At 43.9% G+C, this 109,266-nt stretch carries 72 protein-coding genes and 1 CRISPR repeat array; of the genes, 40 read left to right on the top strand and 32 right to left on the bottom strand.

Annotated features, from left to right (window positions below; genetic code table 11):
• A partial coding sequence (locus tag AAA943_RS19005; RefSeq protein ID WP_338225905.1) for an OmpA family protein occupies positions 1-705 on the top strand: 705 nt, incomplete at its 5' end.
• Positions 706-793: 88 nt separating this feature from the next.
• On the opposite strand, the gene rluF is transcribed toward AAA943_RS19005, so the two are convergent.
• Together rluF and AAA943_RS18995 are read right to left on the bottom strand one after the other, a co-directional pair.
• The gene (gene rluF / locus AAA943_RS19000; protein ID WP_338225904.1) at positions 794-1,519 is read right to left on the bottom strand and encodes a 23S rRNA pseudouridine(2604) synthase RluF; all 726 of its coding nucleotides are present in this window, start codon (positions 1,517-1,519) and stop codon (positions 794-796) included.
• 53 nt (positions 1,520-1,572) lie between these two features.
• Positions 1,573-2,853 (bottom strand): peptidoglycan DD-metalloendopeptidase family protein, encoded by a 1,281-nt coding sequence (locus AAA943_RS18995; RefSeq protein WP_338225902.1) that lies wholly within the window; start codon positions 2,851-2,853, stop codon positions 1,573-1,575.
• A gap of 280 nt (positions 2,854-3,133) precedes the next feature.
• Here AAA943_RS18995 and aspS point away from each other — a divergent pair, with 280 nt between their 5' ends.
• A complete protein-coding gene (aspS, locus tag AAA943_RS18990; protein WP_338225900.1) occupies positions 3,134-4,888 on the top strand; it encodes an aspartate--tRNA ligase in 1,755 nt (584 codons plus the stop codon).
• Positions 4,889-4,920: 32 nt separating this feature from the next.
• On the opposite strand, the gene AAA943_RS18985 is transcribed toward aspS, so the two are convergent.
• On the bottom strand, positions 4,921-5,610 hold the full coding sequence (locus AAA943_RS18985; RefSeq protein ID WP_338225899.1) for a lysoplasmalogenase: 690 nt from the start codon (positions 5,608-5,610) through the stop codon (positions 4,921-4,923).
• A 333-nt stretch (positions 5,611-5,943) separates the two neighbouring features.
• On the opposite strand from AAA943_RS18985, the gene AAA943_RS18980 reads away from it, so the two are divergent.
• From AAA943_RS18980 to AAA943_RS18950, 7 genes are all read left to right on the top strand, one after another.
• Positions 5,944-9,192 (top strand): TonB-dependent receptor, encoded by a 3,249-nt coding sequence (locus AAA943_RS18980; protein ID WP_338225897.1) that lies wholly within the window; start codon positions 5,944-5,946, stop codon positions 9,190-9,192.
• Positions 9,193-9,281: 89 nt separating this feature from the next.
• Positions 9,282-10,355, top strand: a complete 1,074-nt coding sequence (locus AAA943_RS18975) for a DUF481 domain-containing protein (protein WP_338225896.1) — start codon at positions 9,282-9,284, stop codon at positions 10,353-10,355.
• 171 nt (positions 10,356-10,526) lie between these two features.
• On the top strand, positions 10,527-11,330 hold the full coding sequence (locus AAA943_RS18970) for an alpha/beta fold hydrolase (protein WP_338225894.1): 804 nt from the start codon (positions 10,527-10,529) through the stop codon (positions 11,328-11,330).
• Entirely contained in the window at positions 11,327-12,403 is a 1,077-nt protein-coding gene (locus AAA943_RS18965; RefSeq protein ID WP_338225892.1) for an efflux RND transporter periplasmic adaptor subunit, read from the top strand. The genes AAA943_RS18970 and AAA943_RS18965 overlap by 4 nt, the downstream gene beginning before the upstream one ends.
• 3 nt (positions 12,404-12,406) lie before the next feature.
• Entirely contained in the window at positions 12,407-15,469 is a 3,063-nt protein-coding gene (locus AAA943_RS18960) for an efflux RND transporter permease subunit (protein ID WP_338225890.1), read from the top strand.
• The gene (locus AAA943_RS18955) at positions 15,469-16,815 is read left to right on the top strand and encodes a TolC family protein (RefSeq protein WP_338225888.1); all 1,347 of its coding nucleotides are present in this window, start codon (positions 15,469-15,471) and stop codon (positions 16,813-16,815) included. The genes AAA943_RS18960 and AAA943_RS18955 overlap by 1 nt, the downstream gene beginning before the upstream one ends.
• 133 nt (positions 16,816-16,948) lie before the next feature.
• A complete protein-coding gene (locus AAA943_RS18950; protein WP_338225887.1) occupies positions 16,949-18,340 on the top strand; it encodes an MltF family protein in 1,392 nt (463 codons plus the stop codon).
• Here the strand turns inward: AAA943_RS18950 and AAA943_RS18945 are convergent.
• The 3 genes from AAA943_RS18945 to AAA943_RS18935 all read right to left on the bottom strand — a co-directional run bounded on the left by AAA943_RS18945 (position 18,337) and on the right by AAA943_RS18935 (position 22,575).
• Positions 18,337-18,801, bottom strand: a complete 465-nt coding sequence (locus tag AAA943_RS18945) for a RidA family protein (protein ID WP_338225884.1) — start codon at positions 18,799-18,801, stop codon at positions 18,337-18,339. The genes AAA943_RS18950 and AAA943_RS18945 overlap by 4 nt on opposite strands.
• A 19-nt stretch (positions 18,802-18,820) precedes the next feature.
• Positions 18,821-20,134: a gluconate:H+ symporter gene (locus AAA943_RS18940; RefSeq protein ID WP_338225883.1), complete on the bottom strand. Its 1,314-nt coding sequence runs from the start codon at positions 20,132-20,134 to the stop codon at positions 18,821-18,823.
• Between the two features lie 137 nt (positions 20,135-20,271).
• Positions 20,272-22,575, bottom strand: a complete 2,304-nt coding sequence (locus tag AAA943_RS18935) for a T9SS type A sorting domain-containing protein (RefSeq protein ID WP_338225882.1) — start codon at positions 22,573-22,575, stop codon at positions 20,272-20,274.
• Positions 22,576-22,610: 35 nt separating this feature from the next.
• Here AAA943_RS18935 and AAA943_RS18930 point away from each other — a divergent pair, with 35 nt between their 5' ends.
• From AAA943_RS18930 to AAA943_RS18920, 3 genes are read left to right on the top strand one after another with little or no spacing between them, the layout of a single operon-like run.
• Entirely contained in the window at positions 22,611-23,810 is a 1,200-nt protein-coding gene (locus AAA943_RS18930; RefSeq protein WP_338225880.1) for a lipoprotein N-acyltransferase Lnb domain-containing protein, read from the top strand.
• A gap of 44 nt (positions 23,811-23,854) precedes the next feature.
• Positions 23,855-25,897 carry an excinuclease ABC subunit UvrB gene (uvrB, locus tag AAA943_RS18925; RefSeq protein ID WP_338225878.1) on the top strand — a complete coding sequence of 681 codons (2,043 nt, stop codon included), beginning with the start codon at positions 23,855-23,857 and terminating at the stop codon, positions 25,895-25,897.
• A gap of 20 nt (positions 25,898-25,917) precedes the next feature.
• On the top strand, positions 25,918-26,553 hold the full coding sequence (locus AAA943_RS18920; RefSeq protein WP_338225876.1) for an AlbA family DNA-binding domain-containing protein: 636 nt from the start codon (positions 25,918-25,920) through the stop codon (positions 26,551-26,553).
• Here AAA943_RS18920 and AAA943_RS18915 read toward each other — a convergent pair.
• Positions 26,532-27,473, bottom strand: a complete 942-nt coding sequence (locus AAA943_RS18915) for a 1-aminocyclopropane-1-carboxylate deaminase/D-cysteine desulfhydrase (protein WP_338225874.1) — start codon at positions 27,471-27,473, stop codon at positions 26,532-26,534. The two genes, AAA943_RS18920 and AAA943_RS18915, sit on opposite strands and share 22 nt — an antisense overlap.
• A 33-nt stretch (positions 27,474-27,506) precedes the next feature.
• Here AAA943_RS18915 and AAA943_RS18910 point away from each other — a divergent pair, with 33 nt between their 5' ends.
• Both AAA943_RS18910 and AAA943_RS18905 read left to right on the top strand, forming a co-directional pair.
• A complete protein-coding gene (locus tag AAA943_RS18910) occupies positions 27,507-28,538 on the top strand; it encodes an RluA family pseudouridine synthase (protein ID WP_338225873.1) in 1,032 nt (343 codons plus the stop codon).
• Between the two features lie 1,170 nt (positions 28,539-29,708).
• On the top strand, positions 29,709-34,046 hold the full coding sequence (locus tag AAA943_RS18905) for a hypothetical protein (protein WP_338225872.1): 4,338 nt from the start codon (positions 29,709-29,711) through the stop codon (positions 34,044-34,046).
• Positions 34,047-34,243: 197 nt separating this feature from the next.
• Here AAA943_RS18905 and AAA943_RS18900 read toward each other — a convergent pair whose 3' ends face one another.
• Both AAA943_RS18900 and AAA943_RS18895 read right to left on the bottom strand, forming a co-directional pair.
• Positions 34,244-36,769, bottom strand: a complete 2,526-nt coding sequence (locus AAA943_RS18900) for a glycine-rich domain-containing protein (RefSeq protein WP_338225870.1) — start codon at positions 36,767-36,769, stop codon at positions 34,244-34,246.
• Positions 36,770-37,395: 626 nt separating this feature from the next.
• Entirely contained in the window at positions 37,396-51,030 is a 13,635-nt protein-coding gene (locus tag AAA943_RS18895) for a beta strand repeat-containing protein (protein WP_338225869.1), read from the bottom strand.
• A gap of 1,220 nt (positions 51,031-52,250) precedes the next feature.
• Here AAA943_RS18895 and tnpA (AAA943_RS18890) point away from each other — a divergent pair.
• Positions 52,251-52,700 (top strand): IS200/IS605 family transposase, encoded by a 450-nt coding sequence (gene tnpA / locus AAA943_RS18890; protein WP_338225867.1) that lies wholly within the window; start codon positions 52,251-52,253, stop codon positions 52,698-52,700.
• Positions 52,701-53,985: 1,285 nt separating this feature from the next.
• On the opposite strand, the gene rho is transcribed toward tnpA (AAA943_RS18890), so the two are convergent.
• The 4 genes from rho to AAA943_RS18870 all read right to left on the bottom strand — a co-directional run bounded on the left by rho (position 53,986) and on the right by AAA943_RS18870 (position 57,602).
• Positions 53,986-55,791: a transcription termination factor Rho gene (gene rho, locus AAA943_RS18885; RefSeq protein WP_338225864.1), complete on the bottom strand. Its 1,806-nt coding sequence runs from the start codon at positions 55,789-55,791 to the stop codon at positions 53,986-53,988.
• Between the two features lie 200 nt (positions 55,792-55,991).
• The gene (recO, locus tag AAA943_RS18880; RefSeq protein WP_338225863.1) at positions 55,992-56,681 is read right to left on the bottom strand and encodes a DNA repair protein RecO; all 690 of its coding nucleotides are present in this window, start codon (positions 56,679-56,681) and stop codon (positions 55,992-55,994) included.
• Positions 56,682-56,687: 6 nt separating this feature from the next.
• The gene (locus tag AAA943_RS18875) at positions 56,688-57,272 is read right to left on the bottom strand and encodes a thymidine kinase (protein WP_338225862.1); all 585 of its coding nucleotides are present in this window, start codon (positions 57,270-57,272) and stop codon (positions 56,688-56,690) included.
• Between the two features lie 3 nt (positions 57,273-57,275).
• Entirely contained in the window at positions 57,276-57,602 is a 327-nt protein-coding gene (locus AAA943_RS18870; RefSeq protein WP_338225860.1) for a 2Fe-2S iron-sulfur cluster-binding protein, read from the bottom strand.
• A gap of 33 nt (positions 57,603-57,635) precedes the next feature.
• On the opposite strand from AAA943_RS18870, the gene AAA943_RS18865 reads away from it, so the two are divergent.
• Complete coding sequence (locus AAA943_RS18865; RefSeq protein ID WP_338225858.1) at positions 57,636-58,733, top strand: hypothetical protein; 1,098 nt, start codon at positions 57,636-57,638, stop codon at positions 58,731-58,733.
• A gap of 80 nt (positions 58,734-58,813) precedes the next feature.
• Here AAA943_RS18865 and rodA read toward each other — a convergent pair whose 3' ends face one another.
• Genes rodA through AAA943_RS18840 form a run of 5 tightly spaced genes read right to left on the bottom strand, consistent with a single transcriptional unit; the run spans position 58,814 to position 64,277 of the window.
• Positions 58,814-60,088, bottom strand: coding sequence for a rod shape-determining protein RodA (rodA, locus tag AAA943_RS18860; protein WP_338225856.1), 1,275 nt, complete (start codon positions 60,086-60,088; stop codon positions 58,814-58,816).
• On the bottom strand, positions 60,089-61,891 hold the full coding sequence (mrdA, locus tag AAA943_RS18855) for a penicillin-binding protein 2 (protein WP_338225855.1): 1,803 nt from the start codon (positions 61,889-61,891) through the stop codon (positions 60,089-60,091).
• Positions 61,891-62,412, bottom strand: a complete 522-nt coding sequence (locus AAA943_RS18850; protein WP_338225853.1) for a rod shape-determining protein MreD — start codon at positions 62,410-62,412, stop codon at positions 61,891-61,893. The genes mrdA and AAA943_RS18850 overlap by 1 nt, the downstream gene beginning before the upstream one ends.
• A complete protein-coding gene (gene mreC, locus AAA943_RS18845) occupies positions 62,402-63,241 on the bottom strand; it encodes a rod shape-determining protein MreC (RefSeq protein ID WP_338225851.1) in 840 nt (279 codons plus the stop codon). The genes AAA943_RS18850 and mreC overlap by 11 nt, the downstream gene beginning before the upstream one ends.
• 7 nt (positions 63,242-63,248) lie before the next feature.
• Complete coding sequence (locus tag AAA943_RS18840; RefSeq protein ID WP_067542855.1) at positions 63,249-64,277, bottom strand: rod shape-determining protein; 1,029 nt, start codon at positions 64,275-64,277, stop codon at positions 63,249-63,251.
• Between the two features lie 317 nt (positions 64,278-64,594).
• On the opposite strand from AAA943_RS18840, the gene AAA943_RS18835 reads away from it, so the two are divergent.
• The 6 genes from AAA943_RS18835 (at position 64,595) to AAA943_RS18810 (ending at position 72,679) form a co-directional block, all read left to right on the top strand.
• The gene (locus AAA943_RS18835) at positions 64,595-65,068 is read left to right on the top strand and encodes a ribosome maturation factor RimP (protein ID WP_338225850.1); all 474 of its coding nucleotides are present in this window, start codon (positions 64,595-64,597) and stop codon (positions 65,066-65,068) included.
• 5 nt (positions 65,069-65,073) lie between these two features.
• On the top strand, positions 65,074-66,318 hold the full coding sequence (gene nusA, locus AAA943_RS18830; RefSeq protein ID WP_338225849.1) for a transcription termination factor NusA: 1,245 nt from the start codon (positions 65,074-65,076) through the stop codon (positions 66,316-66,318).
• Between the two features lie 63 nt (positions 66,319-66,381).
• Positions 66,382-69,129, top strand: a complete 2,748-nt coding sequence (gene infB / locus AAA943_RS18825; protein ID WP_338225848.1) for a translation initiation factor IF-2 — start codon at positions 66,382-66,384, stop codon at positions 69,127-69,129.
• A 379-nt stretch (positions 69,130-69,508) separates the two neighbouring features.
• The gene (locus tag AAA943_RS18820; RefSeq protein WP_338225847.1) at positions 69,509-70,054 is read left to right on the top strand and encodes a hypothetical protein; all 546 of its coding nucleotides are present in this window, start codon (positions 69,509-69,511) and stop codon (positions 70,052-70,054) included.
• Between the two features lie 42 nt (positions 70,055-70,096).
• Positions 70,097-71,128 carry a transporter gene (locus tag AAA943_RS18815; RefSeq protein ID WP_338225846.1) on the top strand — a complete coding sequence of 344 codons (1,032 nt, stop codon included), beginning with the start codon at positions 70,097-70,099 and terminating at the stop codon, positions 71,126-71,128.
• 12 nt (positions 71,129-71,140) lie between these two features.
• Positions 71,141-72,679 carry a vanadium-dependent haloperoxidase gene (locus AAA943_RS18810; protein WP_338225845.1) on the top strand — a complete coding sequence of 513 codons (1,539 nt, stop codon included), beginning with the start codon at positions 71,141-71,143 and terminating at the stop codon, positions 72,677-72,679.
• A 12-nt stretch (positions 72,680-72,691) separates the two neighbouring features.
• On the opposite strand, the gene AAA943_RS18805 is transcribed toward AAA943_RS18810, so the two are convergent.
• Positions 72,692-74,326, bottom strand: a complete 1,635-nt coding sequence (locus AAA943_RS18805; protein ID WP_338225844.1) for a carbon starvation CstA family protein — start codon at positions 74,324-74,326, stop codon at positions 72,692-72,694.
• 211 nt (positions 74,327-74,537) lie between these two features.
• On the opposite strand from AAA943_RS18805, the gene accD reads away from it, so the two are divergent.
• The 7 genes from accD (at position 74,538) to AAA943_RS18770 (ending at position 81,382) form a co-directional block, all read left to right on the top strand.
• Positions 74,538-75,380, top strand: a complete 843-nt coding sequence (gene accD / locus AAA943_RS18800; protein ID WP_338225843.1) for an acetyl-CoA carboxylase, carboxyltransferase subunit beta — start codon at positions 74,538-74,540, stop codon at positions 75,378-75,380.
• Between the two features lie 135 nt (positions 75,381-75,515).
• Entirely contained in the window at positions 75,516-76,817 is a 1,302-nt protein-coding gene (nqrF, locus tag AAA943_RS18795; RefSeq protein ID WP_338225842.1) for an NADH:ubiquinone reductase (Na(+)-transporting) subunit F, read from the top strand.
• Positions 76,818-76,897: 80 nt separating this feature from the next.
• Positions 76,898-78,049: a formimidoylglutamase gene (locus AAA943_RS18790; RefSeq protein ID WP_338225841.1), complete on the top strand. Its 1,152-nt coding sequence runs from the start codon at positions 76,898-76,900 to the stop codon at positions 78,047-78,049.
• On the top strand, positions 78,049-78,276 hold the full coding sequence (locus AAA943_RS18785) for a cytochrome b5 domain-containing protein (protein WP_338225840.1): 228 nt from the start codon (positions 78,049-78,051) through the stop codon (positions 78,274-78,276). Before AAA943_RS18790 ends, AAA943_RS18785 begins: the two co-directional genes overlap by 1 nt.
• The gene (locus tag AAA943_RS18780) at positions 78,273-79,115 is read left to right on the top strand and encodes an N-acetylglucosamine kinase (RefSeq protein WP_338225839.1); all 843 of its coding nucleotides are present in this window, start codon (positions 78,273-78,275) and stop codon (positions 79,113-79,115) included. The genes AAA943_RS18785 and AAA943_RS18780 overlap by 4 nt, the downstream gene beginning before the upstream one ends.
• Complete coding sequence (gene murQ, locus AAA943_RS18775) at positions 79,112-79,927, top strand: N-acetylmuramic acid 6-phosphate etherase (RefSeq protein ID WP_338225838.1); 816 nt, start codon at positions 79,112-79,114, stop codon at positions 79,925-79,927. The genes AAA943_RS18780 and murQ overlap by 4 nt, the downstream gene beginning before the upstream one ends.
• Before the next feature lie 120 nt (positions 79,928-80,047).
• The gene (locus AAA943_RS18770; RefSeq protein WP_338225837.1) at positions 80,048-81,382 is read left to right on the top strand and encodes a pseudouridine synthase; all 1,335 of its coding nucleotides are present in this window, start codon (positions 80,048-80,050) and stop codon (positions 81,380-81,382) included.
• A gap of 305 nt (positions 81,383-81,687) precedes the next feature.
• A CRISPR array of direct repeats spans positions 81,688-85,142; the repeat unit is 30 nt; unit sequence ATTTCAATTCCAGTATGGTGCGATTGAAGG.
• Between the two features lie 214 nt (positions 85,143-85,356).
• On the opposite strand, the gene cas2 is transcribed toward AAA943_RS18770, so the two are convergent.
• Genes cas2 through cas6 form a run of 9 tightly spaced genes read right to left on the bottom strand, consistent with a single transcriptional unit; the run spans position 85,357 to position 94,651 of the window.
• Positions 85,357-85,620, bottom strand: a complete 264-nt coding sequence (gene cas2, locus AAA943_RS18760) for a CRISPR-associated endonuclease Cas2 (RefSeq protein WP_338225836.1) — start codon at positions 85,618-85,620, stop codon at positions 85,357-85,359.
• A 1-nt stretch (position 85,621) separates the two neighbouring features.
• Complete coding sequence (gene cas1b / locus AAA943_RS18755; protein ID WP_338225835.1) at positions 85,622-86,626, bottom strand: type I-B CRISPR-associated endonuclease Cas1b; 1,005 nt, start codon at positions 86,624-86,626, stop codon at positions 85,622-85,624.
• A gap of 32 nt (positions 86,627-86,658) precedes the next feature.
• Positions 86,659-87,024, bottom strand: a complete 366-nt coding sequence (locus tag AAA943_RS18750) for a four helix bundle protein (RefSeq protein ID WP_338225834.1) — start codon at positions 87,022-87,024, stop codon at positions 86,659-86,661.
• 58 nt (positions 87,025-87,082) lie between these two features.
• Entirely contained in the window at positions 87,083-87,598 is a 516-nt protein-coding gene (gene cas4 / locus AAA943_RS18745) for a CRISPR-associated protein Cas4 (RefSeq protein WP_338225833.1), read from the bottom strand.
• A 1-nt stretch (position 87,599) separates the two neighbouring features.
• Positions 87,600-90,284 carry a CRISPR-associated helicase Cas3' gene (cas3, locus tag AAA943_RS18740; protein ID WP_338225832.1) on the bottom strand — a complete coding sequence of 895 codons (2,685 nt, stop codon included), beginning with the start codon at positions 90,282-90,284 and terminating at the stop codon, positions 87,600-87,602.
• A 2-nt stretch (positions 90,285-90,286) separates the two neighbouring features.
• Complete coding sequence (locus AAA943_RS18735; RefSeq protein WP_338225831.1) at positions 90,287-91,069, bottom strand: Cas5 family CRISPR-associated protein; 783 nt, start codon at positions 91,067-91,069, stop codon at positions 90,287-90,289.
• Between the two features lie 2 nt (positions 91,070-91,071).
• Entirely contained in the window at positions 91,072-92,013 is a 942-nt protein-coding gene (locus AAA943_RS18730) for a type I CRISPR-associated protein Cas7 (protein ID WP_338225830.1), read from the bottom strand.
• An 11-nt stretch (positions 92,014-92,024) separates the two neighbouring features.
• Positions 92,025-93,857, bottom strand: a complete 1,833-nt coding sequence (locus AAA943_RS18725) for a hypothetical protein (protein WP_338225829.1) — start codon at positions 93,855-93,857, stop codon at positions 92,025-92,027.
• 2 nt (positions 93,858-93,859) lie between these two features.
• Positions 93,860-94,651 (bottom strand): CRISPR-associated endoribonuclease Cas6, encoded by a 792-nt coding sequence (gene cas6, locus AAA943_RS18720; protein ID WP_338225828.1) that lies wholly within the window; start codon positions 94,649-94,651, stop codon positions 93,860-93,862.
• 364 nt (positions 94,652-95,015) lie between these two features.
• Here cas6 and AAA943_RS18715 point away from each other — a divergent pair, with 364 nt between their 5' ends.
• The 5 genes from AAA943_RS18715 (at position 95,016) to AAA943_RS18695 (ending at position 98,687) form a co-directional block, all read left to right on the top strand.
• A complete protein-coding gene (locus AAA943_RS18715) occupies positions 95,016-95,948 on the top strand; it encodes a zeta toxin family protein (protein ID WP_338225827.1) in 933 nt (310 codons plus the stop codon).
• The gene (locus AAA943_RS18710) at positions 95,945-96,163 is read left to right on the top strand and encodes a hypothetical protein (protein WP_338225826.1); all 219 of its coding nucleotides are present in this window, start codon (positions 95,945-95,947) and stop codon (positions 96,161-96,163) included. The genes AAA943_RS18715 and AAA943_RS18710 overlap by 4 nt, the downstream gene beginning before the upstream one ends.
• 725 nt (positions 96,164-96,888) lie before the next feature.
• The gene (locus AAA943_RS18705) at positions 96,889-98,010 is read left to right on the top strand and encodes a hypothetical protein (protein ID WP_338225825.1); all 1,122 of its coding nucleotides are present in this window, start codon (positions 96,889-96,891) and stop codon (positions 98,008-98,010) included.
• A gap of 6 nt (positions 98,011-98,016) precedes the next feature.
• On the top strand, positions 98,017-98,229 hold the full coding sequence (locus AAA943_RS18700) for a hypothetical protein (protein WP_338225824.1): 213 nt from the start codon (positions 98,017-98,019) through the stop codon (positions 98,227-98,229).
• Positions 98,230-98,456: 227 nt separating this feature from the next.
• The gene (locus AAA943_RS18695; RefSeq protein ID WP_338225823.1) at positions 98,457-98,687 is read left to right on the top strand and encodes a DUF2188 domain-containing protein; all 231 of its coding nucleotides are present in this window, start codon (positions 98,457-98,459) and stop codon (positions 98,685-98,687) included.
• 991 nt (positions 98,688-99,678) lie between these two features.
• Here AAA943_RS18695 and AAA943_RS18690 read toward each other — a convergent pair.
• On the bottom strand, positions 99,679-100,113 hold the full coding sequence (locus AAA943_RS18690; RefSeq protein ID WP_338225822.1) for a hypothetical protein: 435 nt from the start codon (positions 100,111-100,113) through the stop codon (positions 99,679-99,681).
• Between the two features lie 716 nt (positions 100,114-100,829).
• Between AAA943_RS18690 and AAA943_RS18685 the strand changes: the two genes are divergently transcribed.
• The gene (locus tag AAA943_RS18685) at positions 100,830-101,546 is read left to right on the top strand and encodes an AbiU2 domain-containing protein (RefSeq protein ID WP_338225821.1); all 717 of its coding nucleotides are present in this window, start codon (positions 100,830-100,832) and stop codon (positions 101,544-101,546) included.
• Positions 101,547-101,825: 279 nt separating this feature from the next.
• Here AAA943_RS18685 and AAA943_RS18680 read toward each other — a convergent pair whose 3' ends face one another.
• Genes AAA943_RS18680 through AAA943_RS18670 form a run of 3 tightly spaced genes read right to left on the bottom strand, consistent with a single transcriptional unit; the run spans position 101,826 to position 103,919 of the window.
• Positions 101,826-103,142: a Fic family protein gene (locus AAA943_RS18680; RefSeq protein WP_338225820.1), complete on the bottom strand. Its 1,317-nt coding sequence runs from the start codon at positions 103,140-103,142 to the stop codon at positions 101,826-101,828.
• A 1-nt stretch (position 103,143) separates the two neighbouring features.
• A complete protein-coding gene (locus tag AAA943_RS18675; protein WP_338225819.1) occupies positions 103,144-103,542 on the bottom strand; it encodes a helix-turn-helix domain-containing protein in 399 nt (132 codons plus the stop codon).
• Between the two features lie 2 nt (positions 103,543-103,544).
• Positions 103,545-103,919: a helix-turn-helix domain-containing protein gene (locus tag AAA943_RS18670; protein ID WP_338225818.1), complete on the bottom strand. Its 375-nt coding sequence runs from the start codon at positions 103,917-103,919 to the stop codon at positions 103,545-103,547.
• 303 nt (positions 103,920-104,222) lie between these two features.
• Here AAA943_RS18670 and tnpA (AAA943_RS18665) point away from each other — a divergent pair, with 303 nt between their 5' ends.
• From tnpA (AAA943_RS18665) to AAA943_RS18645, 5 genes are all read left to right on the top strand, one after another.
• Complete coding sequence (gene tnpA / locus AAA943_RS18665; protein WP_338225593.1) at positions 104,223-104,600, top strand: IS66 family insertion sequence element accessory protein TnpA; 378 nt, start codon at positions 104,223-104,225, stop codon at positions 104,598-104,600.
• Positions 104,601-104,602: 2 nt separating this feature from the next.
• The gene (locus AAA943_RS18660) at positions 104,603-104,803 is read left to right on the top strand and encodes a hypothetical protein (RefSeq protein WP_338225817.1); all 201 of its coding nucleotides are present in this window, start codon (positions 104,603-104,605) and stop codon (positions 104,801-104,803) included.
• A gap of 27 nt (positions 104,804-104,830) precedes the next feature.
• Positions 104,831-105,418: a DDE-type integrase/transposase/recombinase gene (locus tag AAA943_RS18655; protein WP_338225816.1), complete on the top strand. Its 588-nt coding sequence runs from the start codon at positions 104,831-104,833 to the stop codon at positions 105,416-105,418.
• Positions 105,419-105,430: 12 nt separating this feature from the next.
• Complete coding sequence (locus AAA943_RS18650; RefSeq protein WP_338225815.1) at positions 105,431-108,871, top strand: hypothetical protein; 3,441 nt, start codon at positions 105,431-105,433, stop codon at positions 108,869-108,871.
• A gap of 4 nt (positions 108,872-108,875) precedes the next feature.
• Positions 108,876-109,266 (top strand): DUF6443 domain-containing protein (locus tag AAA943_RS18645; protein WP_338225813.1); only part of this gene is annotated, 391 nt, incomplete at its 3' end.

Below are 109,266 nucleotides of genomic sequence, written 5' to 3'. Positions count from 1 at the left end.
ACCGACTCCAGGGCGAGTGACGAGTACAACATCCGTCTGTCCAATAACCGGGCGAAGGCGGTGACCGAGTATCTGGGGGCGAAGGGCATCAACAGTGACCGTATCCGTCTGGAGTGGTTCGGGGAGAGCCAGCTGGTCAACGACTGCGGGAACGGCAAGCCGTGCTCGGAAGACAGCCATCAGCTGAACAGGAGATCGGAGCTGGTGTTGGAGGCGTTTCCGGATCCGACCAAGAGCTACGACATTCCCCAGGAGCTGAAGGACATGGACTTCTGCCAGCCGGAGGATCTGTTTGAGAAGATCCAGGAGGAGATAGCGGAGATCCCGACGATCTACTTTGACTTTGACAAGTCGATGCTCAGATCGGTGTCGAAGCAGGAGCTGGAGCAGGTGGGAGCGATGCTGAGGAGACTGCCGAACCTGATGCTGTACATCGAGGGGCATACCGACCAGCGGGGCAGTGACGAGTACAACCAGAAGCTGTCCGAGCGCAGAGCGGATGTGGTGCGTGAGTACCTGATCAACCGGGGGATCGAGGAGAACAGGCTGGAGTACCAGTGGTTTGGAGAGACAAGACCGATCCACGACTGCAACACTGTGACCTGTACGCCTGCGATGCACCAGCTGAATAGAAGGACCGAGTTGAGAGTGGGTAAGAGCAGCTTCGGCTACACCGGAAGACAGAAAAAAGTGGATACGATGTAAGCATCGGATCATCCAAAGATATAAAAACCGAAAAGGCCTCAAGAGTGATCTTGAGGCCTTTTTTGATGTTTTGTCTATACTTTAATCATTAAATGGTTTTGGAGCTATCTACCAAAAGTGAATTCAACTCTTCCAACTCTTTTTCACTCAAGTCCCTCCATTTTCCCACCGGAATATCCAGATGGATGTTCATAATCCGTATTCTTTTCAATTGCTTCACGGAATATCCTAAATACTGGCACATCCTTCTGATCTGCCGATTCAGCCCTTGAGTGAGTGTGATTCTGAATTTGAATCTGCTGATTTGCTCTACTTTGCAGGGATCCGTGACCGTATCCAAAATCGGAATACCTGAGGACATCTTTTTAATGAAATTTTTATCTATTGGCCGATCCACGGTTACGATGTATTCCTTTTCGTGATTGTTTTTTGCCCGCAGAATCTTATTGACAATATCACCTTCACTGGTCAACAAGATCAAACCTTCGCTGTCTTTGTCCAGCCTTCCTATTGGGAAAATTCGCTCCTTGTGGCCAATAAAGTCAATGATATTGTCTTTTTCGCCTTTTGTATCTGTAGTGGAAACTATTCCTACCGGCTTGTTGAAAGCAATGTAGACATGATTGGTTTTGGGTTTTCCTACCACTTTACCATCTACTCGGACAATGTCCTGAGGGAAAACTTTTGTGCCTAGGTCGGGAATTTTCCCATTGATGGTGATTCTCCCTTCTTCAAGCAATTGGTCAGCAGCTCTTCTTGAGCAAAATCCTACTTCACTCAGGTATTTGTTTATTCTGATGGAGTTTTGGTCCATAAAAATGGAATGAAGCCGTGTGAAAACTTGCTGGAAGTGAGTAGATTATCTGATTATTCAGATTTAGTAGGAGCTGAAATCGAATTTTTCACAGCCAGGTTTTCACTGTCTGAGATCTTGATTGCCGCTAGCAAGCTCAAGGATTCCATCTTTTTGGATTCAAAAGCCATTCGATTGGCTTCGGAAATAGGCTCCGATGGTGGTATTTCTTCCTTCAGCCAATCTTCTTGCTTTCCGTTTTTCCAAAATCTAAAACAAAGATGAGGACCGGTAGCAAGTCCCGTGCTACCTACATACCCAATTACCTGACCTTGCTGTACTCTGACTCCGGGTTTGATTCCTTTGCCGATCTTGGACATATGAAGGTATTGAGTGGTGTAAGTACCGTTATGTTTGATTTTTACATAATTCCCGTTAGCAGAAGTATATCTGGCTTCCACTACGGTCCCATCACCCACAGTTCGGATTTCTGTCCCAGTTCTGGCTGCATAATCTGTCCCCAAGTGAGGCTTGTATCGCTTCTGTACGGGGTGGAAACGTTTCAGATTGTATCTGGAACTAATTCGGGTGTATTCTAAAGGATCTCTCAAAAAGGCTTTTTTCAAAGAGTTTCCATCCTGATCAAAAAAATTCAATTCTCCGTTTTGCTCAAATGGGATGGCATGGTAGGGTTTTCTTTTGTGCTCAAAATAAGCTAACTGAATACCCGAAACGCCAACTACCTGCCCATCTACTACTTTTTCCTGATATACCACTTTATAAACATCTCCCTTTTGCAGGGCCTGAAAATCAACCGACCATCCAAATAGATCTGCGAATTTGTTGATAATCTGGATCGAAACGTCTTTTTCGTCCATGTCTACATAAAGGGAGCGATCTATAATTCCTCCGATTTCTTTGGTTCTGAATTCGGCTGGCTTTTCAGCTTTGTAAATTTCCAAAGAATCCAAATTGAAGACCACGTATTCGGCCGGATTGGGCTCGTATATAAAAAATTGCGCTTGGGCAGAATCGGCAGGTGTAAGGATGGTAAATTTCTTATTGGCTGCAATCCACCTCACATCAAAGACCTCTCTGGACTTTTTGGCGATTTCGTCTATGATCTGATAGGGAACATTAAAGGGCGAAAGAATAGATGCTAACGTCTGATTTTTATTCACTGTACCCTCCACAATGTTCAAACCCGTGACATTAATTCCATACAAATAGGTTTGGGGGTCAGCTTCCAAGGCTAGCGAATCGAGGGGCTGATCTTCAATTGAATCCGTATCGGCTACTTCTGAGGATAAAATTTGGAAAGTTGCGATGGCTACAGCAAATAAAATTAGAGCCATTAAACCTATCCGTTTGCTTTTCATTGATTTGGAATACTGTTGAGGTGATAAGATTTTATCCAAAGAAGGAAAAAAAGGTCTTTTTTCCAAAGAATATTGGTTGAACGGCATTGCACAACAATTGTACCGCAGCTATTCAAAAAGGAAAACTTTTTCCCTATTTCTGAAATTTTCCAAAACCTTTGATAATTCCCCTCCTTTCTATGGAATCTTTCTGGTAAGTAAGGATATCTCATGGTCAAATATTTATCTTTGACCTCCCAAAATTTAGGATACAAAAATGCTGAGAACACATACATGCGGCGAACTTCGCCTAGACCATGTCAATCAAAAAGTAACCCTTGCCGGTTGGGTGCAGCGGGTAAGAAATAAAGGGGGATTGATTTGGGTTGACCTGAGAGATCGCTACGGTGTCACCCAATTGATTTTTGAAGAAGGGTCTACTGAGAAGGAATTGTTGGAGAAAGCAGCCCAACTGGGAAGAGAGTTTGTGGTCCAAGCTTCCGGTCAGGTCATCGAGCGGACTTCCAAAAACGATAAAATTCCCACCGGCTCCATTGAAATCAAAGCAGAAGAACTCACCGTTCTGAATCCTGCAAAAGTTCCTCCGTTCATTATTGAAGATGAAACAGACGGAGGGGACGACCTGAGGATGAAATACCGCTACTTGGATTTGAGAAGAGGGGTCGTTAGGGAAAAGCTACAGTTAAGGCATCGTATGATGCAGGAAACTAGAAAATACATGGACGGTCAAGGCTTCATCGAGGTGGAAACTCCAGTTTTGATCAAATCTACTCCCGAAGGTGCGAGGGATTTTGTAGTCCCAAGCCGGGTTAATCCGGGCGAGTTTTATGCTTTGCCCCAATCCCCTCAGACCTTCAAGCAGTTGCTGATGGTCAGTGGTTTTGATCGTTATTTCCAGATCGTGAAATGTTTTCGGGATGAAGACTTGAGAGCAGACCGTCAGCCGGAATTTACCCAAATCGACTGCGAAATGTCTTTTGTCAATCAGGAAGATATACTTCAGACTTTTGAAGGTCTGGTGAAAAGTCTTTTTCGGGAGGTAAAAGGAATCGAGCTCGGCGAAGTGGATCGAATGACTTTCGAAGATGCCATGAAAGGCTATGGCAATGATAAGCCTGATCTAAGGTTTGGGATGAAATTTGTCGAATTGGACCACCTGGCCAAAGGCAAGGGATTTTCGATTTTTGATCAGGCAGAATTGGTCGTAGGTATCTGTGCTCAGGGAGCGGCAGGATATACCCGCAAGCAATTGGACGAATTGACGGATTGGGTCAAAAGGCCTCAGATCGGTGCTAAGGGCTTGGTTTATGTCCGATTCAATGAGGACGGAACACTCAAATCCAGTGTAGATAAGTTTTATTCTCAGGAGGATCTGTCGGCATGGGCTGAAGCTTTCGGAGCAAAACCGGGTGACTTGATGCTGGTGCTTAGTGGAGAGGCAAAGACCACCCGAAAGCAGCTATCTGAGCTTAGACTGAAGATGGGTGAGGACCTGGGCTTACGGGATAGAAATGTATTCAAGCCGCTTTGGGTCATTGACTTTCCACTCTTGGAGTGGGATGAGGAGACCAAGCGCTATCATGCCATGCACCATCCCTTTACCTCACCCAAACGTGAGGATATTCCACTTTTGGAGACAGACCCTGGAGCTGTGCGAGCCAACGCCTACGACTTGGTTATCAACGGAGTCGAAATCGGTGGTGGATCCATCAGGATTCATGATCGGGCTACCCAACAATTGATGTTCAGCCATTTAGGATTTACTCCTGAGGAGGCACAGAAACAGTTTGGATTCCTGATGGAGGCCTTCGAATATGGGGCACCCCCACATGGAGGAATTGCTTTTGGCTTTGATCGTCTTTGTGCCATTTTTGGGGGTTCTGACTCGATAAGGGATTATATCGCTTTTCCGAAGAACAACTCAGGCAGAGATGTGATGATCGATACACCAAGCACGATTTCGGAAGATCAGCTTCAGGAATTGTCGATAAAGGTGGCCTTGAAAAAATAAGTCAAAGGATGGTCTCTAGAGGCCATCCTTTTTTATTTCTCCCCGATCAGATAAGAGCGAATACCCATTACTATCAAGAGTTGCGCAGTAGCGTATGTCCCCATGATCAGAATTCCCGCTTCTGGAAAAGACAGATAAAATTTGTCCACAGCCAATATCCCATCGGAAATCAAGAACAGGATGGAACCCACAAACACCTGCCAAAAGCTCGCTGGGATGCATTTTTTATATCGGTCTCTTGCCGTGGCTACCATGGATACGATGACCAGAATGTATCCGATCACGGGGATTTTGAGAATTCCCAGATTGGGATTGATGAGGTAAAAAATAAATGCTGCTGCCAAATAGACCGGGAGATTGAAGAAAAAACTACGGACAAAGTTGACCTGATCTATACGGGTAGCCTGTTTTTGTGCCAACTTAAATCCAATGATATAGCAAACATGCGCAAGGAAAAATGATCCAAGCCCATAGACAAACAGGTTTGGCCACAATAAAAGGACATCTCCAATCCAAGAAAAAATCAAAGCGCCGAGAACGGACTTAGTTAAAAGTGTGCTCGCTATAGGTCGGGTAATGAAAAAAAAGTATCCTATCAACCCCAAGAGAATGAGAGGCTTGGAGAAAAATCTGGAGGCCTGATTTCCCTCGATCAAAAAGGTAAGGTCGACTAGGGTGGCACCCAAAAACAAATAGAGCCAGATGATGTTTTTATCTCTCAAAGCAATAATATTTTGAAATTTAATATAAATCTAAAAGAATATGTGGGTTATGTGTTTTTTTATACATCAATCACTAGATGATTCAAGGTGTAACCTCCATAAGATATAAGCCAAAAAATCCAAATTGGATTACTTTTGGCGAAAATTGGGTTAAAATTTCAAGACTTTTTTCCGAGAAATTCAAAAATGTTTGGAATGGAGGGTTAAGCTTATGTTAAAAAGTGTGAAATTTGCAGGGCAAAATTTAACGTTAACTACCCTTTGAATCAGGAAGTCAACCTTACCTTTGCGACGATTTTAAATCAAAACCAACTCTTACCAAAACAAAAAATTATGAGGCAAAATTTACTGAAGAACTTGCTGGCGATGGTCATGCTGGTGCTGAGCACCGGATATGCCTTGTCTCAGGGTGTGACCACTTCGGGTATTTCCGGTGTGGTGACTGAAGCAAACGGCGAACCTCTACCCGGAGCTAACGTGGTAGCAACTCACCTTCCATCCGGTACCCGTTATGGGGCTGTTTCCAACATTGAAGGGAAATATTCTATTCCAGGTATGCGTGTAGGTGGTCCATACAGAGTTTCTGTTTCTTTCATTGGATATTCCACACAAGAGGTAGAAAATATTGTATTGTCCCTTGGTACATTTTCTAACGTAAATGTGATTCTTGCTGAAGAGGGAACTGAATTGACAGAGGTGGTTGTGACTGCAGAAGGTAGTGTGTTCTCTTCCGAGAGGACGGGAGCTTCAACTTCCATCAACAACAATACAATTTCTAAGCTTCCTACCATTTCCAGAAATATCAATGATTTTACCCGTTTGACTCCTCAGTCCAATGGGCAGTCATTTGCTGGTCAGGACTCTCGATTGAATAACATTACGGTTGATGGTTCTTACTTCAACAACTCATTTGGTCTAGGAAGTGGAAGTAACCCGGGAGGCAGAACAGGTGTTTCTCCTATTTCTTTGGATGCGATTGACCAAATCTCTGTGAATGTTGCTCCTTATGATGTTCGTCAGGGTAACTTTACCGGTGCTGGGATTAACACGGTAACTCGTTCAGGTACCAATGAATTTGAAGGATCCGCATACTATTTCTGGAGAAATAACAACAATGTAGGTACTCAAGCCAAGGAGAATACATTTGATCCGGGAGAATTCAAGTACAGACAAGTAGGTTTCCGTGTTGGTGGCCCAATTATCAAAGACAAATTATTCTTCTTTGCTTCTTTTGAAGATGAAAAAACAACAGAACCTGGAACTACTTTCAGAGCCAACAACGGTGGTGAAGCAATTGGTGGAAACGTAACCCGAGTTCTTGCTTCTGATTTGAACCAGTTAAGTAACTTCTTGAGAGACAATTTCGGTTATGTGACTGGACCTTATCAGGGATATGATCACTCTACAGAAGCAACCAAATTCTTGGTGAAATTTGATTATAACATCAATGACAGAAACAAGCTGAGCGTACGATACAATCACTTGGATTCTTCCACAGATGTATTGCTTTCCAACTCTTCTTCCTTGGGTTTTGGTTCAAGAAGATCGAACCTGAATGGTCTGAATTTCCAAAATTCCAACTATATCATTTTTGAAAATATCAGATCAATCATTGGTGAATTGAATACCCGGATCGGGAATAATATGACCAACAATCTGATTGTAGGCTATACCTATCAAGATGAAAGCCGTGGTTCAAGAGGTCAATTCTTCCCATTGGTTGATATCTTGGAAGACGGAGCTACCTATACCACTTTTGGATTTGAGCCTTTTACTCCAAACAATGAGTTGAGATATAAGACGTTCCAAATTCAGAACAACCTCCAGTATTTCTATGGAAAGCATACTTTCACCGGAGGTTTCAGCTTTGAAAACTATCAGTCTGAAAATGTTTTCTTCCCTGGTGCTCAGTCAGCCTATGTATTCAACTCATTGGACGACTTCTATTCCAGTGCTGATGCATTCTTGACTGGAAGACAGGATACCATCAACGTTAGAAGATTCCAAGTTCGATATTCGAACGTTCCGGGTCAGGTGAAGCCTATCCAGCCTTTGAAAGTAAATTATGCAGGTATCTATATACAAGATGAATATCAAGTGAATTCCAAATTCAATTTGACCGGTGGTTTGAGAATTGATATTCCGTTCTTTGGAGAGACTGCTTTGAGAAATCCGGAAGTAGAAACCTTCAACTTTAGAAATCCAGCTGGGGAGACTGTAAGATTCAGAACAGATCAACTTCCGGGTGCCAATATCCTTTGGTCTCCTAGAGTTGGATTTAACTGGGATGCCTCTGGAAACAAGACGCTACAAGTAAGAGGAGGAACAGGAATCTTCACCGGCAGACCTGCTTACGTGTGGATTTCTAACCAAGTAGGTAACAATGGTATCCTTACCGGTTTCGAAAGACAGGATAATACTGATTCCCGTCCGTTCAATCCAGATCCAGATGCTTACAAGCCAGGTAGTGTAAGTGGTGCTCCGGCAGACAATTATGAATTGGCTCTGACTGAAGAAAACTTCAAGTTCCCACAGGTTTGGAGAACAAACATCGCTGTGGATAAGCAAGTAAAAGGTTTTGTATTCACCGGTGAATTCATCTACAACCAGGACGTCAATGGAGTAGCTTATTACAACGCTAACCTTGCTCCAGCCAACGGAGCCTTTACAGGCCCCCATGAAAGACCTAGATGGGTAGGTGGGAACTCTGCCACGCGAATCAATGGAAAGATTGACAATGCTGTCACTCTTTCCAATCAGGCAGTTGGTAACTCATGGGTAGCTTCCTTCTCTGTGGATTTCCCAACCGTTGCTGGTTTCTCCGGTAAGGCTGCTTATTCCTATGGAGAGTCTAAAAATACAGTAGATCCTGGTTCTATTGCTTTCGGTTCTTGGAACAACAACCCACACAACGGTGATCCAAATAATCCTACTCTCGGATTCTCTTCCAACTTTGCAGGTCACAGAGTATTTACTGCTCTAAGCTACGAAGCGGATCTATTGACCATCGGAAAGACCAATGTGTCTCTCTTCTGGGAGGGCCGAACTCTCGGTAACGGATCTTATGTATATGGTGGGGACTTCAACGGTGACGGTGGATTCAGCAATGACTTGATCTACATCCATAGAAATACAGGTGAAATGAACTTCGAGCAGTTCTCTTCTTCAGGAGTTACTTTCACTCCTCAGCAGCAAGCTGCCGCTTGGGAAGCATTTATTCAACAGGACAAATACCTCAGCGCAAACAGAGGAAGTATAGCTGAAAGAGGTGCGGTGATCATGCCAATGGTATTCCGAGCTGACTTCAGTGCTTCTCAGCAGTTGATCACCAAGAAAGAAGGTCAGTTCCTTGAGTTCCGTGTAGATATCCTCAACGTAGGAAACCTTCTTAATTCTGATTGGGGTGTGGGTCAGACATTTACGTCTACCTCTCCACTGGTACCCAGAGGAGTTGATGCGAGTGGTGCACCTGTATTTAGACTTAGAAATTTCGGACCTCAGTTGATTGACTCCTCTTTCCAAAATACAGTGAGCCCAGCTGACGTATGGAGATTGCAGTTTGGATTGAGATACACATTCTAATCTATAGAAAATCAAAATTTTTAAAGCGCCTCTGAATTCAGAGGCGTTTTTTGTATTTTTTGAAATCCTTACTATTTAATTTTTATCTGATGAAGTTAAAAGCACTATTCTTACTGATTTTACTTTCTTCGGTTACCTTAAGCATCCTGCACGCTCAGACCGATACCTTAATTTTGACCAACAAGGACAAGATCATCGGCGAGATCAAGTCCATGGACAAAGGCGTGATGGTTTTCGAAACGGATTACTCCAATTCTGATTTTAAAATTGACTGGAAAAAGGTCAATCAGGTCTTTTCCCAAACCAAGTTTCTGATTACCCTCTCTGATGGGACCAGGTATAATGGAATGGTAAATAGTCTCAATGACAGCCTGGTCAGAATAATCCCATCCATTCCAGAGAAAATTCTGGACCTAAAAAAGAAAAAACACAAGCAGGACTCCATTCCTCTTGATCCGGTACCGGTGCCAATCAATACCATCGTTTACCTCAATGCCTTGGATGAAGGCTTTTGGAGTAGGCTATCGCTGTACTTTGATGTCGGGACCACCTTGACCAAAGCCAACGACCTGAGGCAATTTACTTTCAATTTGGGTACAGGATATCTGGCTGACCGTTGGAAGGTCAATTTAACCTTGAATAACCTCAGGTCCACCCAAACCGGAACTGAACCTATTGTCCGGAATGAACTGACTTTAGCCTACAACTATTTTCTCCAAAAAGATTGGTACTTGCTTTATAACCTCAACATCCTATCCAATACCGAGCAGCTGTTGGATTTCCGAAACTCCAACATGGTGGGTCTGGGTAAGTACCTAGTGCACACCAATAAAGTGTACTTGGGTTTTCAGGGGGGGATCAACTTGAACAGTGAGAAATTCGCCAATCAGGAAAATTCCGGACGAACTGCAGAAGGATTTTTCGGAGTCGGTTATAATATTTATGATATCGGAGATTTGGACTTGCTGACCTCTGTGATGCTATACCCAAGTTTAAGTACCAAGGATAGAATTCGAAGTGATTTGAAGTTTGATATCCGATACGAATTTAAGTTCGATTTGTATTTTAAAGTTGGAACAACACTCAACTATGACAATCAACCAGTAGAGGGAGCTTCGGACTTGGATTATATCTTTCAGACCACCATCGGATGGAAACTGTAAAGTAATATCTTCCCTCTTCCCCTCTATTGCATCATTTTGAGACATTAGTATCCCCATTATTTTCCTTTGGTGGCATACATTTACCTTCAGTAAGTTTTCCCCTGATGGAAGTGTAAAGGCATGTATTTTTGTGTTGCTCAACTTTTCTTCCCCGGATTGGGTTGTCACTGCATGTTATACCACAAACAGTTTTTACATCCTAGTAGCAGCGAATGGATTGTATTTATTCATGGCGCAGGGGGAAGCAGTGCCGTATGGCATAAGCAGTTGCGGGATTTTCAAAAGGAATTCAATCTTCTGCTCATTGATTTGAGAGGGCATGGCAAGTCGATTGATCTCCCTCAGGCTATTTGGAAGGAAGAATACACCTTTGAGGCGGTCACTCGGGATATCATCGAGGTTTTGGATTATCTTCAATTGCCTCCTGCTCATTTTATGGGGGTTTCATTGGGGACAATTTTAGCCCGGCAATTGGCTGAGATGGAACCTCACCGGGTCAAATCCTTGGTCATGGCCGGGGCGGTCACCCGATTGACAACCCAATCTCGGGTATTGGTTTTCTTAGGAAATACCTTTAAGAAAATCATTCCCTACATGTGGTTGTATCGGCTTTTTGCTTTCATCATCATGCCGAGAAAACAACATGCGGAGTCCCGAAATCTGTTTATCCGAGAGGCTCAAAAGTTGTGTCAGAAGGAATTTATACGCTGGTTCAAATTGACCAAAGATATCAATCCTCTCCTAAGGTATTTTAAGGAAAAAGACATCAATATTCCCACCCTCTACGTGATGGGAGACCAGGATGTGATGTTTTTGGAGCCGGTAAAAAACATCGTCAATCATCATAAAAACTCATTTCTGAAAATACTTGACCGCTGTGGTCATGTCGTCAATGTAGAGCAACCCGAACAATTTAATCTACTATCCATCGCCTTTATCAAAAACCAACCACTCTCACCTGCTTTTTCTCAATGAAACCACAAACCAAAACTATCCTGATTATCGGAATTCTGCTGATTATTGCTGCTGCTTTCCTTTATCCAAGGCTAAGCAATCAAAGAAGTCAGCCCGAATCTTCCGGTCCGGTAGGGGGTGGTGGCCAGCAGGCCTTGCCGGTAAGTGTAATTAGATTGAAAAACGATACGTTGAGGAACCAGCTTCAGGTAACAGGAACCATACTCCCCAATGAAACGGTCAACCTTCGCTCTGAAATTTCCGGCTTGGTTACTCAAATCAACTTCAAAGAAGGACAATATGTATCGAAAGGAACTCCTTTAGTTTACCTCAATGATGACGAACTTCAGGCACAGTATCAGCGTCTCCAATATACACAGCGACTCTTTGAAACGCAGGAAAACAGACAAAAGCAGCTATTGGCCAGAGAAGCGATCAGTCAGGAGGAATACGATATCGTGCTCAACCAGTTCAATACGGCCTTATCCGACATTAAGCTCGTGGAAGCCCAGCTGTCCAAGACCGTCATCAGGGCCCCCTTCAACGGGATTCTTGGGCTGAGACAGATTTCCGAAGGTTCGGTGATTGGTACCAGTGATGTGATTGTGAACATTGTAAATATCGATCCCATAAAGATCGAGTTTTCAATCCCTGAGCGATATGCCAATCAAGTCAAGGTAGGTTCACCGGTTTTCTTTTCCAACGAAAGCTCTCCTGTGGAAGTAAGAGGAGAAGTTTATGCTTTCGAGCCTCAGGTGGATTTAGCAACCCGAACGCTCAAACTCAGGGCACAAAGCCCCAATAGAGACCGGAGATTCCTTCCGGGAATGTTTGTCAAAATCAGATTTGTTCTGGAAATAGTAGAAAATGCCTTGCTTGTGCCCGCTGAGTCAGTTATTCCTGAGCTCGATGGATACAAGGTATTTGTAGCTACTTCCGAAGGCAAAGTGGAAGAAAGAAAAATAGAAATCGGAACCAGAACCGATACTCAAGTCCAGGTTTTGTCTGGACTGAAGGAAGGCGAGCTGGTACTCACTACGGGTGTGATGCAAGCAAGGCAGGGAATGCCTATCGAACCTACCATTATCAATTAATTTATGGCCAGTCTTTCTAATGTAAGTATCAACAGGCCGGTATTGGCCATAGTGATGTCCTTAGTGATTCTCCTGTTTGGAGGAATCGGGATATCCCTACTTGGTATCCGGGAGTTTCCCAGTGTGGATCCTCCGGTGATCAATGTCAGTACCAACTATGTCGGAGCAAATGCCGATGTCATCGAAGCACAGATCACCGAGCCGCTTGAAGAGCAAATCAACGGGATTCAGGGGATCAAATCTCTGACCTCTATCAGTGCCGATGGGAGAAGTAACATCACGGTGGAATTTGATGTAGGGGCTGATTTGGAAGCCGCAGCCAATGATGTACGGGACAAGGTAGCTGGTGCTCAGCGGAACCTTCCGCCTGATGCAGAGCCTCCGGTCGTATCCAAAGCAGATGCAGACTCCCAGCCTATTGTTGCAGTCAATGTCAAGTCCAACAACAGAAGTTTGCTGGAGCTTTCCGATATTGCCGATAAAGTATTCAAAGAAAGGTTGCAGACGATTCCCGGAGTCAGCCGGGTTCAGATTTGGGGAGAAAAGGAATATGCAATCCGACTGAGGATGGACCCTTTGAAGATGGCTTCTTATGGCATCACCCCACTCGATGTGTTGCAAAAGGTACAAAGTGAAAACCTGGAATTGCCTTCCGGACGAATCGAAGGAGCCAACATTGAGCTCTCTGTTCGAACCAAAAGCCGACTCAGTTCCCCTCAGGAATTCAATGACCTGATCATCAAAGAGGATCAAAATAACATTGTCAGGTTTCAGGATATAGGTAAGGCTGAACTCTCAGCACTCAATGAGCGGACTGTCCTTAAGAGAGATGGAGTACCCATGGTAGCTGTCGTCCTGGTACCACTTCCCGGCTCAAACAATATTGAGATCGTTGATGAGTTCTACAGAAGACTGGGCCAAATTGAAAAGGATTTGCCTGAAGATGTGGGTGTTGAAATTGGCTTTGACTCTACGGAATACATCAGAAAGTCCATTGCTGAAGTTCAGGAAACCATCATTACTGCTTTCGTCCTAGTGGTGGCGATTATCTTCCTGTTTTTAAGAGACTGGAGAACTACCTTTATTCCTGTTTTGACCATTCCTATCTCTCTGGTTGGGGTGTTTTTCATCATGTACCTGCTGGACTTTTCCATCAATGTGCTGACCCTTTTGGGAATAGTGTTGTCCATCGGCTTGGTGGTAGATGATGCCATTGTAGTGTTAGAAAATATCTATGCACGAATAGAAAAGGGAGAAAAACCTCTGGACGCCGCCATCAAAGGATCTGAGGAGATTTTCTTTGCGGTAATTGCTACCACCGTTGCCCTTGCTGCGGTATTTCTTCCGGTGATTTTCCTCACAGGCACTACCGGAAGGCTGTTTCGGGAGTTTGGCATCGTGGTAGCCGGGGCTGTAATTATTTCCTCCTTCGTTGCCCTCACCATGACTCCGATGCTGAGTTCCAAATTACTGAAGCGCAGGGAAAAGCAAACCGCCTTTTACAACCTGACCGAACCCTTTTATGTATGGTTAAATGACCTCTATGAGAAGGCTTTGGCTGCATTCATGAAAGTGAGAGGACTGGCTTTCGTCCTGGTTTTGGCCTTCGCCGGAGGTATTTATGTGTTGTTTGATAACCTGCAGACAGAATTGGTTCCAAATGAAGACCGGGCAGAATTAAGGATCAATATGTCCGGGCCGGAAGGGGCGACCTTTACCTACATGGATCGAGTCATCGATGACTTGGTGCAGGATTTTCAGAAGGAATTGCCCGAGGAGGAGCGGGTCACCGTAATCTCAGTGACCTCACCGGGTTTTGGTACGGCCAATACCAATTCAGGGTTTATCCGTCTTTTCCTCACCGATGCTGAAAAACGTCAGCGGTCGCAACAGGAAATTTTCAATCAAGTCAATGGCAAACTCAGGAATGTGACCTCAGTTCGGGCTTTTGCACAGCAGCCGGTTTCGATAGGAAATCGCCGTGGCGGGCTTCCGGTACAATATGTTATTCAGGCACCCACGATCGAAAAGTTGAAGGAGGCCATTCCTCCCTTTATGGATGAAGTGGGAAAAAGTCCTGCCTTTATCTTTTCCGATATCAACCTCAAGTTTACCAAGCCCGAATTGGAGATCGAAATCGACCGGGAGAGAGCCCGAAACCTTGGTGTTTCTGTACAGGAAATTGCAAGAACCTTACAGCTTTCCTACTCGGGACAGCGTTTTGCCTATTTCATTATGAACGGCAAACAGTATCAGGTCGTGGGTGAAATGCAGCTGCAAGACCGAAACGAGCCGATTAATCTCCGCATGCTCTACGTCCGTGGAGACAATGGCCAACTCGTGCAATTGGATAACCTGGTGAAGGTCAGAGAAAACAGTACACCTCCTCAGCTCTACCGATTCAACCGATTTGTAAGTGCGACTGTTTCCGCAAACTTAGCCGAAGGGTACACGATCGGGGATGGCTTGGATGAAATGGATCGAATCGCCTCCGAAGTATTGGATGAAACGTATTCCACTGACGTTTCCGGACCTTCCAAAGAATTCCGGGAGAGTTCCAACAGCTTGATCTTTGCATTTATCTTTGCCTTGGTCTTGATTTATCTGGTTCTTTCTGCACAATTTGAAAGCTTCATGGATCCCTTGACGATCATGTTTACCGTTCCGCTAGCCTTATTTGGTGCCTTATTGACCTTGTGGTTTTTCGATTTCACACTGAACATTTTCAGTCAGATCGGGATCATCATGTTGATCGGTTTGGTGACCAAAAACGGGATTTTGATTGTAGAATTCGCCAATCAAAGAAAAGCTCAGGGGATGCCAATCGAAGAAGCCATTTTCGGTGCTGCAGTGGCTCGGTTCCGTCCGATTTTGATGACCAGTTTATCCACAATCTTAGGGATTCTCCCCATTGCATTGGCCTTAGGAGCCGGTGCGGAAAGTAGGGTGCCTATGGGTGCGGCAGTCATTGGAGGACTTACCTTCGCTACCGTACTTACCCTTTTTATTATCCCGGCCATTTATACCTATCTCACTTCCAAGCAAGGAAGATTAGCCAGAATTTGATGAAAAAGCTTTCATTCGCACTCGTGTTGAGTGTATTGTGTGTTCATTTTCATGCCTTTTCCCAGGAGCCTCTGGATTTAGAAAAAGCTGTCCAAATGGGTTTGGAAAACAACTTGCAAATCAAGATTGGACTAGAAACCATCAATATCAGGGAGCTGGACAGGAGAATCGGGGTTGGAAGTTTCTTTATGCCGGTCATTGATGCTACGCACCTACGCACTTTTGGTACCGAAGATGTTACCCAGACTTTTGTCAACGATCCCGAAAATCCCAGAGAAATAGATGGAGCCAAATCAAGAAATAAATCTTACAGCCTGGTGGGGGTGTATGGATTCAGACCTGAGACCGTCGTTTCCATGAAGCGGTTGGGGGTACTGACTGAAATCTCCGAATTGGACTCCAAAGTCATTGTAGAAAATACCGTAGCCAGCATATCCACCGCATATTATCGGTTGATTCTGGAGCTTCAGCGTTACAATGTCCTCAAAGAAACCCTCCGGCTAAGTAAGGCGCGGTTGGACATAGCTCAGGCTCAATATGAATTGGGTGGAGCTGGAAAGCGGGACTATCTTACCGCTCAGGTGGATTACAATTCCGATTCGAGTTTGCTGATTACCCAAGAGCAGATTATTCAAAATTCCAGAGTCAACCTAAATGAACTTCTTGCCATAGCGCCTGGGACCCTCTTTATGATTCAGGATTCGACTATCCAAATCGGGGATCGTCTTTCATTGGAGAGCTTGGTGGAAAATGCCTTCGTACAAAATAAGCTTTTGCTCGTCAACCAAAGGCTCAATAATGACGCCTATCTTCAAATCAAAGAGTTGCAGGCTTCCCGACTTCCAGCGATTAACCTTAACTCCAGCTTTACAAATACGGTATTTAACTCCGATGCGGGATTCCTTCTTCAGAACGAACGGCAAGGGATCAATTATGGAGGAAACATTACCCTGAACCTGTTCAGTGGCCTTACGCTCAACAGAAGAATCCAAAGTGCGAAAGTGAATAAAAGAATCCAGGATTTTTCCTTGGAGCAGTATGAAATTCAACTGAGATCAGATATCGAAAGGGCTTACAATATTTATACAAAAAATCTTCAGTTATTGAAAATTGAAGAAGTGAACTATGAAGTAGCCAAAGAGAACTCTGAAATCGCCTTGGAACGATTCAGGCTCGGGATTTCTTCCTATTTGGAGTTTAGGGATGCTCAGGTAAACCTTCTGACCGCCGAAAACAGGCTGATCACTGCTATTTTTTCTATCAAAGAGCAGGAAATCGAACTAATGAGGCTCAGTGGCAAAATATTCTTCGAAAACAGATATGAGGAATTTTCTGTAAATCCTTGATCTTCAATTCTTCCCTAAACGGAGCCCAAAACAGGCTCCGTTTTTTATTTGCTTTTTTTAAGAATCGCTTCTTTTTTGTTTTGGCATAGCCTTTGCCAATGGCCCCTTGAACCATCGGGGTTTTCCCTTTAGCATGAAGCAATTTATTTCTGCGACCTTTTCTGTTCTCATCCTCTTACTCTCGGGTGTGCAGTGTACTTTTTTTGAAAAAAGGCTGAATCGAGATGATAATTCCATCTATCAGCTGGATTTGGTAGGTATTCAGAAAAGAGGAAGCATCCGGGCTGCAGTAGATAACAACTCCACCTCCTATTATATCTATCGGGGACGCAGGATGGGTTATGAATTTGAGCTATTGAGGGACCTAGGCAAAAATCTTGGCGTGCAGGTAGAGTTTGTCATTGTATCAGATATTCAGGATGCTTTTGGAAAACTGGATGAAGGAAAGGTAGATGTCATTGCGATGAATCTTGAGCCGAGTGTAGACAGGTCAAGAAAGGCAGAATTCACTCATTACTTGGGGACCATGAGTACGCTGGTAATTGGCAAAAAACCTGTAGAAAAACCAGTTACTTGGGAGGAGCTGGGTCAGGACACCATTCACGTCCGAAAGGGTACAGTCTACGACAAGCAGCTCAATGATATCAGAGATTCTCTGGGCCTGAAATTTACTGTAATGGTTTCGGATGTTCATGAGGAAATGCTCATCGATCAAGTAGCCGAAGGGGAGATCAAATGGACTGTGGCAGACAGAAACATAGCCAAGTCCAATCAAACCTATTATCCGGACTTGGATGCGACCCTCAAAGTGTCCGAGGATGGTACCGTGCATTGGGCAGTGAGAAAAAATTCCCCCCAACTTCTGAATGCAATAAATACTTGGCTTCTTGAAAAAAAGAAGCGCTTTATTCCGGAGGTATACGCCAAATATTTCTTGAGCTCCCGAAATAACTATTATCGGGTCAATAGTCCTTTTTCCTCCTTGGGAGGAAATCGCATTTCAGTATTTGATGAATTGATTCAGAAAAATGCCCAAGAGCTGGGCTGGGATTGGCGGCTTTTGGCGGCTTTGGTTTACAAGGAGTCTGGTTTCGATACTTCGGCAGTATCTTATGCAGGAGCGGAGGGATTACTTCAATTGATGCCAGTGACGCTGGAGCGGTTTGGGGTAACCGACCCCAATGACCCGGGTGAATCACTTCAAGGTGGGGTTAGGTACCTTCAGTATTTGGATAAATTTTGGATGGAGCGCGTACCGGAGACCGCCGAGCGCGTGAAATTTATTCTCGCTTCTTACAATGTGGGGCAAGGCCATGTGGAGGACGCCTGGAGATTGGCCATGAAGTATGGGAAAAACACCCAAAGCTGGAAAGAGGTCTCTTTCTTTTTGAATTTAAAAAGCGACCCGGACTATTACCGTGACCCGATTGTAAAGAGTGGCTATGCAAAAGGCCATATTGCGGTAAATTATGTCCGGGATATTCTTGCTTTATATGATTCCTATCGGAGTTTGATTTCTCCTTAGTGCAGTTCAAACAGCGCCTCGATTTCCACAGGAATATTGTCAGGTAGGGATCCCATGCCCACTGCGGAGCGGACTCCTATGCCGTCTTCATCACCCCACACAGCAGCAAACAGCTCACTGCACCCATTGATGACATAGGGATGGCGCTCAAAGGAGGGAACGCAATTGACCATACCCAACACTTTGATGACCCGCTTGACTTTATCCAAGCTGCCCAGATTGGATTTGATGGTGGCCAACATGGCTAGGCCTACCTGTCTTGCAGCAATTTTCCCTTGGTCTATATCCAAGTCCAGACCAATTCTTCCAATGATCAATGTCCCATCAGGCTTCACCGTCCCATGGCCGGAAAGATAAAGGTGTTTTCCGTCTATCAAGCAGGGTTTGTAGACGCCCAAGGGCTTAGGTGCAGAGGGAAGCTCTAATCCCAGACTTGCAAAATTCTGTTCAGGGGTATTCATAGTTTAATTTTTTCGGAATTTAGACAAATAGATCCAAAATCAGAACCCCAATCAGGCCAACTACAGCCACAAGGGTCTCCATCAAGGACCAGGATTTGAGGGTGTCCTTGATACTTACATTGAAAAACTCCTTGTACATCCAAAACCCTCCATCGTTGAAATGGGAAAACATCAAGCTCCCTGCACCGATAGATAGCACCAAAAGGTTGGGATTGACGTCCATGGTGCCGACTATGGGAGCAATTATCCCGGCAGTAGTCAAGCCTGCCACGGTAGCAGAACCTACGCAAACCCGAATGACAGCGGTAATCAACCAAGCTAAAATCAAGGGGTGCATCTCCCAGGTCTGAAGATTTTCAGCAATAATTTGACTCACCCCTGTATCGGTAAAGACCTGTTTCAATGCTCCTGCGCCTGCTACAATCAGAAGTATCATGGCGATGTCCTTTGTAGCTACCGTATAGGTTTCCATTAGCTGGGACATCCTCATTTTCCTTCGGATTCCCAAAGAAAAAGTCGCATACAGCAAGGAAATAAGCATAACCACCCCAGGATCGGCAAAAAAGAAAATCCAGGCTGCCGCTGGGCTTTCTTTGGGAAGGTCCAAAGTCAAAGCCGTGGTACCTACCAATAGAAGTACAGGAAGCAAAGCGGTAAAAATACTGTTACCGATACTTGGAAGTTCATGTTCGGGCTTCGGTTCGGCCTGAAAAGTCTGAAGTGGAGCGGCTTTGATTTTTTTCAAGAAAGGAGCAAAGATTGGCCCTGCAATGATGATGGTAGGAATGGCAATCAAGAAGCCATAGAATAATGTCAGCCCCATATTGGCGTCGAATTGGGCTACCAAAGCTGCCGGCGAGGGATGGGGAGGTAGAAAGCCATGGGTCACGGAAAGAGCGGCCAAAAGCGGCATGCCTACATACACTGCCGGCAGTCTAAACTGGTAGGAAACGGTAAAGGCCAAAGGGACCAAAAGCACAAAGCCCACGTTGTAAAATAGGGGTATACCAACAATCAAACCGGTAAAGGCCATTGCCCAAGTGATGTATTTTTCACCGAAAAACCGCATCAGAAATCCTGCTATCCGCTGCGCAGCCCCACTTTCTGCCACGAGCTTGCCCAGCATCGCTCCCGTGACAATCACTATCACCAGGTCACCCAAAAGTGCCCCCATTCCCTTTTGGACAGACCTTGCCACCTGGTCTGCAGGCAAGCCTAGCATCAGGCCGGCTGCGATGGAGGCGATCAGGAAGGAGAGAAACGGATTGAGCTTGGCCCATACAATCAGCAGAACCAAAATTGCGATGGAGAGCAAAACCAAAAGAAAGGTCATAGTGGGGCTAGGGTTAAGCTAGAAATATAAGGAAATCTCATGGCAAAGAATCCTCTTGCTGATGCATTTCCAGCTTCTGATCCAGGAATTCTGAGAAATAGGGATAAGAAAAGTTGAGGGAGAATATCTAAGGCAGCTTACTTTTTTATCCAGCGTTTTTGAATGAAGCGATCTTCCGATTCCAGTCCAAACAGATAGAGACCGGATGGAAGATTTTCGCAGAACTGGGAGAAAAGGGATTCATCCCAAACTCCCTCCAGCAATAGCTGCCCACTTGCATTTTGAAGGACTATTTTGGAATTCCTGTCCCATTTTTTTGGGAAAATCAGACCTATTTTACCTCCGGAATAGGGATTGGGATAAAGGATAATCTCCTCGGAATTGGCAAAGGAAGGGGCTTCCATCCGGATCAAATCACTCCAAGTTGACTCACCGTACTGATTGATTTTTAGGATACGGTAGCCATAAGTGAGATAACTTTTCGCTGTTTGGTCGACAAATTCAAAGATTTCTTGATTGTTCCCCTCAGGACTTACTATTCCTACTTTTTCCCAAGCTTTGGACGAAAGGTCAATTCTGTGTATTTCGAATAACAAAATAGCCTTGTCGCTTCGGACGGACCATTCAATTCGATTACCCAACGGTGTTGATTTTCCCTGAATTTTCAACCAAGTAAGCGGAAGAATACTTGTGGTACGGAAGCTTCCAACCGTGAAATTAACCCCCGCAAACGCTGAAAAAGTCAGTTCTCTCCTCGCCCAAAGTAGGGTAGGATCCTGACCGACTAGATGGGTTCCCGGGGCTGAATACCCGGTACCGACAATTCTGAGGTCTGTCACATCACCCACGATCAGCTGATCTGCGGAAATCCTCAATTCAATCGGTGCGCTTCCCGGCGAGAATTCAGAAAATTCGAAATAGCTGAATTTTCGATACAGGATTGGAGTACCATCTGAATCGCTAAATCCCGGATTGAAATCGGCACCCTTGTATTCTGTAAACCTGATGGAAAGATTTCCTCCCGGAGAGGTACCCAAAAGTTGTACTTTCCGGAGACCTCCGTTTTGGGTGTCTTCAAAAGGGAACGTGGCATTGCTGGGATTCAGAGTTGCTGGAAGTCCGAAGTAGGTCATTTTGCCAACATTTCTCCATCTGCCTCCTGAATGTGAAAGGCTTCCGGCAAGTCCTGTATTGATCAGGAGATTATTTCCGCCTAAATCCATGACTCCCTGAGTAAGAGTGAAGTTCCTGCTGATTTCCAGATTACTGTTGGGGCGAAACACCCCTCCTGATTTATTGAGGGTGAGATCCCTGACGATAAGTGAAAAACCCAAAATGTCCTGATCGGATGCGCCTAATATGGTAAGATGAGTAGAGGAGGTGATGAAGTTTCCAGACCCTGATTTTTCCAGGTTCCCGAAAAGAGAAAGGTTGAGAGGAAGGGTTAAATTTTGACTGCCTTGAAGCTCTACATCCCTAACCGCAGCGGGAGTGGCGGCATCGGAATAGGAACTGGAGAGAAATGCCTTGGGTAAACTGCCTCCCCGATGGATAATTTCCCCATTCAACTGAAAATTGGCAGCTTCAATGTGGGGATTGCTTCCTTCCAAAATCAGAGTGCCTCCATTTTGTAAATCAAAGTTGAGTGCGCTAGTTGAGCTGCTGGTAGACCTGTTGAGGATATTTCCATTGCACTCAGAAATAAAGGTGGCCCCTGATTCAATTACCAGTTCCCCAAAAGGTCCAGTCCCAAATACTGTAGTTTCGGTGTTGAAGGATAGGGTAAAGCACACATTAGGGATCACGGAGGTGTCAATTTTTTGCAAAACGCTACCTGACCTCACTGTGAATGAAAGTGCTTTGAATGGACTTTCGATAACCAATTGTTCGCCTGGATCGGCTTCAAAAATCACTGAATACCGACTTTGGGTAGTTTGTGCACTCCAGCTGTTTTTCTCAACGACAGTTCGGCTGCTTCCTTTGAAGGTAAGGGTACTTCCTACAGAGTTTCCAATCCAGTTTTGGCTATTCCATGCATTACCTGCAAAACCAGGGGCAGGACCGGAAAAGGCTCGAAGACTTCCATATACATCCAGATTAAACCCATTGAGGATAAGTTTTTGTCCTGCACCTGTCTCAGCATTGATGAAAACGTTCTTCGCTTCTTCATTTCCTGTCAGGGTCAAGGTGTGGGTTTGGTCGATGTAGATGTCTGTGGATCCGTTGGGTTTGGATGTGGCTGCTGTCCATCCAGTACCGTTCCACACGGCCCAAATGGCCGTATTCTGGAAGGTTCCACTTGCAATAGTTTTGTAAGCTCCGATTTCTTGAGAATATCCCACTTGAGCCAGGCACAGGATTCCTCCAACTGCCAGGATAATCCTGTATATTCGGCAGTAAAAATGAGGAATACAGCAAACTAAACAGTTCAATGCTCTCATAAAAATGGGATTTAAAAAGTAGTTCAATTTAAAAAATGAGGAGAAATAATAAAATCGTTTCCATCTTTTTTTTCCTGATTTTCATGGCTTTAGGTCACACCCAAGCCCAGATGTTTGAAGTCAGTCTACTGACTTGCGGACCGGGAGAGGAGTTGTATTCCAGCTTTGGACACAGTGCGATTAGAATCAGGCAGACCGGATCTCAGGGGAAGGACCTGGTTTTCAATTTTGGGACCTTTGATTTTAACACTCCCAACTTCTACGGGAAGTTTGCCACAGGAAAGCTGAATTACATGCTCAGTGTGTCGACCTACGATCAGTTTGTGGTGGAGTACTACCAAGACCAAAGAGAGATTCGCGAACAGGTTTTGGATTTGAGCGCAGAGCAAAAGGATTTCCTGCTCCAGCATTTGGAGGCCCAATACGATCCGGCCAGGAGATATTATAAATACGACTTCTTTTTTAACAACTGCGCAACAAAAATCCGGGACGCCTTCGAAATCGCCATAGGCAAGCAGCTAATCTGGAATGATCCGGTAAATCCCGAAGAAAAGACCTTCCGAAACCTAATCGATGAATATGTATATCCACTCCCCTGGGCAGATTTGGGAATTGACTTGGCCTTGGGTGCCGTAATTGATCGGGATGCCACCGAGAGGGAGGAGCAGTATTTGCCCGATTACATGGAGCAGGCTTTTGCAAGAGCTACGATAGAAGGGGATGGACCTACTCGACCCTTGGTAAAGGAGTCCAGAATCGTACTTGAATTTCCCGAAAAGCCTTCAGCACCCTTAAATCTGATTAATCCGTATTTGATTTTTTGGCTCGTCGCGGTGATTTACGGAGTAGTTACTTTTCTAGATAAAAGAAAAGGAAAAATCACCTCGGGGCTGGACGTGATTTTCTTTGGAATCCTTGGACTTTTGGGTTTTCTGATCGTTTTCCTCTGGTTTTTTACCGATCACTCTGCCACCAAGTGGAACTGGAACCTGCTCTGGGCATTCCCGGGGCATCTGATTTTAGCTATAGGTCTATTGCGGAAAAATAAGGCTGCATGGATCGGAAAGTACCTTTTAGCCACCCTGATTCTGGCTGTTCTGGCTCTTCTGATTTGGATTTTGGGTTTTCAGGCCTTTCATCCCAGCCTGGTGCCTTTGTTTTTGGTATTGATTCTGCGGGCCAATTTCTTGTATTATAATTTGGAACAAGGGAAAAGGACTGAGTTGGCAAACTGAAAAAATCAAACCTTTTCCCCCGTTTCTTGTGTTGAACCCTTGCTATGGAATTCAAACTCACCTCAGACTACCAGCCTACCGGCGATCAGCCCAAGGCCATTGAAAAACTGGCCCAAGGGGTAAATGCAGGAGAACCTGCACAGGTTTTGCTTGGGGTGACTGGCTCCGGAAAGACCTTTACCGTGGCCAATTTGATTCAGGCGACCCAAAGGCCCACCCTGGTATTGAGTCATAACAAGACCCTTGCTGCCCAGCTTTATGGAGAGTTCAAGCAGTTTTTTCCTGAAAACGCGGTAGAGTATTTTATTTCCTATTACGATTATTACCAGCCTGAGGCATTTATTCCAAGTTCGGGTACCTATATAGAAAAAGACCTCAGCATCAATCAGGAGATCGAAAAACTTAGATTGAGTGCCACCTCGGCCTTGCTTACCGGAAGGAGAGATGTAATCGTGGTTGCTTCGGTTTCTTGTATTTATGGAATTGGGAATCCGGAAGAATTCGGGAAAAATGTGATCCGTCTTCAGGAAGGGGATCGAATCCCGAGGAATCAATTGCTCTTTAAGCTAGTGGATATTCTCTACTCCCGGACACAGAATGAACTGACTCACGGCACCTTTCGAGTCAAGGGGGATACAGTGGATATTTTTGTGGCCTATGCGGATTGGGGATACCGGATTTTCTTTTGGGGAGACGAAATTGAGGCTATTCAGCGAATAGATCCGGGTACCGGTAAAAAGCTGAATGATGAAAAGATCATTTCTATTTTCCCCGCCAATCTCTTTGTGACCGGAAGAGACACCATCAATCAGGCCATCAAAGAAATTCAGGATGATATGGTCGCTCAGGTGAATTTCTTTGAAAAAGAAGGCAAATTCATTGAGGCAAAAAGGCTTCAAGAAAGGACGGAATTTGATCTTGAAATGATTCGGGAACTGGGCTATTGCTCTGGCGTGGAGAACTATTCCCGGTATTTTGACCGGAGGCAGCCGGGGATGAGACCCTTCTGCCTTTTGGATTATTTTCCGGAAGACTTTCTGATGGTGATCGATGAGAGCCATGTGACAGTACCCCAAATCAGGGCGATGTGGGGTGGAGACCGATCAAGAAAAGTTAATTTGGTCGATTTTGGTTTCCGTTTGCCTTCCGCCTTGGACAATCGTCCTTTGAAATTTGACGAATTTGAACAGCTGACCCGGCAAGTGATTTATGTGTCGGCAACTCCAGCGGACTATGAATTGGCCTTGACCGAAGGAGTAGTGGTCGAACAGATTATCCGTCCCACCGGTCTTTTGGATCCTACAATTGAGGTGCGACCCAGCCAAAATCAGATTGACGATCTGCTGGAGGAAATTGATCAGACGATAAAAACTGAGGCGAGGGTCTTAGTCACCACGCTTACCAAACGGATGGCGGAGGAGCTGCAGAAGTTTTTGGAAAGGGCGGGAGTGAAGTCCCGATACATTCACTCTGAGGTCAAAACCCTAGATCGGGTAGAAATTCTCAGAGAACTTCGTCTGGGCGTATTTGACGTATTGGTAGGTGTCAATCTCCTTCGGGAAGGGTTGGACTTACCCGAGGTGTCACTGGTGGCTATTTTGGATGCGGACAAGGAAGGTTTCCTAAGAAATGAGCGATCGCTTGTACAGACTATTGGTCGAGCTGCCCGAAACTCCGAGGGTAGGGTCATCATGTATGCGGATCAAATCACTGAATCCATGCGGATGGCCATCGATGAGACCAAGCGGAGAAGGGCTTTGCAAATGGAGTATAACGAGGAGCATGGGATAGTCCCTACCACTGTGATCAAATCCCGGGATAAAATCATGGGACAGACCAAAGTGGCTGATTCCAAGAAAAATGCGAAAGTCTACGCAGAACCTATGCCGGGAGAAGCCCCAATCGCTGCGGACCCGGTGGTACAATATCTCAGCAAAGACAAACTCCAAAAACTCATCGAGCAGACCCAAAAGCAAATGGAAAAAGCTGCCAAGGAGCTGAATTTCATGGAAGCTGCGCGTCTGAGAGACGAATGGATGGCTCAGAAAAAACGACTCGAAGAGCTTTCCCGTACACTCGGTTCCTAATCATAATCCAAAAGAAGACCATGACCCTTCAGGAGGTGAGGGCTCTTGCCGCAAAAGGGGAAGGGCTGAAAATTGAGTTCAAGAAAAAAGCAGCCTTCCCGGAAAAGATTGTCAGGGAAGTGATTGCCTTGGCCAATACGGCAGGAGGTGACTTGCTCATCGGGGTAGACGATGATGGGACGGTCAGCGGACAGCGGTTTATCGAGGAGGAGGTTTTTGTAATGAACAAAGCGATTGACACGCTGATATTTCCCAAGCTTGAAGTGGAGTGTACGATCATAAAACTTACCGAAAAGAAGGGGGTGGCAGTTTTTCAGATTCCTTTGAGCCCGGATCGCCCTCATTTTTTGAAAGAAAAGGAAAAAAAGCAGGCCTATGTGCGGGTTGCGGACCGTAGTATTCAGGCGAGTCGGGAAGTTTGGGAGATCTTGAAAAAAGGACGGGTGCCGAAGGATACGGTTTTTACGTACGGCAGAAAAGAGGAACTCTTGATGAAAGCTTTGGGAGAAAATGGAAAAATTACGCTTAGAGAGTATTCCCGCATGGCAAGAATTCCCATCTTTTTGGCTTCCAAAACCTTGGTTCGCCTCGTGACTGCCAATGTTTTGCAAATTCATCCTCAGGAATCGGAGGATTATTTTACTTTGAAGGAATAGGGGAGTTCAATCCCAGTGCGATGGGTAAACCCCTGACTTCCCTGTAGGCCACCGGTGTGGATGATAAGGATTTTGGAATGGGAAGGAAAGTGGTCGTTTTTTATTTTTTCCCAGAGAGCATAACCCATTTTTCCTGTATAAATCGGATCCAAAGGAATTTGGAATTTTTGCCAAAACCATTGGATGAATTCAATCAATTCCGGTTTCCATTTGGCGTAGCCTCCAAAATGAAATTGGGTTTCGATTTGGAGTTGTCCCTGGGGCCGAATTTCTTGCTGTTCCATAAGCTCTTCCAGCTCTTTTCTGATAAACTCCCCTTTCAGCACAGAAATCCCAACCAAAGTCTGAGATGGTAACAAGGACTCGGCTAATCCTGCAAATGTCCCTCCAGTACCTATCGGAGTAAGCACATGCGTGAATGAGGAAGTTTTTTCACCCAAAATCTCACTGGTTCCCCTGATAGCAAGCCCGTTGGTACCTCCTTCAGGAATCAGGTAAAAGTCTCCGAATTTTTGCTTTAAGTCCTCAATAACAGAGTAGGTGTTCTTTTCTCGGTAGGTTTTCCTGTCTACAAAGTGAAGCTCCATTCCCTTTTCCCGGGCATAGGCCAAGGTAGGATTCTTTGAGTCTGTGCCTTCGCCTCGAATGACCCCAATGGATTTGAATCCTTCTATTTGTGAAACGGCTGCAGTGGCATGAATATGGTTTGAAAACGCTCCTCCAAAAGTCAGAATCATGGATTTTCCTTCTTTTTTGGCTTGTTGCAGATTGTATTTTAGTTTGAAAAACTTATTTCCCGAAACCAAAGGATGTACTTCATCGAGCCTTAGGATAGCGAGTTCAAGCTTCTTTTCTGCAAGAAGGTCATGAAAGAGGGGCTGAATTCTGGGCTCGTGAAGGTAATCCATTGGAGTTTTCATCAAAGTTAAGCGCTATCCTCCTATTTTTACGGGATGATGCAGCCGGAAGAAGACTTCGAAGAAGAAGAGTTAGAACTTTATGAACACCATCGAATAGTGGTGGACAAGGGTCAGTCTCCGGTGAGGATCGATAAATTCCTTACGGAAAAAATAGCCTACGCTACCCGAAATCGGGTTCAAAGAGCGATAGATGCAGGGACTATTTTAGTCAATGGGCTGCCTTCTAAGTCCAATTACAAAATCAAGCCGGCTGATGAAATCCGGGTTTTGCTGGAGAAACCACCCCGGGACACAGAAGTCATTCCTGAAAATATTCCTTTGGATATCGTATTTGAGGATGGGCATCTTTTGATTGTGAATAAACCTGCAGGAATGGTGGTGCATCCTGCACATGGAAATTGGACGGGTACACTGGTCAATGGCTTGGTTTACCATTTTCAGCATTTGCCTGAGATGAAAGGCAATGTGGGTCGTCCCGGGTTGGTTCACCGTATCGATAAAGATACCTCAGGACTCTTGGTCATAGCCAAAACCGAGGAGACCATGGCCCCTTTGGCGGCTCAATTTTTTCACCATACCATCGAGAGAACCTACTTAGCCTTGGTGTGGGGAGAACCTGAGGAAGATTCAGGCACTGTCATTGGGCATGTGGGGCGGAGTGCCAAAGACCGAAAAGTGATGGATGTCTTTCCGGATGGCAGTCAGGGAAAGCATGCCGTCACCCATTGGAAAGTTCTCAGGCGATTGCGATATGTGAGCTTGATTCAGTGCAATCTGGAAACAGGCCGAACCCATCAAATTCGTGCCCATATGCGCTATCTGGGGCATCCTCTGTTTAATGATGCCATGTATGGGGGAGATAAAATCCGAAAAGGCACCCAGTTTGCTAAGTACAAGTCCTTTGTTCAAAACTGTTTTGACCTGATGCCTCGACAGGCATTGCATGCGATGAGTTTGGGTTTTATTCACCCTGTGACTTTGGAGAAGCTTTATTTTGAAGCTCCCTTGCCACCTGATTTTTCTGGAGTCCTCGAGAAATGGGAAAACTACGTTCAATTTGAATAGCCGGATCTAGGCTGCAAAAAAAGAAAGTAGGGTCATTTTCCGTTCAAACTCCATAGTGGATAGGGTCATGAGTTTTGCTTTTTTACGGACAATCATTTACATATTTTTAAAAATAGGCTAGTTTGGATTGATTTTTATCAATTATTCTCACTTTTTCTGAAAAGAAGGCAGAAAAACCCTGATTATTTCATTACAAAATTTCTAAAATAAATCAGAAAAACAGCTTTAAAATTAATAAATGATCATAAATCAATCGATTTCATTAAATAAAGTGTAAAAATTTAATCATTTTCTTAGAAAGTTTGCAAAATAGAGTTTTCACCCCCTATATTTGAATCAAGCAAACGGCTAAAAGTTTACTTCATACTGTAGGATGTTGAAATTGGCAGACAAGCCCTCCTGTCTCGGGGGTGGGGTCCCGATAGCTATCGGGAGGGATAAAGCAATTAGCGAGCTCGTAATTTGCCTAACTACCCCGTGGAGGTTCGAATCCTTCTCCTACAGCAGGTTATTTTGGGTTTATTGTTAATTGACTAAAACCATGGAATTTTATTTCATGGTTTTTTTATTGTCCATACTTGAATAGATCCATCCTGATTCTCAGCTTTTTGATTCTTTTTCAATTTTCTAATTCAAAGGCAAAAAAAATCTTTTCAATTATTGATTATGTATTAAAAATTGGATTTGAATAAATAAAATGAAAAAAAATAAAATAAAACTTGCAAAAATTTTAATAAACCGATCTGATTTCTAATTTTGAGACGTCAAACAGTTCTATTTACTCAATCGATTACGGAGAGAAGTACGGAGGTTTTTGATTTTCAGTAAGTTATGGAATAGTGGCTTTTAGAGCCTCAGCTTACCAAATTGAGCAATACTGTAGGATGTTGAAATTGGCAGACAAGCCCTCCTGTCTCGGGGGTGGGGAGCCCAGCACAAAGCGAGCGTCGACCGGACTTTAGCCTAACTGCCCCGTGGAGGTTCGAATCCTTCTCCTACAGCGCGAAAGAGCAACAGTGATGTTGCTTTTTTTTTGCATTTGATCTTTTGAATAGGTGGAGATGGCTAAAGGAATGGTTTTTTAACCTGATTTTTGGAGGTATATCCGGGCGAATTGCAAATACTCGTGATTTGTGACTATCTTTTCCTTTGAATTCATTGCACTTCGGCATGTCCCGGGAATCCAGCAAAAAGCACATCAGGCATCCCTTACGTAAAAGAATCTTAGCTTTTTTCCTGAAGGCGCTCTTGGTTCTCTTGCTGTTGGAGTTCCTTTTTTATTTTGGTTCCAATCTATTTCTTTCCAGATATGCTCAGAGGAAAATCAATGAAGCTACTCATGACGTCTATGTCGTGGACTTCAATCGGTTTAATTTTTCCCTGCTTAGACGGGGGTTTTTTCTGGATGGACTCGTACTGCAGCCTGTAAATTCCGATTTGCGGAATGAAGATCAAGTGCTTTTTGACATTAAGTTGGACCAGGTGGGTTTTTCCCGCTTGTGGTATGACTTTTTTGAAAGAGAGTTTACCATAGGTAAGATCTATCTGGATAACCCAAATATTCAGATGAGTTTAGGCTCAGATTCGGCTGCTGATATCACCAAGTCCACCAAGAATAAGGATGTATCCCAGGTCAAACTGCTGGAGCAGGAGATCCGAAAGAGTATTCAGCAAATGAATTTGGGGGCATTTCGAATCGGAGAGATTGAAATCAAACACGCCAACGTCCTTTTCTTTAATTTTCTTAGTAAGAGTAACCTTAATGCTGAAAAGACATCACTTTTAGTCAAAAACATCGATTTGACCACAAAGGGAGAATGGACAACTCCGTTCAATGCGGAAGGCTTTGAGTTTGAACTGGAGGGGGTGGATTTTGCCCTTCCCGATGAAGTGCATACCCTTCAAGCCAAAAAGGTTTTTATCTCCTCTTTGGACAATCTGATCAATATTTCTGCTTTTTCTATTCGTCCCGACCTCACTAAGTCCGGTAAATCCTATTACACGGTGGATTTGGAAAAGCTGCTTTTAGGAAATGTTGATCTCAATAAGGCATTTATGACTTCGGAATTGGAGGTAGACGAGCTCATCCTCAATGAGCCATTTTTCAAAGTGGCCAACAATCCTGATTCCCAATCGGACAGCTTGGCAACCGGTAACCTGAATGAGTTCATTCAGGGTATTCTCAAGTCGGTGGACATCAAAGAACTGTCCATCAATGAAGGCAAATTTGTCAAATCCCAGATTGGCGATACCTTAAAAAATAGAATTGAATTGGATCGTTTCAATTTCAAAATGATCAAGTTCTATTTGGGAGAAGATTCCCTAAGACAGGAAAACCAGTTTTTTTATGGGGAGGATGCCTCCATGGATATCGAAGGAGGGAGTCTATATTTAGGGGATGAAATTCACTTGATCAAAGGGGAGAAAATTTTTGTATCCTCATTCAAAGACGAGCTCACCATCCGAAACCTGTCTGTTTTTCCCAGAGAGGAAGCCATAAAGTCAAAGTCTCCGGAAAACCTGATCCGAATCAGTCTGCCTGAATTTTCATTGGAGGACATTGACCTGAAAAAGCTGTACAATGAAGGGGTATTTAATGTTTCAAATCTTCTGATTGACCGACCCAATGTGGAGATTGTGGATTTGGAATATTCTGAAAAGAAATCAGAGGAGGTGTCCACCAATGAGCTTATTTCAGGGTTTTTGAGCCAGGCTACCATCCGATCCTTGGAGGTAAGAGAAGGGACGGTTCAATTTACTGATGCGAGAGGAAACCGAAGCAATGATGTGGGATTTGATCGTTTCAGCTTTTTTCTGGATGATCTGACTATACAAGCTGACCCGTCATTGCCGATTCAGGACCAATTCTATGCTGAAGAAATAGCTTTGGAACTGTATAATTACCGGCTCAAAATTAAGGACAATCTTCATGTGATTAGAGCAGACAAGCTGATGGTGGATTCCCGGAGAAGTCTGTTGGAAGTTCAAAACCTGAGTATTAAGCCGGAATCCAAGGAGCAGATCCAAACGTTGCTGGATACCTACGGAAAGACTTCGGCCGTGGATTTTACGGTTCCCCTGTTTCGGGCGCAGGGATTGGACGTCAAAGCAGCTTTGACAGAACAAAAATTAAAGGTATCCCTCATTGATATGCCCAACCCGGAGTTTTTGATCGATACCTATAAATCAAAGGTCAAGGATAAAAATGAGGAGTCGCTTCAGTCTACTGCTGATGTGAAAAGTCTCCTATTGGACTATTTCACCTCCATATCCATAGATTCTCTCGATTTGAGAGAAGCGAAAATCAAGTACCAAAGTCTGGTAGAAAACAAGAGAAGCAAGTTTGAGGAAAATAATTTTTCGCTCAAACTCAAAAACTTCTTTTTGAATCCTACAGACAGTAGTTTTTCCGGTCAGACTCTTTTTTCGGAAGAAATCGACCTGACGTTCAATAATTATTCTTTTAGCATTGCGGGAGGCAAGTACCTAGCTGAAACGGATCTATTGAACTATAACTCTAAGGAAAAAATCATTCGGCTTGGGGGGCTCATTCTCCAACCGGGCGAGGAGACGGACAGTCGATTGAATTTGGGGCTTAATTTCCCTCAGGTAATTCTGAAAGGGGTCGATATCGAGGAGTTTATTTTTGACAATGTACTTGATCTCCAAATGCTGGAGATTGACAGGGGATTAGTAGAGATTGGAATTGATCAGAAAGTCAGTTTGGGACCAAATTCAGGCAGACAACGAAATGTCCAAAATGCACTTCAGCTACTGAAGATTGATTCGATTCAGGCCAAAAACTCCGAGCTTCAGGTAAGTTATTTGGGAGAAAATGACTCCAGGCAATCCATTAAGACCGGCTTTGATTTCTTGATCAAAGACTTTTTTATGGATACGCTCTTGGTGGACCGTTCCGATTTGAGCTCCTTGTTTTCCACACTCAATTTGGATCTGAAGGACTTTGTTTTTGCACTCCCTGACAGTGTGCACACTATTAGCTTTTCCAATGTAGGTCTCGGAGACCAAAGGGAAGAGGTCCTCTTTTCCAATCTGAGAATAACGCCAAAGGACCATTTTGGAAAGAGTGGAAGTCCGGTGATCGATGCCAAAATCGATCAGCTTTCCATCAGGAACAACGGCCTGACCGATATTTTAGACTCGAAGGTGGTTGATCTGAGTGCCATTACCCTGATCAATCCCCAGGTCGATTTATACCTTGATACCCAAAAATCCGCGGGACCTGGGAAAGAAAAAACCATCGCTGAGAGCAAAATGGTCGAATCCATCTTGTTGGGAGATTTACGCCTGAAAAACGGACGAGTTCAAGTCCATCGCAAGGGTCTTGGGCCAGATCCAAGGTTAAATTTTCCCGAATTTAATTTCTTGGTGGAAGATTTGGGCATTGACCTGATGAATCAGGAGCAAAAACTGGATCTCAAGGAGTTGGTCACCAAAAATATATCCTTTGAAATCAAGGGCTATCAAGTGGATACTCCTGATAGCAACTATCGCGTGAGTTTTGAATCTATTGGCTATACCGATGGGGATCTGGAACTGCAAGGCATTTATTTTCGGCCTATTTTGGGAAACTATGCGCTGCTTCGAAGCCTGTCCTATCAGACCGATGCGGTGACCGCCAAGGTCAATTCTATCCGGCTGGAAGACTTGGATCCAGCAGAATACATGCAAAACCAAAAGCTGAAAGCAAACAATCTGATTGTCTCAGGGGCTGACCTGGACTTGTTTAGGGATAAAAGAATACCCGGAGACATCAACTTGTATAAGCCTATGCCCCAATATCTGATGAGCCATGCGCGGGTTTCAGCCGATATTTTTTCGGTGAGAGTGAGAGATAGCCGAGTGAGGTATTATGAATTTGCACCCAAGGGGAATATGCCCGGAATGGTTAGTTTTGACAGGGTTCAAATGGATTTGGCTCCTTTTTACTTAAGGAAGGAAGGGGAAGTGTATCCTCTCGATAAAGCAAGAATTGGGATTCAAGCCCATATTATGGATCAGTCAGAGGTTGATCTCAGTGCTGAATTGTATTTCGGGGAGGATTACCCCATGGAGGTAAAAGTAAAAATGAATGACTTCTCGTTTTCAGAAGCTGATGATTTTCTTTCCAAGACACTTTTTGTAAAAGCCATTGACGGAACTGTGACGGATGGAGAATGGAATTTTCGCCTGAATGATGATTTTGCCAAGGGACGGATGAATTTTGGCTACACCAGTCTCAAGATCCAGTTCTTGGACAGCTTGACACTCGAGCGGGGATTGGGCAAATTGAAAATTTATACATTTGGCGCAAATCTGCTCGCCAAAAACAACAACCCCAGAGGAGGGAAGGGAAAAATAGTCAGTAGGCGCATCTTTCTGGAGCGGGACAAAAGCAAATTTGTTTTCAGTGCTTGGTGGAAAGCTACATTTAGTGGACTCCGCGGAACATTTGGCTTGGGAAGGGCAAAAATCCCTAAAGACCTGAGAAAAGAAGAGGAGGAGTAACACCTACTGCAAAAATGAAAGCTACATTTCAAGTAGAACTTTTCAGAATAGGGTAAAAAAGGTTTTTTTGAGACTTAAAGACATAGGGAAGCAACCGAGTGAGAAGAGGATTAAATCCTTTGGTTGGATTTGGAGAAAAGAGGTAAAAACGAAACCCAACCAATTTTTTTAGGCTCCTTGATTTCCTCGGGATAAATTTACCTCTTCAGGATGAGCTTATGGTATTCTCTGTGGGTTCCCCATGCGACTTCCAGGGTGTAAACTCCCGAAGGCTTGGATTGGAGTATATCTTTCAGCCGAAGGCTCAAGTCCTGGGGTCTTTCCTCCAGAATAAGGTCATCCTGTCCAGTGGAAGAAATCACCCGGACTTGGATTTGTTCATCTTGATAATTGCCGAAATCCCGAAGTTCCAAATGGATTGAATTTCCGGTGCTAGGATTGGGATAAACTTTCCATTGGGTGGTTCCTGAAAGGGGTTCGACTACAATAGCTCGGGTATCGCTGTAGGTGAATTCGGTGTTCAGATCAATTTGCTTGAGGCGATAAAAGACATTCCCGCCCGAGGCTGGCAGCCTAATATCTTCAAAAGAATAGGAAACGGGGGAATCTGAATATCCCTGTCCTTTCACTTCCCCTATTTTTTCCCAGTTTCGAACGTTATTTATCGCGCGTTCGATTTCAAATCTGTCATTTTCCCACTCTTTGGCGGTTGACCAAGCTAGGATTGCAGATCGGGAAGACGGCTCATAAGTGACTGCAAAAGAAAGGAATTCTACCGGAAGGATGCGGAGTAATTCATATCTGATAATAACAACGCCCGAACCTCCATTTCCACCTTTTCGGCTGGTTGAGCCTGAACCGCCGGCTCCACCGCCACCCGCTCCAGTATTTGGTAAGCCATTCCCGGCTCTGGTGGTTCCGTTGCCTCCTGTTCCTCCGCCACCGACTCCGGGAATTCCGATGCTATTGGTTGCACCGGCACCACCACCACCACCGCCTCCATAGGTTGCTGTAAACCCTATAGTAACTGAAACTCCAGCGCCCCCGTCACCTCCTCGTCCATTTGAACTTCCATTATTTCCGTTGGCGCCTCCCGAGGCTCCACCACCACCACCACCATATTGGTTAGCAGAATTTCCATTTGAGAGGCCATCTCCTCCTGTGGTTCGTCCATTACCTCCTGTTCCAGAATTTCCATTTGATTGGGCTCCAGCACCTCCTCCCCCTGATCCGGAAAGTCCTGTAGTGCCATTCTGTCCATTTTGTCCATTGGAGCGACCTCCAGCGCCACCTCCATTTGCAGTTAGGGTAGTGGAGCCATTGGAAAACCTTGAAAGTGACCCATTCCTTTGGGATGCATTTGTCCCATTGCTATTCCCTCCTGCACCAACCACAACATTATAGGTCTGTCCTGAAGGAAGACCAGCCCCGGGTATGGTAAAGGTTTGGGCAATTACAGCACCGGCTCCACCGCCTCCACCTGCTTTATTTTCATTATTTGTGGAGGTATTCCCTCCAGAGCCACCACCACCTACGACCAGTACCTCATACTGTGTCAATCCTTCTGGGGGGGACCAAGTGTATGTTCCAGGGCAATTGTACACTAAGATTACCTCAAATCCGGACGTGAATACTGGTTTGGGGCTACATGTACATTGCCCAACCGAAGCATTGGAAGAAAGATTGTTACCAGTATCTGGGACTCTGTTTACATTAATTGGAGATCCACCACTTCCGATAGAACCCCAATTGGTTAAGTTGGGACCTTCCACTATCAATCCATTACACTGTGATGCCGAACCACCCCTAATTATCCCTCCCCCATTGTTGGTGAGGTTTCCTCTTATTGCTAGCTGTCCGTTAAGATTTATTTGGCCATTGTTTGTCGTGTTCCCATCTACGGTCGTGTTTCCACTGTTTAATGTACCTCCTCCGTTGACAGTTAAGTTACCCCCGATGGATACCGTTCCGGACGAAGAGTTGATAGTTGTATTCACATTGAAGTCTCCAACCACACCCAATATTCCCGAATTGGTAATGGTGGAGCCGCCGTTTCCATTGAAATTGCCAGAAACAGAAAGAATTCCTGAATTATTTAAGGTCCCGTTAACAGCGAAGTTTCCTGAAACACTTAAACTTCCCGAGTTAATTAAGGTACCACCACTATTTAAGGCAACCGAGCTTAAAACTAATTTTCCGTCATTAGTCACTGTGCCCGCATTTATGGTCAAGGCACCTGTTTGAGTTCCAGAATTGACAAAACTTGGATTTCCGCCGCTATTTAAAGTAACGTTTCCTGTGATAGAACCCCTGTTGGTTAAATTGGCTCCGTTATTTGAGGTGAAATTTCCAAAATAGATACCCTCATTTAAAAAGAGTCCACTAGCTCCTCCAATCGTTAGATTTCTTGGTGTTCCGCTTGTTCCAAATTGTCCAAAATTCCTGATTATAGTGTTGGCCTGAATATTTTGAAAATTTCCACTAAAAACCACTCCCTCAGCTATACAAACCTGAACTCCACTTGCAGATTGTAGGTTGACATTATTTGTCCGATTTCCTGCGATACAAACAACATCGTTGTTCTGCACATTTCTATTTGGGATAGGATTGCCGTCTCCTGAAAAAATTATGGTGCAACTGCCGCATTGCCCCCACGCTTTACCCTCGTCCAGAAATTGGGTACTAAAAAAAATCAGAAATAAGAGAATAAGTACTCTACTCATGCTAATACCAACACCCCAATATGGTTTTTCCCAAACTGCATTAACTAAACTACAATGCTTGCAGAATGTTTTGGCTACAAATATACGTGCTTTAAATACGAAAAAATAGACGTAAAAGGATTAATCAAATTCTTTTTTATTCCTAAGCCATTGAAAAGCAGGGAAATAATAGGGTTTTTTTTCGGATTTAACAGATAAATGGATACCTGGACGAAAAAAATGACTGGATTCAATACTTAATTCATTTTAATGGAAATCCCCAAGGATACGAGGTAGATCAAAGTGTCCTCAGCACTTCCATGTATTCAAAGACCAAATTAGGCCTCCTATTTAGGGCAGGTGGAGGGAAAGGAATGCTGACCAAAGTCGATGGTACTTTAGTAAAAGTACCCTACTATTGAGAAATCGTAGACACATTTATCATCCTCTCAGAATTCAACCGAATTAATCAACAGCCTCCACTCGGAATCCATAAATCAAAAGTAGTTCTATTTTTAAGAATTGGACTTTATTGAACCAGGATAGATCAGGGGAATGGCCCATACCCTTAAAAAGGAGTGGCGATTTTTAATCGAATATTTTTTTAAAAGGTATATCTTAAGCCAGGACCTAAATTAAGCAAAACTCTACCTTCTCAAAATCACCTTGTGGTATTCCCTGTTGGCTCCCCAGCTGATTTCCAAAGTGTAAACTCCTGCAGCTTTTAACTGGAGGATATCAGCAAGACGAAGACTTAGTTCCCTAGGACTTTCCCCTTTCAGAATATCAAATTGGCCGGTTGCAGAGATCAGACGGACTGTGATTTCCTCATCATTGTAAGCCCCGTTGTCCAGCATTTCCAAGTTGATCGGATCTCCCGTGGTTGGGTTAGGATATACCTTCCATCGGGTCAATCCAGGCAGGGATTCTACCTGAATGGCCTTGATATCGCTGTATGTGAAATCCCCGTCAAAGTCAAATTGCTTCAATCGATAGAATATGTTGCCACCTGCCAATGGGAGTTTGAAGTCTTGATAGGAATAATCAGTCGGAGAATCCGAGTAACCCGCTCCATTAACCTGACTGATGGTTTCCCAGGATTTTACATCATTGACTGATCGCTCGATTTCGAATCTGTCGTTTTCCCATTCGTTGGCGGTAGCCCAGGTCAGGTCCCCAGAGCGCATAGATGAATTGTATTCCGCATTAAAATAGAGGTATTCCAAAGGTAAAATTCGGAAGTTGGGGTAGCGGATGTAAACGACGCCTTGGAAGCCGTTGCTTCCACCCGTTCTTCCAGCTCCTCCACCAGAGCCATAGGTGGTTGCTGGCAGGCCTATTCCTGTATTGTTTCCTCTTCCTCCGGCATAGAAAGTCGTGCCGCCTGAATTGGTATAAGGGCTTCCTCCCATTCCCGGTTCGTTTACTGTAGCTCCGTAAGAAGTTCCTCCACCTCCAGCTCCATAATAAATGTTTTCACCTGAAATGCTTTGCATCACCCCATTTCCGCCGGAACCTGCACTCATCAAGGATGCATTTCCAGATCCGTTGTTACCTCCCAAAGCAGCTCCTCCTCCTCCGGCGCCGGATCCACCGTAACTTTGGCCCATCGCAACACCCCCATTGTTTCCGTTGCTGGCCACCCCTCCTGAGGATGCGTTGGTTCCAAAAGCCGCTCCTCCGCCTCCTGAAGCTCCATCAGAGCCGACTCGATCTACAGAATTAGCGCTGGAAGATCCTCCACCACCACCTCCTGCGGCAGCTAAATCATTGAAGCTATTTCCACCGGCATAGGCAAAAACCGGACCGGTGAAAGTTGACCCTGTTCCATCACCCCCTTGCTGATTGGCACTGGTAGCACCAAACCCTTGTCCGCCCGGAAGTACCTGGAATACGGCTCCTTGAAGGCCTGGGGCACCATTCATGGTGATGCCTGTGAAATGCTGATAAATCACGGCTCCACCGCCGCCGCCGCCGGCAGCATCACCAAAACCACCGCCTCCGCCGCCACCGACTACCAACACCTCAAATTCATCCAAGCCATCCGGTGCATTCCAAGTCCATGAAGAACAATCCCCCGTCACACGGATGACAGTATAGCCCTCAGAATCAGTGTATTGATATACATCACCAGTGCCTGAGCAAGGTGATGGATCTGGACAATCGTAAGTAAATACCAACCTTCCATTTGGACCGGTGGTACTTACTATAGCCTGGGCTAGGCGATCAGCAAGTGGTTCGGTATCAGGGACCTGTGTAGCAAAAACGTCTGTGCCGTTAAACACCACAAAGATAAGCTCACCAGGAATGACGGAAACGCTTTGAGTAGCTGTATTTCCACCTGTGCCATCTCCAAAAGCCTGAATGGTAACCTGGCTCACACCGGCAGCAACTGAATAGGTGGCGTTTCCATCTCCAGCCAAATACTCCGTGCTACAATTGATACCGTAAGGTACGGTATTGTTGTTTGGTGGACTGTAGGGGCAAAGGGCCGATATCTCCCGGATGGAATTGATGGTCAAAAGGGTTGTTCCTTCATTCGAATAGGGTAGGGACTGGAAGGTGAATTGACCGGTGGTAGTGACGGTCACCAAAATAGTCTGGTTTGGCGCGGCATTGGCTCCGCTTAAGCTATAGTTGATCTCATAGTTGCCGGGAGTCAATTCATTACTGTAAACGGTGAAAGTAGAAGTATAAGGAGGAGTAGACCCCGATGCGGGATTAACCACATCAATACTAATGATCGGGTAGGTCGGATTGTCAACGGTGATGGTTCCTGTTGCATTTATGGTACCGCAGACCCCTGTCACAGGAATACTGTAATTGAAAGATCCCACTTCCGTTGGAGTGCCTGATATAGTGATTTCTCCAGTTGAGGAATTGAAGGCAGCACTTACACCCAAAGGCAAGCCGTTGGCTCCTGCTATTCCTGCATTGGCTATACCATTGGCTCCGGTAGAAGAATGGATAATTGTAACTGGTTGGGGTACATCCAAGCACAAGGGGGGATCCGGGTTGACAGGAGCCACGTTAATATTCGGCAGGATGGTTACCTCAACTGGACTGGTTGGAACTGATTCACAAACTACTCCATTGAATGTGGAAACTGTTCTTCTTCTGAATCTGGTAGTGACAAATAGGGGAGGCGCGTCATAGGTTGCCAAATTTGCTCCGCTTATCTCTGTCCAGGTAGTAAATGGACTCACTGAAGATTCCCAAACATAGAATAGGGAACCTGAACCGGTGCCATTATCCGGGCTTGTGAATGCGGTGGGGTCTTCTCCCTCGCAAATTGCCTGATTAGATGCAATACTTCCAGGTGTCGGAACGGTGCTTACCGTTACTTCCACAGGGGCAGTTGGGACAGACTCGCAGGCAACACCGTTTAGGGTTGAAATAGCAATTCTTCTAAATCGAGTGGTTGCCGTCAAACCAGAAGGGGCATCGTAAGTGGCCAAACTGGCACCACTAACTGGAGTCCAAGAAGCGAATGGACTTACTGAACTTTCCCAACGGTAAGTAATTGTTCCACTTCCAGAACCTGCAACAGTACTGGTAAAGGCCAAGGGATCTCCCCCATTACAAATGGTTTGATTGGTGGCAATTGAACCTGCCGTAGGTATCGTCTGAACCGTAATGGTAACTGGAGGGGTGGGTGGTGACTCACAGGTAAGTCCGCCCAATGTAGCCAAGGTTGTTCTTCTATATTGGGTGGTTGTAGGCAAAACAGGGGGATCGTAGGTAGCCCCTGTTTGTCCTGGGACAACTGTCCAGTTAGGAGTGGTCAGATTAGTATTGGACTCCCATCGGTAGGATATTGTCGCCCCGGATTCTCCGGTGCCATTGGTAACACTACTTAAGATCATCGGGTCTTGCCCGGAACATACGGTTTGATTGGCTGCAATCGCACCTGTTGTAGGCGTGGCGCGTACAGTAATTGTACCGGTTGCTGTGGTGGGTACACAAGTACCTACAGTTGTAATGGTGTAATTGAAAACACCTGATTCAGTAGGTGAGCCGATGAATTGAAGGTCAATACCATTCCAGATGGCCGTAATTCCATTGGGCAGTCCTGTGACTTCAGGTCCAAAAATACCACTACCTGCGTTATAGGATAATGGGCCTAGAGGACTGTTTTGACAAATTGTTTGGTTGTCCGACCCAGCGCCAGAGGTGAGAACAATAAATGGTTTTAGTGTTCCGAAGGATATATCATCCAGACCAAAGTCGTTTCCTCCTGCTACAGTATTCAAGTTTCTGATTCTAATTACCGCTGTTGTCGCAGTCCCGGAATTCCAAGTGGGATCACTATAAAATCTGACCCAGTTGTTAAGATTTACTTGAGCATCAGAAGTCGGTTTAGGGGCAGTGTTCAAATCAGCAATTGTACCAACTAAAACGCCATTCACTTCAAATTGTAGTCTTGCTGGGTTTGATGGGTTCAAATTCATTGCCCACGCCGAAAAATAGTAATCGGTATTAGGTTCAACGGTTACGGTTTGCTGCCAGATGATTCTTTGTCTTGGTGGAGTTCCTATGGTAGTGGTTGCTCCATTTACCATTAAGAAATTTCTGGGTCCGGTGGCATTGTTGGTCCGGTCTCTGCCATGGAAATTCGGGTGATAACCTACGCCGTTAGTGGGGCTGTGAGCACTTGTATTTACTGCATATCTAGTCTCCGGCCATAAACCTGAAGTGTTAACCCCTGTGTAAAAGGCTTGATTCTGGGTATATTCAGTGAAGAAGCTAGGGCTCGCAGGGTTGAAATTTGTAAATGAGCCATCCGTTACCAACTCTTGAGCAACACCAATAGATTCTGTGGTTGAGCATCCATTTGGAGCTGTTACAGTTACAAAGTATTGACCGGAGAGATCGACCAGAATATTGGAGGTGGTCTGACCGGTATTCCACAGGAAGGTGCTGCCTGGTACGTTTGAATTGGCTATCAATTGAACTCTTCCCCCGACCACGCAATAATCAGGTGCCACAGTAACTTTAGGACTGGGATTTACTGTAATTGTAAAAGTCTGAGAAGGACCATCGCAACCATTGGCTCTTGGAGTTACGGTAATTGTTGCCAGAGCCGGGGCGACGCCATTATTGATTGTGGTAAAGGAAGGAATATTCCCAGTTCCCGAAGCAGCCAAGCCGATGGATGGATTAGAATTGGTCCAATTGTATTCAGTGGTGGTTGGATTTCCATTGGGAAGAAGAACTGGGCTCCCGGTAAAGTTAAATGGACCGACGGCTGTACCATTACATACTGCTGCTGGAGAGCTTACCGGAGATACATTTGGTTCTGGTTGGACCCGTACTCGAATAGTAAATGGGGCTCCTGTACATCCATTGTAGATAGGGGTTACAACATAATCTACATTTCTCCTTCTTATGTCACTGTTGAAAATAGTACCTGAAATAGTTGTACCGGATCCATTACTGGATCCCGATAGATTACCATTTTCATTCGTGAATACCCAGGTGTAGGTGGTACCAGCTGGAATTAAGCCATCGACACCATCTTGGGGGGTAAAGGAGAAAGACTGTCCGCTACAAATGTCATATCGAATATCAAAGGGGTTACCAGGAAATTGATTTGTTATTGATGGGACAGGATCAATTCTTACCGTAACATTTGCAGTAGTAGAACAGCCATTTGCTGAGGTTGTCAAGCTGTAAACGACGTTTACGGGACTTGATGTAGTGTTTATCAGTGTCTCATTGATATTTCCTGTTCCACTTCCTGCAGTATTGCTTATCCCTGTCACAGCTGCTCTCGTCCAAGAGAAACTTGCTCCAGGAGTAGTACTTGTAGGAGTGTAGGTAAAGGCAGCATTGCTGCAAACCGCCGCTGGAGTCAGACTACTGCTCAAGGTCGGGCTGGGATTTACCCTTACCGTTACATCTTGGGTGTTACTGCACCCATTTGAAGAAAGAGTAAATCGATAGACTACGTTTTGTGGGATTGTAGTGGTATTAATAAGAATCTCATTGGGATTCGCGTTTTGAGGTGTAGTAATTGCCGGATTGCTGATTCCAGCTACAGCGGCTCTTGTCCAAGTGATGGAGGTGCCCGCCGTGGCACTTGTTGCCGTATAGGTGAATGGACTACCCGTACAAATTTCAGCAGGAGCTAGTGTACTGCTTAATTGAGGAGTTGGATTCACCGTCACTCGTACATTTTGAGTATGGGTACACCCATTTTCATTGATGGTGTACACATACGTCACCTCGATGGGATTTGGGGTGGTGTTGTTTAATACTTCGTTGGGGTTGGAAGCCTGAGGAGTCGTTACCGCAGAATTACTGATGCCAGGCACAGCAGCTCTGGTCCAGGTGAAAGTAGCAGTTCCACCTGCGCTGCTTGGGATGTAGGTAAAGCTAGACCCACTGCAAATGGCACTAGGAGTTAAGCTGCTGCTTAATGTGGGCCTTGGATCCACCCGAACAGTAACGTTTTGTGTGTTTGTACAGCCATTTGCTGTTAGGGTAAAGGCATAAATTACATTGATCGGACTGGAAGTTGTGTTGATCAAGGTTTCATTTGGATTCGAGCTTTGAGGAGTGGTTACAGCCGGATTGCTGATTCCTGCCACTGCTGCTCGAGTCCAGGTAAATGTGGTTCCCAACACTGTGCTAGTAGGGGTGTAGCTAAAGGTCAAATTTCCGCAGATAGCCGTAGGGTTAATTGGGCTGCTTAAGGTGGGAGTTGGCTTAACTCGTACCGTGACCTGCTGGGAATTGCTACATCCATTTGCTGTGATACTGTAGGTGTAGACTACATCAATAGGATTTGATGTGGTATTTATCAAGACCTCATTCGGATTGGCGGTTTGGGGATTTGAAATCGCTGGATTACTGATTCCTGCCACAGCTGCTCGGGTCCAAGAGAAAGTGGCTCCAGAAATGGTACTTGTAGGGGTATAAGTGAAAGCAGAATTACTGCAAATATCCGGAGGGCTTAATGTACTGCTCAGTGTTGGGTTGGGATTGACCGTGATGGTCACCGTAAATGGATTGCCGGCACAGGACCCTGTTGCTCCGGATTGAGGGGTCACGGTATAGACTACGTTCTGAGGAGTGGTGCTCGTATTGGTTAAGGTTTGGGAAATGTTCGTCTGAGCAGTAGTCTGGGTGGTTTCTCCACTGACATTGGGATTATCTACTACCGTCCATGTGTAAACCGTCCCAGAAGGAACCACATTGCCCCCTCCATTGGTCGGAGATATAGTGAAGGCATTACCACTGCAAATGGTCTGTGCCTGGGCAAGAATTTGTGGACTTGGATTGACCGTGACAGTCACGGTAAATGGATTACCCAGACAGTTTCCTGCTGCTCCGGATCTTGGAGTCACCGTGTAAATGACCGGCTGAGGAATCTGGGTGAGGTTGATTAGTGTTTGAGAAATGGTGGGCTGCCCGGTGGATTGATTGGTTTCTCCTGTGACATTTGGATTATCTGCCACAGTCCAAGTGTAGGAGGTTCCGGCCGGCACCACTGTTGTACCTCCATTTGTAGGAGATACAGTAAATGCTGATCCACTGCAAACTGCAGTAGTTTGGTTTGGAATTTCAGGGTTTGGATTGACTGTCACTGTGACAGTAAACGGATTCCCTACACAAGTTCCTGAAGTAGGAGTAACTGTGTAGACCACATTTTGAGGGAGGTTACTGGAATTGCTTAGTGCTTGAGAAATAGTTGGCTGAGCTGTAGTTTGATTTGACTCTCCGTTGACATTGGGATTGTCCACAACGGTCCAAGTATAGGTGGTTCCTATAGGTACTCGGGTAGCTCCTCCATGGACGGGAGAGACGGTAAATGTTTCTCCATCACAGATTGTGGCAGTTTGTGCAGGGATAGAAGCACTTGGATTGACCGTAATGGTAATTGTAAATGGATTGCCCAAGCAAGAGCCTGAAGTGGGAGTTACGGTATAAGTCGCTGTTCGAGGAGTATTCGTGGAATTTACTAAGGAGCCGGTTATGCTGCTTCCACTTCCGGCAACTCCTCCCGTAAGTCCTGCAGATAGGGTAGGGGCTGTCCAAGTGTAGGTAGTTCCAGAAGGAATTGTCCCATCGATACCTTGTGCTGGAGTGACAGAGAATGTTCCACCAGTACAAATAGTCTGGTTCAAATTGTTGATTTGAGCTTTAGGATTCACCGTTATTGTTCCGGTAGCCACCTCTGATCCACAAGCTCCAATTAATGGAATAGAATAGGTATAAGGACTGCCTGCAGAGGAAGTCGGCGTTCCTGAAATAGTGATTATACCTGAACTCCATGTTGCACTCACTCCAGGAGGAAGACCATTTGCTCCGGCCACTCCATGGTTTGCGATTCCGGTCGTGCCGGTGGTAGTGTGGGTAATTACCGGATTTAATGGGGTATCCACGCAAAGGGTTTGGTTTGCTGCCGTAGAGCTTGAGCCTGTAATTGCAAAGGCACCAGAAACGGAAGAGGTCACCGTACCGCAATCGCTTGTAGCCAAAGCATAGTAATAAACGGGACCAAAATCTGAGGTTGGAGGAGTAAAGGAAGAGCTGATTTCTCCTGTGATCAAGGTTCCTCCCGATGTTGAAGCGGAGGAATTACGGTACCACTGATAGGATAGATTAGCACCAGAAGCCTGAAAGGTCAAAGCTGAGAAGCTGTCTCCCGGGCAAATAGTCTGAGGGGAGGTATCCAAGTCTGAGACTATTGCTGTGACAGGTGGAGAGACAAAATATCTTCCTGAAACATCGGAAGTGACTGTTGTACATGGGCCGGTAACTACCACATAATAGTAAAATTCTCCTTGAGTTGAAGAAGGAGGGGTGAAGCTGGCCGAAGTTGCACCGGGAACTGCAGTGCCACCTACCGAACTGGCAGTACTGTTGCTAAACCACTGATAGGTCAAACCGCTTGCTCCACTTGCGACCACCGAAATGGGAGAAAAAGTATCTCCGAAGCAAACTTCAAATGGATCTACACTGGGTTGTGTATCAATTTGGGTGTCACCATTGATCGTGACAGTAAGAGTAAATGGATCTCCCACGCAGCCTCCTGATATCGGGGTCACAGTATACACCACATTCTGAGGACTGCTGCCAGTATTTGTCAGAGTTTGGGAAATAGTGGCTTGAGGTGTTCCTTCGTTGGATTCTCCTGTCACATTCGGATTATTAGCTACAGTCCAAGTGTAAGTAGTTCCCGTGGGAACTATTCCATCCACTCCTTGCACCGGACTGACTGTGAATGTACCTCCAGAACAAACCTCTTCAGAAAGTGTAGAAATATCCGGTGTTGGATTTACCGTCACCATGACTTCCTGAATATGGGTACAACTGTTGGCTGTGATAGAATACTGGTAGATTACATTAATTGGATCTGGAGTGGTATTGACCAAAACCTCATTAGGATTGGTTGATTGAGGTGTCGTGATCGCAGGATTACTTATTCCAGGGACTGCCGCTCTAGTCCAAGTGAATACTGCCCCACTGGTTAAGCTGCTTGGAGAATAAGTGAACGTTTCATTTCCGCAGATAGCCGGCGAAGTCAAAGGGCTGCTTAGGGTGGGGGTTGGATTTACGGTGACGGTTAGACTTTGTGTGTTGCTGCATCCATCTACCGATAAGGTAAATTCATAGATTACATCTATTGGGGAAGCAGTTGTATTGACCAGGGTTTCGGTGATAGAGGCGGTGCTTCCGGTGCCAGCCGGGTTACTGATTCCCGAGACCAGGGCCCTTGTCCAAAGAAATGAAACCCCTGGGGTGTCACTTGTCGCAGTGTAAGTGAATTCCCCACCGTCACAAACCTGAATGCTTGTGGCACTGCTCAGTGTAGGAGATGGTTTGACGGTTACTGTGACATTTTGAGTGGTAATACATCCATTTGCACCTAAGGTAAAGACATAGACAACATCGATCGGATTAGCTGTCGTATTGATCAATGTTTCATTGACTGTATCCCCTGTACCACTGGAAGCAGCATTGCTAATTCCGGAGACAAGGGCTCTGGTCCAGGAGAAAACTGTGCCTGATGTTGCGCTCGTCGCTGTGTAAATAAGATTATCATTTGAGCAAATTTCCAAGCTGGTAGTGCTACTCAATACCGGACTTGGATTTACCCTTACTGTGACACTTTGGGTGTTGTTGCATCCATTTGCTGTCAGCGTAAAGTTGTAGACCACATCAATTGGACTGGCCGTGGTATTGATCAAGGTTTCATTTGGACTGGAAGGCTGAGGAGTAGTGACGGCTGGGTTACTTATTCCTGATATAGCTGCCCGGGTCCAAGTGATATTCGTACCCGCAGTAGTACTTGCAGGTGTATATGAAAACACAGAATTGCTGCAAATAGCAGGAGGACTCAAGGAAGTGCTTAAGGTTGGAGTTGGATTTACCCTAACGGTTACATTCTGTGTGTTGGAACACCCGTTTGCAGTAACGGTATAGGCATACACCACATCGATCGGATTAGCCGTGGTATTGATGAGCGTCTCGTTGGGGTTGGAAGCTTGTGGAACTGTTACGGCTGCATTGCTGATTCCGGTCACAGCGGCTCTTGTCCAAGTAAAAGTAGCCCCGCTCACCGAGCTGCTCGGATTGTATGTAAAGAGGGCGTTGCTACAAATAGCCGTGGGTGATAGTGGACTACTTAAAGTTGGGGTTGGATTGACTCTAACTGTTACATTTTGAGTATTGGTGCACCCATTGGCAGTGACGGAATAAGCATAGATGACATCCACAGGACTTGTGGTTGTATTGATCAACACTTCATTTGGATTAGAGGCCTGAGGGGTAGTCACCGCAGGATTGCTGATTCCGCTTACCGCTGCCCTTGTCCAGGTGAAAGTTGCTCCCGGAGTCAAGCTTGTAGGGGTATAGGTAAAGGCTGAATTACTGCAAATCGCATTTGGACTCAAAGTACTGCTCAATGCTGGAGTCGGATTGACTCTTACCGTTACATTTTGGGTATTGCTGCATCCATTGGCCGAGATGGTAAAGGCGTAGACCACATCAATTGGATTTGCAGTAGTGTTAACCAAAACCTCATTGGGATTATTGGTTTGTGGAGTAGTGATTGCCGGATTGCTGATTCCGGCTACTGCAGACCTAGTCCAGGTAAAGCTGGCACCACTTGTGGAGCTGGTTGGAGAATAGGAGAATAAGCCATTGCTGCAGATAGCTGCCGGGGTTAAAGAACTGCTTAGGACTGGTGTTGGGCTAACAGTTACTGTAACATTTTGTGTATTGGTACAACCATTGGCAGTCAAAGTGTAGACATATACTACATCTATCGCATTGGGTGTGGTATTGACCAAGGTTTCTGTAGAGGTGGCCCCACTTCCACTGGCTGCCGGATTACTTATTCCTGCTACAGCTGCTCTTGTCCAGGAGAAAGATGTGCCCGGAGTAGCACTGCTGGCTATGTAGCTGGAGGATACATTACTGCATCGGGTTTGGTTAAGTGGACTGCTGAGGGTAGGCCTTGGGTTGACAGTAACGGTAACAGTGAATGGGTTTCCCACACAACTTCCTGCTGTTCCTGATCTGGGCGTGACTGTGTAAGTAACAGTCTGAGTTACGGTTGAGGTATTCGTGAGCGTTTGGGAAATTGTCGATTGGGCTGTGGCTTGTGCCGACTCTCCTGTGACATTGGGATTGTCTACCACCGTCCAAGTGTAGGTAGTATTGGCGGGAACGATAGTGGCTCCACCGTTGGTAGGGCTCACTGTAAAGGCCTCCCCACTACAAATGGTGGGTGTTTGGGTTGGAATGACCGGGCTCGGATTGACTGTAACCGTCAAGGTAAACGTATTTCCAGTGCAGGCACCGGCAGTGGGAGTCACCGTGTAAGTTGCGTTCAAAGGCGCATTGGTAGAATTTATCAGCGTACCCGTAATGCTGGATCCACTTCCAGCCGAGCCACCGCTCAGTCCAGCGGGAAGGGAAGGACTGGTCCAAGCATAGGTAGTGCCCGCAGGAACAATGCCGTTGGTGCCATTGACCGGTAAGGCAGAGAAGGGCTGATTGCTACAAGAAGTTTCACTCATAGCAGTGATTGCAGGTCTTGGATTGACGGTTATCACCACATTGAATGGAGCTCCAACGCAGCTTCCCGTAACTGGGGTTACAGTATAGGTTGCTGTTTGAGGGAGGTTGGTTGGGTTAGTCAATGTACCAGAAATCGTATTCCCCCCTCCTGGAATACCACCGGTTATCCCTCCGGTTACCGTTGGGGCGTTCCAGGTGTAGGTGGTCCCGGCAGGCACTACGCCATTTGTACCATTCGTTGGGGTCACAGCGAAGGAGCTCTCACTGCAAACTTGCTGATTGATCGTAGTAATTGAAGCACTGGGATTTAGCAAAATGTTCAGCTGGAATGGACTTCCTGCGCAACCATTCGTGATAGGGGTTACCGTGTAAACAACCGGCTGGGCCACGTTTGTAGGGTTAACCAGGGTTCCTGTGATAGAAGACCCTGAACCAGAAGCACCTCCCGTGACTCCTCCAGAAACCGAAGGTGCGGTCCAGGTGTAAGTTGTTCCTGTAGGAATTCTACCATTTACCACATTTAGAGGCGTGATGGTGAATGGAACCCCGCTACAGAGAAAATCACTAAAGTTATTGACTTCAGCTACCTGAGAGATCGTGATATTGACGTTTCTTGTAATGTTTCCGCAGGAGTTGGAGGCAGTTACCGTGTAGTTGGCAGCAGCAAGACCAGTTAATGTGGTTGGAGTCCCGGTGATTTGTCCTGTAGTAGTATTCAAGGATAGACCGGCCGGTAAAGCTGGAGAAACAGAGAATGTCGTAGCAGGACCGCCTCCGCCAAAGGAAGGATTGTTGGGTGTGATCGGAGAACCCGCACAATAAGTCACAGTATTGTTGGTATAGTTGAGTCCCGTAGGAGCAGCAGGAGTAATCGTGATATTCAATACTCTTGCTACGCTGCCGCAGGAATTAGTAGCCGTCACGGTGTAAGCGGCTGTGGGGACTCCTGCTACAGTTGTGGGTGTTCCGGTAATTTGGCCAGTAGATGGATTAAGGGATAAACCAGCAGGTAAAGCAGGGGATACTGTAAAGCTGGTAGCCGATCCACCGGTTACTGTAGCATTATTGGCTGTAATGGCTTGGTTGGCGCAGTAGGTGGGATTATTATTGGTATAGCTTAGGGTGGAAGGGGCTTGGCTTATGGTAATGTTTGGAGTAATGTATTCTGCATTTCCTGGCCTGTTCCTAAACCAAAAATTAGCCTCATTAACTACGTCAAATCTGAGGTTATTCACTCCAGCTGCCAGAGGAGTAGTATATCCGCCTCCTGCATTATTGGAAGCTCTTAAGGTGAAATTATACGTTCTTGTGTCTCCGGGTGCAAGGTTATTAGCATCTGTTCTTACGTGGAAATCATTCCAGTTGACACCATTTGGGTTCCATCTTACTCCAATATTAATATCCGGTGATGCATTTGTCCAAGGCGCTGTTCCTCCATTTCTAATTGTTACCGAAATGTTTCGATCTTCTCCGGGACACCAAGTTGAAGAGCCATAATCCACGGAAACAAATTCGGCACAAAACTCATAAGTGTATGTGATTCTGATTTGGCCATCGCCTCCATTACCTCCGTTTCTGTCCGTTCCAGAATTTGCTCTACCTCCTGAACCTCCACTACCTGGATCATTTCCAGCAGTTCCAATTACATTATTCGTATTTCTACCATTTGCACCTGCGGTGCTTCCGTTGGAAGATGTTCCACCATTAATTCCTGACCCAGAGTTTCCATTTCCTGAAGTGCCAGCACTAGCCCCACCCCCACCACTTTCAGAATTTGATGCATTTCCTCCAGCTCCACCATAATGAGAGGCTAAGGTTCCTCCAATGTTTCCAGTTGTTATAGCTGCTGCCCCAGATCCCCAAGTGTTATTTGTGTTAATTGTTCCTGCCCCATTTCCCCCAACAGCAAGAAGGGTCGTATTATTTTGGAACCAACTGCTTTGTCCATTGCCGCCTGAACCGCCATTGCCACCTTGGCCAATAAAGAAATTAATACTCCCAGAAAGTCCAGTAAATGTACGCCGAACATAGCCTCCTCCAGATCCCCCTCCTCCCGCAGATGGATTACCATTAGCTCTTCCTCCAGCTCCTCCAGCGCCCCAAACTTCCACAGTTATGGAAGTAACATTGGCAGGGACTACCCATGTTCCTGCACCAGTACTCGTCAACGTAACCGTTTCGGTACACTGCCCCCTCACTTCTCCGACTCCTAGGCATCCCATAAACAGGATAAATAATGAAGTCAAGATCCAAAATCTTCTCCTGAGCCCCGGCCCTTGATTTGGGAGCGTAGGCCTAGAATTTCGACTTGGGAAAAAGTCCTTCATTTGTGTGCTGATAAACCTAACAAACATACAAAAAAACGAATTTCAAATGCATTTTTTTGCTTGAAAATCTTCTCCTTAGCTCTTGCACTATAGCTTGAAAAAGCTGAGGAAAATTGGCAAAAAATCCTAGGTTTGTCACTGTTTTGAAAGTCAATGACCCTTTGGGAAATCCTTGTGAAAATGAATCCAAGCAGAAGAGGATTATCCCGGAATGAAAAAATCCCAAAGCACACCACCTTTCATTCCTTCCAAATAAGGCAAGTTGGCACCTGTTGCCTGTTTTCCGGCTGCCTCCGAACTCCCAGCTTAGGACATCTGGCAGAGCAAATAATATCCCTGGAAAAAAGGATTTGGTACAAAATAAACTGTAACTGTTCTCCATAGGCAATACCCCTCAGTCCTCAGAAATATCTTTTTCATTTTTATCAAAAGGAAACAATCTTAAGAAGTAAAAACCAATTATACAAAATATTATTTTAGTGTCGGATTTTAGTTTTGGAAATACAAAAATCTGTCCTTCAAGTTGATTTCAGGAAATGAAAGAAAAGTGTAAAGATTCGAAAACGGGCCTGAAGCGTACTGCTTAGACCTCCTGAAGGCGAAAAACCCTGCTTGGCAAGTCAACCTTTGCAATTAGAATAACTAGCTCTTATGAGCATCTGACAAATAAAGAAGATGATCTTAACCTTTAACCTGAATAATGAACTGGAATCAATTTTGTGCCTGGCATATTCGCCTCTTCCGTTTTGGGATATTTGTAATCTGGATAAAGTCTTACCAAGGTTGGTACTTTACTCATGCGATCTGGCACATATAATCGGATTAAATCGGCCCTTCAGGCCTAACGAGAACTGATAGGGCCACGAAATCCCAGCCCTGAGGACTGGGTTAGTATAAGTCGGCTCGTTGGGCCTAAATTTCACTTATTTGCGCATTGCAAAGAAGGCCAATGGCCTGACTTATAATAGCTCAGGGTGTAAGCCCTGAGAAACCGAGAATGATGAATGAACAATTCAAAGGAGGTCTGAAGGACCGTGTTTTCCGAGAATTAAATTCCCTGATAATACGATTGTGATTAATTCATTATTAGTTAAATTAGAATTGATATCCTATTGGTTTTCAACCTAATCTAAAGAGTCATGTCGCAATCTTTGGCAAAAGTTTACCTACACATCATTTTTTCTACAAAAGGAAGAAAGCCACTTGTGAAAAAGGAATTAAAGGCTGGGATGGAATCCTATTTGGTAAAAGTTGGTAGTGATTTGGGATCCTTCACAGAGGCAATTTACCTCAATCCAGATCACTTGCACTGGCTATGTACCTTGCCAAGGACTATCACAATTGCTGATTTTTTAAACAAAATAAAATCTAATTCATCAAGAATTGGAAAAATTGAGGTAGATGAAAACTTCAGCTGGCAAAATGGTTATGGAGTTTTCTCAGTAAGTCAATCCAAGTTGGAAGTGGTCAAGAAATACATTGAGAATCAGGAAGCGCATCATCAAAAAATCTCATTTCAGGATGAGTATCGGGAGTTTCTTGAAGAATATAAGGTGGAATATGATGAAAAATATGTGTGGGATGAATAAAAAAATTCGGCCCTTCAGGCCTGGGTGGAAATCTCGCTATTCTAAAATCCCAGCCCTGCGGGACTGGGTTAATATAAGTCGGCCCCTTGGGCCTAGTCCCGGGATCACTTCTAAGTAGCCTCAACAAAGAAGGCTGGAAGCCTTCCTCAAACCAGCTCAGGGTGTCGGCCCTGAGATTATGGTGTTGTAGTGGGTATATCGTGAAGGTCTGAAGGACCGTGATGTATTTCCATTAATTTAGTCGGCCTTTCAGGCCTAATCCTGACCAACTGTGTATCTCTTTCCCCAGCCCTGCGGGACTGGGTTAATATAAGTCGGCCCCTTGGGCCTTTTCTCCTAAAGAATCACCTATCTCAATGGATCAATCAAAAGGCTGAAGGCCTGACTTGTTGCAGCTCAGGGTGTCGGCCCTGAGATTATGGTGTTGTAGTGGGTATATCGTGAAGGTCTGAAGGACCGTGATGTATTTCCATTAATTTAGTCGGCCTTTCAGGCCTAATCCTGACCAACTGTGTATCTCTTTCCCCAGCCCTGCGGGATTGGGTTAATATAAGTCGGCCCCTTGGGCCTTTTCTCCTAAAGAATCACCTATCTCAATGGATCAATCAAAAGGCTGAAAGCCTTCCTCATACCAGCTCAGGGTGTCGGCCCTGAGATTATGGTGTTGTAGTGGGTATATCGTGAAGGTCTGAAGGACCGTGATGTATTTCCATTAATATAGTCGGCCTTTCAGGCCTAATCCTGACCAACTATGTATCTCTTTCCCCAGCCCTGCGGGATTGGGTTAATATAAGTCGGCCCCTTGGGCCTTTTCTCCTAAAGAATCACCTATCTCAATGGATCAATCAAAAGGCTGAAAGCCTTCCTCATACCAGCTCAGGGTGTCGGCCCTGAGATTATGGTGTTGTAGTGGGTATATCGTGAAGGTCTGAAGGACCGTGATGTATTTCCATTAATTTAGTCGGCCTTTCAGGCCTAATCCTGACCAACTGTGTATCTCTTTCCCCAGTCCTACGGGACTGGGTTAATATAAGTCGGCCCCTTGGGCCTAGTCCCCGGATCACTTCTAAGTAGCCTCAACAAAGAAGGCTGAAAGCCTGACTCATACCAGCCCAGAGAATATGGAATTACCCCATGATTTTGGGAGGTCTGAAGGACCGGATTTTCCCGAATAATTTTTACAAAAAAAACCGACCCTCCCGAGCCGGTTTCATTTTTTTTATATGGGCACCTGTGCTGAGCGAAGTCAAAGCATCGGTCACCAGACATCCACCATCGGACCTCTTTACCCATTCATACTGATCAAAAACTCAGCATTGTCCCGGGTTCCTTTCATACGGTTAAGTAAGAATTCCATAGACTCCTGAGAGTTCATATCGCTCATGAGCTTGCGGAGAATCCATACGCGCTGCATCTCTTCCTTGTCCATCAACAAGTCCTCACGACGGGTACCTGATCCCAATACATCAATAGCAGGGTAGATTCGACGGTTGGCCAACTTTCTGTCGAGGGCCAGTTCCATGTTGCCGGTTCCTTTAAATTCTTCAAAGATCACCTCATCCATTTTGGATCCTGTCTCCACCAAGGCTGTAGCGATAATGGTCAAGGAACCTCCGTTCTCTACATTTCTTGCCGCGCCAAAGAATCGCTTGGGTTTGTGCAATGCATTCGCATCCACACCCCCGGAGAGGATCTTTCCTGAGCTAGGTACCACCGTATTGTGTGCACGCGCAAGTCGGGTGATGGAATCCAGAAGGATTACCACGTCGTGCCCTACTTCGACCATTCGCTTGGCTTTTTCCAAAACGATGTTGGCTACCTTCACATGGCGGTCGGCCTGCTCGTCAAAGGTGGAGGAGATGACTTCTGCCCGAACAGAGCGGGCCATATCCGTCACTTCCTCCGGACGCTCATCGATCAGCAGGATCATCAGATGGACTTCCGGATGGTTTTTAGTGATCGCATTGGCGATTTGTTGAAGGAGGACAGTCTTACCAGTCTTCGGCTGGGCTACGATCATTCCTCGCTGTCCTTTCCCGATAGGGGCAAATAGATCCAGGATTCGTGTGGAGTATCCATCCGGCTTGGTGGACAGGTTTAGTCTTTCTTCAGGGAAAAGAGGGGTCAGGTATTCGAAAGGTACCCTGTCTCTGATTTCGTCTGTAGTTTTTCCGTTTACTGTGCCCAATTTGAGCAGGGCAAAGTATTTCTCGCCTTCTTTGGGAGGACGAATGGAGCCTTTGATGTGGTCTCCGGTCTTCAGTCCAAAAAGTTTGATTTGGCTGGGCGATACATAAATATCGTCCGGAGAAGCCAAGTAGTTGTAATCCAAGGAGCGAAGAAATCCATAGCCTTCCGGCATAATTTCCAAAACCCCTTCATTTTCGATCACCCCGTCAAATTCCCTTGGGCTGACAAAAGGTTTTTTTCGGTTGGAGTTCTGAACCGTCTCAGCAGCCGGCATCATCACTTCGTCGTGAGATTTGAAGTTTTTTCTCTTAGGAAGTTCGATTTCAGATTCCTGTTTGCCTCCTTTGCTCTCCTCGTCGGAAGAAGTATTGGGCGGTGTTTCTTCAGAAACATTGGCATGGACATCAACTTCCTCAAAGACCTTTCTTCTCGGTCTGAATGTCTTGGGTTCTTCTGCGTTTCCAGGATCTCGTTGGGGTTTTTCCGCTTTTGGAGTCTCCTTTTTTTCGGGTTTGGGTGCAGGTTCTCGCTTGGGCTTGGATTCTGAGACGGGTTTTTCTTCCTTGGGAGCCTCAGGTTTTTCGGGGGCCGCTGGAGCCGCAGGGGCTTCAGTCACGTTTTGTCTTTTGAATTTCGGTTTGAAATCAGCTGCATCAGCGGGGGGGGTGGTAGGAGCAACTGTAGCGGATTCGGTTTTCTTTTGGTCATCTTCCGCTTGTGATTCGACGACGGAGGGCTTTTTCTTGGGGAGTGCCTGCTCTGGGGTGATGGCTTGCTGGTCGAGGATGGCGTAGACTAGGTCGTCTTTTTTGAGGTTTTTGTAATTTTTGACCCCAAGTTCCTCAGCAATCTCCTTCAATTCAGATAAAAGCCTGATTCGGAGTTCTTCTATGTTGTACATAAAGAGGGAATGAAATAAATAAAATCTTGTATGATGTGGTAATTGGAATCGTGGATGATTTTCTGAGCAAAAAAGGTCTGCAGGAAAAGCTCAAGTCAAAGTGGGCTGACTTGCTCATACACGGTGATAGCGCAATAATAAGTCCAAGCTTTGGATTTAACAAATTTTTTGAAACAGGATTCCTTTTTTTCCTAAAAGAATCAGGATAAGACCTGTCGAAGCACGGCCAGGGATTTGAAGGGGCTGGGATTGTCCAGATGCTCACTGTAGTATCCCAGCAAGAAATCCAGCAGTTTTCTCCTGAGGTCGGCATTGATTTTTTTGGGACAGGTGTAGCCCCCGTCCAGGAGCTCATTGATAAAATGGTAAGCCTCTTTTTGCTCGGTATGGGTGAAAGGCTGTTGTCTGGACTCTTCAAAGTACAGGGAGGCTTCTTCGGGGCCAAAACCCAGGTATTTGGCTTTTTCCAGTAAAAAGACGAGAGGAAAATGGGCCAAAAACGTATCTTTTTGATCCAAAATCTGAATACTTTCTTTCAGGAAATCAAAAAGAGACTCATTCTGATAGTTCTCATAAATACTTCTGCTGATCACTTCGGTCATAAACAAAGCGATACCGGTCCGCTGAAAATCGAAAGGGATCATCTGAAGGGGGAATTGAATTTTTGCCTCCGATACTCTTTGCAATCCTGCATTTTCCTTGTCATAGACCACTAAGTCCAACAGGGTTAGGGGTTGATAGAGTGCCATCTTGCTGCTTTTTCCCTGAGATCTGACCCCATTGATCAGGTAGGCCTTCAGCCCGAGCTCACGGGTAAAGATTTTCACAATGATGCTGGTCTCCTTGTAGCGGATATAGCTTAAGGCAATGCCCGAGGTCTTTTTGATCATGGGGATTTACTTTTTATCCTCCAGAAAGCATTTTCTGCACCGGGCTTCATAGCTTTCCTTTTCTCCCAACACGACCTTATCCTTGCTGGCAGAGAGCCTGAGCGAAAAGGCAGCCAAATCCCCGCATTTCATGCAAATCGCATGGACCTTGGTCACGTATTCCGCTATGGCCATCAATTGCGGCATGGGTTCAAAGGGTTTTCCTTCGAAATCCATATCCAATCCTGCCAGGATGACCCGCTTGCCCTGATTGGCCAAAAGCTGCACCACCCGGAGGAGTTCGAAATCAAAAAACTGGGCCTCATCAATGCCTACCACCTCACAGTTTCCAGCCAAGAGCAAAATATCCCCTGCAAATTGGACCGGGGTGGAGCGGATGCTGTTTTCGTTGTGGGAGACTACATCGGATTCATGGTAGCGCTTGTCAATGGAGGGCTTGAAGATTTCCACCTTGAGTTTGGCGATTCTGGCCCGGTGGAGTCTTCGGATAAGCTCTTCCGTTTTTCCTGAAAACATAGATCCACAGATCACTTCGATCTGTCCTTTTCGTTCGGCAGGTCGTCGAGTATTGGGTGATGGCTCGATAAACATGAACTATTCGGTATAGGTAAGGTGAGGAAACTTATTGATTTCGGCGACCCGTATGAGGATCTCTCCTTCTAAGATACGGGTTTGACAGGTCAGGCGCTCGGAAGATTTTAGGCGGTTTTGTTTTCTGTAGAACAGCTCCCTTTCTGTGGGCTCACTGAGCTTTCCTTCATTTTTTATCAAAATCATTTTGCAGCTCGTACATCTTCCTTTTTTCCCGCAGGCATGCATCCAATCAATTCCATTTTCATGAATTAATTCGATAACTTTACGATCTCCGTGCACCGATTCAATGACAAAATTTCCAAGGTTTTGAATGATAATTCGGGGCATTTTTACGTTTGATTTTGAAAACCGGACCCATTCATGACAATTCAAATTAACAGCAATTATTTAGAAAATTATTCTAAAGAATACGCCCAAATCGTCTGCGACCGCTTTTTTTCTGACCGAAAGTTCATTTCCGGTCAGGAAATCATTCAGTTGACGAACAGCGTTCAGGTCAATTTTTTTATCATCAAGCGGCTTTTTGAACTTTGGCAGGAGGAATTGGGAAAGCTAAAATCCAACCCGTTTTTTGATTACAGAGATATTTCTGTCCATGAAGCTTTGACCCAGTTTATGAATGTGCTTTCACGAAGAATCAAAGTGGAACGAACCCACTTTGAACCCCTGGTCAAGGATGCGGTCAGCCAATCGATTCATTTGGCCTGTTTTCCTGTGGATTTTTACCAGACTGAGATTCAAAAGGCTCCTTCAGGCAAAATCAACGAGTACCTAAGGGAAAACCGAAAGTATTACAAATGGCACGATCTAGTGATCACTTTTCTCATAGACAAGGCAGGTTTTGGTCAGGATAAGGACCCTTATCTCAAAGCCATAGCGGCCAACTATCAAGTAATCCGCGAAAATCTGGAATCGGAAAACCTTCTCTTGGCTACCTTGGGAGATGTTCGTCCTTTTGACACAGATCAGTACAAGGGGCACGATTCAACCTCTTCTGTTGAAAAAGAAGAACAACCCAACCCTGAACCGATGGTCAGATCCATCTCCCCTGAACAGACTCCTGTGACCGTTAAGGAAGAACCGATTTTGGAAGAAGTGAAAGTGGCGGTGGTAGAAGCGGCCAAACCCGTATACCAATCGCCAGCAGCCAAGGGGACTTTGGACTCAGTGGCCTTAAAGTCCCATTTTTCTGCCCAAAGCTACAAAGGCATGAAAGGCATTTTGGGGGAATTGTCCGATAGCCTGGCCTTGAATCAGCGGTTTATGTTTACCAAGGAGCTATTCGATGGCAACGCGGATTTGCTCAAGCATGCGCTCAAATCCATCGATCAGGCTGGGTCTTTCGAATCGGCCATTGAGCTGATCAATTCCCGCTATGTGGCAGAATTAGATTGGGAAACTGATTCTGAAGTGGTAAGGGAGTTCTTGATGTTGATTTATCGCAAGTATCCAGATTGATTTTTTTCCCCTAGTTTTAGCAAGAAGACTGGGTTGTTCGGAATCGGAGAGAAAACCCAGCTTTTTTTTGCCTACTTCCATCAATTCAACCGACCTAACTGAGAGGCTCGTGAAGAGTCCAGTTTGATAAAAATAAAAAGCAAGACGGTAAAAGACCAAAGTGAGGAACCTCCGTAGCTGAAAAAGGGAAGCGGGATACCTACCACCGGAAAAAGCCCAATGGTCATGGCAATATTGATCATGAAGTGGAAGAGCAAAATCGAGATCACCCCATACCCATAAATTCTGGAAAAGCGGGTTTTTTGTCGTTCGGCCATGATGACCAGTCTGTATAGCAATCCCGTAAATAAGCTGATTACCACCAAGCTGCCTACCCATCCAAATTCCTCACCCAAGGTGCAAAAGATAAAGTCTGTATGCTGCTCAGGGACAAAATCAAACTTGGTCTGTGTCCCTTCCAGGTATCCCTTGCCAAAAAGGCCTCCGGAACCAATGGCAATTTTGGATTGGGTCACATTCCAGCCCACACCCAAGGGGTCAATATTGGGGTTGAAAAGCACCATGATTCTGTTTTGCTGATGCGGGGGAAGCTTGGATACCACATAGTCGAGGGAGTAGGTAAATGCGATCAGTCCCAAACCGATGAGGGAAAGGACTATGGTTTTTTTCACGCTCCTTCTGCCCAAAAGTGACAAAGTGATAACCAGTAGTGCAATAGCTGCTACCAGGTAGAGGTTGTTTTCTACTCCTAATGCCAATAGGGCTAAAGCCACCATTCCAAAACCCAACAAAAAATACCATTGAGGCAGCCCTTCCCGATAAAACATCAGAAGGAAAGCAAAAAACACCATGGCTGTTCCGGTGTCCGGCTGAAGTAAAATCAATAGAATGGGAATAAATAGTACCCCGAAAGCAATCAGTTGATTTTTAGTTTTAGTCAGGTCAAAAGTGGGCCTCTCCATAATTTTGGCCAAGGCCAAAGCTGTGGCAAACTTGGCAAATTCTCCAGGCTGAATTCTAAAACTGCCGAAACCAATGGACAAAACCTGTCCATTGACTTCTTTTCCTATGAATGGAGTGACTACGAGGAGAGCTATAAAAAAAAGGAAAATAAACAAGGATAGATTTTCAAAAAACCGATAGTCCGCCACCATAATCAAGATGATCAAGATCACCGAGATTCCGATCCGCACGAGCTGTTGCCCTGAATTGATAGACATATCAAACATGCTCTGAGGAGCTTGACTATCATACACTGCCGCATAGATATTGAACCAGCCAAAAATTACTAAGGCAAAATAGATGAGGACCACGCTCCAGTCCACCCGACTGATTTGAATATCAGATTCTCTCATTTAATAAATAAAATTGCCTGCTACTACATATTCCTGAAGCGCAGGTCTCGTGATCTCTCCCCGCAGGTATTTTTCAATCATCAAGGAGGCTGTACTGGCAGCAGCCCTACCTCCCCAGCCTGCATTTTCCACGTAGACGGCTATGGCGATTTTTGGATCCTCCTTCGGAGCAAAAGCAATAAATACCGAGTGGTCTTCCCCATGGGGATTCTGCGCGGTACCTGTTTTTCCAGCCAGGGTGATATCCTTCATCGCTGCTCTTGCGGCTGTTCCATAAATGGCCTCTGCCATGGCGTTTTGGATCAGATCAAAATGATGGGCGTCTACACCCACTTCACGCTTGATTTGGTATTTTCCGGGAATAAGTGTGGGATCACCATCCACTGCCTTGATCAAATGCGGGATGTAGTAGTACCCTTTGTTGGCAAAGATGGCAGCCAAATTTGCCATTTGAAGGGGAGTGACCAGCATCTCTCCCTGTCCGATCGAAAGAGAATAGATCGTAGAATACTTCCACCTACCTTCCCCGTAGATTTTGTTGTAGTAATTTCCCGAGGGGATTTGGCCGGGCTTTTCGTTGGGGACGTCCACGCCCAGATTGGACCCCAGCCCAAAGCGCATTACTTTTTCCTTCCAGTCATTCAGGCCGATTTCCGTATCCTTGAACGTATTGGAGACGATTTCACGGTTGATGATTTGCCGAAATGCTTGATGGTAATAGGGATTGCAGGAATTACGGATAGCTCCAAATAGATTGACAGGACTTGGGTGATTGTGGCAGGCCACTAAGGAACGGTTGCAGGAAAAGGTTGTCTCAGGCACCAAGATTCCATCCTGCAGTCCTATCAGGCTTTGAACGATTTTGAAAATAGATCCAGGAGGGTAGGTGGCCATGATGGGTCTATTAAACAGGGGTTTTTCAGGGTCCCGATTGAGTTGGAGGTAGTTTTTACTGAAATCTGCTCCTGTCAGTACATTGGGGTCGTAAAACGGCGCTGAGATCATGGCCAGAATTTCTCCGGTCTTGGGTTCTATGGCTACCACCGACCCTTTTTTTCCTTGCATGAGCATCTCCCCGTAGCGCTGAAGGTCCATGTCCAGGGTTGAGGTGATGTTTTTTCCTGCGATGGAGGCAGTATCGTACTCCCCGTCTTTGAATGGACCTTTATCCACACCCCGGACATTGACCATTTTGTATTTGACCCCCTTTTTTCCTCGAAGGTCATTTTCATAAAACCTTTCCAGTCCGCTCAAGCCGACGTAATCTCCTTGGGTATAATACTTGGTAGTGTCTCTCTCAAGTTGGGTTCCGCTGATTTCTCCGATATACCCCAATGCATGGGCAGCGGTGGAGTTGGGATAGGACCTCACGGATCGGGTCAAGATAAACAGCCCCGGATAATCGACCAGAAAATTCTGTATCCTTGCAAAATCCGTCGTGGAGATCTGCTTGATCAGCGGGGATGGCTTCACAGTAGAATACTTTCGGGCAGCCGTCAAGGCTACGTTTAGGTCCTCTTTGGAAATCTCAAATAGCTTGCAAAATTGAAGGGTATCCTTAATTTTCAGTTCTTTAGGGACCACCATCAAATCAAAAATGGGATTATTGTAGACCAAAAGTTCTCCATTTCGATCATAGACTAATCCCCGGTAGGGATGGTCTACGATTCGTTGGATAGCGTTCCGTTCAGCTTTTTTCAGAAAACTGTCATCGAGTACTTGAATAGAAAACAGGCGGACAAGGAGAACCAAACTCACCAGGAAAATAAAGATGAGAATGATTACCGGTCTTTGATCATTCATCAGATTCCCCTCCTACGTTTGAAGAACAGAAGTTGCACAAGTATAGCCAAAAGGCAAGTGAAAATCGAGGAAAAAAGACTTTTTGTCAGAATTGAAAAAAAGCTTCCAAATCCCCACTGATCTAGGCCAAAAAAGGCCATGGAAAAGAGAAAAACCAGAGGAAAAGCATAGCTCAAAAACCAACCCAAGCCCATTTCCCCCAGGGTGGGAGCCTGTAAGTCATCATAGCCTCCGGTGGGGCTGATTACCCGAAGCCATAGTGGTCTTAAAAAGGCAAAGAGAGTCGCTGCTGCCATGTGAATTCCAATCGTTTCGTAGAAAACATCTACCATGAATCCCATACCAAAAGCGATCAAAAGCAGAGGAATTGCACGAATACTGATCGGCAATAGCAAAATCCCCAACAAATACAGAAAAGCGAAGGCCTGACCAAACAACGCCAGATTTTTCAGAAAAAATATCTGGATCAGCAGTAAGGCCGACAAGCTAAACAGGTAAGAAAAAAAACTTCTAATATTCATTGCTAATCTCTGACTGTTGATAGAGCGAGTCCAATTCCTCAAACTGGGTATTTTCTACCAAGTAGACATAGCTCACTTTGCTGAAATCTGTACTCAGTTTGATTCGGATTTTCAGGTAATTCGGATTATCCGTATCGGGATTGACCTCATTGATGACTCCGATAGGAATACCCTCCGGAAAAACCGCGTTGAATCCAGAAGTAATTACCGTATCCCCGGGTTGGGTTAAAATATGCCTTGGCACATACAATAGATTGGCCTCCAGGGAATTTTTGCCATCCCACTGCACGGAGACCAGGTCATTGGTGGATTTGATTTTGGCCGAAATCAACAGGCCTGTATTGAGCAGGGAGAAAGCTACCGAATAGTTTTCTGAGACGGATTTGACTCGTCCCACCACGCCATCAGGATTGAAGACACCCATTCCGGGCTTTACCCCATGCTTTTTTCCTTTGTTGAGGGTAAGGTAATTCTGCGCAAAACGCAGGGAATTGGCAATGACCCTAGCTCCTCGAAACTCATAGGTCATCTCCAATGCAGAATCAAGGGGCAGATATAGGCTATCGGCAGGATAGGTGAGGAAAGTAAGTTTCGACCTGATTTCGGCATTTTCCTCCGTCAGGGATTCATTGGCTTCTGCCAAAGAGAAGAATTGCACCAAGTCGGCTTGCTTCTTCAATACAGATCCAATGACTGCATTGGAACTGTTGAAGAAAGCCGCCCCTTGAGGGGAGTTGTTGGTGACGACCATCCAGATGGCTATCACTTCCAAGAGGATGAATAATAGGAATGCTCTTAATCGGTAAAGAAATTGAAGGATGCGTAGCATTCAGCGATTAGGTCATCAGTACAGTTCGGAAGTTTTGGATGTTTTTCAAAGCCGTTCCAGTGCCTCTTACTACAGCCCTTAGCGGATCCTCCGCAATGTGGATAGGCAATTTGGTCTTTTGGTGAAGCCGCTTGTCTAGACCTTTCAGCAGTGCCCCGCCACCCGTGAGGTGGATTCCGTTGTCATAGATGTCCGCAGAAAGTTCCGGAGGAGCGATTTCCAAGGCTTTGAGAACGGCTTCTTCGATTTTGGATACGGACTTGTCCAGGGCAAAGGCAATTTCAGAATAGGACACTTTGATGACTTTTGGAATCCCGGTCATCAGATCCCGGCCACGGATTTCATAATCTTCAGGAGCCTCGTCCAATTCAGTCAGAGCTGAACCGATAGCTATTTTTACCTTTTCTGCTGAGCGCTCTCCAATTAGAAGATTATGCTGTCTTCTCATGTAGTCCAAAATATCTTTGGTAAAAGTATCGCCGGCTACTCGGATGGATTGGTCCGCTACGATACCGGAAAGGGCAATCAGTGCAATCTCTGTGGTACCGCCTCCGATATCCACAATCATGGATCCCATGGGTTTTTCGATATCGATGCCTATACCAATTGCAGCTGCGATGGGCTCATAGATCATATAGACCTCTTTGGCTCCGGCGTGCTCTGCGGAGTCTCTGACGGCTCTTTTTTCCACTTCTGTGATTCCGGAAGGAATACAGATTACCATGCGGTGAGACTGAGGGAACATGCCTTTTTTCTGGCCTGGGATCATTTTGATCAAGCCTCTGATCATTTGTTCGGCGGCATAAAAATCGGCGATTACCCCGTCTTTGAGCGGTCGGATGGTCTTGATATTTTCGTGGGTTTTCTCATGCATATTCATCGCCTCTCTTCCCACAGCCAAGACCCGGTTGTTGGTCTTGTCTATGGCAATGATAGAGGGCTCATCTACCACGATTTTGTCCTTGTGTATAATCAGCGTATTGGCTGTACCCAAGTCGATGGCAATGTCACTTGAGAAAAAATCAAATAATCCCATTTTGTACTTTTGATTGGATTGGAGTTGGTGTTGAAGGTTTAAGATAGTACCTCGATACTGATTTTAAACGCGGGTCGGCAAAATTATTATCTTAAATCGATAAAACTCAGGGAAAGAAGAAATTTTTACAGAATTGCTTTCCGGAGCTCTAAACCGATTTTACCTAATTAAGCTGGGATTTCTTCTGCATTCGCTATTTAAATTCAAAGTGAATGAGGATAAGCTTTTTGCAATTCGAAAATCTTTGTCTTATTTTTGCGCCGTATTCGAAAGTTTCTGGAGGGGACAACAAGTCCCCTCTTTCATTATCTTAACCTATGGGCATACAGCGGCATACTATTGAAGACTTGGCCAAGAAGCATCTTCCGGACGATTCCCATTTCTTGGTGGAAGTCAAAATGGAAGAAAATAGCGGCAAGGCAAAAATCATGGTATTGATCGATGCGGATCAGGGAGTCACCATTGATACCTGTGCGCGAGTCAGCCGGGGCATCGGCGAGGAATTGGAGGCCGATGAATCCATTGTCGAGGCATTTGTCCTAGAGGTATCTTCTCCGGGCTTGGATTATCCTTTGGCTACGCCCAGGCAATACCAGAAAAATGTGGGGCGAGGGCTCAGAGTATGGCTGCAATCCGGCGAGGAGCAAAAAGGCAAGCTGAGTGCTGTGGAAGAATTTGGGATCAAGCTGTTGATCCAAGTCAAAGAAAAGGGGAAAAAGGCCTGGGAAGAAGAATTGAGTCTTCCTTATTCAGAAATTAAGAAATCAATCGTACAAGTATCTTTTAAATAAATCCAATGGATGCCAAAGTCTTAATAGAATCTTTTGCAGAGTTTGCAAGGTCTAAAAATGTGGATCGACCTACTATGATCCGTATTCTTGAAGATGTGTTTCGCGCGATGATCCGTAAAAAGTTTGAAACGGACGAAAACTTTGATGTGACCATCAATGCCGATCAGGGGGATTTGGAGATTTTCCGTATTCGGGAGATCGTCGACGATAACTCGGAGGATATTTGGGATTTTGACAAAATCAGCCTGACGGATGCCCGGAAAATCGAGCCTGATTTTGAGATAGGCGAAGAAGTGTACGAAAAGATTGAGCTGGAAGAGTTTGGTAGAAGGGCTGTGCAAATGGCTCGTCAGACCCTGATTCAGCGGATCAAGGATCTTGAGAAAGATATTCTGTACAATAAATACGAAGAGCAGGTGGGTGAAATCATCTCCGCTGAGGTGTATCAAATCCTGAGCAGAGAGATCCTGCTGATCGATTCGGAAGGAAATGAATTGGTCTTGCCCAAAGGCGAGCAGATTCCGAAGGATCGATTTAGAAAAGGAGATACGGTAAAAGCAATTGTGCACCGGGTAGATATGATCAATGGAAACCCAAAGGTGATCCTTTCGAGAACCTCTCCGGTATTTCTGGAGCGTCTCTTCGAAAACGAAGTGCCTGAAGTATACGACGGTCTGATTACCATCATCAAAATCGTCAGAGAACCGGGAGAAAGAGCTAAAGTAGCCGTCGAATCCTACGATGACCGAATCGATCCTGTTGGCGCTTGCGTCGGAATGAAAGGGTCCAGAATCCACGCGGTGGTTCGGGAGCTTCAAAACGAAAACATTGATGTGATCAATTACACGGAAAATTTGGAATTGTACGTATCCCGTGCCTTGAGCCCGGCTAAAGTATCCTCTATTTCTGTGAATGCAGATACCAAAAGAATTTCAGTTTTCCTGAAGCCGGATCAAGTATCCCTTGCAATCGGTAAAGGAGGACACAATATCAAGCTTGCCAGCAGGCTGGTGGGTTATGAAATTGACGTATTCCGTGAATTGAGTGAATACGAGGAGGAAGATGTAGTCTTGGAAGAGTTTTCTGACGAGATTGAGGAGTGGATCATCGATGAGTTGAAAAAGACAGGATTGGACACGGCCAAAAGTGTATTGGCACTGACCAAAGAGGATTTGATCCGAAGAACAGAATTGGAAGAGGAAACGATCGACGAGATTTTCCGAATCCTCCGAACAGAATTTGAACAATAATAAGGGGATATACCCCAAAGAATACCCTAATTTTACTTAAGATTTCGAAAGAGGTTTTTGCTTATGTCAGAAGAAAAAATGATGCGATTAGGCGCTTTAGCCAGGAAACTCAACGTGGGAACAGCAACCATCGTGGAGTCTCTGGGCAAAAAGGGCTTTGAAGTGCAGGATAATCCCAATTCCAAAATAAACATGGAGCAGGTGGCCATGTTGGAAAAGGAGTTTAAGTCCTCAGCACTGGAAAAAGAAGAGGCTTCCCACCTTTCTATTGGGAAGAGACATGAGCCGATCTCTATCGAACCTGAAGTAGATCGTGCTCCTGAGCCGGTGACTCCACCTGCTCCAGAGCCACAGCCAAAGCCTACTCCTACCCCTCCACCTGCTCCAGCTCCCGAGCCTGAGGTAGAAAAGGTAAACACCGAAGCCCCCAAATTGGGAGGGATAAAAATCCTGGGAAAAATCGATCTGGACAAAAAACCAGCTCCGCCCAAACCCGAGCCCAAGCCTGCCCCTGCGCCGCAAGCGCCCAAACAAGCTCCGGCTCCTGCTCCAAAACCGGTAGAAAAGCCCAAACCAGAACCGCCCAAACCGGCTCCTATGAAGCCTGCCACTCCAACTCCTCCTCCGGCTCAGGAAACTGCACCAGAAGGAGAAGTAGACCTGATTTCTGCGAAAGCAGATTCATTGAAAGGACTTACCGTTTTGGGTAAAATCGAATTGCCGGTAGATAAATCGAAGAAAAAAGGTGGCCCTGTTGCTTCCTCAGACGAAAGAAATCGAGATAAAAAACGCCCTAGAAAACGAATCGATAAACCGGGAGGAAGTCCAAACACCAACAGACCGGACAATCGAGGCCAAAAACCCGGCAATCAAAAACCAGGAAAAGGCAACCAAAATCCTCAGCGTACCCAAAAGGCAGAGCCTACCCAAAAGGAGATCCAAGATCAAATCAAACAGACCTTGGCTAGACTCCAGGGGAATAAGTCAGGAGGCAAGACCAAATCCAGGAGAGATAAGAGAGCTGACCGGGATCGTGAAGTGGAAATGGAGGGAGAGGAAAGCAAAATCCTCAAAGTGACAGAATTTATTTCGGCCAACGATCTGGCTTCCTTGATGGACGTGACAGTAAATCAGATCATTTCTGCCTGCATGTCTTTGGGTATGTTTGTCTCCATCAATCAGCGCTTGGATGCAGAAGCGATTACCATCATCGCAGATGAGTTTGGATACGATGTGGAGTTTACCAAATCCATCGAAGACGAAATAGTAGAAGAGGTGGGGGATGATCCGGAAGACTTGGAAGAAAGAGCTCCGATTGTCACCATCATGGGTCACGTTGACCACGGAAAGACCTCCTTGCTGGATTACATCCGAATGTCCAAAGTGACTGCAGAAGAGGCAGGGGGAATCACCCAGCACATCGGTGCTTATGATGTGATGACCAAAACAGGTCATAAAATCGCCTTCTTGGATACACCGGGTCATGAGGCCTTTACTGCGATGAGAGCAAGAGGTGCCAAAATCACCGACGTAGCGATTATCGTAATCGCGGCTGACGACAGCATCATGCCTCAGACCAAAGAAGCGATCAACCACGCTCAGGTAGCAGGAGTTCCGATGATCTTTGCTATCAATAAAGTAGATAAGCCAAATGCCCGTCCTGAAAAAATCAAGGAAGAGTTGGCAGGCATGAACCTACTCGTAGAAGAGTGGGGCGGTAAATATCAGTCTCAAGATATCTCTGCCAAAACCGGTCAGGGAGTGGACGAGCTATTGGAAAAGGTATTGCTGGAGTCAGAGATTCTTGAATTGAAAGCCAATCCTGATAAAAATGCCGTGGGTACAGTAATCGAGGCCTCCTTGGATAAGGGACGTGGTTACGTGGCTACGATCATGGTACAGGCAGGTACGCTGCGTGTCGGCGACATCATGTTGGCAGGTCAGCACTACGGCAGGGTCAAAGCGATGTTTGACCACAAAGGAAAGAAAGTTAAAGAAGCCGGACCTTCTACCCCTGTTCAGGTATTGGGTCTAAGCGGCGCCCCACAGGCAGGGGATACAATCAAAGTGTATGACACGGAAAGAGAAGCCCGAGAAATTGCCAATTCCCGAGAGCAAATCCAGAGAGAGCAAAGCTTGAGAACCAAGAAGCACATCACCTTGGATGAAATCGGACGTCGATTGGCCATCGGTAGCTTCAAAGAACTCAACATCATCATCAAAGGTGACGTGGATGGTTCTGTAGAAGCCCTTTCTGATTCCTTGCTGAAGCTCTCCAAAGAAGAAGTAAAAGTATCCATTATCCACAAAGGTGTGGGACAGATCTCCGAATCCGATGTATTGTTGGCTTCTGCTTCCGATGCGATTATAATTGGCTTCCAAGTACGCCCTTCTTCCAACGCAAAGAAACTGGCAGAGCAGGAAGAAATCGAAATCCGACACTATTCCATCATCTACGATGCGATCAATCAAATCAAGGATGCAATCGAAGGTATGCTTGAGCCGGAATTTGAAGAAGTCATTACTGGGAATATCCAAGTACGAGAAATTTTCAAAATCTCCAAAGTCGGCACTGTGGCCGGGTCTTATGTCACCGATGGCTACATTACCAGAAAGAACAAAATCCGAATCATTCGGGATGGTATTGTAATCCATGAAGGTGAAATCGATCAGTTGAAGCGATTCAAAGACGATGTGGCTGAAGTCAAAGCCGGCTACGAATGTGGTATCTCTATTAAAAACTTCAATAATATACAGGTAGACGATACCATAGAAGGATATGAAATGAGAGAGGTAAAAAGGAAGAAGTAATCCGAATTACCTCTACTGAAAAGGAACGGGATACCCGTTCCTTTTTTAGTTTTAAGGTATGATTGAAGCACTTAGAGTTATCTTCCTGGGTCTTTTTCTTGGCTCCTGTCTTTCCCTGATTTTGGGATTGATTCGACCGGTTTGGGTGCTTTGGTTTCTTGACCGCTTCAATCGGCTTTTGGTTATCAAATATTATGGAGGGAGTGTACTGATATTTGGCCTAATCCTACTTTTTATTTCATTTGTCAAATGAAATAAAAAATAAAATTCTGTTTTTTTCATTATTTTCAGAATAAGCAATTAATTATCTGCCTTTTTACCAGCATGATTTTTCTATCTGAGAAAAAAACTTGATTTTTCGAGTCCAATTGAATTTCCCTTGAGAAAAGTCATTTCCATAGCCCTCTTGATTTGTTTTGCCGTTTATCATTTTGGCTACTATGGATTTTATTTGTCTGCTTCCTACTCTTTAGAATCCAGCTGGAAAGATAAAATCTACAGCGAGCAACTGGGCTCTCTCGAGGAACGAATGATGGAAATCCCCCTTTCAGCTCCCTATATGGCCAATCAGGAGGACTTTCAAGCTACCAATACCAAGTTTGAAAAGGACGGTAAATATTTCCGTGCCATCAAACAGCGGTACCAAAATGATACACTCCAGATTGTCTATGTTCCGGATACCTCCCGAAGGGTATTGGAGTCATCGGTCAAAAAATGGATTTCCTCTCTGGTGGATGATGAATTACCACAAGATCAAAACGGTAAAAGCATGGTTAAGCTTTTTGCCAAAGACTACGTAGAGTCAGACTTGTTCAACCTGCCTATTGCAGAGCGATCAGGCTATGAAATACAGATTGGGTTTATTTTTTCAGCTTACATGAGTCCTTATTTCAACCTAGACTCACCCCCTCCTCAGATTTCCTGAATGCGAAATTCCTGGTTACTCCTTAGGGTGGAGTGATTAGGCATGTACTCAATTTCAACTGAGCAGGAAATCCCATTTGATTTGGGTCTTCCTGCTTGCCCTATTTTCCCTCTGTTAACTATCAATTTTATTTCCATGAACTTCTACACCAAGTTCCTGAAAGGGTCATTAATGACCATTTTGGGAATGTTCACCTATACCCTATTGGCCCAGTCCCCGACGGATGAGCTCATGATGCCCAAGCAGGAAATCTGCTTCTTGGGATATTATGAATACGGGCAGTTTGACGAATATTGGGAAGGTTCCCTTCTCAGAACTAACGGTACGATCGCCACGGTACAGCGGAGAACGGCCCTGCTGATGGCCGCCTATGGCCTGACTCCGAAGCTGAATCTATACGCGGGACTTCCTTATGTTTCCACCAACTCCACCCGGCCCAATGGGGGGAAATTTGCCGGAGCCCAGGGATTTCAGGATTATTCAATTGGGCTGAAGTACCAGCTTTTCCAAAGGAAAACTGAAGAAAATGAATTTTCGGCCTTTGCCTCCCTGAATTTTTCCAACCGTGCTTCCAATTACCTTTCGGATTATCAGCCCTATTCCCTTGGACTGGGCACTCCCCAGTTAGCCTGGAGAGGAATCCTTCATTACAAGTTGAAAAATGGATTTTATGCCCGAGGATCCGGAGCTTTTGTATGGAAGGGCTACACCAAAGCGGAGCGTGAGTTCTATTACAACGACGGGAGCTACTTTACCCCATGGATGGACGTTCCCAACTCTTGGAATTATGAAGCGGTTTTGGGAAAGTGGTTCAAGGGGAATCTCCTTCGGCTGGAGCTCAGCTATGTAGGGCAGCGCTCTACTTCGGGAGATGACATCCGGGCGTATAATGCCCCGCAACCCACCAATCAGGTAAATATGGACAGACTGGGGGTTTTTGCCCACTACTATTTCCCAAAGGTCAAAGGCCTGGGTATTTTGGCCTCCTTCAATCAGGTGATTTCCGGGAAAAATGCCCCAAAGATGAGCAGCTTCGGCGCCGGCGTTACCTACCAATTTGGCTTGTTTAACTAATGCTAGAATCCCATGAAAAAATATATACTTAGAATAATCTCCGTAGGACTTTTGGGTCTTTTTTCCTGCGAAATGGACTTGCGGACCGAACTTCCCTACCAAAGCTATGAATATGCTTCCCTTGATGAAAACGGAGGAAACTGGAAGCCAATTTTGATTTCATCAGGTGCTGAGTTGAGTATTTCCGCTCCCGAACCGACCAGTTCAGGAGCCTATCAGGCCGAACTGGCCGATACCAAATCTGCTATTCAACAAATGAATCCAACCCAGCGAAAAAATATTGCCTACTGGACCAATAACCCCGTGGTGAGATGGAATGAAATTGCTCTGACGCTCATTGCAAAATACAATTTGATCCCAGGGCCGAACCCGGATGGTTCCTATACCCTCCCCAATCCCTCCAATCCTGAAGGCCCGCCAGCCTTTCCCTTTGCCCATCCTCCTTACGCAAGCCGGGCATTAGCTTATCTGTCGGTTGCGCAATACGATGGCTTGATTTCAGCTTGGCATTACAAGTACACCTTCAATAGGCCCGCAGCCTATGTCAATGATCCCTCCATTCCTTTTGCCTACAAGCATCAGGATATGCCTGCCTATCCTTCCGATGGGGCGGTCATAGCGACTGCATCTAGAAAAATTCTTACTGCCATGTTTCCTTTAGAAGCAGCTTTTTTGGAGCAGAAAGAAAAGGAACACCTGGAATGTTTGCTGCTTTCGGGTGAATTTGTAAAGAGCGATTTGGAGGCGGGTTCAAAACTGGGAAGTGATATTGCAGAGAAGGCAATGATGCGGGCCTCAACAGACGGGATGAAAAATGCCCAAACTTCCAAGGCGGTCTCGGATTCCATTTCCAACGCAGCCTTCCAGCGTTTTGGATGGAAATGGGAAAATATGGAATCTCCCCAGCGCCCGGTGGGATTGACGCCTCTTTTTGGAAAAGTTCGAATGTGGAATGTCCCAAAAGTAGAAGATACCCGACCAGGGATTCCTCCAGCACCGGGATCGGCAGCTTACGAAGCTGATGTAAAAATTCTGAAAGATTATGCGGAAAACCGGACCCCTGAAAGAAGGAGAATTGCCAATTTTTGGCAGGATGGCCTTAGTACCTACACTCCTCCGGGACATTGGAATGATTTTGCTAACCGGTACATTGTGCAGTACAAAATGAACACGCTCAGATCAGCCAGGACCTTGGCGTATTTGAACATGGCTATCATGGATGGAGGAATCAGTTGCTGGGATGCCAAATATTATTACCATTATCCCCGGCCAATTCAGCTGATTCCCAACTTTGAGACCATAGCCGGTTCTCCGAATTTCCCAGCATACACCTCGGGGCATTCGGTATTTTCGGCAGCTGGAGCTGAGGTTTTGGCTTATATTTTCCCCAAAGAAGCCAATCAGTTCAGAGCTTGGGCAGAAGAAGCTGCCTTATCCAGAGTTTATGGAGGAATTCACTGGACATTTGATGCCACCGTAGGTACGCAGCAGGGTAGGGATGTCGCTCAATACACTATTCAGCGAGCTCAACAAGACGGAGCTGACCAGTAGATTTTTTTGAAGTCAAAGAACCTTTGCGGGTTCTTTGGCTTCTGCTTTTAGACTCTTGAAGGCCAGGAAAATCAAGGAAATCGCCAAAACGAAAAGCAAGGCTGCGATCAGTGCCAGTACATAGCCTTCTTCCTGATAGTTTTTCCAGGCAAACAATCCCAAAGAGGCCAAGGTCACGGTAAACATGAAAAACATGGGAATGGTCACAAAGGTCGCGGGGATATTTTTCTTGATCAGCCAAACAGCAATGGTCAAAAGTGCCAATGCGGCTAGAAGCTGATTGGCAGAGCCGAAAATCGGCCAAAGCGTAGAAAACTCCCCGGAGAGAAGTAGAAGCACGGAGAGAATCACCACGATCAAGGTTGAGAGATATCGGTTTTTGGCGAGGACTTTGGCGGCGGGCTGAGGCATATCCTCGAAATATTCCTGAAGGGTAAATCGCGCCAGTCGGGTACAGGTATCTAAGGTCGTCAATGCAAAAGCAGAAACGGTCAAGGCGACAAAGCCTACGGCGAATTGCTCGGGAATGCCTAAGGTAGAAATCATACCTCCCAGTCCAGTAGAAAATAAGGAAACAGGACCCTCGGTGCCTAATCGGTCAACGTATTCGGTTCGGGAAAGGACCACCACTGCCCCGACAGAAATGATGGCCAGAAAAGATTCGATGAGCATTCCTCCAAAACCAACCACCTTGGCATCGCTTTCCTTATCCAGCTGCTTGGAAGTGGTTCCTGATGCTACCAAGGAATGAAAACCCGAAATAGCTCCGCAGGCAATGGTCACGAACAAAACAGGAAAAAGATAGCCGAGATTGTGATCGGAGGTATGGATCTCTTGGCTCATTTCAATCTGTGGATTGGCTACGAAAACACCCAAAACCGCCGCCAGCATCATCCCATAGAGCAGATAGCTGTTTAGGTAATCTCTGGGTTGAAGGAGTAGAGAAACCGGAGTGACCGAAGCCAAAAAGGCATAACCCAGCAGTAAAAAAATCCAGATTTTGTAATCTAATTCAAAGGGAAGTTGGGTGCCGAGATAGACGAAGTAGTACATTAAAACCACACCGATTAGTGTCAGAATCAGAAAAGGAACCGTTTTTTGTCCAACCCTCCGATTGACCATCCCAAAAGCTATGGCCAAACCAATAAAGAAAATAGAAGCAGAGGCGACTCCCGGATTGGCGACAAAGGTCTTGGCAATGATATCGGAGAATACTCCGATGACCAAAATCAAGGTAGAAAAGGAAAACAAGACAAACAATTGCTTTCCCTTGGACCCGATTTGATTTCGGATGATCACTCCAATGGACTTGCCCTCTGTCCTCAGCGATGCGGCCATACTGCCTAAATCATGAACAGCCCCAAAAAATATACCCCCTACCAAAATCCAGATCACTGCCGGTATCCAGCCGAAAGTGACTGCTATGATGGGGCCTACTATGGGGCCTGCACCCGCTATAGAGGCAAAATGATGTCCTAAAACCACGATAGGCTTGCTCGGCTCGTAGTCCACCCCGTCTCTCAGGGTATGGGATGGCGCTTTTCGGCTGTCACTCAGGCCAAATTTGGTGTAGACAAAGCGGCCGTAGAAGCGATAGGCGAGGATAAGAATGACGGCAGATACAAGAAGGAGCAGAGATAAGCTCATGGTTATTGGGATAAATGGTGTGGAGGCAGCATGACTATTCTGTTGATCCGAAGGTCTTCAAAATAATGCAAAATTAGTGTTTAGAAAAAGGCCTTTTATACCAGGTAATCTTTGACCCTGCACTGCCTTCTCTGGATTTTAATTTTAATTAACGGAGATAAGGTCTAAATTTGTAGCCTTTGACTCGTCAAAAACAACCTAATATACCCCTATGGCTTGGTTTAAAAGAACTGATAAAGGAATTAAAACCTCTACTGCTGAGAAAAAAGATGCTCCTGACGGACTTTGGTTCAAGACTCCCAACGGGAATATCATCCATACCCGAGAGTTGAAAAACAACTCTTTCGTGTGCCCGGACGATGATTTTCATGTGAAAATTGGCTCCAAGGAGTACTTTGAGATCATTTTCGACCAAAACAAATTCACCGAGCTGGACAAAGACATGAAGTCCGGTGATCCGCTGAAATTTTCCGATACCAAGCCCTATTCTTCCCGAATCAAAGCAACGATTGAGAAAACCGAACTCAATGATGCCGTACGCACAGCTTATGGCAAGATGAACGGATTGGACCTAGTGGTAGCATGCATGGACTTCTCCTTTATTGGCGGATCGATGGGTTCTGTGGTGGGGGAGAAGATCGCCCGGGCCATAGATCACTCCCTGAAGCATAAAGCTCCTTTTTTGATGATCTCCAAATCAGGAGGTGCCAGAATGATGGAAGCAGGGTTTTCCCTGATGCAAATGGCTAAGACGTCGGCCAAACTGGCTCTTTTAGATCAGGCGGCTATTCCCTATATCTCGCTGTTGACCGATCCGACTACAGGTGGAGTCACCGCTTCCTATGCCATGTTGGGGGATTTCAATATTGCCGAGCCGGAAGCCTTGATCGGATTTGCCGGACCAAGAGTCATCCGAGAGACGATCGGAAAAGATCTCCCGAAGGGTTTTCAAAGTTCTGAATTTGTTTTGGAACACGGATTTCTTGATTTCATCATCGATAGAAGGCAGTTGAAATCAAGACTGACCACTTTGCTAAACCTCTTGAACAATTAATCAGTTATCTGAGTGAAAAGGATCAGAAAGCCAAGTCAAATTTGCTCGCATTTTTGGCCTGTTTTTCTGATTTATAAATATATTTGTGCACCCAAAAATGGGGCTATTCCTAGGAAAAAGTAAAACAAAGATTTCATGGGTTCTGTAATTATTACATCCATAGTAGCATTTACCGTTATCATTCTGCTACTGGTACTTATCCTGCTTTTTGCCCAGTCCAAGCTGGTCAATACAGGTGATGTCAAAATCGTCATCAATGGAGACGATAAAAATCCTGTAGTTACCTCTGCAGGAACCACTCTTCTCTCCACTTTAGGCAATCAAAAGATTTTTCTTCCTTCCGCTTGTGGAGGAGGCGGAACTTGCGCCATGTGTAAGTGCGTGGTTGAAGAAGGTGGAGGAGATGTTTTGCCTACCGAGGTAGGTCACCTCAGTCGTGCCGAACAGCAAGGTAACGTCCGATTGGCTTGTCAGGTGAAAGTGAAGCAGGACATGAAAATCAGAGTTCCGGAAGAGATTTTCGGTATCAAGAAGTGGGAGTGTGAGGTAGTTTCCAACTACAACGTCTCTACTTTCATCAAAGAATTCAAAGTAAAATTGCCTGAAGGGGAAACGCTAGACTTCGAATCAGGCGGATACATTCAGATCGACGTACCGGCTATTACGGTAAATTTCAAAGATATTGACATCACTCCACATCCTGAATTGGGCCACCCTAATGATGTTTATAAGAGTGATTGGGATAAATTTGGGCTGTGGAGCTTGGTGATGAAAAATGACGAGCCGCTGTTCAGAGCGTACTCCATGGCCAATCATCCTGCAGAAGGAAACATCATCATGTTGACCATCCGTATCGCCACTCCACCATGGGACAGAGCAAACAATCGCTGGATGGATGTGAATCCCGGCGTGTGTTCTTCCTACGTTTTTGCCAGAAAACCAGGAGACAAAGTGACCATTTCTGGTCCTTATGGTGAATTCCACATCAATCCGACCGAAAGAGAGATGATCTACATCGGCGGGGGTGCAGGTATGGCTCCTTTAAGATCCCATATTTTCCATTTGTTCCATACAGAAAAAACCGGCAGAAAGGTATCTTATTGGTATGGAGGTAGATCCAAAAAAGAACTGTTCTATGTGCCTCATTTCCGGGATATCGAAAAAGACTTCCCTAACTTCCAGTTTCATATCGGTCTTTCCGAACCGCTTCCGGAGGACAACTGGAAAGTGAAGAAATCTTTGGATGGAGAAGGTGATGGGTACATTGGATTTATTCACCAAGTACTCTATGACAACTATCTGAAAGATCATCCTGAACCAGACGAGGTAGAGTATTATCTCTGCGGTCCTCCATTGATGAATGCAGCGGTGCTCAAATTATTGGATGATCTGGGTATTCCAAAGGAAAATATTCGATTCGATGATTTCGGTGGATAAATAAAAAATAAAATCCCGCTCTGGCGGGATTTTTTAGTTTAGTACCATTTTTGTTTACTTTGATTTCAGATCCCCGATACATGAATATTCACTCTTTTTTTGAACCTGTCGCTGAGTATCTTCTGGAGAAAAGCTATTCTGAAAACTCCTTTTTTCATCAGATACATATCCATGGAGAAAAATTTCCTGATTTGAAAGGAATTCAAATTGCATTCGTCGGCCTGAGAGAAAGCCGGGGAACAGCCAAAGCTGAAAGCGTCTCCAGGGGAAGTACAGAAATCCGGGAAAAACTGTACGAGTTGAAAAAGGGAATCGCACCCTACCGTATGGCCGACTTAGGTGATATTATTTCAGGAGAAACCCTGAATGACACCTATCAGGCTATTCGGCAGGTGGGAGAGTACTTGATGAAGCAGCAGATCCTTCCTGTTTTCTTTGGAGGCACCCATGATTTGGATTTTGGGCAGTATTTGGCTTATCAGAAGTTAAAAAAACTGGTCAACCTAGTCACTGTTGATGCCAAAGTGGACATGGAGGAGCAGGGTCCGGAAGACACCCGACATACTCAGGAGATCGTTCTTCATCAACCCAATTTTCTTTTTTCCTACTCTCACTTAGCCTATCAGAGCTTTTTGGTCGATCCTACGCTGATCAATGTCATGGAGAAATTGTACTTTGATCATGTACGCTTGGGCCAGCTGAGAGATGGATTCAAGGAAGTGGAGCCCTTGGTTCGGGATGCGGATTTGTTGAGCTTTGACCTTAGTGCGATCCAATCGGCCGATGCTCCTGGTGCAGTAGATGCCCAGCCTTTTGGGCTTTCGGGAGAAGAAGCCTGTCAGATTTGTTGGTTTGCAGGGACTAATGAGAAACTAAGCTCATTTGGACTTTTTGGGTATGACCCTTATTTCGATGATGCTGCCAACAAGACGGCCAAAGTAGCGGCAGTGATGATCTGGTATTTCGTAGAAGGCTTTTACAACAGAAAAGATAGCCTTTCTTTCAAAAGCACGGATTATATCAAGTACACCGTCTCTTTAGACACCAAGCCCAATACCCTCGTTTTCTATAAAAGTAAAAAAAGCGGGAAATGGTGGATGGAAATCCCCCAAAATGAAATCCAGCGATTTGACCGGGTCAGTACCGTGCCATGCAGCTACTCCGATTATCAAATCGCCCAAAAAGGAGAAGTGCCCGAGCGCTGGATCAATGCCCAAGTGAAGTTTTTTTGATGAAAAATTTCACCAAGCAGCAGCTTTCCCTGAGAAATGGACAGGATAAACCCGAAATTTGGGTGGCCTACCGGGGAGTCATCTATGATGTGAGTTCTTCCCGACTATGGGCAAATGGGAAACATTATGAACATTGGGCAGGGCAGGATTTGACCGAAGAGCTGAGGGACGCCCCACATACTGAAAAGGTTTTTGAAAGATTTCAGGCCATAGGTCTACTCATATGATACTGATAGCAGATAGCGGTTCCAGTAAAACAGACTGGAGAATAATTCACAGCAATGGCGAAATAAGCCAGCATAGAGGAGTAGGTTTTAATCCCTACTACATGACTTCGGAGGAGATGTCCCTGCAGTTGAGAGAAGATTATTTAGTCAATGCGGTAGATGAGGTCGAGCAAGTGTTTTTTTATGGAGCAGGATGCTCTGCTTCTGATCGTAAAGAAGAAGTAAAACAAGCCTTGCTTTCCGTTTTCCCCGGTGCTGAGGTGGCTATAGACCATGATTTGTCAGCAGCGGCTCGGGCTACTTGTGGCCATAGACCGGGAATTGCCTGTATTCTGGGTACTGGGTCCAATAGCTGTGATTACGATGGAAAAGTCATTGTCGATACCCGTCCTGCGGCTGGCTACATTCTCGGGGATGAAGGTGGAGGTGCATTTATCGGGAGGAGGTTCCTGATTGACTTTATTCATGAGGAGATGCCTCATTATATCCGAGAGGCAGCCATTGAGCGGTTTCACTTTTCTCAGAATATCATTCAGGATCACGTCTATAGACAGCCCTTTCCCAGTAGATATATGGCCAGCTTTTGCAAGTTTATCTCAGAGCATAAGTCGGACCCCTATTGCTATGGGTTGTTTTATTCTTCCTTTATGGCCTTCTTTGACAAGCATGTCTGTAAATATAAAGACTACCATAACAAACCGGTCAACTTCGTAGGATCGATTGCCTATTACAATGGTGATATCCTTCGCAAAGCCGCCCAAGATCGGGGTATTCAAGCTTCCATCATCATCGAAAATCCCATCGCCGGATTAACCCTTTACCATCAAGAACTCCTATGAAAGTCACCGAAAGTAATTCCCTATATGACCACCTAGAAAAAATGGAGGTAACCCAACTCCTCTTGTCCATCAATGAGGAGGACCATAAGGTGGCCCCGGCTGTCAAAGAGAAGGTTCCTGCCATTTGCTCGTTGGTAGAGCAGATTGTTCCCAGAATGCAGGAAGGCGGCCGTCTATTTTACATCGGAGCAGGTACCAGTGGTCGATTGGGTATATTGGATGCTTCTGAGTGTCCGCCAACCTACGGGGTACCCCATGATTGGGTCATCGGTTTGATTGCCGGGGGAGATGTTGCGATCCGGAAGGCAGTAGAAAATGCCGAAGATGACCCTGAACAGGCTTGGAAGGATATTTTGGAGTATGGCTTTTCCCCTCTGGATACAGTGATTGGGATTGCCGCTTCAGGGACTACTCCTTATGTAATTGGAGGAGTCAGCAAAGCCAGGGAAATGGGTTTGCTTACCGGATGTATTACCTGCAATCCGGACTCTCCCCTTTCCCAGGCAGTAGCGTACCCCATTGAAGTGGTGGTGGGTCCTGAGTTTGTGACAGGAAGTACCCGGATGAAATCAGGAACTGCCCAGAAGTTGGTTCTCAATATGCTATCCACCACCGTGATGATTAAGCTGGGCAGGGTCAAAGGAAACAAAATGGTAGATATGCAGCTTTCCAATGCCAAGCTGGTGGATCGTGGGACCAAAATGATCATGGAGGCAACGGGTGTGTCATATGAAGTAGCTCAAGATCTTTTGCTTATGCATGGCTCGGTGAGAAATGCCACCGCCTATTTTTACAAGGAAGGAGAAAAGTAGAAAGATTTGAAAGGGCTCTGCAAATTAACCGAATTAGCTGTATCTTTGCGGCCTTATTAAATCACTGGATTTCAGTAATTTATTTCTAAAACCAAACTACAGCAGGGATGCTGCAAAACGATGAAAAAAAACAATCCTAGAAAACCATTTTTTAATTCAGAAAACCAAGATTCTGATTCTTCCCAATTCAAGAAAAAGTCCGACTATTCTTCCAAGAAGACCGGGAAAGGGGATTTCCAAAAGAAGTCTTTCGACAAGCCGGAGCGGAAGTTTGATTCCAGACCGGACTTTGGAGGCAAGCCAAAAGGTAGATTTTTTAAAGGAGAGGAGAAATCAAGCCCTTTCAACAAAGAGGAAAAGAGACCTACTAGAGGGGGGAAATTCGAGAAGGACTTTGACTTTGATGAGCGAAAGCCATCTGGCAAAAAGCCATTTTCTCCTAAAGTTGATCGACCTAAGCGGGAGGATTTTTCAGGCAAAAAGTTTGATAAGCGAAACGAAGAGTCAGACAAGCCTTTTCGCAAGAACTTTTCCCAAGAAGGGCCGGAAAGGAAAGTCTATAAGGGAAGAGGAAAAGATGAAAAGCCAAGATTCGAGGTTCAAAAAGGGGATAATTCTTTTGACAAGGAAGGCGCGAAAAGAGGATTCGGCAAAAATCGGGTAAGGAAGCAAGAGTTAAATCCTGACAGGCCTGAATATAATTTCAGTGATATTCCCGGTAAAAAGTCCCAAGATGCAGGAGAAGACGGTCAAATTCGTCTGAATAAATACATCTCCAACTCAGGAATCTGCAGCCGTAGAGAAGCGGATGACTTGATTGCCAAAGGTATGGTCACGGTAAATGGAGAGGTCGTAACTGAACTGGGCCGGAAGGTGAAAAAGACGGATCGGGTGATTTTTCAGGGCAAGCGGATCAATCCCGAAAAACCGGTTTATGTTCTGCTGAATAAGCCCAAAGATTTTATCACCACGACCAATGACCCTATGGAGCGTAAGACGGTGATGAATCTAGTAGCCAATGCCTGTGAGGAAAGGATTTTCCCTGTGGGTCGTCTGGATAGAAATACCACAGGTTTGCTTTTGTTTACCAATGATGGAGAGCTGGCAGCGAAACTTTCTCATCCATCCAACCAAATCAAGAAAATCTATCAGGTCACTCTGGATAAGCCGCTCACCCATAAGGATGAGGAGCAGATTTTGGAAGGTCTAACCTTGGAGGACGGAGAGGTAAAAGTGGATGACATGCAAGTGCTGTCCAAAGATCGAACAATTCTTGGCTTGGAGATCCACATCGGCCGAAACCGAATCGTTCGTAGACTCTTTGCCCATTTGGGATACGAGGTCACCGCTTTGGACCGGGTGATGTTTGCAGGCTTGGACAAAAAGGACCTGAAGCGCGGAAATTACCGCTTCCTGACCGAGAAGGAAGTGATTCGATTGAAATATTATCTATAAAAAGAAAAGCTCCAATAGGAGCTTTTTTTATGCGAATCCCTTAAGCTGTTGGATCAAATCTCTTTTGGTCAGGATTCCGCCCTTTCTCCAGAGGATTTTGCCCCGCTTGAATCTATTCAAGTCCGGAAGATGCGTGTAAGAAAGTATTTTAGTCTGAGTGCTGGAGCTTCGAGAGGATCAATAATCGATTCATTCATATAATTTTTAGTAGGGTGCGATTGAATTATTCCAATTCAGGATTTTTACCAACACTACAATCTGGCAATTCGCTATAATGACCCATAGGGGGCATTTTTTAACGCTCAGTCCAAATTCCAGTAAGGTGCGATTGAAAGGTCCACCATAGAGCACATAGAAGGTCTCATTGACCGATTTCAATTCCAGTATGGTGCGATTGAAGGCTTCGCCTGATCAATATCATCCTGGACAATATGCCATTTCAATTCCAGTATGGTGCGATTGAAGGTATCCATCGAAAAGGCCTACATCTCAGCCTCCTACGCATTTCAATTCCAGTATGGTGCGATTGAAGGCTTTTCGCTTGACCCAGTTCTCCAAGGCATCGATATATTTCAATTCCAGTATGGTGCGATTGAAGGCGTGCTTCTCTTGTGCTTTTCTGCCAGTTCATCTTATTTCAATTCCAGTATGGTGCGATTGAAGGCATACTCCACAAAGTCATATTCATCCCCTGCCGGAAGATTTCAATTCCAGTATGGTGCGATTGAAGGTTAACAACCATGACTGAACCAAAATCCAAACTTCCTATTTCAATTCCAGTATGGTGCGATTGAAGGTGTCACCTATGATGACTACCTGAATGTAGCTGATGTCATTTCAATTCCAGTATGGTGCGATTGAAGGGCCATTTTTAAGCGTTTCGAGATACTTTGCTGCTTCATTTCAATTCCAGTATGGTGCGATTGAAGGGTCATAGGCTTGAGTTCAATGGTTCCCAATATGGATATTTCAATTCCAGTATGGTGCGATTGAAGGAATCAACCAAATTTTCAACAGCAGGATATTTTTCAGATTTCAATTCCAGTATGGTGCGATTGAAGGTTGTCGGCAGGATTCTGAACTGAACTGCATCGGTTATTTCAATTCCAGTATGGTGCGATTGAAGGTGAACCAGCTTACCACCAGAGGCGTGAAATCTATTATTTCAATTCCAGTATGGTGCGATTGAAGGCATCGAGCAGGATGCAGATATCGTGATATTCACCCATATTTCAATTCCAGTATGGTGCGATTGAAGGTGCCCCGTCCTTTCGGGCGTAGTGGTTGCCGTTACTATTTCAATTCCAGTATGGTGCGATTGAAGGAAAGAACGGTTCAACCATACGGGCTGAAGGCGGCGATTTCAATTCCAGTATGGTGCGATTGAAGGTGTTTTCTAGCTGATCGTAATTTGAAATGTAGATTCCATTTCAATTCCAGTATGGTGCGATTGAAGGTCTGATTCACCAGAAATTAAGGCTAAAAATCTAAAATTTCAATTCCAGTATGGTGCGATTGAAGGCCAATTATTCCAAAGTTTACTGAACTGCCGATTATATTTCAATTCCAGTATGGTGCGATTGAAGGATTTTAAAGCTTTAGAAAACTTTGAAAGCGAATTTAATTTCAATTCCAGTATGGTGCGATTGAAGGGCTTTTTTATTATTGTATTCGTATTGGTAATTGTGTATTTCAATTCCAGTATGGTGCGATTGAAGGAATCCAAGTCATGAAATGTTGATTTGGGATAAGGTTTATTTCAATTCCAGTATGGTGCGATTGAAGGCCGTAATAGATGAAGTGCATACTGCCAAATTCCAAGATTTCAATTCCAGTATGGTGCGATTGAAGGTGTATTCAAAAACCCTTGCATCAAACGTCTCCAAAAATTTCAATTCCAGTATGGTGCGATTGAAGGTCCGCTTTCTATATCGGGAATCACGGGTACTCCTGATTTCAATTCCAGTATGGTGCGATTGAAGGTCAAACCAGCATCTTCCAAAAACATCTGGTCTCGATTTCAATTCCAGTATGGTGCGATTGAAGGGTCTATTCCACAGTCGAGGGTGTAGGGGCTACTGATATTTCAATTCCAGTATGGTGCGATTGAAGGCCTGCCATTTCTGCTAAGGTTAACAATGCCTTCTCCATTTCAATTCCAGTATGGTGCGATTGAAGGTTTTTGAATCTTCCATGCCGTAGGGTTTTCGGGTATATTTCAATTCCAGTATGGTGCGATTGAAGGGAAGGGTTCTTCAGCGGACTGGGTTCTTCCCTAAAATTTCAATTCCAGTATGGTGCGATTGAAGGGGATGTAAAATACGAGCTGAAAGAAGGACAGGGAGATTTCAATTCCAGTATGGTGCGATTGAAGGCGGATGATTCCGTCATCAAAGTGTGGGACAGGTATATTTCAATTCCAGTATGGTGCGATTGAAGGATTTACTCCATGGTACACTTCTGGGCCTGTTGGGAAATTTCAATTCCAGTATGGTGCGATTGAAGGTGCTGGTAGGAAGTCGCTTGCGCTTTTGCCTTCTTTATTTCAATTCCAGTATGGTGCGATTGAAGGTCAAAGCATCTCCTTTAGGGCCTCTGTCCTTAAATATTTCAATTCCAGTATGGTGCGATTGAAGGTTAATTCAAAAACTTTCGAAGAAAAGACCTCACGAAATTTCAATTCCAGTATGGTGCGATTGAAGGTTGATCGACCAGTCAAACTTGCCGTATTGGAAGTAGATTTCAATTCCAGTATGGTGCGATTGAAGGTTTGAATTATGGAAAGTAAGCCAACTGACGGTCAGGGATTTCAATTCCAGTATGGTGCGATTGAAGGATCCTTGGTCTGATCGTAGAGCTTCCGCTTGATCTATTTCAATTCCAGTATGGTGCGATTGAAGGACTTGGGCCTTGATGATGCAAACTGGACCCTGTTTCATTTCAATTCCAGTATGGTGCGATTGAAGGCATACTTTTCTGCATACGCCTTCGCCGCTTGGTAAGATTTCAATTCCAGTATGGTGCGATTGAAGGTCACATACTTCAGTTCCTCACCGCTCCACTCGTATTATTTCAATTCCAGTATGGTGCGATTGAAGGTGATCACTCCCGCGCTGGAGCGGCTGATCACTGCATATTTCAATTCCAGTATGGTGCGATTGAAGGAGTATTCTGGCGCTGGATCTTGCGCTTATTGTAGTTATTTCAATTCCAGTATGGTGCGATTGAAGGCGTCAAGATTGTCTGTATTAGTTGCGGCCTGCTCATATTTCAATTCCAGTATGGTGCGATTGAAGGTAAACGGCCTGACCGATGAAGCCAGAATCGCCCTGAATTTCAATTCCAGTATGGTGCGATTGAAGGCAACCGACCTACTTTGTGGAGCAGGTTTTGAATGCTTATTTCAATTCCAGTATGGTGCGATTGAAGGTGGGTACCAAACACCCAGAGCCAGATCATCAATTTGGATTTCAATTCCAGTATGGTGCGATTGAAGGAGGAAAAAAGAAAGGAGGTACATCATGGCTAAACTTATTTCAATTCCAGTATGGTGCGATTGAAGGTATGGGAGCAAGGCGCAAGCCTGCAATCGATCAAAATTTCAATTCCAGTATGGTGCGATTGAAGGTTAAAATCGCCTTCTTTGTATAACTTAAATAAATTCATTTCAATTCCAGTATGGTGCGATTGAAGGGAATATAGCAGCAACCGACCTGGCAGACCTCACCGAATTTCAATTCCAGTATGGTGCGATTGAAGGCCGTCGGGCCCAATTCAAAAATAGGCCTAAAAACCTTAATTGAGCACTTTATTTTTTGAAAAAAACGTATGCAAGATTGTCGATCCTCAGTAACCCAATTTCAGTAGGGCTTCGACAACCCTCCAATTTGTTAGCTGGCTGGGTTTCTAAGGTGATGGGGTTCTCCTTTAGTTCAAAAATAAACTCTCCTAGCCACCTTCGACAACCAAAATGCCTAAAGAATGGTATCTAGACTGTTTTTCTCCTTTCCCAAAATTTCCTTTTCAAGCCATTTTTCGTCCCGGCTTTTAAAAATAATAATACTGTCCTCCTCTTCTTTCATGATTTTTTTGGCCACAGAAAGGAGCTCTTTCAGTTTTACCTCTGTGATTTCTCCCTCAAAAACGGAGTTCTGAATCCAATTGAGGTATTGCCTACAAAGCTTTAGCATTTTGGCAACTCTGCGCTCTCCTATATCATATACCAAAATTACATACATTTTACCACCAGATTTTAAAAGGTTGATAGGTTTCCATTTCCAGAAGATGCTTACTGAGTTTATAGCATTCCAGCTTTACCAGGTGCTTGTAGGAAACCTGCTTCTTCAGCGTCCGATGCGCAATGGTCTCGGCCAGTCGCTCTTCAAATGCCTTGATAAAGGTTCGTTTTCCGGATTCCTTGAGAATGACCCGGTTTACGTGAAAATCAAAGTCCTTGGATTGTATTTCTTTTTTGTTCAGCACCCTGAATATCACCCGGTCCACCAATATAGGTTTGAATATCTCTGCCAAATCCAAAGCGAGGGAATATCTTCTGTAGCCGGGTTCATGTAGAAAGCTAATGGTCGGATTGAGCTGGGTATGGTAGATTTGATCCAGACATTGCGTATAGCACAGCATGTTGCCAAAGCTCACTAATGCATTGACCTCATTGAGAGGAGGTCGCATGCTTCGGCCTTCCATGGCATGTTCATTGATGATCGTGTCAAATGCGCTATAGTAGGTTTGACGGATGTTTCCTTCTATTCCCATCAATTCGGGGATAGCTTGCGTACTACCAACTTTACTATTTAACTCTTGGATTTTGACCAGTTGGGCTTCCAGGTCTTTATTGCGATTGTGATAGTAGCGTAGGTTTTTGAGGATATTGAAGGCACTTCCTTCGATGAATTTTTTAGCAATCTTGAGACGTCTTTCTCCGTCCAGATAATGTTTGGTTTGTTGGATCTGCATCTTACCGGCCAACAGATATTCCTTGGGTTGAAAACTACCCGTGTAATGTTCGTAGTAGTCAAAAAAATGAACGCTGATCCCGGCTTTTCCCAGGAAATTGAAGAGTGCAGAATTGGCATCCAAGGAGCCGAAACAGTACAAGTCAGAAACGCCCTCAACGGGAATGAACTTGGGTGTTCCCTCTCTGCCGTTTTCATCTACTGGGATAAACTTCAGCGTATTGTCCTTGCGACTCAATCTCCCCGGATTGAAGAGGTAGTAGGTTTTCTTCATTTTGTGATCATGTGATGTGGTGATCTTGTGATTTAGGGATTTTGGGAAAGCCTTTTTTTGAAGGCAGACATGACCTTTAGGATTTCTGTGGCTTCGTTGTACAGACCATCAATTTTCTCTTTGGTGATAAATTTCCCTTCCGTCATCATTTCCATCCAAAACAAAGTTTCGTCGGCTTCCTCTACGACAATGCATAATTTGGAAAATCTTTCCCGCTCTGATCTTGCCCGACACACAGCCCTGAAATTGGCGGCTACGGAAGTTACCGACCTAACCAGCTGCTTTCGAAGAATCCCTATAGCATCGCTATAAGCCAAGTCACCAACTACCCCAATCACAGATAAGGCCAATCCTTTTGTGCGATTCCTGAATCGTTCGTTAAATTCCTCTTGTTTCATAGAATTTTCATTATTATAAGTCCCAAATAACCCATCACCCGCTCACCCCATCACTTCATCAACCTGTCATCTCCTCTCTGGAATAGCAAAAATCATAATAGCTGCACTTCTTGCAGATGGGTTTCTTTTCTAAGGGAGGGCAGGAGTCTTGACTGGTAAGTGCTTGAATTTCTCTGATCCAATTCTGAATTTTTTCTGCATCACCCTCCTCCCAAAAGACGGATTCCCGCTGCCGGAGTCGGGGATATTCCAAAATGGCCTGAGGATCCTCTATTCCGTTTTTCCTAAGGATATATAGGTAGTATTTAACCTGTGCAATATGGGCGGTTTCTACCTTATCGGACTTTTTGACTTCGTGTATGGTTCTGGTTTTTGGATCATAGAAGTCTATTTTGACCCCATCGATTTCCAGTTCGGTGTATTTGGCAGATCGATCCTGATAGCTCGTTTCTCCGATTAGTTTTCCCTCGGCTACAATGTCGGAAGTATGCTCCATTCTGATTCCGTTGGCATGAAGCCAAGTCTGACGCTTGCATACATGGTAGAGGTTTATTAGTGTAGCATTCGTTAACATTTCAAATAAAACTTAGCTCGTTCATTTTCCTTAGTTCAAGGCCATGCTTGAGACTATAGACTTCTCTGTGACTAACCAGGTACATATAGCCCAGTTGCTCTGAATTACCACCATTTCTTAATTCAGATAAGACTTTGCTTTCTGAGAAAAGTGAAAAAGTGAACATTCCCATAATGGATTGTAAGATTTTGAGATTTTGTTTTTTCGCTCCAAAATCCTCGATTTGTTCCGAAATCAACCTTTTATAGAGATCAAATATGTCTTCACCTGACATCTGTTCGTTGATAATTTTCACTCCAAAGCTTTGTAAAAACTGAATTTGCTGATCTGTGAAAATTTGCTCTTTCTTGTTTTGCTCATTCCAAACCCATACATCCAAGTTAAGGGGAACAAATACACTTGTATTGCTTTGATCGATAAGCTTGAACTCCTTATCAATCTCAGGAAAATTAAGTTGGGCGATGAGGCTATTCTTATAGTGTGAAAGGGTACCTTTCATTTGGTTTTCCTGATTTGTGGTCTTTAGATAGGTTTTTACCTTATCGTAAAGTTGATCAAAACGCTTGGTTCTTAAAATCTCAAAGTAATCACTCTCGCTCAAATAGGTTTTTTGCTCTTTATATCTTCGATCGGTTTTATAAATGACCCCTGCGTCGTCTAGATCAAATAGATAGACCGTACAGTCGGTCTTATTCACATTCCGGTTGACTCGACCGGCAAGTTGCTCCTCCGAATCGATTATCGATCGGTTTTTAAACCCTAAGTCCATATCAATATCTACTCCAGCTTCAACGACCTGTGTGGTGACTAGCAGAGTGTTTTGATCCTTGTTTTCCTTGTTTTTTAGGAAGTTGATGATGGTTTTTCTTTGTGACTCTAGAATTGTTCCACTCAAAACAAGGATATTATAGCCTTCAAATTTTTCTTTAGCGAAGCTGGCAAACTCCGTTGCGGATTTTTTAAAGATAAATTCAACGATAGTGCGAACAGACCCATAGGTCTTTCGATAAAGCTCAGATTTCTCGTGAATTTTCTTGGCCAACCATTCGATATATTGTTCTCGTTCTTCTTTGCGAGGTCTCTTTCTTTGGAGCAATTCGTTACTGAAACTGACCCGATCAGCAAAGTTAGGATTGGTGAAGTACCGCTCAATAGCTTCCGGGATGAGGCTTCGAAAATGGGCCTCTGCCAAATCACCAATCTTAGGTAATGTGGCTGACATTACTATAAATCGTATGTTTAAGGCATCTGCATATTCTTTGAGAAGATAGGCCAACTTATCCCAAAGATCCGGATTATAGGCCTGCACTTCATCAATCACCACCACGCTGTTGGCCAAACGGTGCATTAGGTAAATGCTACTCTTGTCGTTGGCCTTTAGGCTGTCGAAAAAGCGAACGTGGCTGAGAAAAGTATAAGGATAGTTCACAAACTGATTGTGAATGTCATCCTGCCGCACCTCTCCATATACACCGTCCTCCTTTTCTTCCTGCTCGTCCTTCTGTTTCCAAGCGGCCCGGCTATGTAATTCTATCCATTCATGCGGCAGCATTCCCAACGTTTCCTGTGCGGCCTTTTGGGTTTGGGTAACCAACGTAGTAAAGGGGAAGACATAGAAGACCTTGTTCAATTCCGGGTTAGCCTGGAGCAGTTCCTGTGTAGCTAAGAAAGCAATGTTTGTTTTTCCTCCACCGGTCGGTGCTTCGATGTAAAAAAGCCTCTCAGAAGTGTGTTGACGAACATTGGTAATAACCTCAGCGGCCATTTTGGAGCGTAGTTTGTTCAGGTTGCTGTTTGATTTTTCCTGAAGTGCTACAAGTGGCTGTTTGAGAATCCGATTTTGATTTTCATAAAGTGCTTTATTATGCGCATGTGTCGTTTGCAGGTTTCGGAAATGCCTCTCCTTTTGATCGCTATTCAATATCCCAAATTCCTGATAGTGTTGTTCCCACTTGCTGCAATAGTGTGAGGTCGCATAATAGTCTGCTGCTGTGAGCAGGGAGAAATTGAGGCGTATTAGTAGGAACCATTCGAATCCTAAATTTTTGAATTCAGCAATGTTTTGAATTTCTGGTATCGCCTGGACAAACTGTAATATATAGGTTTGATGATAGCATCCAAGGTACTCTTCAAGCCTTGAGCAAAGTTCCGCTGAATACCTTTTGAAAGTCTGCTTAGAGGAAAAATCATCCAAACGCGAACTGTGGTGTCTGATTATGTTGTGAGCATAGGCAAATATTAAGGTCATCAATAGGTTTTGCTCCTCGGCGTCGTCGGTTTGCTGTAGGCCAGTCGAAATTTTATGACCCAAAAAGATGTAGGCACTCAATACTGAATGTTCTGCCTGAATTTGATTGTTTTTGTTGTCCGGGAATTTTTGGTGGTTTTGCATTTTTACCTTTTGGTAATTCTCATTCACCTTTCCAAAATCATGGTACAAAATAGTTTCCCAAAACAATTGTTTTGCGAACTCAGCAAGCAATTTGTTCTGAGAGCATACCTTGATCAACAATTCATCAAGGGGTTTCTCTAATTGATGGACTTTAACCAATTCGAGAAAATAGTGAGAAACCAAATTCATGTGCTCACTCAAAAGCTCATTGGGTGTGTGAGCTAAATAGCTTAAGTGATTTTTTAAGAGCAACTCCACTTTGCTCTTTCCTAAAAGTTCTCTGAAAGTAACCATCCTTAATTGAGTTGGACCACCTCACTTTTTCCGATTGAATACAGGTTGTCCAACTGAAAATCAGCTTTGAATTTGGTGTTTGAGTACACAAACGGAACTAATTCATACTGATACTCTTTACCCCTCTTTGAAGATTCAAATTCACGGAAACCCAATGGAAGCCTTTCAAAGTAGAAAAAAGCATCTTTAAACTTGCTCAATAGTGCAGCAAAACCGAGCGGTCGTCCACCAGATTCATTACTCCTGACTCGATCGTCATCCTCTTTCTTTACAAACAGCGTTTTTACCTCATAATCCTGATCAAATCCAAAGGGCTTGATATCGTATTCCTTAAAGTTATGCCACCAAACAGGAAACTCATTCTTGCCCAGATACGGGATATATTCAGCATATCCCTTCTTGAGGTAATCAACCAAGAGATGACTCTCTTCTAAGGCTACATAGACTCTGTAGGAAGGTCTAATGAGTGTGTTTTCGTATGCAATAAAGTTCCCGTCTTTATTGGCATAGCCCACGGTGTTGGTATAGACTATAGTCGTTTTGGGGAAATTTCCATTTTGATGACCGATAGGTGCTATTCCCACTTTCAGATCTTTTAGCTTCTGATAATATTCAGGAAGCTCTCCTCGCTTCTGGTAGCCTTCCATACCAAGGACTGCACCAAAAATGCCCAGTAGGCTTGGTTTGTGAAGCATATTGTAGCTCAGGGAAATGCCGTCATTGGTATCAGGTTTCCTAAGAAAGCCAAAGTCTGCTATTAAATCTATGGAGATCAGCTTTTGCATTTTCAAAGGTCGAGTTCTATGGCACCTTCTGGTTTGTTGATAATGGTAGAAATGGCCTTGTTATAGTAGATTTCTACTTTTTCAATTTCACCCTTCAAGTGATCCTGAGCTAAAAGTTTTTGCACGCCTCCCAAGTCAATCTCTCTTTTGTCGGTATCAAGTACCTTCACCAATTCCACAAACGAAGGCAGCACTAGCTTTGAGCCTTCTTTTAGCTCAACCCATAGCAAAAGTTCATTATCCGTTCCTGCTTTTGCCGCAGAATTGTAGTAGGTGGCACCGTATCGCAGGCCCAGCTTCAGCTTGTCTATATCAGCATTGCTCAGGTGGTTATCCGTGCCTGAGAGGGTAGTCAATGTTTCAAGGTTTTTAGGGTTTACTGATATGCTATGAACATAGTGTCCCTCACGCAGCTTAGACTGTGTTCCTAAGGTGGTCATGGCTGAATCTTCCTTACCCTCGGCTGAATTCCGGAATGGTGACATGATCTGCTCTGAGAATATTTCTCCTCTCACAAATTGATTGATGCCATGGGTGATTTGAACTGGCCCATGCATAGATAGGTTGGTAGATCCTGCATAGGTTCCCCCGAATAGCCGCACATCGAGGCTAGTTAAAATCTTTGAAAGCATTTCTTTTTTCTTGCTTGCCTCTTTGGCAGCTCCACTACCTTCCCCCTTTGGTATAGCACCAAAGTGCTTTTCGTAGGTCTCGTCCAAAGATTTTGGATTCAATGTATCTTCCTTAAATGTTTTATAATAGAAAATTTTCTCCTCTGTCTCGTGGATAAGGTAATTTCTCACCAAGTATTTTAATGCTTTGTCCGTTGCGTATACCCGGCCGTCGGGGAGAGTTCGTGGCTGGTGGGTAAAGTCTGCATTGTAATTGGAATTGATACTTTTGATAATAGCAGCTCCGTAGGCTCTTTTATTGAATTTGGTCATGGTTGTATTGGTTATGATGGTGAATCAGTTTTTTTAGATTGAAAAAGAATGTTGGGACAGAAATACCCAGCCAGCATGAACGGTCTGAGTTCAGAAAGTCCCTTTTGAGGGATATAATCCAATACTTCAGAAGCCAGCTTGTTAAACCGTTTAAAGTCAAAGCCAATCGCATGTTTATATTTTAAAAGTATAGCAGCGATGGCTTCGTTGAAGTGCGTATGATTAGTTTTTTGAAGAAAGGGTTCCAATACTGCATGTGTGCGATCCCCTGCTTCACTTTTACTTAGAAGGAAGTAGATTAATTGGCCAGCACCAAAAGCATAGCCTTCATCAGAGTCGAAGTGTGTAGCTTCCTCAGATACTACTTTGGCCATTAGGGCCTTGTGTTCGTCTATTTTACTTGGCATAATCGATGGATTTTTATTTTCGTCAAAATATTGGTGAAGGCTGAAATAGATATTCAGCTTGGATTTAATGGCATATTCTTTACCTTCTTTCAAATCGTCCAGTATGCCAATGAGACATATGTCCTCAAACTGATAACGACCGATACTTGATCGCATAGATTTGTAAATGAAATCATAAACAGGCTTTCGGTACTTTAATATCAGCGTATATAGGGACGGTCGGTAGTATTTTGGGTCCATGTCATCAAAGTAACGAATGGATATTTCTTCTTTCTTTTCATTTACTTTGACAAGCGCGTTGTTGAATATTTGGCGAATGACAACTCTCTCAAAGTCAAATACAGTCAACAAAGAGATGGGTTTTTGATTGACTTTGTCCTTTTCTTTAATTTCAGTCACATTTTCAATAGTCCATCCATTTTCTTCTCTATCTCTTTCATCAGATAGCATATAGTGAAATTTAGCAACGAAATCAAAGTCTTGGATGGCTCCAGCAGAATAGTAAAGAAGATAATAGTTTCTCAAATCCTTTTTTCGTTTCCACAATTCATAGATGATTTCTCGATGCGTTATTTTTTTGTCTTCCTCCTTGTGATAAATTTTTATGGCCTCTTCCGAAAGCTCTGGCTGATCTATAAAAATGGGAATAGGATTAGGGAATAGCCTTTTTCCGACCATTGTGCTAAAATCAGACAATGCTTTAGCTTCTGCGGCACTGATCCGGCTTGTGATGTCAAAGGAGGCTGTTTGATGGGTGAGGAATGGTTTTTTACTGTTGAATCCATTGTGAAAATTACTAGTGCCATAGACCTCACCATCTAGTTCAATATTGTAATCAGCGGTATTGAACAATCCTTCAGCTGTATAAATTTTATTAAATCCAATATAATTATCTACACCAACTTGATTGTAGATAATTATATAATCTTCTTGAGCTAAATCTTTAAAGTCCGCTAAATCGGATAATATTTCATAAAGCTTATTTTTTATAAAATATTTCAGCTGAATAGAAAGTTGAGTTTGAGTTTCACTTAAACGGAATTTTGGTGAACAGCATTGGCCAAAGTAATCCTCGATCCTTTCATCAATATTCGGTTTGGGTTTGTCTTGCTTGTTAAAAACAAAAAAATCTCCTCCATACCATGATTCCCTTTTAATACCAAAGGAATAGGGACTAGCTGAGTGTATGTCTTTCGATTTTGAAAGACATTTATTTGAATCGATCATCCAAGAAATCTCCTGAAGCCTTGCACATTCCTTTAAGAATTGAGAAGTTTCACCATGCTTTTTACCTAGGAAGCGTTCGAAGTTTACGACTTTTCCATTTCCATCTTCATCAAAACGAACTAGGATGTGCAGCCCTGCTTTAGGTTCCACTGCCCGTTCCCGAATGATACCAGGTACTAGATTTACAAATTGAGTTAGTTCTTTAATCATAGTTATATAGATTTTCCTTCCACACACCCAAACCCCTGACTATTCAAATGCCCGAAGCCGGAGAAATAGCCGATTTCATGAAGCTCTTCAGGTGCCTCTAGAATAAATTCGAAGCTGTAACCGATCAGTTTACTCTCTTGCGGAGTCATCTGCTTGATCACCACTCCGTTTTTATAGACTTTTCCGAGCGGGTTAAACTGATAGTTAAGGTCTTGAAAGGATATTTTATTCTGTTCCACTCCGGCCACGGCTTGCGCTGCCCATTTGGAAATCAGATTTTGCACCAGCAATTCTCCATACTTGGGATGGCTTGGGTCTATGTAGTTTTCTCCACCGGCTGCTCGCTTTTCCTTGATTAGGATGGGAGACAGGCAGCGGTAATGCATGATTCGTTGGAAATAGACCGGAGTAGCAGCCTCAATTTTGTTGACCTCATAGTGGACTCCGGAAATCTGATCGCCTAGAAAGAATTGTTGGCCCAAAAAGAGTCCTTTGATAAATTCCTCCGCAGCCTGATCAATCAAAAACGATACATAGAGCTCTGCCTTCGTACCCAGGTGCTCGATCCTTCCCTGATTGACATGAACCCGTTGTTTGTCCAAAAACACCCTCGAAAAAGTAAAGAGCCGAAATGGTTTATTCCCCAATCGATACCCTTCGTCATGGAGAAAGGCCGAAAAGTCCTCATTTCCTCGTTCGATCACCCGGTAAATCGCCGAAGAGAGCTCATACTGATAGTTTATCGGTATAAAGCGGCGTTGGTCTGTACGCTCCAAAGTCAGTTTAAATCTCATGTTCAATAGCTTATTGATCAAATCTAAGAATTCTCCAATCCTCTAAACACCTAGTGACACTACTTGTCACATCTTGACCTCTTGAAAAATTCTTGGCCAGTTTACATTAAAAAAAGGTCTGAAAAATACCCACTGCTGGGTATTTTTCGTCTCTTTCTTTTTTCATTTCTTTCAGTGATCAATTCTAATTCAATAAGTTATGGCGAAGAAAAATGAACAAACCTCAAAAAAAGCGGCAACTGCGGCTTCAAAAGTTTTGAAGGATCCGAAGTCATCCAAAAATGCGAAGACGGCTGCCGGATCTGCTTTGACACAGGCTCCTGACAAAAAGAAGAAGAAATAGGAACTACTTAGTGTTGAAAAAATGCATCCTTTCTCCAGAAGATTAGACGATAATGACTTAATTGAACATTTTCTTGTTCGGGTTCTTGAGTATCGTCCTGAAAATTTAGACGATGTGATTCAGAGGATTAAGGAGGGAGAATTTCAGATCCACCACATTCCGGATGTGGATAGCACATTGGGTAGTACTAAGCATAGAAGAAGAAGATTCGCGAGGGAGGAGGATAGGTGGAATTTGCGTACTCAAATCGTAACTGAATTATTCTCCATGCAGAGAACTGAAACAGATGATGAAATAAAACTTGGAAATGGAGGAGCAATTCCAATTACTGATCCCAAATTTGAGAATAAAGCAATCGTGATTATTGGGCTTCCGGCTTCCGGTAAATCTGGAATTGCTAATGAACTGGCGGACACGATTGGTGCAATAATTTTGGACTCTGACTTTGCGAAAAGAAAATTGCCTGAATTTCAGGATGGGCTCGGTGGAGCATCACTTGTTCACAATGAATCAGATGTGTTAGTTTTTGGAGCACCGAGAATAGAAATACCGACTAACTTTAAACCACTTTTCCAATTGGCTGTAGAGAGCAAAATGAATTTGGTAATCCCAAAAATAGGACATAAATTAAGTGGTGTTCACCAGATGGGGTATACACTCAAAAATTTGGGATATGAAACACATCTGGTATGTGTAAATTTGGATCGTCGAAAGGCAACTATTCGAGCAATTGGACGGTTTATTGAATCAGGGAGGTATGTGCCAATTGGATTAATATTTGATGGATATGCAAATGATCCATTGAACACTTACTTCTTACTAAAAGATGGAATTGATCTTGGTATCCAGCCTTTTGATTCCTTTGGCTTAATCAGTACTGATGTTCCAAAAGGGAATCGGCCTAGGATTCTTCAAGCTTCAACTTCAAGCCCAATAAATGAATTGAAAAAATGAAAAAGCAACAAAATTCAGCAATTACAAAGGTTAAAAAAGGAAGGGGTCAAAAAGCCAAACCGGTAATTAGAGCTAGAGCAGCTCGTCATGGAGCTGAATCGGTTATGAATTCGTCAAGAATGGGATATTCCGATGCCCTTATTGAAGTGTATAATCAAGAGGAAAAAGATATAAACAGATTTGCCGCTTTTGCTAGGACGTTAATGGAAAAATAATTCTTTGATTGACACTTTCCGAATGCTTGGGTTTCACCCACTTTTTAATGGTTTTGGTTTCTTATTTGGTAATTAAGGTATGTGGGATGCGGTGGCCGGAGAGCCAAAACGCTCGAGTCATATAAAAATTTATACATTACCATCTAAAAATTACTCCCTTCCCCCTTGCTTTTTTCAATTTCACCCTAAAAAATACCCACTACCCGGTATTTTTTCTTCCCTTAAATTCCCTTTCTTAGCAAAACGAAGCTTTTGATAATCAGGAAGAGTAAACGAGTTAAGTCCTTTTGGATTACCGATCTTGGACTTTACACAATATGATCGCCCTCTCTTAAAGGAGTGAGGGTAAGCCTTAAAAAAATCTTCTAGTAGAGGACAGAGTGTTAAAAATCTTTTCTATGAAAAGATTTAGCTGAGAGACAGTTCGCAGGGTATGAGGCCTGGGACAGGTAGCAAGGTGGATTTGTGAAGGGGCGAGATAATTTGAAAAACACCTACTACTGGGTATGGTTGGAGGTAAGATTTTTTCTTTTTTGAGATAAACTATGAAACAAAATGACAGCAGTTGTAGGAGTTCTAAATAAACACGCAGTTGCAATTGCCGCAGATAGCGCAGTTACGATTGGGAATGGTAAAGGAGTTAAGATTTTCAATGGGGCTAATAAGATTTTAGTCTTTCAAAGTATCATCCGATAGCGATTTTAATCTATAATTCTGCTAGTTTTATGGGAACTCCATGGGAAACTATAATAAAGGTTTATAGGCAGCAATTAGGAGACAGATCATTTGGAACAGTTGATGAATATCAAAAGGATTTCTTAAATTTTTTGAGAGCCAAAAACTACTTTGATATTGCTGACAATTCGTTGGATGAGGTACGAAGGACCTTGAGGTCAATTGTAAATGGCCTATTGAGGGATTTAATGCAGGAAAATAATGACTATGCTAGTTTAAGTCTTGATGAAATTCCCAAAAAGGCCTCCTCTGATCTTGCAGATAAGATCAAAAGTTATATCGGTTTGATAAAAAAGAACTCCAAAAAACTTCCTGATTTTGAGGTCTTTGAATTGTCAGAATTCTCAAGTGAGTATGTGAAATATTTTAAAGATTGTCTGGATGGTTCTCCATCGAAAGATAAATTTGTTTTTTCAGAAGATTTAATCCGTCTTTTTGTTGAATTATATTTTGAGCTTTACACACGCGAACAATCTTTTTCTAGTGAATATACAGGTTTGGTATTCACGGGCTTTGGAGACGAAGAGATTTTTCCTCAACTTTTACCAATTAAGGTTTCATTTGTTATGTCAAATCGACTTAGATACTTTGTGGATGAAGATGCGTCTGCTGTCATAGGAAAAGGCTTAGATGGAGCAATTTGCCCATTTGCTCAGGTAGATGTAATTGATACGATTTTACAGGGAATTGATCCCCAATTTGAAGAAACCATAAATCAAAATTTTGAAAAAGCCTTTAAAAAATATAATTTGCTGTTAGCTGGTATCGTAAGAAACAAGGATGAAGATTTAGCTAAGCAGATTGAGGGCATTGATATTCAGTCTCTTATGGATAGTATCCTCGAAACAAATGATGAATATAAGCGTTTAAAGCATATACAGCCTCTAATGAATGCAGTTGAAACACTGTCAAAAGAGGATTTGGCAGAAATGGCAGAGAGTTTGATTTATTTAACTTATTTAAAACGGAGGATTACCTTCGCTGAGGAGAGTGTAGGAGGTCCAGTAGACGTGGCTATCATCTCAAAGGGGGATGGTATGGTTTGGATAAAGCGAAAGCATTATTTTGACCCAAAACTTAATACAAATTTCTTTAAAAACTACTTGCGATAAATAGTCATGGAATGGTTAATGTTTAAAGGAACAAAATCCAAAGAGGATAACTATATTGAAAAGCTTTCAAATCTAGTTTATCCTAAAGGAGAACGGCCAAAAAAGATTGAGCCGAATATGACTTCTGAGGAAGCTTCTGAAGTAATGTCTGAGAGATTTATTGAAAAGATTAAAGATCAGCTAGAGAAATCGAAAAAACAACTAGAGCTAACGAAATAATAATGGGCCGGAAATTCCGGCTTTATTTTTTACCGACAAATTTTTAAGAATTTTAAAAATGAAAAACTTGCTAGATTGTAAAGAGATTTAAGGTGTTATACGGGGCATTGAATGTTCTACTGCATGCCCACTTTCTTTCCAAATTTTGTAGAGCACATTCGATATAATTTTGATTCTCTATGAATCAAGACTTTCGAATTTTCGTTACCTTAATAAAAAACACTGAAATGGCTAAGAAATCAAATCATGTCGTTCCATCAAAAAGTTCTGGGTGGGCTGTAAAAAAATCTGGAGCAGTAAGGTCATCTCGGAATTTCTCCACTAAGGAAAAAGCTGTTGAATATGCTGTCAAGTTAAGTAAAAGTGAAAGGACAGAGCTTTACATCCATAAGGGAAATGGGATCATTCAGGACAAAAGATCATATGGCAATGATCCATTTCCACCAAAGGATAGGTAATGAGTTCATTTGAATCTAATGTATTTATAAACTGCCCATTCGATGAAGGTTTTATTAACGATCTTCTAAAACCCATCCTTTTTTGTTTAATAAGTAATGGACTAACTCCAAGGATGTCTTTGGAAATTTCGGACTCTGGGGAGTTTAGGTTAAAAAAAATTACAGAGATTATAAAGCAATGTAGATACAGTATTCACCTATTATCCTTGGGATTTGCAATCCCAAAATCCAGCACTTCCCACCCAAAAATCCTTACTTCCTACCCGATTTTTTTCAATTTCACCCCAAAAAATACCCACTACCCGGTATTTTTTCTTCCCCAAAATTCCCTTTCTTAGCAAAACGAAGATTTTGATAATCAGCCGAATCCATTGTTGGATAAGCCTCTATGGATTTCTAGCCTTGAGCTTTTTACTGGATGATCGCCTTCTCCTTAAGGAGAAGGAGGGATGAGGTAATAAAATTCCCACTACCCGGTATTTTTTCTTCCCCAAAATCCCCTTTCTTAGCAAAACGAAGGTTTTGATAATCAGCCAAATCGATTGTAGGATAAGCCGCAATGGATTACTAGCCTTGAGCTTTCTACTGCATGATCGCCTTCTCCTTATGGAGAAGGAGGGATGAGGTAGAAACAACCAAACTTTTGATAATCAGCGAGAGTAAGCTTGAGAAGTGCCAAGGGATTTCAAATCTTGGATTCTACACTGAATGATCGCACACTCCTGGAGGGGAGGAGTGAGATAAGCTAGAAAAGCCAATTGAAATTTGGAAAGGATATTAGGGTGGAATTACAAATCCCACCCAGTCCAAATGATAATTTGACTACTCCAAGACTGGCTATTCTCAAATCATAGATCCAAAAATCCCGCTCAAGCAAAAAACGGAAATATCCCTACTTTTTCAGCGATTTCCTTTTCCATAGTACCTTATAAAACCACAAATTTTTGATCAACACCAAAACACAATAATTACTCCAATGAACGAATGGAAACTAATCCAGCTCCTTAAGTATTTCATTCAAGCTTTGGCAAACTTCCCTAAACTCCTGAATTTGAATGCTCAAATGCGAAGCTGTAAATACAGCTGTGTAGCGACTAATTCCTTCTTTGGTTTTATAAAACTTATGTGTCATAAACTCTTGTTCACCAGAGCTATTAGAAAGAATAATTGAATGTGCCAGGACATTTCTCAGCTCCCGGAAGGAATCAACTTCCTCGATAAGGTAAGCAATCCGGGGAGCCACATCCAACTCTGACTCTATCAGTTTGGCTTTATACTCCTTGATTTTTTGACCTGTACTGCTGATGGCCATATAATCAAACTTCTTTTTGGTCAGACCTATTTTTCGAAAAAGATTATCCAGCAAAAATTCCGCATTGGAAAAGCTGAGCATTGCTTCCCCAATCAAACATGCTATACCTGCCATAGAAATTCTATTTTGTCTTGATAGGTGGGAATATCTAAAATCCGAAGTATTTTCTTGCCAAGCCTTTCCCTATTTGACAACAAATGTCAGAGATAGATCTAGAAATTCTAACCTGAAAAGGGAAAGTACCTGTTAAATAAGAAATTAAATTTCAAATCTCCTTTGACCAATTTATCGCCTCCTACCCCCCCAAAACTGCCCTCAATATTGCCTTCGAACTGAAATCCTAGCAGACTTCATTATGCTGAAGTTAGATATCCGGTGCACCAATGTCTCAATGAAGTGGTTGGATTTCAATTTATCGTCTCTTTTGAGTGAGAACAAGTACTTTGGCTAGCAGAATAACTAAAGGGCTAAGATCTGGGGAGTATATGTTGGAATAAACTAATAAGGTGAGGGAGTAAATAAGGGGAGAACGGTATATAAAGCCTATGAATTAACGTACCTCACCGGATCAAATGCAATTCCATTAAGATTGAATTAGGCCAAAATCCCAAATTCCTTCTAATTATGCGTAACCCAGTAGCGATAATTGAGGTGAAGGTTTTCATAACCTTACCATCCAAAGGTATTCATCCTCTCAGAATTGATGTAACCTTTTTTTAATTAACGCCGACATCTAGTGTCTGACTAGGAATTCGAAGCCCTGTTTTTTCTTTTCGGGTATTATTAAATTGATCATGGTTATATCAAATCATTTCTAAACCCACACTACCATGGATTTACAAAAATTCTTTCAAGAAGGACTGGCACATGACCTTATCATGGCTGAAAGGCACTATTTCGTTTATAGAACTATTGGTGAGCATGCTCATTTAATCAATCCGGCTCCAAAAAGTGCTGAAAGAAGTGCATTGAATTATATGCAGGAACCTGCTATGAATCAGACGATCCTTAGTTTATCAAAGATTTACGATAAGAAAAGCCGGAATAGAGCGTTTCAGGTTAGGTCTTTGGACTCCCTTTTGGCACTTGAGGATCGAATAGATGCCGAATTCCCGTTTAATCTGGAATATTTTGAGGAATTTGAGAAGCTGGAAAAACTTACTCAAACCCCTTTTGGAAGTAAATCTATTGAAAGTAAAGGACAACTGTTTGAATATCTAAAAAGCATATTGGATTCACAACTGGTCAAGTCTAAGGTTAATCATCTAAAAATAGTCAGGGACAAATACATTGTACACAATGAGCACTTGGAGGAGGTACCCCATATTCCTACTTTCTGGGAAGATATGTCTTTTCTCCTTGATGTAGGGAAATTGATTTCTTCAGTCGTTGGAACGATTTTTCTACAAACTGAATACATCAACATGAAAGAAACCGGGCTAAACAGAGTCCATTACTCTATACTGTTTGATTTCCACTGGTTAATTGAAATGGTCGGGAAAGTGATAGGGAAAGAAAATGTAAACCGATGGTGGGATAATGGATAGTTCTAAAAACGATGATTCAATCAAAAAATGGCCACCTGTCAAAGTGGCCATAATTTTAAGGTAGCGTCCCGATAAGTGTGTAAGTGTTAGGAAAAGTTCTTCTGGGTAGTATCCCGATAAGTGTGTAAGTGGTAGAAAAAGTTATTCTGGAATTTTTCGGCCTCTTAAAAGTCCTGGAAAAATTACGGAAATAACTTTTTTGGGTTCATCTACTCCAATAGTCAGAAGTTAAATGTTTTCTTGAAAAATGATTTACTAATCAATTTTTAGTTTTGATCTCTAAATTCTTCCTTCAAGTGCTTTTTTGTGTTCTAATTTGATTTCTTTGCATAAAAGTTCAATTTCAATTTTTGTTAGGTCAGAGCTATATGGTTTTTCAAACATTGTTTTATTGGTTGGTGACAAAAACAATTTAATCATGTTTGATTGATTGAAACTTATTTCAATTTCAGCAGAAAAATGAAAATCTTCATCTCCTTTTTTCTTTAAATTTTTATGATGGTATGAAAGTTCTATATAATTTGTTTTTTCTGTAAGACTGCTTCTAATCATCATTACTTGTGCTATTGTATTATTTCTTTTTGAGTCAGAAGAAATCCATTTGTTATTTTCGGTGTAAAAATCATCAAAGGCCTCACAGGTTTTTACAAATTCTTTCCAAAGTGGCACGATAGAGTTATCGTAAAAGTCAAGTACCATCTTCTTCGTTCTGATAAATGGCCTTTCTTCCTTTGATTTACTTATCATTTTCCCTTTCAACAACGCTATCTCCTTATCTATATCATCATCTTCTTCGATTGATTCTCCCTTTGCTCCCGAAATCATTATTTCCAATGACCGGATTAAATTTTTAATAATGTATTCAAAAAAGGGCTCGATCATCCCTGCATCAGCTTGACGCAATGCGGAAAAGTAGTTCTGTTTGTCCTCTGTTTTGATGATTAACGGAGGAAAGCCGAAATGAATGAGGATGAAATTCATAAGAATTCTGGCCATTCGGCCGTTTCCGTCATCAAAGGGATGGATTCGGATAAAACGATAGTGGAATTCCGCTGCCAGCAAAATCGGATTTACATCTGACTTGAGGCTTTCTGATCGATACCATTCGATCAGGTCATGCATCAAGGATGGGGTTTCCTCCACTGAGGCAAAACGGAAAATTTCCCCGGTTTTAGTCAATACATGGTTGGGGACACTTTTATATTGACCGACTTGAATCCAACGCTTGGTGGGATGTCCAGCGGGAGTGATGGCGTCCACTTCATAGGGTTCCTTGAGGAGTAGGGTATGTAGTTCCCGTATAAAGCTTTCAGTCAGGTGATACTCACCTTTGACCACATCCAGCACCCACTTGATCGCTTTATCGTGTCCGGTAATTTCAAAATGGTCTTTTAGCGGTTTTCCCTGGGCCGTAATTCCGAACAAAATCAAAGCCTTGGTTTCCCCAAAAGTGAGTGAATTCCCTTCAAGATTATTAGAATGGTAATTCCAATCAAGCCGAAATTTTTGCATGATCAATTGTTCGCGCTCAATTGGGATTGGGCGAAGTTTATCAAGCTCATTTTTTAGGGTTAGGGCTGTTGAAAGGGAGTTCATTTTACTTTTCTTTCAATACTTTAATAAATTCTTCTCTTAGCTTTTCGAGTTGTCTTTCAAAGACTTCTATAGTTTCCTTAAGTGGGTTGTTGATGTTTTCAACATTAGCATTTATGCTTGATGCGTTTACACCACTATTTTCATAAAAATTGATTGTATTGTAGAGGACTTTTTCTTCACTAAACCCCTTTAGTCCTTCTAGAGTAACTTCAAGGGCATCAGCAATTTGTTGAAGTTTTTCATCAGAAATATTTTCTGATTGTTCCAGCTTTGAAACCGCCTGTTTTGTTATGCCTCCCAGCCTCTCTCCTAGATCCGCTTGGCTCAATCCCCGTAACTTTCTGATACGTTCAACTTTCCTTCCCTTATGGTATGATAATTTTTCGAAAATAGATTCCATTATTATTGGTTATTTAATTTTTTCAACATCTCGATTTTCTCTTTTTCACTTTCCAAAAGTCTCTCATACAACTCAACAACTTTATCGAGAGGATTAAAAACTTGATTTATACCAGTAGAATTCTCTGAAATTGGTGAATTTTCAATGTTGTTTGAAATGTTATAAAGAGCTGTATTTTCATCAAAATTGTCCAAAAACTCAGAAGAGACTCCTAATGCCTCGGCGATTTGGCTGAATAGTAATTCATCAATAGTCTCTTGGCTTTCAATTCTTGACATTTCTGTTTGAGAAATTCTGAGTTGTTTAGCCAATGAATCTTGCTTAATACCTTTAAAATTGCGGTATCTCGCTATTTTTCTTCCTCTGTGTTTCATCATTTTTTCTGAATTTTAAATAAATGTCAACCTTTTTTGCATAAAAATCAACCTAAAAGATTTATTTTTTTTGAGATTACTTATCAAATTGATATCGCAATGGAAAAATCATTTCTAAAATTTTACTTAAGAAAAAACTTGGAAATTCTTGGTAAGGGAACTGAGAATCTTAGGCTTGAGAATTCTACTTCTTTGTTTGAGATTCTGTTTCCCAGGAAACCAAAAAATCCTATCTGAGGATCTCACGATTTGTTTCTAACCGCTTAAATAACTGGACCAGTTTTGTTGCCTAAACTTAGGAACAAAATGATCGAAGAACTAATCAAGAATGCCCGACTCTCCTCGAGTGGTCGAAAATTACTTACCTCAGAACAAAAAGCCTTTATTGTAGAAGATTGGGAGTCTTCTGGCTTATCTTGCCCAGAATATTGTCGGCGACATGGACTGATCACCAGTCAAGTATACAGCTGGCGTTCACTTGCTAAATCAGGAGCGATTATGAGTATCAAAAATCAAGGAGACCTGCACTCCAAAGCCGAATTGGAAATGCTTAGAAAAGAGAATGAGGAGCTCAAAAAGGCCCTTGGAGAATCCACGCTGGATATCAAAATCCTAAAAAAAAAGTTAGAAATGGATCAACTACGAAACAAGAAATTGAATCGTTATCCAGGGAATTCGGATTGAGTATGAACAAGACCATCAAGACATTAGGGGTGCCGAAGTCCTCCGTGTACTACAAACCAAAACCCTATCCTGAGCGCAAAAGTACGGCTCGCAAAGAGCTATGCGAGCAGATGAAAACCGCCATCCTAGAGATCACTGCAAAGAAATCTACCTATGGTGTCCCCCGGGTCAAAGCCTTGCTCAAGCGAGACTATGGCCTATAGGTGACCAAGTACATTGTGCACCGGTTTATGAAAGAAGAAGACCTATTGATTACTCGTCATCGCACCAGAGGCAGTAGCAGGATACATTCCGGACAGATCGCAGTGCCGGAGCCAAACACCCGATGGGCTAGTGACATTACTTCCATTAAATGCTGGAACGGAGAAAAACTTCGGGTGGCCTTTTTGATGGATTGTTGTGACCGATCCATTATCGCCTGGAGAGCAGGAAAACATATGCAGGCAATAGATATTGAATTAATGGTTCAAGAAGCCTTATACAGCCGTTTTGGCGAGAACCTTCCGCCAACTGGGCAACTCCAATTCCTTCATGATAACGGACCAGAGTTCATTGAAAAGAACCTTAAAAAGAGCCTGAAATCTTGGAATATTGACGATTGTAATACCCCAACCTATTCACCACAATCCAATGGTATGTGCGAAGCATTGAATGCAACCTTTAAAAGAGATTATGTCTATGAAAACTGTCTGGATTCCGCTCAAATCGTTCTCGAGCAGATCCCTCATTGGGTAAACGAATACAATACCTTTGCCCCACACTCGGCCTTAAATATGAAAACACCAAATGAATTCTATAACTTTAAAACCGCAGCCTAACTAGTCCAACTTTTGAGCGGAAAGAGCATTTTTATTTCCCTCACCTTGTGTACAATTGGGGGATTAAAGGCTCAGTCACCTCCGGGATTACCTGCTGTTCCCAAGCTTGAGGATATTATACAGATACCCAAATCTCCTGAAGCATTTGCCTTTGCGAAGTATGGAAACACATCAGTTTCCCACTTCACAGGGGTTCCTAATATTTCAGTTCCTATTGGACAACTTAAGGGAAGGGATATTACGATACCTATAGAACCCACTTATGATGCCTCAGGAATTAGAGTTGACCAAATAGCTTCAGAAGTGGGTTTGGGTTGGAATCTCAAAATAGGAGGGATGGTTATCAGAAATGTCAAGGGGCTTCCTGATGATTATACCGCTGCGACCCCGGCCTATTATCCCTATTATTCCACTTCAAATTTTCCAGGGGCCTCGTCTGTGGTATCCCAATACAACCATTTTATAAATAACAACCTTTCAAATAATAATTTTGTAAGCAGAATCCAAACGGGAAGCAATTGGGCAGAGGAATGGCCGGTTAGATTTTTGAAATTCACCGAACAGGTCGAAAAAGGATACATAGACAGTCAACCGGATACCTATACACTAAGTGTTAATGGTCTGACGGGTACTCTTGTTATTGATTACACTACCTCCACAGGTTATTGTATAGATAATCCTGAGATTAAAGTCGTGCCCAACTTAATAACTGCAAGCAATGGAGTAAGACAAATTGATTCTTGGCAAATCACCGATGGTCAGGGAAATGTATATCAGTTTGGTTATAACAGCGCAAAAGAGGTGACCAATTACTACGAGAATAATTCTGCCGAAGTATCTAGGACTTTCACTTCTGCATGGAAGCTAACGACAATCACTACAGGAAAGCTGAAAGAAACGGTAACTTTTAATTACGCTCTTGAAGCCTGGACCAATGATCAACCAATTGTTTCCTTCTACTCGCTGGATGGATTTTCTACTTTGAATTGTGCCGCTCTCTCCTCCACCCCAAACTTGAATCCGTTTTATAAGATTACCTCAAGGGTGCTTCAAAGCGTTGCTTTCAGTTCCGCCTCTGCTAATCAATTGGTTATTTCCAGGGTGTCAAGAGACGATTTGCCAGGTCAAACTGCCATCAGCCAGCTTAGATTTAATGATGAATATGGTACAGCAACTAGTTTTGTGAAATTTAACCGAAGTTACTTCAGTACGGGAAGTAATCATCTTCAAAAGAGGCTAAAACTTGAATCAGTAGCGTTTCATGGGGACAACGCTTCCTCTTCAAATCCGCAGGTTTATGAATTTTCCTATAACTCAACCGCATTGCCATCCAGAGACTCCAAAGCAAGAGATTTTTTTGGATATTATAATGGAATGAACTCCAATCAAACCTTACTGCCCTATAATTCTACCTTAAATAATGGAGCAAATAGAGAGGTGAGCTCTGGTTTTCAAAAAGCAGGAATCTTGACCTCTGTTAAATATCCTACCAAGGGATTCACGAATTTTACCTATCAGTCGAATATAGAATATTCCTATTCCACTTCTGCCGTTTGGCAAAATGCCTACAACAACGTATGGACATCGGGTACCCCTGAGGCCTATTGCGATGATATTGTTGGGACTACTTTGAATGTTCAATATCAGTCTTTTACCGCCCCTGTAACTGGAAGTTACAAAGTAACCTTTACAAAGAATACGGATGCTTCTTCTCAAGTTCAATTGATAGCCTTATACAAAGGAAGTAAAACCCTTTGTGATTTGGTTTGGGAGAGTGGGACAGATATAATTTATAAACAATATTCGCAGGCAATTAATCAAGAGGTTTATATCACCCTGGAGGCCGGTCAGGTATATAATGTTGCCATGGCCAACAATACAAATCAAAATGCCACCATGCAGTTGACGGTTGCCTATCTCCAAAATACCTCACTTCCGGAATACAAAAACTCTGCAGGATTAAGGATCCAGCAAATCGAGGATTATTCCGCTTCCGGAACCTTGGCAAGTAAAAAGTATTATTACTATGCAGACGGTTCAAGCTTAAACGGACCTGCAATAATTAACCTCGTAAATTCAGGCAATTATATTTCATCTGGCATAAAGCAAAATGCATCCTTGTTGGAAAGGAATCAATATAGACAAGGGTTTGATTCTCAGCTTGGTTATGTGAATTGTACTTATATCGAACGATCAGGTTCCTCATTGATGCAGGGGAACGGAATGAATTTTACATACACCAAGGTTTCTGAGTTAAGCACCAACGATGCAGGTGAGTATCATTTAAAAGTCCTTGAGTTTCAGAATGAAAGTGAAGTAGTAGACGGTCCATTTGTGACAAGTAGTCCTTTGTTGGGAAAAATGACAAGAGAGGCAGTTTACTCCTATGAAAGCACCACAGGTTCATTTAATATCGCCGAAGAAACACTCAATACTTACGATAATATTGAGATAGCTCAACCTTACAATATAAGAGGATTACACTTTTTCGGGCGGGATAATTATTACCATAATTTGGTTTTAGTAGCAAGCCCTTCTGACCCCACAAAAATTGGATGGGTTTACAACGTTATGTTAATCGCGGGATTTGGTGGCCCTCCTCAACCTCAGGGTTGTGGTGCAGATCCTGCAGGAACTGATCTATTTTGTATTCAAAGCGGTCCCTTGCCTTATAAATATCATTATAGAGTTGGCGGGTATAGACGGCAATTTCCTCAATTGACTCAGTCAGTTAGTAAAAAGTATCAAAGGGCAAATGCACTTGTTACTACCCAGACTTTTACCTACAATACCACACATAATTACCAGATTTCTCAAGTATCGACTACATCCAGTGAAGGAGATGTGATTCAGAATACTTTTGATTTCCCTTCATCGACCAATAATTCTGCTCTTTTCAATCAAAATAGATTGAAGGAGCTGATAAATACTAAAAAGATGGTAAATGGGAATAACCGGGCTGAGAGTAACGTCATTTTTTCAACTTACAACACCAATCAAATTCTTACCCAGCGGGTGGAAGAGCGAATGAATGCAGGGACCTTTTCAAATATCGTGGTTATTAACAGTTATGATAACCAAGGAAATATTCGTGAGGTCTTAAAAAGAGACGGCACCATTTCAACGATGATATGGGGACATCTTGGGCGAAAATTGATTCTTGAGGTTCAGGGTGCTACCTATGCTCAGGTTTTAGCTGCTTTAGGTGGGACGCTGACTTTAGGAGACAATGGGAGGAATTTGACTGTAGCTCAGGTAAATACGGTAAGATCGAATCTGCCACAAGCATTTGTTTCACATTTTATCTATGGTTCTCACCACGGAATATCCAGAATATCAGATCTGAATGGCAGAAACACCTCCTATGTATATGACGGATTTGGAAGGTTGATGGAGATACGTGACCATGACAATCATATTTTAGAGAAATTTTCATACAACTTCAGAAATTGATCCCATGTGCAGAATAGTTTTTTTTATCGTGGTTTTTGTTTTTTGTGCAGGATATGTATTCTCCCAATCGACAAATCAGAATTATGTAGTCTCTCATAAGATACGTGAGACCTATACTACTATTGCCAACCCATTTACCCTTCCCGATTCTGCAACCTACACGTCTATCGATTATGTGGATGGCCTTGGCAGGCCGATTCAGAATGTGAAGAGAAGGTCAAGCGAGGAGGGAAAGGATTTGATCACACCGATCCAATACGATCTTTTTGGGAGAAATGTACGTGAATATCTGCCTTATTTTTCCGATTCGGCGGCACAGACCGGTTCATTCAGACCGAATGCGGTGTCAAATCTGGAAAGCAGATCGAGTGCTGTATATGGGGATACTTACCCGT

The sequence above is a fragment of the Algoriphagus confluentis genome (assembly GCF_036245625.1).
GTDB lineage: Bacteria > Bacteroidota > Bacteroidia > Cytophagales > Cyclobacteriaceae > Algoriphagus > Algoriphagus confluentis.
This window is presented reverse-complemented; position numbering and strand designations above follow the sequence as displayed.

Coding starts and splice junctions, on each gene's coding strand:
- AAA943_RS18940 (WP_338225883.1), bottom strand. CDS start 20,134: ATGACCTTTCTTTTGGTTTTGCTCTCCATCGCAATTTTGGTTCTGCTG.
- AAA943_RS18680 (WP_338225820.1), bottom strand. CDS start 103,142: ATGAACTCCCTTTCAACAGCCCTAACCCTAAAAAATGAGCTTGATAAA.
- AAA943_RS18930 (WP_338225880.1), top strand. CDS start 22,611: ATGAGGAGAAATAATAAAATCGTTTCCATCTTTTTTTTCCTGATTTTC.
- murQ (WP_338225838.1), top strand. CDS start 79,112: ATGAAAGTCACCGAAAGTAATTCCCTATATGACCACCTAGAAAAAATG.
- AAA943_RS18735 (WP_338225831.1), bottom strand. CDS start 91,069: ATGCAAAAGCTGATCTCCATAGATTTAATAGCAGACTTTGGCTTTCTT.
- AAA943_RS18785 (WP_338225840.1), top strand. CDS start 78,049: ATGAAAAATTTCACCAAGCAGCAGCTTTCCCTGAGAAATGGACAGGAT.
- AAA943_RS18655 (WP_338225816.1), top strand. CDS start 104,831: ATGAAAGAAGAAGACCTATTGATTACTCGTCATCGCACCAGAGGCAGT.
- AAA943_RS18960 (WP_338225890.1), top strand. CDS start 12,407: ATGGCCAGTCTTTCTAATGTAAGTATCAACAGGCCGGTATTGGCCATA.
- cas6 (WP_338225828.1), bottom strand. CDS start 94,651: ATGAGATTTAAACTGACTTTGGAGCGTACAGACCAACGCCGCTTTATA.
- tnpA (WP_338225867.1), top strand. CDS start 52,251: ATGTCGCAATCTTTGGCAAAAGTTTACCTACACATCATTTTTTCTACA.
- AAA943_RS18770 (WP_338225837.1), top strand. CDS start 80,048: ATGAAAAAAAACAATCCTAGAAAACCATTTTTTAATTCAGAAAACCAA.
- AAA943_RS18975 (WP_338225896.1), top strand. CDS start 9,282: ATGAAGTTAAAAGCACTATTCTTACTGATTTTACTTTCTTCGGTTACC.
- AAA943_RS18810 (WP_338225845.1), top strand. CDS start 71,141: ATGAAAAAATATATACTTAGAATAATCTCCGTAGGACTTTTGGGTCTT.
- AAA943_RS18695 (WP_338225823.1), top strand. CDS start 98,457: ATGGCTAAGAAATCAAATCATGTCGTTCCATCAAAAAGTTCTGGGTGG.
- AAA943_RS18970 (WP_338225894.1), top strand. CDS start 10,527: ATGTTATACCACAAACAGTTTTTACATCCTAGTAGCAGCGAATGGATT.
- AAA943_RS18950 (WP_338225887.1), top strand. CDS start 16,949: ATGAAGCAATTTATTTCTGCGACCTTTTCTGTTCTCATCCTCTTACTC.
- AAA943_RS18935 (WP_338225882.1), bottom strand. CDS start 22,575: ATGAGAGCATTGAACTGTTTAGTTTGCTGTATTCCTCATTTTTACTGC.
- AAA943_RS18870 (WP_338225860.1), bottom strand. CDS start 57,602: ATGCCCCGAATTATCATTCAAAACCTTGGAAATTTTGTCATTGAATCG.
- AAA943_RS18900 (WP_338225870.1), bottom strand. CDS start 36,769: ATGAGTAGAGTACTTATTCTCTTATTTCTGATTTTTTTTAGTACCCAA.
- AAA943_RS18705 (WP_338225825.1), top strand. CDS start 96,889: ATGGGAACTCCATGGGAAACTATAATAAAGGTTTATAGGCAGCAATTA.
- AAA943_RS18915 (WP_338225874.1), bottom strand. CDS start 27,473: ATGAAAACTCCAATGGATTACCTTCACGAGCCCAGAATTCAGCCCCTC.
- AAA943_RS18835 (WP_338225850.1), top strand. CDS start 64,595: ATGGGCATACAGCGGCATACTATTGAAGACTTGGCCAAGAAGCATCTT.
- AAA943_RS18750 (WP_338225834.1), bottom strand. CDS start 87,024: ATGAAACAAGAGGAATTTAACGAACGATTCAGGAATCGCACAAAAGGA.
- AAA943_RS18995 (WP_338225902.1), bottom strand. CDS start 2,853: ATGGCTCTAATTTTATTTGCTGTAGCCATCGCAACTTTCCAAATTTTA.
- tnpA (WP_338225593.1), top strand. CDS start 104,223: ATGATCGAAGAACTAATCAAGAATGCCCGACTCTCCTCGAGTGGTCGA.
- AAA943_RS18710 (WP_338225826.1), top strand. CDS start 95,945: ATGAAAAAGCAACAAAATTCAGCAATTACAAAGGTTAAAAAAGGAAGG.
- AAA943_RS18840 (WP_067542855.1), bottom strand. CDS start 64,277: ATGGGATTATTTGATTTTTTCTCAAGTGACATTGCCATCGACTTGGGT.
- cas2 (WP_338225836.1), bottom strand. CDS start 85,620: ATGTATGTAATTTTGGTATATGATATAGGAGAGCGCAGAGTTGCCAAA.
- AAA943_RS18780 (WP_338225839.1), top strand. CDS start 78,273: ATGATACTGATAGCAGATAGCGGTTCCAGTAAAACAGACTGGAGAATA.
- AAA943_RS18875 (WP_338225862.1), bottom strand. CDS start 57,272: ATGTTTATCGAGCCATCACCCAATACTCGACGACCTGCCGAACGAAAA.
- nusA (WP_338225849.1), top strand. CDS start 65,074: ATGGATGCCAAAGTCTTAATAGAATCTTTTGCAGAGTTTGCAAGGTCT.
- AAA943_RS18690 (WP_338225822.1), bottom strand. CDS start 100,113: ATGGCAGGTATAGCATGTTTGATTGGGGAAGCAATGCTCAGCTTTTCC.
- infB (WP_338225848.1), top strand. CDS start 66,382: ATGTCAGAAGAAAAAATGATGCGATTAGGCGCTTTAGCCAGGAAACTC.
- AAA943_RS18715 (WP_338225827.1), top strand. CDS start 95,016: ATGCATCCTTTCTCCAGAAGATTAGACGATAATGACTTAATTGAACAT.
- AAA943_RS18790 (WP_338225841.1), top strand. CDS start 76,898: ATGAATATTCACTCTTTTTTTGAACCTGTCGCTGAGTATCTTCTGGAG.
- AAA943_RS18805 (WP_338225844.1), bottom strand. CDS start 74,326: ATGAGCTTATCTCTGCTCCTTCTTGTATCTGCCGTCATTCTTATCCTC.
- AAA943_RS18955 (WP_338225888.1), top strand. CDS start 15,469: ATGAAAAAGCTTTCATTCGCACTCGTGTTGAGTGTATTGTGTGTTCAT.
- AAA943_RS18850 (WP_338225853.1), bottom strand. CDS start 62,412: ATGAATATTAGAAGTTTTTTTTCTTACCTGTTTAGCTTGTCGGCCTTA.
- AAA943_RS18905 (WP_338225872.1), top strand. CDS start 29,709: ATGTCCCGGGAATCCAGCAAAAAGCACATCAGGCATCCCTTACGTAAA.
- AAA943_RS18945 (WP_338225884.1), bottom strand. CDS start 18,801: ATGAATACCCCTGAACAGAATTTTGCAAGTCTGGGATTAGAGCTTCCC.
- AAA943_RS18670 (WP_338225818.1), bottom strand. CDS start 103,919: ATGATGAAACACAGAGGAAGAAAAATAGCGAGATACCGCAATTTTAAA.
- cas1b (WP_338225835.1), bottom strand. CDS start 86,626: ATGAAGAAAACCTACTACCTCTTCAATCCGGGGAGATTGAGTCGCAAG.
- cas3 (WP_338225832.1), bottom strand. CDS start 90,284: ATGGTTACTTTCAGAGAACTTTTAGGAAAGAGCAAAGTGGAGTTGCTC.
- rluF (WP_338225904.1), bottom strand. CDS start 1,519: ATGGACCAAAACTCCATCAGAATAAACAAATACCTGAGTGAAGTAGGA.
- rodA (WP_338225856.1), bottom strand. CDS start 60,088: ATGAGAGAATCTGATATTCAAATCAGTCGGGTGGACTGGAGCGTGGTC.
- AAA943_RS18910 (WP_338225873.1), top strand. CDS start 27,507: ATGATGCAGCCGGAAGAAGACTTCGAAGAAGAAGAGTTAGAACTTTAT.
- mrdA (WP_338225855.1), bottom strand. CDS start 61,891: ATGAATGATCAAAGACCGGTAATCATTCTCATCTTTATTTTCCTGGTG.
- AAA943_RS18685 (WP_338225821.1), top strand. CDS start 100,830: ATGGATTTACAAAAATTCTTTCAAGAAGGACTGGCACATGACCTTATC.
- AAA943_RS18660 (WP_338225817.1), top strand. CDS start 104,603: ATGAACAAGACCATCAAGACATTAGGGGTGCCGAAGTCCTCCGTGTAC.
- AAA943_RS18865 (WP_338225858.1), top strand. CDS start 57,636: ATGACAATTCAAATTAACAGCAATTATTTAGAAAATTATTCTAAAGAA.
- rho (WP_338225864.1), bottom strand. CDS start 55,791: ATGTACAACATAGAAGAACTCCGAATCAGGCTTTTATCTGAATTGAAG.
- AAA943_RS18815 (WP_338225846.1), top strand. CDS start 70,097: ATGTACTCAATTTCAACTGAGCAGGAAATCCCATTTGATTTGGGTCTT.
- uvrB (WP_338225878.1), top strand. CDS start 23,855: ATGGAATTCAAACTCACCTCAGACTACCAGCCTACCGGCGATCAGCCC.
- AAA943_RS18725 (WP_338225829.1), bottom strand. CDS start 93,857: ATGATTAAAGAACTAACTCAATTTGTAAATCTAGTACCTGGTATCATT.
- mreC (WP_338225851.1), bottom strand. CDS start 63,241: ATGCTACGCATCCTTCAATTTCTTTACCGATTAAGAGCATTCCTATTA.
- AAA943_RS18920 (WP_338225876.1), top strand. CDS start 25,918: ATGACCCTTCAGGAGGTGAGGGCTCTTGCCGCAAAAGGGGAAGGGCTG.
- AAA943_RS18675 (WP_338225819.1), bottom strand. CDS start 103,542: ATGGAATCTATTTTCGAAAAATTATCATACCATAAGGGAAGGAAAGTT.
- accD (WP_338225843.1), top strand. CDS start 74,538: ATGGCTTGGTTTAAAAGAACTGATAAAGGAATTAAAACCTCTACTGCT.
- AAA943_RS18700 (WP_338225824.1), top strand. CDS start 98,017: ATGGAATGGTTAATGTTTAAAGGAACAAAATCCAAAGAGGATAACTAT.
- recO (WP_338225863.1), bottom strand. CDS start 56,681: ATGATCAAAAAGACCTCGGGCATTGCCTTAAGCTATATCCGCTACAAG.
- AAA943_RS18730 (WP_338225830.1), bottom strand. CDS start 92,013: ATGACCAAATTCAATAAAAGAGCCTACGGAGCTGCTATTATCAAAAGT.
- AAA943_RS18980 (WP_338225897.1), top strand. CDS start 5,944: ATGAGGCAAAATTTACTGAAGAACTTGCTGGCGATGGTCATGCTGGTG.
- cas4 (WP_338225833.1), bottom strand. CDS start 87,598: ATGTTAACGAATGCTACACTAATAAACCTCTACCATGTATGCAAGCGT.
- AAA943_RS18965 (WP_338225892.1), top strand. CDS start 11,327: ATGAAACCACAAACCAAAACTATCCTGATTATCGGAATTCTGCTGATT.
- nqrF (WP_338225842.1), top strand. CDS start 75,516: ATGGGTTCTGTAATTATTACATCCATAGTAGCATTTACCGTTATCATT.
- aspS (WP_338225900.1), top strand. CDS start 3,134: ATGCTGAGAACACATACATGCGGCGAACTTCGCCTAGACCATGTCAAT.